The sequence below is a fragment of the Streptomyces sp. PA03-5A genome, assembly GCF_033792725.1.
Taxonomy (GTDB): domain Bacteria; phylum Actinomycetota; class Actinomycetes; order Streptomycetales; family Streptomycetaceae; genus Actinacidiphila.
On sequence record NZ_JARAVL010000005.1, the window covers coordinates 169,431 to 281,020 of the forward strand.

At 73.1% G+C, this 111,590-nt stretch carries 109 protein-coding genes and 1 riboswitch (2 of these 110 cut by a window edge); of the genes, 56 read left to right on the forward strand and 53 right to left on the reverse strand.

What is annotated here, in order from left to right; genetic code table 11:
* From PV410_RS08060 to PV410_RS08080, 5 genes are all read left to right on the forward strand, one after another.
* Positions 1 to 999, forward strand: the final stretch of a protein-coding gene (locus tag PV410_RS08060; RefSeq protein ID WP_500323410.1) for a sensor histidine kinase. Its footprint begins 1,494 nt before the window's first position; the window shows 999 of its 2,493 coding nt (coding positions 1,495-2,493); its start codon lies beyond the left edge, outside the window; the stop codon is at positions 997 to 999.
* Complete coding sequence (locus PV410_RS08065; RefSeq protein ID WP_499515451.1) at positions 996 to 1,418, forward strand: roadblock/LC7 domain-containing protein; 423 nt, start codon at positions 996 to 998, stop codon at positions 1,416 to 1,418. The genes PV410_RS08060 and PV410_RS08065 overlap by 4 nt, the downstream gene beginning before the upstream one ends.
* A 14-nt stretch (positions 1,419 to 1,432) precedes the next feature.
* Positions 1,433 to 1,828, forward strand: a complete 396-nt coding sequence (locus PV410_RS08070; protein WP_499515452.1) for a DUF742 domain-containing protein — start codon at positions 1,433 to 1,435, stop codon at positions 1,826 to 1,828.
* Entirely contained in the window at positions 1,809 to 2,399 is a 591-nt protein-coding gene (locus tag PV410_RS08075) for a GTP-binding protein (RefSeq protein ID WP_500323245.1), read from the forward strand. The genes PV410_RS08070 and PV410_RS08075 overlap by 20 nt, the downstream gene beginning before the upstream one ends.
* Before the next feature lie 147 nt (positions 2,400 to 2,546).
* Positions 2,547 to 3,218, forward strand: a complete 672-nt coding sequence (locus PV410_RS08080; protein WP_499515454.1) for a hypothetical protein — start codon at positions 2,547 to 2,549, stop codon at positions 3,216 to 3,218.
* 27 nt (positions 3,219 to 3,245) lie between these two features.
* Here PV410_RS08080 and PV410_RS08085 read toward each other — a convergent pair whose 3' ends face one another.
* Both PV410_RS08085 and PV410_RS08090 read right to left on the reverse strand, forming a co-directional pair.
* A complete protein-coding gene (locus tag PV410_RS08085) occupies positions 3,246 to 3,674 on the reverse strand; it encodes a PPOX class F420-dependent oxidoreductase (protein WP_500323247.1) in 429 nt (142 codons plus the stop codon).
* Positions 3,675 to 3,708: 34 nt separating this feature from the next.
* Positions 3,709 to 4,728, reverse strand: coding sequence for an alpha/beta fold hydrolase (locus tag PV410_RS08090; protein ID WP_500323248.1), 1,020 nt, complete (start codon positions 4,726 to 4,728; stop codon positions 3,709 to 3,711).
* A 240-nt stretch (positions 4,729 to 4,968) separates the two neighbouring features.
* Here PV410_RS08090 and PV410_RS08095 point away from each other — a divergent pair, with 240 nt between their 5' ends.
* From PV410_RS08095 to PV410_RS08125, 7 genes are all read left to right on the forward strand, one after another.
* Positions 4,969 to 7,239 carry a sensor histidine kinase gene (locus tag PV410_RS08095; protein ID WP_500323249.1) on the forward strand — a complete coding sequence of 757 codons (2,271 nt, stop codon included), beginning with the start codon at positions 4,969 to 4,971 and terminating at the stop codon, positions 7,237 to 7,239.
* Entirely contained in the window at positions 7,236 to 7,646 is a 411-nt protein-coding gene (locus PV410_RS08100; RefSeq protein ID WP_018562311.1) for a roadblock/LC7 domain-containing protein, read from the forward strand. The genes PV410_RS08095 and PV410_RS08100 overlap by 4 nt, the downstream gene beginning before the upstream one ends.
* Before the next feature lie 6 nt (positions 7,647 to 7,652).
* A complete protein-coding gene (locus PV410_RS08105; protein ID WP_500323250.1) occupies positions 7,653 to 8,045 on the forward strand; it encodes a DUF742 domain-containing protein in 393 nt (130 codons plus the stop codon).
* Positions 8,046 to 8,100: 55 nt separating this feature from the next.
* On the forward strand, positions 8,101 to 8,580 hold the full coding sequence (locus tag PV410_RS08110) for a macro domain-containing protein (RefSeq protein ID WP_500323251.1): 480 nt from the start codon (positions 8,101 to 8,103) through the stop codon (positions 8,578 to 8,580).
* Between the two features lie 96 nt (positions 8,581 to 8,676).
* A complete protein-coding gene (locus tag PV410_RS08115) occupies positions 8,677 to 9,573 on the forward strand; it encodes a DUF6397 family protein (protein ID WP_500323253.1) in 897 nt (298 codons plus the stop codon).
* A gap of 205 nt (positions 9,574 to 9,778) precedes the next feature.
* Entirely contained in the window at positions 9,779 to 10,840 is a 1,062-nt protein-coding gene (locus PV410_RS08120; protein WP_499515461.1) for an ATP-binding protein, read from the forward strand.
* Positions 10,837 to 12,669: a vWA domain-containing protein gene (locus tag PV410_RS08125; protein WP_500323255.1), complete on the forward strand. Its 1,833-nt coding sequence runs from the start codon at positions 10,837 to 10,839 to the stop codon at positions 12,667 to 12,669. Before PV410_RS08120 ends, PV410_RS08125 begins: the two co-directional genes overlap by 4 nt.
* Positions 12,670 to 12,750: 81 nt before the next feature.
* On the opposite strand, the gene PV410_RS08130 is transcribed toward PV410_RS08125, so the two are convergent.
* Positions 12,751 to 13,617 (reverse strand): acyl-CoA thioesterase, encoded by an 867-nt coding sequence (locus PV410_RS08130; protein ID WP_500323256.1) that lies wholly within the window; start codon positions 13,615 to 13,617, stop codon positions 12,751 to 12,753.
* A gap of 37 nt (positions 13,618 to 13,654) precedes the next feature.
* Positions 13,655 to 16,168, reverse strand: coding sequence for a DEAD/DEAH box helicase (locus PV410_RS08135; RefSeq protein ID WP_500323257.1), 2,514 nt, complete (start codon positions 16,166 to 16,168; stop codon positions 13,655 to 13,657).
* Between the two features lie 132 nt (positions 16,169 to 16,300).
* On the opposite strand from PV410_RS08135, the gene PV410_RS08140 reads away from it, so the two are divergent.
* On the forward strand, positions 16,301 to 17,098 hold the full coding sequence (locus PV410_RS08140) for a metal-dependent hydrolase (RefSeq protein ID WP_500323259.1): 798 nt from the start codon (positions 16,301 to 16,303) through the stop codon (positions 17,096 to 17,098).
* Positions 17,099 to 17,159: 61 nt separating this feature from the next.
* On the opposite strand, the gene PV410_RS08145 is transcribed toward PV410_RS08140, so the two are convergent.
* Together PV410_RS08145 and PV410_RS08150 are read right to left on the reverse strand one after the other, a co-directional pair.
* Positions 17,160 to 18,962, reverse strand: coding sequence for an ABC transporter ATP-binding protein (locus PV410_RS08145; protein ID WP_500323260.1), 1,803 nt, complete (start codon positions 18,960 to 18,962; stop codon positions 17,160 to 17,162).
* Positions 18,959 to 20,761 (reverse strand): ABC transporter transmembrane domain-containing protein, encoded by a 1,803-nt coding sequence (locus tag PV410_RS08150; protein WP_500323262.1) that lies wholly within the window; start codon positions 20,759 to 20,761, stop codon positions 18,959 to 18,961. The genes PV410_RS08145 and PV410_RS08150 overlap by 4 nt, the downstream gene beginning before the upstream one ends.
* 274 nt (positions 20,762 to 21,035) lie before the next feature.
* On the opposite strand from PV410_RS08150, the gene PV410_RS08155 reads away from it, so the two are divergent.
* Both PV410_RS08155 and PV410_RS08160 read left to right on the forward strand, forming a co-directional pair.
* Positions 21,036 to 21,653 carry a L,D-transpeptidase family protein gene (locus PV410_RS08155; protein WP_500323263.1) on the forward strand — a complete coding sequence of 206 codons (618 nt, stop codon included), beginning with the start codon at positions 21,036 to 21,038 and terminating at the stop codon, positions 21,651 to 21,653.
* A gap of 232 nt (positions 21,654 to 21,885) precedes the next feature.
* Entirely contained in the window at positions 21,886 to 23,592 is a 1,707-nt protein-coding gene (locus PV410_RS08160) for a carbohydrate-binding module family 20 domain-containing protein (RefSeq protein ID WP_500323264.1), read from the forward strand.
* 22 nt (positions 23,593 to 23,614) lie between these two features.
* On the opposite strand, the gene PV410_RS08165 is transcribed toward PV410_RS08160, so the two are convergent.
* Positions 23,615 to 24,082 (reverse strand): MarR family winged helix-turn-helix transcriptional regulator, encoded by a 468-nt coding sequence (locus PV410_RS08165; protein WP_500323265.1) that lies wholly within the window; start codon positions 24,080 to 24,082, stop codon positions 23,615 to 23,617.
* Between the two features lie 158 nt (positions 24,083 to 24,240).
* Here PV410_RS08165 and PV410_RS08170 point away from each other — a divergent pair, with 158 nt between their 5' ends.
* From PV410_RS08170 to PV410_RS08185, 4 genes are all read left to right on the forward strand, one after another.
* Positions 24,241 to 25,983, forward strand: a complete 1,743-nt coding sequence (locus PV410_RS08170; RefSeq protein WP_500323412.1) for an ABC transporter ATP-binding protein — start codon at positions 24,241 to 24,243, stop codon at positions 25,981 to 25,983.
* Between the two features lie 9 nt (positions 25,984 to 25,992).
* Entirely contained in the window at positions 25,993 to 26,604 is a 612-nt protein-coding gene (locus tag PV410_RS08175; protein ID WP_500323266.1) for a hypothetical protein, read from the forward strand.
* Positions 26,605 to 26,707: 103 nt separating this feature from the next.
* Entirely contained in the window at positions 26,708 to 27,082 is a 375-nt protein-coding gene (locus PV410_RS08180; protein WP_500323267.1) for a DoxX family protein, read from the forward strand.
* A gap of 44 nt (positions 27,083 to 27,126) precedes the next feature.
* Complete coding sequence (locus PV410_RS08185) at positions 27,127 to 28,782, forward strand: bifunctional 3'-5' exonuclease/DNA polymerase (RefSeq protein ID WP_500323269.1); 1,656 nt, start codon at positions 27,127 to 27,129, stop codon at positions 28,780 to 28,782.
* Between the two features lie 11 nt (positions 28,783 to 28,793).
* Here PV410_RS08185 and PV410_RS08190 read toward each other — a convergent pair whose 3' ends face one another.
* Genes PV410_RS08190 through PV410_RS08200 form a run of 3 tightly spaced genes read right to left on the reverse strand, consistent with a single transcriptional unit; the run spans position 28,794 to position 31,713 of the window.
* Positions 28,794 to 29,441, reverse strand: a complete 648-nt coding sequence (locus tag PV410_RS08190) for a LutC/YkgG family protein (protein ID WP_500323270.1) — start codon at positions 29,439 to 29,441, stop codon at positions 28,794 to 28,796.
* Positions 29,438 to 30,952, reverse strand: a complete 1,515-nt coding sequence (locus PV410_RS08195) for a LutB/LldF family L-lactate oxidation iron-sulfur protein (protein ID WP_500323272.1) — start codon at positions 30,950 to 30,952, stop codon at positions 29,438 to 29,440. Before PV410_RS08195 ends, PV410_RS08190 begins: the two co-directional genes overlap by 4 nt.
* The gene (locus tag PV410_RS08200; RefSeq protein WP_500323273.1) at positions 30,949 to 31,713 is read right to left on the reverse strand and encodes a (Fe-S)-binding protein; all 765 of its coding nucleotides are present in this window, start codon (positions 31,711 to 31,713) and stop codon (positions 30,949 to 30,951) included. The genes PV410_RS08195 and PV410_RS08200 overlap by 4 nt, the downstream gene beginning before the upstream one ends.
* Positions 31,714 to 31,900: 187 nt before the next feature.
* Between PV410_RS08200 and PV410_RS08205 the strand changes: the two genes are divergently transcribed.
* Positions 31,901 to 32,221, forward strand: coding sequence for an L-rhamnose mutarotase (locus tag PV410_RS08205; protein WP_386992943.1), 321 nt, complete (start codon positions 31,901 to 31,903; stop codon positions 32,219 to 32,221).
* 178 nt (positions 32,222 to 32,399) lie between these two features.
* Complete coding sequence (locus PV410_RS08210; RefSeq protein WP_500323413.1) at positions 32,400 to 33,425, forward strand: LacI family DNA-binding transcriptional regulator; 1,026 nt, start codon at positions 32,400 to 32,402, stop codon at positions 33,423 to 33,425.
* Between the two features lie 51 nt (positions 33,426 to 33,476).
* Here PV410_RS08210 and PV410_RS08215 read toward each other — a convergent pair whose 3' ends face one another.
* The 7 genes from PV410_RS08215 to PV410_RS08245 all read right to left on the reverse strand — a co-directional run bounded on the left by PV410_RS08215 (position 33,477) and on the right by PV410_RS08245 (position 39,399).
* A complete protein-coding gene (locus tag PV410_RS08215; protein WP_500323274.1) occupies positions 33,477 to 34,598 on the reverse strand; it encodes an NAD(P)-binding domain-containing protein in 1,122 nt (373 codons plus the stop codon).
* Positions 34,599 to 34,609: 11 nt separating this feature from the next.
* Positions 34,610 to 35,065 (reverse strand): hypothetical protein, encoded by a 456-nt coding sequence (locus PV410_RS08220; protein WP_499515480.1) that lies wholly within the window; start codon positions 35,063 to 35,065, stop codon positions 34,610 to 34,612.
* 127 nt (positions 35,066 to 35,192) lie between these two features.
* Positions 35,193 to 36,401 (reverse strand): LLM class flavin-dependent oxidoreductase, encoded by a 1,209-nt coding sequence (locus PV410_RS08225; protein WP_500323275.1) that lies wholly within the window; start codon positions 36,399 to 36,401, stop codon positions 35,193 to 35,195.
* An 11-nt stretch (positions 36,402 to 36,412) separates the two neighbouring features.
* Positions 36,413 to 37,444: an ABC transporter substrate-binding protein gene (locus PV410_RS08230; RefSeq protein WP_500323276.1), complete on the reverse strand. Its 1,032-nt coding sequence runs from the start codon at positions 37,442 to 37,444 to the stop codon at positions 36,413 to 36,415.
* A 32-nt stretch (positions 37,445 to 37,476) separates the two neighbouring features.
* A complete protein-coding gene (locus tag PV410_RS08235) occupies positions 37,477 to 38,244 on the reverse strand; it encodes an ABC transporter ATP-binding protein (protein WP_500323277.1) in 768 nt (255 codons plus the stop codon).
* The gene (locus PV410_RS08240; RefSeq protein WP_500323278.1) at positions 38,217 to 39,113 is read right to left on the reverse strand and encodes an ABC transporter permease; all 897 of its coding nucleotides are present in this window, start codon (positions 39,111 to 39,113) and stop codon (positions 38,217 to 38,219) included. Before PV410_RS08240 ends, PV410_RS08235 begins: the two co-directional genes overlap by 28 nt.
* A gap of 184 nt (positions 39,114 to 39,297) precedes the next feature.
* A complete protein-coding gene (locus PV410_RS08245) occupies positions 39,298 to 39,399 on the reverse strand; it encodes a putative leader peptide (protein ID WP_500323280.1) in 102 nt (33 codons plus the stop codon).
* Between the two features lie 93 nt (positions 39,400 to 39,492).
* On the opposite strand from PV410_RS08245, the gene PV410_RS08250 reads away from it, so the two are divergent.
* Positions 39,493 to 39,915, forward strand: a complete 423-nt coding sequence (locus PV410_RS08250) for a secondary thiamine-phosphate synthase enzyme YjbQ (protein WP_500323282.1) — start codon at positions 39,493 to 39,495, stop codon at positions 39,913 to 39,915.
* A gap of 24 nt (positions 39,916 to 39,939) precedes the next feature.
* Here PV410_RS08250 and PV410_RS08255 read toward each other — a convergent pair whose 3' ends face one another.
* The 6 genes from PV410_RS08255 to PV410_RS08280 all read right to left on the reverse strand — a co-directional run bounded on the left by PV410_RS08255 (position 39,940) and on the right by PV410_RS08280 (position 47,218).
* A complete protein-coding gene (locus PV410_RS08255; RefSeq protein WP_500323283.1) occupies positions 39,940 to 41,733 on the reverse strand; it encodes an NACHT domain-containing protein in 1,794 nt (597 codons plus the stop codon).
* Between the two features lie 571 nt (positions 41,734 to 42,304).
* Entirely contained in the window at positions 42,305 to 42,976 is a 672-nt protein-coding gene (locus PV410_RS08260; RefSeq protein ID WP_500323284.1) for an HAD family hydrolase, read from the reverse strand.
* A gap of 25 nt (positions 42,977 to 43,001) precedes the next feature.
* Positions 43,002 to 43,490 carry an Lrp/AsnC family transcriptional regulator gene (locus PV410_RS08265; protein ID WP_499515487.1) on the reverse strand — a complete coding sequence of 163 codons (489 nt, stop codon included), beginning with the start codon at positions 43,488 to 43,490 and terminating at the stop codon, positions 43,002 to 43,004.
* A gap of 20 nt (positions 43,491 to 43,510) precedes the next feature.
* Complete coding sequence (locus PV410_RS08270) at positions 43,511 to 45,718, reverse strand: xanthine dehydrogenase family protein molybdopterin-binding subunit (RefSeq protein WP_500323285.1); 2,208 nt, start codon at positions 45,716 to 45,718, stop codon at positions 43,511 to 43,513.
* Positions 45,715 to 46,704, reverse strand: a complete 990-nt coding sequence (locus PV410_RS08275; protein ID WP_500323286.1) for an FAD binding domain-containing protein — start codon at positions 46,702 to 46,704, stop codon at positions 45,715 to 45,717. The genes PV410_RS08270 and PV410_RS08275 overlap by 4 nt, the downstream gene beginning before the upstream one ends.
* The gene (locus PV410_RS08280; RefSeq protein ID WP_500323288.1) at positions 46,691 to 47,218 is read right to left on the reverse strand and encodes a (2Fe-2S)-binding protein; all 528 of its coding nucleotides are present in this window, start codon (positions 47,216 to 47,218) and stop codon (positions 46,691 to 46,693) included. The genes PV410_RS08275 and PV410_RS08280 overlap by 14 nt, the downstream gene beginning before the upstream one ends.
* Before the next feature lie 368 nt (positions 47,219 to 47,586).
* Here PV410_RS08280 and PV410_RS08285 point away from each other — a divergent pair, with 368 nt between their 5' ends.
* The 3 genes from PV410_RS08285 to PV410_RS08295 all read left to right on the forward strand — a co-directional run bounded on the left by PV410_RS08285 (position 47,587) and on the right by PV410_RS08295 (position 51,864).
* Positions 47,587 to 49,104 carry an FUSC family protein gene (locus PV410_RS08285; RefSeq protein ID WP_500323289.1) on the forward strand — a complete coding sequence of 506 codons (1,518 nt, stop codon included), beginning with the start codon at positions 47,587 to 47,589 and terminating at the stop codon, positions 49,102 to 49,104.
* A gap of 381 nt (positions 49,105 to 49,485) precedes the next feature.
* Positions 49,486 to 50,748, forward strand: a complete 1,263-nt coding sequence (locus tag PV410_RS08290; protein ID WP_500323414.1) for a nitric oxide synthase oxygenase — start codon at positions 49,486 to 49,488, stop codon at positions 50,746 to 50,748.
* Positions 50,749 to 50,826: 78 nt separating this feature from the next.
* The gene (locus PV410_RS08295; protein WP_500323290.1) at positions 50,827 to 51,864 is read left to right on the forward strand and encodes a lactonase family protein; all 1,038 of its coding nucleotides are present in this window, start codon (positions 50,827 to 50,829) and stop codon (positions 51,862 to 51,864) included.
* Positions 51,865 to 51,955: 91 nt separating this feature from the next.
* On the opposite strand, the gene PV410_RS08300 is transcribed toward PV410_RS08295, so the two are convergent.
* The 4 genes from PV410_RS08300 to PV410_RS08315 form a co-directional block, all read right to left on the reverse strand.
* Entirely contained in the window at positions 51,956 to 52,831 is an 876-nt protein-coding gene (locus PV410_RS08300; protein ID WP_500323291.1) for a sirohydrochlorin chelatase, read from the reverse strand.
* 126 nt (positions 52,832 to 52,957) lie between these two features.
* Entirely contained in the window at positions 52,958 to 53,797 is an 840-nt protein-coding gene (locus tag PV410_RS08305; protein ID WP_499515494.1) for an LURP-one-related family protein, read from the reverse strand.
* 25 nt (positions 53,798 to 53,822) lie between these two features.
* Complete coding sequence (locus tag PV410_RS08310) at positions 53,823 to 54,500, reverse strand: uracil-DNA glycosylase (protein ID WP_500323292.1); 678 nt, start codon at positions 54,498 to 54,500, stop codon at positions 53,823 to 53,825.
* 31 nt (positions 54,501 to 54,531) lie between these two features.
* Positions 54,532 to 55,617 (reverse strand): sialidase family protein, encoded by a 1,086-nt coding sequence (locus tag PV410_RS08315; protein ID WP_500323294.1) that lies wholly within the window; start codon positions 55,615 to 55,617, stop codon positions 54,532 to 54,534.
* 239 nt (positions 55,618 to 55,856) lie between these two features.
* Between PV410_RS08315 and PV410_RS08320 the strand changes: the two genes are divergently transcribed.
* Positions 55,857 to 56,252: an ArsR/SmtB family transcription factor gene (locus tag PV410_RS08320; protein ID WP_500323295.1), complete on the forward strand. Its 396-nt coding sequence runs from the start codon at positions 55,857 to 55,859 to the stop codon at positions 56,250 to 56,252.
* On the opposite strand, the gene PV410_RS08325 is transcribed toward PV410_RS08320, so the two are convergent.
* The 3 genes from PV410_RS08325 to PV410_RS08335 form a co-directional block, all read right to left on the reverse strand.
* Positions 56,154 to 57,566, reverse strand: a complete 1,413-nt coding sequence (locus PV410_RS08325; RefSeq protein WP_500323296.1) for a nucleobase:cation symporter-2 family protein — start codon at positions 57,564 to 57,566, stop codon at positions 56,154 to 56,156. The genes PV410_RS08320 and PV410_RS08325 overlap by 99 nt on opposite strands.
* 110 nt (positions 57,567 to 57,676) lie before the next feature.
* Complete coding sequence (locus tag PV410_RS08330) at positions 57,677 to 59,023, reverse strand: FAD-dependent oxidoreductase (protein WP_500323297.1); 1,347 nt, start codon at positions 59,021 to 59,023, stop codon at positions 57,677 to 57,679.
* Between the two features lie 142 nt (positions 59,024 to 59,165).
* Complete coding sequence (locus PV410_RS08335; protein ID WP_500323298.1) at positions 59,166 to 59,843, reverse strand: DUF305 domain-containing protein; 678 nt, start codon at positions 59,841 to 59,843, stop codon at positions 59,166 to 59,168.
* 112 nt (positions 59,844 to 59,955) lie between these two features.
* On the opposite strand from PV410_RS08335, the gene PV410_RS08340 reads away from it, so the two are divergent.
* Positions 59,956 to 61,320 (forward strand): LVIVD repeat-containing protein, encoded by a 1,365-nt coding sequence (locus tag PV410_RS08340; RefSeq protein WP_500323416.1) that lies wholly within the window; start codon positions 59,956 to 59,958, stop codon positions 61,318 to 61,320.
* On the opposite strand, the gene PV410_RS08345 is transcribed toward PV410_RS08340, so the two are convergent.
* From PV410_RS08345 to PV410_RS08375, 7 genes are all read right to left on the reverse strand, one after another.
* Entirely contained in the window at positions 61,311 to 61,949 is a 639-nt protein-coding gene (locus PV410_RS08345) for a TetR/AcrR family transcriptional regulator (protein ID WP_500323299.1), read from the reverse strand. The genes PV410_RS08340 and PV410_RS08345 overlap by 10 nt on opposite strands.
* Before the next feature lie 167 nt (positions 61,950 to 62,116).
* Positions 62,117 to 62,812 carry an HAD family hydrolase gene (locus PV410_RS08350; protein ID WP_500323301.1) on the reverse strand — a complete coding sequence of 232 codons (696 nt, stop codon included), beginning with the start codon at positions 62,810 to 62,812 and terminating at the stop codon, positions 62,117 to 62,119.
* Positions 62,813 to 62,876: 64 nt separating this feature from the next.
* Positions 62,877 to 63,410, reverse strand: a complete 534-nt coding sequence (locus PV410_RS08355; RefSeq protein WP_500323302.1) for an SMI1/KNR4 family protein — start codon at positions 63,408 to 63,410, stop codon at positions 62,877 to 62,879.
* A 96-nt stretch (positions 63,411 to 63,506) separates the two neighbouring features.
* A complete protein-coding gene (locus PV410_RS08360; protein ID WP_500323303.1) occupies positions 63,507 to 64,217 on the reverse strand; it encodes a phosphatase PAP2 family protein in 711 nt (236 codons plus the stop codon).
* 10 nt (positions 64,218 to 64,227) lie between these two features.
* Positions 64,228 to 65,166, reverse strand: coding sequence for a M56 family metallopeptidase (locus PV410_RS08365; protein ID WP_499515505.1), 939 nt, complete (start codon positions 65,164 to 65,166; stop codon positions 64,228 to 64,230).
* A gap of 72 nt (positions 65,167 to 65,238) precedes the next feature.
* Positions 65,239 to 65,838: a DUF5134 domain-containing protein gene (locus PV410_RS08370; protein WP_500323305.1), complete on the reverse strand. Its 600-nt coding sequence runs from the start codon at positions 65,836 to 65,838 to the stop codon at positions 65,239 to 65,241.
* A gap of 102 nt (positions 65,839 to 65,940) precedes the next feature.
* A complete protein-coding gene (locus PV410_RS08375) occupies positions 65,941 to 66,846 on the reverse strand; it encodes a DMT family transporter (protein WP_500323306.1) in 906 nt (301 codons plus the stop codon).
* Between PV410_RS08375 and PV410_RS08380 the strand changes: the two genes are divergently transcribed.
* Both PV410_RS08380 and PV410_RS08385 read left to right on the forward strand, forming a co-directional pair.
* A complete protein-coding gene (locus tag PV410_RS08380) occupies positions 66,845 to 68,332 on the forward strand; it encodes an aminotransferase-like domain-containing protein (protein WP_500323307.1) in 1,488 nt (495 codons plus the stop codon). The two genes, PV410_RS08375 and PV410_RS08380, sit on opposite strands and share 2 nt — an antisense overlap.
* On the forward strand, positions 68,329 to 69,492 hold the full coding sequence (locus PV410_RS08385) for a CaiB/BaiF CoA transferase family protein (RefSeq protein ID WP_500323309.1): 1,164 nt from the start codon (positions 68,329 to 68,331) through the stop codon (positions 69,490 to 69,492). Before PV410_RS08380 ends, PV410_RS08385 begins: the two co-directional genes overlap by 4 nt.
* Positions 69,493 to 69,502: 10 nt before the next feature.
* Here PV410_RS08385 and PV410_RS08390 read toward each other — a convergent pair whose 3' ends face one another.
* The gene (locus PV410_RS08390) at positions 69,503 to 69,889 is read right to left on the reverse strand and encodes a VOC family protein (protein ID WP_500323310.1); all 387 of its coding nucleotides are present in this window, start codon (positions 69,887 to 69,889) and stop codon (positions 69,503 to 69,505) included.
* Between the two features lie 73 nt (positions 69,890 to 69,962).
* Here PV410_RS08390 and PV410_RS08395 point away from each other — a divergent pair, with 73 nt between their 5' ends.
* The gene (locus tag PV410_RS08395; RefSeq protein ID WP_500323311.1) at positions 69,963 to 70,799 is read left to right on the forward strand and encodes a hypothetical protein; all 837 of its coding nucleotides are present in this window, start codon (positions 69,963 to 69,965) and stop codon (positions 70,797 to 70,799) included.
* Positions 70,800 to 70,839: 40 nt separating this feature from the next.
* Complete coding sequence (locus PV410_RS08400; protein WP_500323313.1) at positions 70,840 to 71,385, forward strand: GNAT family N-acetyltransferase; 546 nt, start codon at positions 70,840 to 70,842, stop codon at positions 71,383 to 71,385.
* Between the two features lie 8 nt (positions 71,386 to 71,393).
* Here PV410_RS08400 and PV410_RS08405 read toward each other — a convergent pair whose 3' ends face one another.
* The 4 genes from PV410_RS08405 to PV410_RS08420 all read right to left on the reverse strand — a co-directional run bounded on the left by PV410_RS08405 (position 71,394) and on the right by PV410_RS08420 (position 74,721).
* The gene (locus PV410_RS08405; protein WP_500323315.1) at positions 71,394 to 72,146 is read right to left on the reverse strand and encodes an amino acid ABC transporter ATP-binding protein; all 753 of its coding nucleotides are present in this window, start codon (positions 72,144 to 72,146) and stop codon (positions 71,394 to 71,396) included.
* A complete protein-coding gene (locus PV410_RS08410; RefSeq protein ID WP_500323316.1) occupies positions 72,143 to 73,018 on the reverse strand; it encodes an amino acid ABC transporter permease in 876 nt (291 codons plus the stop codon). Before PV410_RS08410 ends, PV410_RS08405 begins: the two co-directional genes overlap by 4 nt.
* Positions 73,015 to 73,926, reverse strand: a complete 912-nt coding sequence (locus PV410_RS08415) for an ABC transporter substrate-binding protein (RefSeq protein WP_500323317.1) — start codon at positions 73,924 to 73,926, stop codon at positions 73,015 to 73,017. Before PV410_RS08415 ends, PV410_RS08410 begins: the two co-directional genes overlap by 4 nt.
* A 99-nt stretch (positions 73,927 to 74,025) precedes the next feature.
* Entirely contained in the window at positions 74,026 to 74,721 is a 696-nt protein-coding gene (locus tag PV410_RS08420; RefSeq protein ID WP_500323318.1) for a glycerophosphodiester phosphodiesterase, read from the reverse strand.
* A 228-nt stretch (positions 74,722 to 74,949) separates the two neighbouring features.
* Here PV410_RS08420 and PV410_RS08425 point away from each other — a divergent pair, with 228 nt between their 5' ends.
* From PV410_RS08425 to PV410_RS08435, 3 genes are read left to right on the forward strand one after another with little or no spacing between them, the layout of a single operon-like run.
* Positions 74,950 to 76,368, forward strand: a complete 1,419-nt coding sequence (locus PV410_RS08425; RefSeq protein WP_500323320.1) for a DUF6421 family protein — start codon at positions 74,950 to 74,952, stop codon at positions 76,366 to 76,368.
* 26 nt (positions 76,369 to 76,394) lie between these two features.
* Complete coding sequence (locus PV410_RS08430; RefSeq protein ID WP_361806588.1) at positions 76,395 to 77,159, forward strand: SDR family oxidoreductase; 765 nt, start codon at positions 76,395 to 76,397, stop codon at positions 77,157 to 77,159.
* On the forward strand, positions 77,138 to 78,235 hold the full coding sequence (locus tag PV410_RS08435; protein WP_500323321.1) for a threonine aldolase family protein: 1,098 nt from the start codon (positions 77,138 to 77,140) through the stop codon (positions 78,233 to 78,235). Before PV410_RS08430 ends, PV410_RS08435 begins: the two co-directional genes overlap by 22 nt.
* Before the next feature lie 82 nt (positions 78,236 to 78,317).
* Here the strand turns inward: PV410_RS08435 and PV410_RS08440 are convergent, their stop codons facing one another.
* Complete coding sequence (locus tag PV410_RS08440) at positions 78,318 to 78,587, reverse strand: chaplin (protein ID WP_500323322.1); 270 nt, start codon at positions 78,585 to 78,587, stop codon at positions 78,318 to 78,320.
* 37 nt (positions 78,588 to 78,624) lie between these two features.
* A complete protein-coding gene (locus PV410_RS08445) occupies positions 78,625 to 79,797 on the reverse strand; it encodes a sialidase family protein (RefSeq protein WP_500323324.1) in 1,173 nt (390 codons plus the stop codon).
* Positions 79,798 to 80,089: 292 nt separating this feature from the next.
* On the opposite strand from PV410_RS08445, the gene PV410_RS08450 reads away from it, so the two are divergent.
* The gene (locus PV410_RS08450) at positions 80,090 to 81,484 is read left to right on the forward strand and encodes a C39 family peptidase (RefSeq protein WP_500323326.1); all 1,395 of its coding nucleotides are present in this window, start codon (positions 80,090 to 80,092) and stop codon (positions 81,482 to 81,484) included.
* A 16-nt stretch (positions 81,485 to 81,500) separates the two neighbouring features.
* Here PV410_RS08450 and PV410_RS08455 read toward each other — a convergent pair whose 3' ends face one another.
* Positions 81,501 to 83,417, reverse strand: a complete 1,917-nt coding sequence (locus tag PV410_RS08455; protein WP_500323328.1) for a M48 family metallopeptidase — start codon at positions 83,415 to 83,417, stop codon at positions 81,501 to 81,503.
* 79 nt (positions 83,418 to 83,496) lie between these two features.
* Positions 83,497 to 85,164, reverse strand: coding sequence for an IclR family transcriptional regulator domain-containing protein (locus PV410_RS08460; RefSeq protein ID WP_500323330.1), 1,668 nt, complete (start codon positions 85,162 to 85,164; stop codon positions 83,497 to 83,499).
* 137 nt (positions 85,165 to 85,301) lie between these two features.
* On the opposite strand from PV410_RS08460, the gene PV410_RS08465 reads away from it, so the two are divergent.
* The 11 genes from PV410_RS08465 (at position 85,302) to PV410_RS08515 (ending at position 95,362) form a co-directional block, all read left to right on the forward strand.
* Entirely contained in the window at positions 85,302 to 86,072 is a 771-nt protein-coding gene (locus PV410_RS08465; RefSeq protein ID WP_500323331.1) for a CoA transferase subunit A, read from the forward strand.
* Complete coding sequence (locus PV410_RS08470) at positions 86,072 to 86,728, forward strand: CoA transferase subunit B (protein ID WP_500323333.1); 657 nt, start codon at positions 86,072 to 86,074, stop codon at positions 86,726 to 86,728. Before PV410_RS08465 ends, PV410_RS08470 begins: the two co-directional genes overlap by 1 nt.
* Positions 86,725 to 87,918, forward strand: a complete 1,194-nt coding sequence (locus PV410_RS08475; protein ID WP_500323335.1) for a thiolase family protein — start codon at positions 86,725 to 86,727, stop codon at positions 87,916 to 87,918. Before PV410_RS08470 ends, PV410_RS08475 begins: the two co-directional genes overlap by 4 nt.
* Before the next feature lie 11 nt (positions 87,919 to 87,929).
* On the forward strand, positions 87,930 to 88,712 hold the full coding sequence (gene pcaH / locus PV410_RS08480; protein ID WP_500323337.1) for a protocatechuate 3,4-dioxygenase subunit beta: 783 nt from the start codon (positions 87,930 to 87,932) through the stop codon (positions 88,710 to 88,712).
* Positions 88,709 to 89,281, forward strand: coding sequence for a protocatechuate 3,4-dioxygenase subunit alpha (gene pcaG, locus PV410_RS08485; RefSeq protein WP_500323339.1), 573 nt, complete (start codon positions 88,709 to 88,711; stop codon positions 89,279 to 89,281). The genes pcaH and pcaG overlap by 4 nt, the downstream gene beginning before the upstream one ends.
* Positions 89,250 to 90,677: a 3-carboxy-cis,cis-muconate cycloisomerase gene (pcaB, locus tag PV410_RS08490; RefSeq protein ID WP_500323341.1), complete on the forward strand. Its 1,428-nt coding sequence runs from the start codon at positions 89,250 to 89,252 to the stop codon at positions 90,675 to 90,677. The genes pcaG and pcaB overlap by 32 nt, the downstream gene beginning before the upstream one ends.
* Before the next feature lie 154 nt (positions 90,678 to 90,831).
* The gene (gene pcaDC / locus PV410_RS08495; protein WP_500323343.1) at positions 90,832 to 92,007 is read left to right on the forward strand and encodes a bifunctional 3-oxoadipate enol-lactonase/4-carboxymuconolactone decarboxylase PcaDC; all 1,176 of its coding nucleotides are present in this window, start codon (positions 90,832 to 90,834) and stop codon (positions 92,005 to 92,007) included.
* 8 nt (positions 92,008 to 92,015) lie between these two features.
* Complete coding sequence (locus tag PV410_RS08500) at positions 92,016 to 93,197, forward strand: 4-hydroxybenzoate 3-monooxygenase (RefSeq protein WP_500323345.1); 1,182 nt, start codon at positions 92,016 to 92,018, stop codon at positions 93,195 to 93,197.
* A gap of 82 nt (positions 93,198 to 93,279) precedes the next feature.
* On the forward strand, positions 93,280 to 93,990 hold the full coding sequence (locus tag PV410_RS08505; RefSeq protein WP_500323346.1) for a molybdopterin-dependent oxidoreductase: 711 nt from the start codon (positions 93,280 to 93,282) through the stop codon (positions 93,988 to 93,990).
* Positions 93,974 to 94,648, forward strand: a complete 675-nt coding sequence (locus tag PV410_RS08510) for a cytochrome b/b6 domain-containing protein (protein WP_500323348.1) — start codon at positions 93,974 to 93,976, stop codon at positions 94,646 to 94,648. The genes PV410_RS08505 and PV410_RS08510 overlap by 17 nt, the downstream gene beginning before the upstream one ends.
* 264 nt (positions 94,649 to 94,912) lie before the next feature.
* Positions 94,913 to 95,362, forward strand: coding sequence for a phospholipase (locus PV410_RS08515; RefSeq protein ID WP_500323349.1), 450 nt, complete (start codon positions 94,913 to 94,915; stop codon positions 95,360 to 95,362).
* Positions 95,363 to 95,423: 61 nt separating this feature from the next.
* On the opposite strand, the gene PV410_RS08520 is transcribed toward PV410_RS08515, so the two are convergent.
* Positions 95,424 to 95,921, reverse strand: a complete 498-nt coding sequence (locus tag PV410_RS08520; protein WP_499515533.1) for a peptidylprolyl isomerase — start codon at positions 95,919 to 95,921, stop codon at positions 95,424 to 95,426.
* 93 nt (positions 95,922 to 96,014) lie between these two features.
* Here PV410_RS08520 and PV410_RS08525 point away from each other — a divergent pair, with 93 nt between their 5' ends.
* Complete coding sequence (locus PV410_RS08525) at positions 96,015 to 96,647, forward strand: GNAT family N-acetyltransferase (protein WP_500323351.1); 633 nt, start codon at positions 96,015 to 96,017, stop codon at positions 96,645 to 96,647.
* A gap of 67 nt (positions 96,648 to 96,714) precedes the next feature.
* Here the strand turns inward: PV410_RS08525 and PV410_RS08530 are convergent, their stop codons facing one another.
* On the reverse strand, positions 96,715 to 97,722 hold the full coding sequence (locus PV410_RS08530) for an aldo/keto reductase (protein ID WP_500323353.1): 1,008 nt from the start codon (positions 97,720 to 97,722) through the stop codon (positions 96,715 to 96,717).
* Positions 97,723 to 98,354: 632 nt separating this feature from the next.
* A riboswitch (cyclic di-AMP (ydaO/yuaA leader) is annotated at positions 98,355 to 98,546 on the forward strand.
* A 2-nt stretch (positions 98,547 to 98,548) separates the two neighbouring features.
* Between PV410_RS08530 and PV410_RS08535 the strand changes: the two genes are divergently transcribed.
* The 3 genes from PV410_RS08535 to PV410_RS08545 all read left to right on the forward strand — a co-directional run bounded on the left by PV410_RS08535 (position 98,549) and on the right by PV410_RS08545 (position 102,874).
* Positions 98,549 to 99,700: a transglycosylase family protein gene (locus tag PV410_RS08535; protein WP_500323354.1), complete on the forward strand. Its 1,152-nt coding sequence runs from the start codon at positions 98,549 to 98,551 to the stop codon at positions 99,698 to 99,700.
* A gap of 205 nt (positions 99,701 to 99,905) precedes the next feature.
* A complete protein-coding gene (locus PV410_RS08540; protein ID WP_500323356.1) occupies positions 99,906 to 100,721 on the forward strand; it encodes an SAM-dependent methyltransferase in 816 nt (271 codons plus the stop codon).
* Positions 100,718 to 102,874, forward strand: coding sequence for a putative bifunctional diguanylate cyclase/phosphodiesterase (locus PV410_RS08545; RefSeq protein ID WP_500323358.1), 2,157 nt, complete (start codon positions 100,718 to 100,720; stop codon positions 102,872 to 102,874). Before PV410_RS08540 ends, PV410_RS08545 begins: the two co-directional genes overlap by 4 nt.
* Before the next feature lie 30 nt (positions 102,875 to 102,904).
* Here the strand turns inward: PV410_RS08545 and PV410_RS08550 are convergent, their stop codons facing one another.
* A complete protein-coding gene (locus PV410_RS08550; protein ID WP_500323359.1) occupies positions 102,905 to 103,714 on the reverse strand; it encodes an alpha/beta fold hydrolase in 810 nt (269 codons plus the stop codon).
* Positions 103,715 to 103,848: 134 nt separating this feature from the next.
* Between PV410_RS08550 and PV410_RS08555 the strand changes: the two genes are divergently transcribed.
* From PV410_RS08555 to PV410_RS08575, 5 genes are all read left to right on the forward strand, one after another.
* Entirely contained in the window at positions 103,849 to 105,189 is a 1,341-nt protein-coding gene (locus PV410_RS08555; protein WP_500323360.1) for an aminotransferase-like domain-containing protein, read from the forward strand.
* A gap of 135 nt (positions 105,190 to 105,324) precedes the next feature.
* Entirely contained in the window at positions 105,325 to 105,708 is a 384-nt protein-coding gene (locus tag PV410_RS08560; protein WP_499515541.1) for a hypothetical protein, read from the forward strand.
* Positions 105,705 to 106,652 carry a transcriptional regulator gene (locus PV410_RS08565; RefSeq protein ID WP_500323362.1) on the forward strand — a complete coding sequence of 316 codons (948 nt, stop codon included), beginning with the start codon at positions 105,705 to 105,707 and terminating at the stop codon, positions 106,650 to 106,652. The genes PV410_RS08560 and PV410_RS08565 overlap by 4 nt, the downstream gene beginning before the upstream one ends.
* Before the next feature lie 80 nt (positions 106,653 to 106,732).
* Positions 106,733 to 107,125, forward strand: a complete 393-nt coding sequence (locus PV410_RS08570; RefSeq protein ID WP_089223339.1) for a roadblock/LC7 domain-containing protein — start codon at positions 106,733 to 106,735, stop codon at positions 107,123 to 107,125.
* Positions 107,126 to 107,241: 116 nt separating this feature from the next.
* On the forward strand, positions 107,242 to 107,616 hold the full coding sequence (locus PV410_RS08575) for a hypothetical protein (protein ID WP_500323363.1): 375 nt from the start codon (positions 107,242 to 107,244) through the stop codon (positions 107,614 to 107,616).
* Positions 107,617 to 107,708: 92 nt separating this feature from the next.
* Here PV410_RS08575 and PV410_RS08580 read toward each other — a convergent pair whose 3' ends face one another.
* Positions 107,709 to 108,260 carry a snapalysin family zinc-dependent metalloprotease gene (locus PV410_RS08580; RefSeq protein WP_500323364.1) on the reverse strand — a complete coding sequence of 184 codons (552 nt, stop codon included), beginning with the start codon at positions 108,258 to 108,260 and terminating at the stop codon, positions 107,709 to 107,711.
* Between the two features lie 94 nt (positions 108,261 to 108,354).
* A complete protein-coding gene (locus PV410_RS08585) occupies positions 108,355 to 108,789 on the reverse strand; it encodes a hypothetical protein (RefSeq protein WP_499515544.1) in 435 nt (144 codons plus the stop codon).
* Positions 108,790 to 109,132: 343 nt separating this feature from the next.
* On the opposite strand from PV410_RS08585, the gene PV410_RS08590 reads away from it, so the two are divergent.
* Positions 109,133 to 110,311: an acyl-CoA dehydrogenase family protein gene (locus PV410_RS08590; protein WP_500323365.1), complete on the forward strand. Its 1,179-nt coding sequence runs from the start codon at positions 109,133 to 109,135 to the stop codon at positions 110,309 to 110,311.
* Between the two features lie 61 nt (positions 110,312 to 110,372).
* Here PV410_RS08590 and PV410_RS08595 read toward each other — a convergent pair whose 3' ends face one another.
* Together PV410_RS08595 and PV410_RS08600 are read right to left on the reverse strand one after the other, a co-directional pair.
* A complete protein-coding gene (locus PV410_RS08595) occupies positions 110,373 to 110,810 on the reverse strand; it encodes a hypothetical protein (protein WP_500323366.1) in 438 nt (145 codons plus the stop codon).
* 215 nt (positions 110,811 to 111,025) lie between these two features.
* On the reverse strand, positions 111,026 to 111,590 hold the 3' portion of the coding sequence (locus PV410_RS08600; RefSeq protein WP_500323367.1) for a LacI family DNA-binding transcriptional regulator. 485 nt of this gene lie beyond the right edge of the window; only the last 565 of its 1,050 coding nucleotides appear in the window; its start codon lies off the right edge, out of view — the gene reads right to left on this strand; its stop codon occupies positions 111,026 to 111,028.

Genomic DNA, 111,590 nt, shown 5'->3' on the forward strand with positions numbered 1-111,590 from the left:
CACCTGATCGCCGAACTCGTCGAGAACGCGACCCAGTTCTCCCCGCCCCACACCAAGGTGCGCGTCTACGGCGAGCAGGTCGGCAACGGCTACGCCCTGGAGATCGAGGACCGTGGGCTCGGCATGGGCAAGGAGGCCATGGCCGAGGCCAACCGGCGCATCGCCCAGACCCAGGCGCTCGACCTGTTCGACAGCGACCGGCTCGGCCTGTTCGTCGTCAGCAGGCTCGCCCGGCGGCACGACGTCAGGGTCTCCCTGCGCTCCTCCCCGTACGGCGGCACCACCGCCGTCGTCCTGCTGCCCACCGCCCTGCTCGACATGAGGGCGCCCGAAGCCCGCGCCCCACGGGGCGCCGGGACGGGGGGCGCGGCGTCCGGCCCGCACGGAACCCGCCAGGGGTCCGCGGAGGTCCCGCCCCTGGTGGCGGCCTCCCCGCGCGGCGACGGCGACGGGCCGCCGCTTCCCTCCGCGCCCCGTTCCGTTCGTCCGCCGGAGCACGGGGCGTTGCCCGCGCCCGCGCCCGTATCCGTGCCCGCGCCCGTATCCGTGCCCGCACCGGCCCGCGGCGCGGCGCCCGCTCCCGCGCCGGTGGGCGCCCCTGCGGGCACGCCTCCCGCCGAGGGCGGACTCCCGCGCCGCGTACGCCGTGCGAGCCTCGCCCCGCAGCTGCTGGAGCCCCGAGCACCCGAACGCGGCCCCGGGCCGCAGGACACGGGGCAGGACGTCCCGGAGCGGACCGCCGAGCAGGCGCGCTCGACGATGGCCGCGTTCCGCCGCGGCTGGATCCGCGGCGGCGGCGCCGGAGCCCGTGACACCGCCGACGGGGAACCCGGACCCGCCGGCCCGCGCCCCCTGCGGCCCGCCCCGCAGCCCGGCGGCACCCGGCCCGGCCCGGGAGGGCCGGGTCACCACGACGGTCCGGACACGACGCCCGGGGACGGCGAGCAGGACCACGCCCGCACCTCGGCCAGGGCACCCCGCGAAGGAGAGCACGGATGATCGACGCATCGAACCGGTCCGGTGAACTGGACTGGCTGCTGGACGACCTCACCGACCGGGTGGACAACGTCCGCCACGCCGTGGTGCTGTCGGGCGACGGCTTGGCCGTGGGCTCCTCCCGCGGGCTGACCCGGGAGGACGCCGAGCACCTGGCGGCCGTCGCCTCGGGCTTCCACAGCCTCGCCAAGGGCGCCGGACGCCACTTCGCGGCCGGCCAGGTCCGGCAGACCATGGTCGAACTCGACCACGGCTTCCTCTTCGTGGCGGCCGCCGGCGAGGGCTCCTGCCTCGCGGTGTTCACCGGCGCGGGCGCCGACGTCGGCCTGATCGCCTACGAGATGGCGCGCCTGGTCAAGCGCGTGGGCGAGCACCTGCACACCCCGCCGCGCCTCGGCGCCGCCGGCCCGGCCGCCGGCTGACCGGCGCACAGGTGATGAACGGCGCGCACCCGCGGAGCCCGGACGGCCACTGGTACGACGACGCGGCAGGGCCCCTGGTGCGCCCGTACGCCATGACCGGCGGCCGCACCCGGCCCGGTACGGCCGTCGCCGCCCTGGACCTCATCGCCCTGGTGCTCGCCGAACCCGGTGCCGCCGACGACCCCACGCTGGAGCCCGAGCACACCGCGCTGCTCGTGCTGTGCCGGGAAGAGCCCCTGTCGGTCGCGGAGCTGGCGGCCGACGCCGACCTGCCGGTGGGCGTCGTACGCGTCCTCCTCGGCGACCTCCTGACGCTCGGCAGCGTACGGGTGAGCAATCCCGTACCGCCGGCGCACCTACCCGACGAGCGCATCCTGCGAGAGGTGATCAATGGACTCCGGGCACTCTGAGACGCCGGTCATGGCCCTGAAGATCCTCATCGCGGGGGGCTTCGGGGTCGGCAAGACCACCATGGTGGGCGCGGTGAGCGAGATCCGGCCGCTGCGCACCGAGGAGCAACTGACCGAGGCCGGGCGTCACGTGGACGACACCGGGGGAGTGGAGCGGAAGTCCACCACCACCGTGGCGATGGACTTCGGCAGGATCACCATCAGGGCGGGTCTGTCCTTGTACCTCTTCGGCACCCCCGGCCAGGACCGCTTCTGGTTCCTGTGGGACGAGCTGTCGCAAGGTGCGCTCGGCGCTGTCGTGCTCGCCGACACCCGTCGCCTGGAGGACTGCTTCCCCGCCGTGGACTTCTTCGAGCACCGGAAGATCCCGTTCGCGGTCGCCGTCAATCGTTTCCCCGGCGCGCTGGAGCACCGCCCGGAGGACATCTCACGCGCCCTCGACCTGCAGGACGGCACCCCCGTCGTCCTCTGTGACGCACGGGACCGCGCATCGGGCAAGGAGGTGCTGATCGCCCTCGTCGAGCACGCCGGGCGGATGCACGCGGCACGTCTGCTGGAGTCGGTGCGCTGACGCTCCGTGGAGCGGCGGGGCACCTTAGCAGAACGGCGCCGCCGAAAAAGGAATTCACAGTGCATTGAGAGGCAGCCGAACCGCGTGCGTACAGGTGGCCAGACGGGGCGCACGGGCCCCGACGCCCCTACCGCGCAAGGAGTCCAGATGCACAAGCGGATCGGTGCCGCAGTCGCCGGAACGGCCGCTGCCCTCCTCCTCGTCACCGCCTGCGGCGGGTCGAACGGCTACGACCAGGCGAGCAGCGTGGCGCCGGCGGCCCAGCAACAGGACGCGGCCCAGTCGGCCACCTCGCAGCCCGGCTCCGGGACCACCTCCGGCGACTACGGGTACGACAGCGAGACCTCGGCCGACCCCTCCTCGGGCACCGACGACGGATACGCCGGCGGTACGGACGACAGCTCCGACAGCGGCAGCGCGGACGCCGCCTCCGACAAGAAGTGGCCCATCCTCTCCGTCGTCAACGACGCCAACCTGGGTGACATCCTCGTCGACTCCAAGGGCCGCACCCTGTACCGCTTCGACAAGGACACCGACTGGCCGATGGTGTCCAACTGCACCGGCGAGTGCCTCAAGAAGTGGCCGGCGGCCAAGCCCGTCACCAAGGCGCAGGCCGAGGCCGCCGGTCTCAACCCCAAGCTCGTCAGCACCTACACCCGTCCGGACGGCACCAAGCAGCTGTCGTACAACTGCTGGCCCGTCTACTGGTACACCGGTGACACCAAGCCCGGCGACACCAACGGCCACGGCGTGGGCGGCACCTGGTGGGCGATGGGCGCCAACGGCAAGAAGGCCAACGGCGGCAAGCCGATCCGCTGACCCGGGCGGGCGGCGGGCGCCCGACGCTCAGTCCGCCACACCGGACTCGGCGAGCACCTTGTCGATCCGCACCCGCACCAGGAGTTCACCGGGCACCCCATTGCGCGCCCCGAACTCCTCGGCGACGTCCTCGCCCATGTAGCGGGCGGCGAGCCGGGTGGCCCACTCCCGCAGGGGACCGGGCTCCTCGCTCACCTCAGCCCGTCCCCGCAGGACCACGTACGCGAACGGCGGCCGGTCATCGTCCACGCACAGGGCGACCCGGCCGTCGCGCGTGATGTTGCGGCCCTTGACCGTGTCCTTGCCCGTGTTGAACACGACGTCGTCGCCGTCCAGCAGGAACCAGACGGGCGCCACATGGGGCGTGCCGTCCGCCCGCGTCGTCGCCAGCTTCCCCGTACGTGTCCCGGCGGAGACGAAGGCCCGCCACTCTTCCTCGGTCATCCTGTGTCCCATGCCCCCATCCTGCCCCGGACGGCGGCGGACGGCCTCAGGACCCGCTGGAGGGGTGCGGCGGCTCGACCTCCTGGTAGAGCGGCACGTCCACCCGACCGCGTCGCAGCAGCCGGCGCCAGAGCACCGGGTCGTACTCCTGCGGCGTGGTGGTGGCGAGGAAGTCCTCCAGTACGTCGACGAAACGCCCGGGCGCGTCATGGTGCGGGAAATGCCCGGCGTCCTCGAACAGCTCCAGCCGGCTGCCCGGCATCGCGGTGTGCGCCCTCAGCGCATGACGCACCGGGATCACCGCGTCGTGCTCGCCCCACATGATGAGGGTCGGCAGGCCCGCCGTCAGATAGCTGCGGTCCATCATCGTGATGACCTGCCCCCGCAGGTCCACGCCGGCGCGCAGGGTGCGCAGGAAGGCCTGACGCGCCTTGGAGCTGTCCAGCATGAGGTAGCGCTCCAGGACGTAGTCGAAGTCGTGGCGGCCCAGCCCGAGCCCGCCGGTGGTGCGCAGCAGCGGCGCGAGCAGCCGCAGCGCCCCGCGCACGGGCGGCGAAGTCGCCAGCGGCAGCGTCACTTCGGAACCCGGCCCCGCGGCGAGCCGCAGCAGCGGGTGCACCTCCGGCCCCAGACCGCCGCCGCCCACGATCACCAGGCGTTCGCACCGCTCCGGGAACTGGTAGGCGAACTGCATCGCCACGCCCGCCCCGAGCGAGTGGCCCACGACCGACACCCGGTCGACGTCCAGCACGCCCAGCAGGTCGCGCATGCCGCACGCGTAGGCCGCCACCGCGTAGTCGGCGCGGGGCTGCTCGCTGTCACCGTGGCCCAGCAGGTCCGGGGCGATGACCGTGTGCCGCCGCCCCAGCCGGGGCAGGATGTGCGCCCACGTCGCCGACGAGTCGCCGAGGCCGTGGATCAGCAGCAGCGGCGGCCCGCTGCCGCCCAGCCGGAACGCGCGCCGGTAGCCGTGGATGTCGCGATGGACCAGAGGAACGCCCTGAGAACCGTCCTCCGTGTCCGGGGCGGGACCGTAGACCCGGCGTACGACCTGTCCCCGTTCCATGCGTCCAGCGTGCGACAGCGGGGTTTCGCCCGCAATGCCGCGCCGTTAGCGCGGCGTGAACGCGCTTGCGGTGGGAGGGGGTGGGGCCGGGCAGGGTACGTCGCTCCGTCGCGTCCCGCACCTGAGGGCGTCCGGTGGGAAGGGATTGTGAGATGTCACAGTCGGCGCCACGAAGGGGGCGTTCGTGGGTCAGACTGTGCCCCTCCCCATCGAACCCATGGTCGACCGAGGACCTCACGCATGCGCCTGCGCCCCCGCACCATCCGCACGCAACTCGTGGTACTTCTCCTGGTGCCGCTGCTCTCGCTGGCGGGTCTGTGGACATACAGCACCTTCACCTCGGTGCGCGGGGCCTTCGCCCTCATGGGGATCGCCGACACCTACCGCTACTACGGGACACCCGCGGACGACCTGGGGCGCGCCCTGCAGGTCGAGCGGCGCGTCGCCGTCGCCTATGTGGCGTCCGACGGCGCGAGCGGCGGGCCCGAGTTGGAGAGCGCCGAGCGCACCACCGACAGGCTGCTCGCGGTCGTCCGCGACCACGCGCGCGAGCAGGCGCAGGGAACCGAGCTCGACCTCGCCCAGCGGCAGCGGATCACCGAACTGATCACCGCCGCGAAGGACCTGGCGCCGCTGCGCGAGGACGTCCGGCAGCGCGACGTCGGCTGGTCGATGACGCTCCACCGCTACTCGGCTGTGATCGACCCCATCTTCCGGCTGCGCGGATCGCTCGCCGCGCTCCAGAGCGGCGAGGTCGCCCGGCAGGGCGGCTTCGTCATCGACCTGGTACGGGCCAGGGAACTGCTGTCCCGCGAGGACGCCATGCTCACCGCCGCGCAGCTCGGTCCCGCCATGACCGGCAGCCAGTACCGCGAGTTCATCGGCACCATCGACGGGCGCAAGCTGCTGCACTCCATCGTCGACCCGGAGTTGACCAAGGCCGCCAAGGAGCGGCTCGACGAGTTCGAGGGCGGCAGCGTCGCCTGGACATTGGACTCCATGGAGGCCGCGGCGCGCGGGGCGGGCGCCAAGGACGTCGGCCTGGTCGTCTCCCAGGACCGCTGGCGCCAGAACGCGGACCGGGCCCTGGCCGAACTCAGCGACATCAACGTCGACGCCGCCCGCGAGGTCGGCGAGCGGGCCCGCGACGACGGCATGGACGTGCTCGTGCGGACCGGCGCGGTCAGCCTCGCCGGACTGTTCCTCGTCGTGCTGTCGGTCGTCATCTCCCTGCTCATCGGGCGCGGCATCGCCCGCCGCCTCACGCTGCTGCGCAACCAGGCCCTGGAGCTGTCCGGGAGGCGCCTGCCGGAGGTGCTCCGCAGGCTCCGCGCCGGCGAGGAACTCGACGACGCCGCGGTCGCGCGGGCCGCACCCGACCTGCGCTTCGGCGCCGACGAGATCGGACAGGTCGGCCGGGCCTTCAACAACGCCCAGCGCGCCGCCGTCCAGGCGGCCGTCGACCAGGAGAAGCTGCGCCGCGGGGTCTCCGCCGTCTTCACCAACCTGGCCCGCCGAAGCCAGGTGCTGCTGCACCGTCAGCTGACGCTGCTCGACGCCATGGAACGCCGCTCCGGAGACCCGGCGGACCTGGACGACCTGTTCCGTGTCGACCACATCGCCGTCCGCATGCGCCGGCACGCCGAGGGCCTGCTGATCCTCTCCGGCAACGCACCCGGCCGGGCCTGGCGCCGCCCGGTCCGGCTCGCGGAGGTGGCGCGTGCCGCGGTCGGCGAGGTCGAGCACTACCAGCGGGTCGTCGTCCGGCGCATGCCCCGGGTGGCGCTGACCGGCCCCGCGATCGCCGACGTGCTGCACCTGCTGGCGGAACTCATCGACAACGCCACCGCCTTCTCGCCGCCCGACACCAAGGTCGAGGTGCGCGGCGAGGTCGTCGCGGGTGGCTACGTCCTGGAGGTCGAGGACCGCGGCCTGGGCATGAGCGCCGAGCGGCTCGCCCAGGCCAACAACGAACTCGGCGAGGCCGGCGCGGGAACGGAGCTCCCGGAGACGGACCGGCTGGGCCTGTTCACCGTCGGGCGGCTCGCCGCGCGGCAGGGGGTGCGCGTCACCCTGCGCCGCGGGCGGTTCGACGGCACGGTCGCGGTGGTGTTCGTCCCGCAGTCGGTGCTCGTGGACGCCTCGGGCGACGACCTGGAGACCGGCGAGCAGGTGCTCCGCCCGCGGGCCGTGCCCGAGCCGCCGGGGACGGACCGGGCCGACACGGCGCCGCGCACACCACGGCCGCGGCGGGGACCGACCAGGCCGCGCGAGGAGGGGCGCACCGGGACGGGGTTGCCGAAGCGGCAGCGGCAGGCCAGTCTCGTAGCGCAACTGAGGGACGACGGGGCGCACCAGAGCCCGGCGGAGTCGCTTGGCGGGGGAGACGAAAGGGAACGATCTCCGGAAGAGGCTCGTTCCACCATCACGGCGTTCGCCCGCGGCCTGGCCCGCGGCAGGGACGCCGCAGCACCGCAAGGGACAGCGGAGACCGGGGAGAACGGGGGATGACGGTGAGCAGTGGACTCACATGGCTGATGGACGATCTGACAGAGCGGGTGCCGCACGTCAGGCACGCGCTGGTGCTCTCCGGCGACGGTCTGGTGACCGGGGCGAGCACCAGTCTGGACCGTGCCACGGCCGAGCACCTGGCCGCCGTCTCGTCCGGGTTCCACAGTCTCGCCAAGGGCGCGGGCCGGCACTTCGACGCGGGCGGCGTGCGGCAGACGATGGTCGAGTTCGACGACGGCTTCCTGTTCGTCACGGCCGCGGGCGAGGGCAGTTGCCTGTCGGTGCTCAGCGGTGTGCAGGCCGACGTCGGGCAGATCGCCTACGAGATGACCCTCATGGTCCACCGGGTCGGTGAACACCTCGGTGTCACGCCGCGCCGGCACGACGCGGCGGCACCGGGGGAGTGATGAAGCATGAACCCGAGCCCGCCGGGAGACGAGGGCGCGCTCTGGTATGACGACGAGGCCGGTCCGATGGTGCGCGCCTACACCATCACCGGCGGCCGCACCCGGCCGGACTCCGACGGTGACGTCGACCTGATCGCCGTCATGGTCCCGGCCGTCGGTAAGGCCCCGGACGACCACCTCGACGAGGAGCACCTGGCCCTCCTGGACCTGTGCCGGGACAGCCCGCTCACCGTGGCCGAACTGGCCGCGGACGCCGACCTCGCGCTCGGCGTCGTCCGCGTGCTGCTCGGCGACCTCCTCCGGGACGGCCACCTGCGGGCCATCCGGCCCGTGCCGCCGGCCGAACTGCCCGACGTGGGGCTGCTCAAGGACGTCATCGACGGCCTGCGCGCCCTGTGAGCCGGGCCGCCGCTGCGGCGGCGGCGTTGTCGGACCCCGGGCGTACGGTGACCGCATGGAGGGGATCACGTACGTCCGGGGGGACGCCACCGCGCCGCAGGGCAAGGGCGTCAAGCTGATCGTCCACGTCTGCAACGACCTGGGCGGCTGGGGCAAGGGATTCGTGGTCGCGCTCTCCCGCCGCTGGCCGGAACCCGAGGCCGCGTACCGGCGGTGGCACCGCGAGCGCGCCGGCAACGACTTCGCCCTGGGTGCCGTCCAGTTCGTCCGTGTCAGCGAGTCGGTCTGGGTGGCAAATCTCGTCGGGCAGCGCGGCATCCGCAGGGGCAGCCAAGGCGTGCCCGTGCGGTACGAGGCGATCGACGCGGGGCTGGCCCTGGTGGCGGAGAAGGCGGCGGAGCTGGGCGCGTCCGTGCACATGCCGCGCATCGGGTGCGGGCTCGCGGGCGGCCGGTGGGAGCGGGTTGCGCCCTCGGTCGAGGGGCGGCTCGTGCGCCGTGGGATCTCCGTGACCGTGTACGACCACGGGGCGTGACGCGGAGTTATCCACAGGCCCGGGCGGATGTCGCCGGGAGGACCTATCGTCGTGACTGTCAGTGATGGGTCGCTACGGAAGGTCAGGGGGAGTGGCATGGCTGTCAAGGAGACCGTCGTCCGGGAGGCGCTCGGCATGCAGCGCGCCCGGGAGGAACTGTGCCTGGAAGCCGAGGAGTTCGAGGTCGCGCTGCAGACCGGCGAGGTACGTACGGCGCCGGCCGTCGGCGGGCGCCGACGTGTCGTACGGGAGGACGTGGACCGGCTGCGCGCGGAGGAGGGCTTTCCCGACCGGCTGCGCGCGCGGCTGGAGTTGGTGGGCAGCATCGAGGGCGCGGCGCTGATCGGGATCAGCCGGGAGCGCTTCACCCGGCTCGCCAAGGGAGGCTTCCTCCGCCCCGTCCGCTGGTACGTCAACCGCTACCGCGCCGTGGTGTGGCTCTACCTCGCCGAGGACGTACGGCGGTTCGCCCGGGCCCATCCCGCCCTGCTGGAGGGCAGGCTGCCCGCCGAGCTGCGCGACGCCCTCGACGAGGGCGAGGACCACCGCGCCCGCGGCTGGCGGGCCCGCCGTGTCGAGGAACTCGTGCGCGACGCGGAGGGCGCCTGGGGCGAGGCGGCCGCCTGGTCCGCCCTGCTCGGCCCGGAACTGGCCGCCGACGCGGTGCCGGACACCCGAGAGCGGGCCTACCTGCGCCGGCTCTGCCCGGCGCTCCCACCGGGGAGTACGGGCTCCTACGCCACCCGTGAGGTCATCGAGGCCCAGACCGTCGCCGGCCACCCCGACGAGATCACCTTCGCCCAGGTCTCGCTCGCCGACGCGCTCCTCAGAGCCCGTGCCTCCCGCCCCGCCCCGCGTCCCGAGCGTGCCGCCCCAGCCGACATCCCAGCCGTCACCCCAGGCCCGCCGATCGCCCCGCCGCCCCCTGCCCCGCCTCCCCCTCCGCCCACGGCGCCGCGCAGCCGCTGGCGACGCCTCCTCGGACTGGGGTGACGGGACAGCCCCTCACACCGCGTGCCACCAGGCGGTGATGACGACGTCGTGACCGATCGAATCGTCGAGGGCGGGCGCGGTGGAGTGCGAGGCCGACGATGCACCGAAAAGCAGGTGCGACGGGGCGGCGACAGGGGTGAGACTGCTCGGGCCGGCCGGCGCCGTCGTGTGCCCGCCATCCCCTTCATCTCCGAGGAGCCCGCGCTTGCAGGGTGTTGTCACCGTCTCGCCTTCCCAGGTGCCCGAGCTGCTGCTCAACCTGGCCACCGTCCGCCCGGTCTTCCTGTGGGGCGCCCCGGGCATCGGGAAGTCCTCCCTGGTCAGGGAGTTCGCTGACTCTCTGGGACTGGATTGCGTGAGTCTCATCGGGACGCAGCTGGCTCCGGAGGACCTCATCGGCGTACCGCAGATCGTCGACGGCCGCTCACGTTTCTGCCCCCCGGAGACGATCGCCCGCGACGAGCCGTACTGCCTCTTCCTCGACGAGCTGAACGCGGCCACCCCCGATGTCCAGAAGGCCTTCTACTCGCTGATCCTCGACCGCCGCATCGGCTCGTACGAGCTGCCGCCCGGCAGCATCGTGATTGGTGCGGGCAACCGTGCCACCGACAACGCGCTGGCACGGCCGATGGCATCCGCCCTGGTCAACCGGCTTGCGCACGTCCATCTGCGGGCCTCCGCGGCGGACTGGCTGGTCTGGGCGGCGGGCGCGGGTATCCATCCGTGGATCACCGACCACCTCACCGACCGGCCGGACCACCTGTGGTCCGCGCCGCCCAAGACCGAGGAGCCGTTCTCCACCCCGCGCGCCTGGCACATGCTCTCCGACGCGCTGCACTCCTTCGGACCAGCCCTGGACGAGGAGACGTTGAAGGTGCTGGCCTACGGGACGCTCACCCCGGCGCACGCCACGGCCTTCTGCGGTTACGTCAAGATCGTGCGGCACTCGTACGGGCTGGACGCCATCCTCAAGGGGGACGCTTCCTGGCCGCGCCGCATCGAGGACCGCGACCTGCTCTACTACCTCGCCGACTCCTTCCGTGGGCGTCTGATCAAGGAGTTGCCGGCGCAGCGGGAGCACGCTTCCCCGGCCGTGCGGCAGATGGCCTACCGGGCCAAGTCGCTGCTGGTGCAGTTGGCGGAGATCTCGGTCGAGGTCGCCCAGACCGTGATCGCCGACGGTGACGACGACAACCCGGTGCTGCCCTCCTGGTTCCTGCTGGAGGCCGCCCGCGACATGCCGCGCCTGGTCGAGGCGCGCCGGTGAGCGGCGCGCGCGGCGACAGGTCCCGGGCGCGGTCGGCACCCCGCAAGGACCCCGCGGCCGAGGCGTTCGCCGCCGGCGTCGACCTGCTGCGCCGCAACACCGCCCTCGCCGCGCTCTCCGCCGTCAACGGCCGTCTGTGCCGCAGCGAGGAGTGCGAGGAGCACCCTCGCGACGGCTGGGCCTCCGTCACCTCCAACGGCATCGTGCACGCCGACCCCCTGCGCCGCGCGGACCCGCAGGAGTGGGCATGGGTGCTGGCGCACTGCCTCCTGCACCTGGGCTTCGGGCACGTACCGGCCGCCAGGGGCCCGCGAGAGCAGCCCGACCGGTTCGACGTCGCCGCCCGCTGCGCGGTGGTCAACCGCTTCCTGGACACCTTCCCCGTGGGCCGGGCGCCCGTCGCGCTGCCCCCGGTGTTCCCGGACGGCGACGAGGAACAACTGGCCGCACGCTGGCGCCGCGACGGCATCCCCGCCGGGTTCGCGGCGTGCGGCACCGCAGGCCCGCAGCCGGACCAGGTGCTCCACCCCTGGCAACCGTCCTGGAGCGCGCCGGAGGACTGGACCGTCGCCTTCGCGAGCGCCCTGACCCGGACGATGTCGGCGGCCATGGACGTCGCCGGAGGCCGCCGCGAGGAGCTCACCGGTGCGCGGCGCCCGCTGCGTCCCTGGGAGCGCGCCCTGAGCTGGTTCGTCTCCTCCTACCCGCTGCTCGGCGGCATCGCCGCCGGGATGACTCTGGTCGCCGACGCCGAACTCGCCCGCGCCCAGCGGATCTCGGTGGCGGCGGTCAACGCAGAGGCGGGGGAGATCTACCTCAACCCTCTGTGCCGGTTCACCGACGAGGAATGGCGGTTCATCCTTGCCCACGAGATGCTGCACGCCGCGCTGCGCCACGGCGACCGCCGGGGCGGCCGGGACCCGTACCTGTTCAACGTCGCCGCCGACTATGTGATCAACGGCTGGCTGCTGGAGATGGGCGTCGGGCAGATGCCCGAGGGGCTGTTGCACGACCCCGCCCTGGCCGGACTGTCCAGCGAAGAGGTCTACGACCGCATCGCGCGGGACGAGCGGCGGTTGCGCCGTCTCGCCACGCTGCGCGGCAAGGGCCTCGGGGACGTGCTCGGGGAGCCGCTGCCGCGCCCCGGGGAGACCGCCCCCACGTGGGTCGACCTGGACGAGTTCTACCGGCGCGGGCTGCTCCAGGGTTTCGAACTGCACCACCGCGAGCGCGGACTCCTGCCCGCCGGACTCGTCGAGGAGATCCGCGCGCTGTCCCACCCACCGCTGCCGTGGGACGCCAGGCTCGCCCGCTGGTTCGACGAGTACGTGCCCCGTCCCGAGGCGGTGCGCAGTTTCGCCCGTCCGGCCCGCCGGCAGGCGTCCACACCGGACATCCCCCGGGCCGGCCGCAGCCACCCGCCGCAGGAAGTGGCCCGCTGCACCTTCGGCGTGGTGCTGGACACGTCCGGGTCCATGAGCCGGGCGCTGCTCGGCAAGGCGCTCGGCGCCATCGCGTCCTACGCCACCGCCCGTGACGTGACCGCCGCCCGCGTGGTGTTCTGCGACGCCGCCCCCTTCGACGCGGGCTCCCTGGCGGTGACCGAGATCGCCCACCGGGTACGCGTCAGGGGCCGTGGCGGAACCGTGCTGCAGCCCGGTGTCGACCTCCTCCAGCGCGCCCCGGACTTCCCGCCGGCGGCCCCGGTCCTGCTGATCACGGACGGCGATTGCGACGTCCTGCGGATACGCCGCGAACACGCCTTCCTGATCCCCCGGGACGCCCGCCTTCCGTTCACGCCCAAGGGACCGGTCTTCCGCATGCGCTGAGGCCCGGTCGGCGCAAGGAGGCCCCAGGCGCCGGAGCCGGAACCGGAACCGGTACCCGACGGGCACCGGCTCCCGGGACCCTCAGCCGCCGTGCTTCCGGAACAGCCCCTCCTGGACCACGGAGACCAGAAGGCGGCCCTCGCGGTCGTAGATGCGGCCGCGGGCCAGGCCGCGCGCGCCGGTCGCGACGGGGGACTCCTGGTCGTACAGGAACCACTCGTCGGCACGGAACGGCCGGTGGAACCACATCGCGTGGTCCAAGGAGGCCATGTCGAAGCCGCGCGGCCCCCACAGCGGCTCGACCGGTACGCGCACGGCGTCCAGCAGCATCATGTCGCTGGCGTAGGTGAGGGCGCAGGTGTGCACCAGCGGGTCGTCGCCGAGCGGGCCCACCGCGCGCATCCAGACCGCGCTGCGCGGCTCGGCGCCCTCGATCTCCTGGGCGGTCCAGCGCAGGCGGTCCACGTAGCGGATGTCGAACGGCTGCCGTCGCGCCATCCGCTCCAACTGCTCGGGCAGTTCGCCAAGGTGTTCGCGCAGTTCGTCGCTCAGCTTCGGCAGGCTCTCCGGGTCCGGGACCTCGCGCATCGGCAGCTGGTGCTCGAACCCGGGCTCCGGCACGTGGAAGGAGGCGGTCAGGTTGAAGATCGTCCGGCCCTGCTGCACCGCGACCACGCGCCGCGTCGTGAAGGAGCGGCCGTCGCGGATCCGCTCCACCTGGTACACGATCGGCATCCCGGGGCGCCCCGGGCGCAGGAAGTACGCGTGCAGGGAGTGCACCGGACGGCTGCCGTCCGTGGTGCGCCCGGCCGCGACCAGCGCCTGGCCCGCCACCTGTCCGCCGAACACCCGCTGGAGGCGTTCCTGGGGGCTCTGCCCGCGGAAGATGTCCTCCTCGATCCTCTCCAGGTCGAGGAGGTCCACCAGCCGCTCGGCGGGGTTGGTCATCGGGCGTGCTCCTTCGTGCGGGTGCTCGTCCTCGCGGTCACAGCGCGCCCACGGCCGTCACCTTGACCACCGCGCGGCCCTCCTCGTCGGAGGCGGTGAGGTCGATCTCGGCGGAGATGCCCCAGTCGTGGTCGCCGTCGGGGTCCGCGAAGGTCTGGCGGACCTTCCACAGCCCCTCGTCGGGACGCTCCTCGATCTGCAGCAGCTTCGGGCCGCGCGCGTCGGGCCCGGTGCCCAGGTCCTCGTACTCGTCCCAGTAGGCGTCCATGGCCTCGGCCCAGGCGTCGGCGTCCCAGCCGGACCCGGCGTCCATCTCTCCGAGTTCGCCGAACCGCTCCAGCGCGGCCAGCTCCACCCGGCGGAACAGGGCGTTGCGCACCAGGACCCGGAAGGCCCGGGCGTTGGCCGTGACGGGCTTGACCTGGTCGGCCCGCTCCTGGGCCTCCTCGGCCGTCATCTCCCCGGGGTTGGCGAGCTGCTCCCACTCGTCCAGCAGGCTGGAGTCGACCTGACGGACCAGCTCGCCGAGCCAGGCGATCAGGTCCTGCAGGTCCTCGGACTTCAGGTCGTCCGGGACGGTGTGCTCCAGCGCCTTGTACGCGCTGGCCAGGTAGCGCAGCACGATGCCCTCGGTCCGGGCGAGCTCGTAGTGGGAGACGAACTCGGTGAAGGTCATCGCCCGTTCGTACATGTCGCGTACGACCGACTTGGGCGACAGCGGGTGGTCGCCGACCCACGGGTGGCTCTTGCGGTAGACGCCGTAGGCGTGCGACAGCACCTCCTCCAGCGGCTTGGGGTAGGAGATGTCCTGGAGCCGCTCCATCCGCTCCTCGTACTCCACCCCGTCGGCCTTCATGGCGGCGACGGCCTCGCCGCGCGCCTTGTTCTCCTGGGCGGCGAGGATCTGCCGTGGGTCGTCGAGGGTCGACTCGATCACCGACAGCATGTCCAGCGCGTAGGAGGGCGAGTCCGGGTCCAGCAGCTCGAACGCGGCCAGCGCGAAGGTGGACAGCGGCTGGTTGAGCGCGAAGTCCTGCTGCAGGTCCACCGTCAGCCGGACGATGCGCCCCTCCTCGTCGGGCTCGTCCAGCCGCTCCACGACCCCGCCGGCCAGCAGTGAGCGGTAGATCGCGATGGCCCGCCGGATGTGCCGCAGCTGGGACCTGCGGTCCTCGTGGTTGTCCTCCAGCAGCCGCCGCATCGCGTCGAAGGCGTTGCCGGGGCGGGCGATGACCGACAGCAGCATCGCGTGGGTGACCCGGAACCGGGAGGTCAGCGGCTCGGGATCGGAGGCGATGAGCTTCTCGAAGGTGCTCTCCGTCCACCCGACGAAGCCCTCGGGCGCCTTCTTGCGCACCACCTTGCGGCGCTTCTTGGGGTCCTCGCCGGCCTTCGCGAGGGCCTTCTCGTTCTCGATCACGTGCTCCGGCGCCTGGGCGACCACGAAGCCCGACGTGTCGAAGCCGGCCCGCCCGGCGCGGCCCGCGATCTGGTGGAACTCACGGGAGCGCAGCACACGGACGCGGCTGCCGTCGTACTTGGTGAGGGCGGTGAAGAGCACCGTGCGGATGGGCACGTTGACGCCGACACCGAGGGTGTCCGTGCCGCAGATGACCTTCAACAGGCCCGCCTGCGCCAGCTTCTCCACCAGGCGCCGGTACTTGGGCAGCATGCCGGCGTGGTGCACCCCGATGCCGTGCCGGACGTAACGCGACAGGTTGCGGCCGAACTTCGTGGTGAAGCGGAAGTTCCCGATGAGTTCCGCGATGGCGTCCTTCTCGGCGCGCGTGCACATGTTGATGCTCATCAGCGCCTGCGCCCGCTCCACGGCCGCCGCCTGCGTGAAGTGCACGATGTAGACCGGGGCCTGGCGGGTCTCCAGCAGCTCGGTCAGCGTTTCGGTGAGCGGGGTCAGCCGGTACTCGTACGACAGCGGGACCGGCCGCGTCGACGAGCGCACGACGGACGTGGGCCGGCCGGTACGGCGGGTGAGGTCCTTCTCGAAGCGCGTGACGTCGCCGAGCGTCGCCGACATCAGCAGGAACTGCGCCTGCGGCAGCTCCAGCAGGGGGATCTGCCACGCCCAGCCCCGGTCCGGCTCGGCGTAGAAGTGGAACTCGTCCATGACGACCTGGCCGATGTCCGCGTCCTTGCCGTCCCGGAGCGCTATCGACGCCAGCACCTCCGCCGTGCAGCAGATGACGGGCGCGTCCGGGTTGACGGAGGCGTCGCCGGTCAGCATGCCGACGTTCTCGGTGCCGAAGAGCTTGCACAGGTCGAAGAACTTCTCCGACACCAGCGCCTTGATCGGGGCGGTGTAGAAGGTGACCTCGTCCCGGGCGAGCGCGGCGAAGTGCGCACCGGCCGCGACCAGGCTCTTCCCCGAGCCGGTGGGGGTGGACAGGATGACGTTCGCCCCTGAGACCACCTCGATCAGCGCTTCCTCCTGAGCGGGGTAGAGGGAGATGCCCCGGCCCTCCGCCCAGGACGAGAAGGCCTCGAAGAGGGCGTCGGGATCGGGCTCTGCAGGCAGCTGATCGATGAGGGTCACACCCCCATCTTGCCTGTCCCCGGGACCAGGGGAGGAACCGGCGGTACGGAGGAAGATCGACCGGCGGTATGGTGTGCCGTCGATTACGCGTCAACTCCGCCTGCAGGCGGGTCGAAAGGGGCGGGGCACACCATGATGGGACCGGCGCACTCTATCTCCGGAGCGGCGGCATGGCTGGGGGTGGGAGCACTCGCCGCCGCGCTCGACCACCCGATGCCCTGGCCGACGCTCGTGGTCGGCGCACTGATCTGTGCCGGCGCCGCCCTCGCCCCCGACCTCGACCACAAGGCGGCCACGATATCGCGTGCCTTCGGGCCGGTCTCCCGGTGGTTCTGCGAGATCATCGACAAGCTCTCGTACGCGACCTACAAGGCCACGCGCAAGGCCGGTGACCCGCGCCGTTCCGGTGGTCACCGCACACTGACCCATACCTGGGTGTGGGCCGTCGCGATCGGCGGGGGCGCCTCGCTGATCGCCGTGTACGGCGGGCGCTGGGGGGTCCTGGCGATCCTGTTCGTGCACGCCGTGCTCGCCGTCGAGGGCCTGCTGTGGCGGCAGGCCCGGGTCTCCAGCGACATCCTGGTGTGGCTGCTCGGCGCCACCAGCGCCTGGGTGCTGGCCGACGTGCTGGACGGCACCGAGAACGGCAAGGGCTGGCTGTTCACCGAGCCCGGGCAGCAGTACCTGTGGATCGGCATCCCCATCGTGCTCGGCGCCCTCGTGCACTGCATCGGCGACGCCCTGACCGTCTCGGGCTGCCCGATCCTGTGGCCCATCCCGATCGGCCGCAAGCGCTGGTTCCCGCTGGGCCCGCCGAAGGCCATGCGGTTCCGCGCGGGCAGCTGGGTCGAGATCAAGGTGCTCACGCCGATCTTCTTCGCCGCCGGCGGACTGGGCGCGCTGGGGGCACTCGGCATCTTCGGCGGCTGAGCCCGCCGCCCCCGCCACCCCCGTGGCCCCGGCCGTCGCAGGACGGCCGGGGCCACGCGCATCACCACGGACGGGTTCCGGCCTCACCGTGCCAGGACCGCCACAGGGCGGCGTAGGCGCCGTCGGCCTCCACCAGCTGGTGGTGGCTGCCCAGCTCGCTGATCCGGCCGTCCTCGACCACCGCGATCAGGTCCGCGTCGTGCGCGGTGTGCAGCCGGTGCGCGATGGCCACCACGGTCCTGCCGTCCAGCACACGGGCCAGCGACCGTTCCAGATGGCGGGCCGCGCGCGGGTCCAGCAGCGAGGTGGCCTCGTCCAGCACCAGGGTGTGCGGGTCGGCGAGGACCAGTCGCGCCAGCGCCACCTGCTGCGCCTGGGCCGGGGTCAGCGCGGCGCCGCCCGAGCCGACCTCGGTGTCCAGGCCGTCGTCGAGCGCCCGTGCCCAGCCCTCGGCGTCGACCGCGGTGAGCGCCGCCCACAGCTCGTCGTCACCCGCTCCCGCGCGGGCCAGCAGCAGGTTGTCGCGGAGCGTGCCGACGAAGACGTGGTGCTCCTGGTTGACCAGGGCCACGTGCTCGCGGACCCGTTCCGCGGGCATCCGGGCCAGCTGGGCGCCGCCCAGGGTGATCTCGCCGGCCCGCGGGCTGTAGATCCCGGCCAGCAGCCGCCCCAGCGTCGACTTGCCCGCCCCCGACGGGCCGACCAGGGCCAGCCGGGTGCCGGGGCGGACCCGCAGGCTCACCCCGTGCAGCACGTCGCTGCCGGCGCGGTAGCCGAAGCGCACCTCGTCGGCGTGGACGTCGCGGCCGTCCGGCGCCACCCGCTCGTCCCCGGCGCCCTGCTCGACCTCCCGGACGCCGACCAGCCGGGCCAGCGACACCTGGGCCACCTGCAGCTCGTCGTACCAGCGCAGGATGAGGTTGATCGGGTCGACCAGCATCTGCGCGTACAGCGCGCCCGTCGTCAGCTCGCCCACCGTCACGCGGCCGTGCAGGACCAGCGTCCCGCCGATCAGCAGCACCGCCGCGAGGATCAGCATGTACGTCACGTTGATCACCGGGAAGAGCACGCTGCGCAGCCACATCGTGTAGCGCTCCCACGCCACCCACTGGCGGATGCGGATGCGCGACAGCTCCTCGCGGCGGTCGCCGAGCCGGTGCGCCTCGATGGTGCGCCCGGCGTCCACCGACTCCGCCAGGACCGCCGAGACGGCCGCGTAGCCGGCGGCCTCCGATCGGTACGCCCGCGGTGCGCGCCGGAAGTACCAGCGGCAGCCGGCGAGCAGCACCGGTACGGCCACCAGCACCGCCAGTGCCAGCGGCGGCGAGGTGACCGTCAGCGCGCCGAGCAGCAGGCCGCTCCACACCACGGCGATCGCCAGCTGCGGTACGGCCTCCCGCATCGCGTTGGACAGCCGGTCGATGTCGGTGGTGATGCGGGACAGCAGGTCGCCCGTGCCCGCCCGCTCCAGGACGCCGGGGGGCAGCCCCACGGACCGTACGAGGAAGTCCTCGCGCAGGTCCGCCAGCATCCGCTCGCCCAGGATCGCGCCGCGCAGCCGCACCTCACGGACGAACACCGTCTGCACGGCGAGCGCGACGGCGAACAGTGCCATGGTGCGTCCGATGTGCAGGTCGCGGCGGCCCGCCGCCAGGTCCTCGACGAGGCCGCCCAGCAGGTAGGGGCCGACCATCGAGGCGACGACGGCGACGGTGTTCACCGAGACGAGCACGGCGAACGCACCCCGGTGCCGCCGGGCCAGCTCGCCGACGTAACCGCGCACCGTGGCGGGCGAGCCCACCGGCAGGGTCGTCACGTGCCGTGGCGCGGCCGGGTCGTATTCCGGCGGTTTCACGCCGATCATGCGGTTTCCTCGGCTTTCTCGAGACGTGCGGATTCCTCGGGGGCCTGCTCGGTCTCGCGGGTGACCACCGCGCGGTAGCCGAGGTCGGACCGGAGCAGTTCGCGGTGCGTGCCGGACGCGCGCACCGTGCCGTCCTCGACGAACACCACCCGGTCGGCGCGGTCCAGCAGCAGCGGACTGGAGGTGAGGACCACCGTCGTCCGGTCGGCGCGCAGCAGCCTGATGCCCTGGGCGATCCGGGCCTCGGTGTGCGTGTCGACGGCGCTGGTCGGCTCGTCCAGCACCAGGACCTCCGGATCGGCGACGAGCGACCGGGCCAGCGCCAGCCGCTGCCGCTGGCCGCCGGACAGGGACCGTCCGCGCTCGGTGATGCGGGAGCGCATCGGGTCCCCCGAGTCGTCCACCGAGGCCTGGGCCAGTGCGTCGAGCACGTCGCCGCACTGCGCCGCCGCGAGGGCCTCGGCCGCGGTGACCTGGCCGGAGGCGGGCACGTCCAGCAGTTGGGTCAGTGTTCCCGACAGCAGCACCGGGTCCTTGTCCTGGACCAGCACGGCCGCGCGGGCCGCCGCGAGCGGCAGGTCGTCCAGCGCCGTTCCGCCGAGCAGCACCGAGGGGACGTCCCCGGTCCCGGCCGGGCTGTGCCCGCCCAGCCGGTCGGCGAGGGCACCGGCCGCGTCCGGGTCCCCGCACACCACGGCGGTCAGTTCCCCGGCCGGGGCGAGCAGCCCCGTCAGCGGGTCGTGGAGGTCGCCCGCCGGCAGCGGTCCCGTGCCCGCCGTGACTCCGCCGTCGTCGCCCGCGGTGTCCCGCCGCAGTGTCAGCACGGCGGCGGCGCGCTTGGCGGACGGCCGGGAGAAGGAGTACGCCATCGCGATCTCCTCGAAGCCCCGCAGCGGGAACAGCAGGAAGACCACCGTCCCGTAGACGGTGACCAGTTCGCCCACCGTGATCCGTCCGTCCAGCGCCAGCCGCGCGCCGTACCAGGTCACCGCAAGCAGCAGCAGGCCGGGCAGGGCCACTTGCACGGCGCTGATCAGCGCCCACATCCGGGCGTTGCGGACGGCGGCGCTGCGGACCTCCTGCGAGGCCCGCCGGTAGCGGGACAGGAACAGCTCCTCGCCGCCGATGCCGCGCAGCACCCGTAGTCCGGCCACGGTGTCGGAGGCGAGTTCCGTGGCCTTGCCCGCCTTGGCCCGCTGCTCGTCGGCGCGCCGCGTCGCGTGCGGCAGCAACGGCAGCACGGCCAGGGCCAGTACGGGGACACCCGCGGCCACGATCAGCCCCAGCTCGGGCCGGTACACCAGCAGGGCGACGGTGACGCCGACGGTCGCCAGCAGGGAGCAGGCGAAGCGGGCCAGCGCCTCGACGAACCAGCCGATCTTCTCGACGTCGCCGGTGCTCACCGCGACGACCTCGCCCGCCGCGACCCGCCGGGTGAGCAGAGAGCCCAGTTCGAGGGTCTTGCGCGACAGCAGGAGCTGCACCCGGGCGGCCGCGGAGATCCAGTTGGTGACGGCGGTGCGGTGCAGCATGGTGTCGCCGACGGCGGTCACCGCGCCCAGGGCGAGGATCAGGCCGCCCGCGAGCGCGAGCCGTCCGCCGGAGCCGTCGACGACGGCCTGCACGGCGATGCCGACGGCGGCCGGGAAGCAGGCCACGGCCGCCATGTGGAGGGTGCCCCACAGCGTGGCCTTGATCTGGCCACCGATCTGGCGCCGTTCAAGCCAGAGCAGGAAACGGAAGCCGGAGCGGGTGTCGGGGACACCCGGGTCGGCATGGGGGAGAGCGCGTAGCGACATGACGTCCCGACATCGATGCTGGGGTGGGAGGAGACGTGCCAGCGTCGCGTCACCGAGGTGACGAATTCAACCCGTTTTTTCCGGGGCGGGGCGGAACGGGACACGGTCCGCATCCGTCCTCACCGAAGGGTGCGAAGATGGAACGCGACTTCAGGGAAGAGGGGCGGTTCGAGTGAGGCGTGGGGCGGGGACGGTGGCCGTCGCGGCGGCGCTTGTGCTGCTCGTCGGCTGTGCCGGTGGCGCGGAGGAGCATCGGGACACGTCGGGGCACGCCGTGAAGCAGCCGCCGCGCGCCACCCAGGCGGCTGCCACGCGTGGGATACCGGGCGTCGGCCCCGCGCTGCGCTCCCGCGTCCCCGCCGACTCCCGCCAGGTCGTCGCGGTGTACGGGGAGGCCGCGGGATCCGCCGACTCGACCATCGTGCTGTACACCCGGCAGGGCGACCTGTGGAAGCGCGAGCGCTCGTGGTCCGGGCACAACGGCAAGGGCGGCTGGACGACCGACCACCACGAGGGGGACAAGAAGAGCCCCGTGGGTGTCTTCACGCTCTCGGACGCGGGCGGTGTCCTGCCCGAGCCGCAGGCCAGGCTCCCGTACCACCACTCGTCCGCCTTCGCCGCGCCGCGGTCGTGGTCCCGGTCGCACTGGCACGACTTCGACCTCGTCATCGCCATCGACTACAACCGGGTCAAGGGCACCTCCCCGCTGGATCCCACCCGCCCCCAGGGCCAGTCCAAGGGCGGCAGTATCTGGCTGCACATGGACCACGGCAGCGGCACGTCGGCGTGCGTCAGCCAGTCCAAGGCCGACATGGAGTACCTGCTGCGCACGCTGGATCCGGCGCTGCACCCGGTCGTGGTGATGGGGGACCGGGAGCACCTGGCGGCCTGACGGCAGTTCAGGACAGCCTTCCGCAGGGACGGTAGGCCCTCTGCAAGAGCGAAGCAGACTGTTTCCGCAAGAAGTTGAAAGTTTTTCCACGCGACATATTGACGCTACCCGTCCGCGGGGCCAGTCTCCTACCCGGAGTTCCCACGGGCGGGAGCTCCGCCCCCACACTCGATGGCCCGGCGCGTGGCTGTCTTCGGGGCACCTTTGTGCCCGAACACGAAGGAGCCGCACCATGAGATCGCGTTTTCTGCGCGCGGGTCTGGCCGCCCTGCTCAGCACGGCCGGGCTCGTCGGCGTCTCGCAGCAGCCGGCCCAGGCAGCACCGCCCGGAAGCAAGGACGTCACCGCCACCCTCTTCGAGTGGAAGTTCGCCTCGGTCGCCAAGGAGTGCACCAACACCCTCGGCCCGGCCGGGTACGGCTACGTCGAGGTGTCGCCGCCCCAGGAGCACGTCCAGGGCGCGCAGTGGTGGACCTCCTACCAGCCCGTCAGCTACCGCATAGCGGGCCGGCTGGGTGACGGGACGGCCTTCAAGAACATGGTCGACACCTGTCACGCGGCCGGGGTCAAGGTCATCGCCGACGCCGTCGTCAACCACATGAGCGCCGGCTCGGGCACCGGCACCGGAGGCACGTCGTACGGCAAGTACACCTACCCGGGGTACTACCAGGACCAGGACTTCCACTCCTGCCGGACGAACATCTCCGACTACACCAACCGCGACAACGTCCAGAACTGCGAACTCGTCGGGCTCTCGGACCTGAACACCGGCAGCGACTACGTGCGCTCGACCATCGCCGCGTACCTGAACGGCCTCATCGCGCTGGGCGTCGACGGATTCCGCATCGACGCGGCCAAGCACATCGCGGCGGCCGATCTCTCCGCGATCAAGGCCAAGCTCAGCAACCCCTCCGTCTTCTGGGCACAGGAGGTCATCTACGGTTCCGGGGAGGCCGTGCAGCCCGGCGAGTACACCGGCACCGGTGACGTCGACGCCTTCCAGGGCGCCTACGACCTCAAGCGGATCTTCACCGGCGAGAAGCTCGCCTACCTCAGCAACTGGGGCGCGTCATGGGGTGCGGGCTACCTCGCGAGCGGCAGTTCGCGCACCTTCGTCGACAACTGGGACACCGAGCGCAACGGTTCGACCCTCACCTACAAGGCGGGCGCGACCTACACCCTGGCCAACGTCTACATGCTGGCCTGGCCCTACGGCTCGCCCAACGTGTACTCCGGCTACGAGTTCTCCGACAACGACGCGGGCCCGCCCAACGGCGGCACCGTCAACGCCTGCTACAGCGACGGCTGGAAGTGCCAGCACGCCTGGCCGCAGATCGCGGGCATGGTCGGCTTCCGCAACGCGGTCGCCGGCACCGCGGTGACCAACTGGTGGTCCAACGGCAACAACGCCATCGCCTTCGGGCGCGGCAGCAAGGGCTACGTCGCGATCAACCACGAGAGCGGTTCCCTCACGCAGACCTTCACCACCTCGCTGCCCGCCGGCACCTATTGCGACGTGCAGCACAGCGGCGCCACCTACACCGTCGGCTCGGACGGCAGGTTCACCGCCACCATCGGCGCCAACGACGCGGTGGCGCTCTACACCGGCGCCCCCTGCGGCAGCGGAGGCGGCGGCACGACGCCCGCGAGCGGTGCGTCCTTCTCGGTCAACGCCACCACGGTGTGGGGCCAGAACGTCTACGTCGTCGGCAACAACGCCGCCCTCGGCAACTGGAACACCGGCAACGCCCTGCCGCTGTCCTCGGCGGCCTACCCGGTGTGGAAGCTCGACGTCTCCATGGGCGCGGGCACGTCCTTCGAGTACAAGTACATCAAGAAGGACGGCAGCGGGAACGTCACCTGGGAGTCCGGCGGCAACCGTACGGCGACCGTCCCCGCGAGCGGCAAGGTGACGCTGGGCGACACCTGGCGGACCTGACCCCTCCCTGCGCTCCAGCGCCTCAGCAACGACCCGGCGCGGTGTCCAAGACGGCGAGCAACGCCGTCAGGGCATCGCGCTGGTCCGTGTCCAGGGGGGAGAGCAGCTCCTCGGCCGCCGCCCGGCGGGCGCGGCGCAGCCGCCGCACGGCGTCGTCGCCCTCCTCGGTGAGCTCGATGCGCACCACCCTGCGGTTGACCGGGTCGGGCGCCCTGCGGACCAGCCCCCGCTCCTCCAGGGCGTCGGTCAGGCTCGTCACCGCGCGCGGCACGACGTCCAGCCGCTCGGCCAGGTCGGCCATCCGGGGCGCGGTCCCGCTCTTGAGGCTGTGGGCGACCGTGCGCAGCATGCGTGCCTGGGCCGGGGTGATGCCCACCGGCTCCAGGTGCCGCCGCTGTGCGCGGTGCAGCCGGCGGGTCAGCCACAGCAGCTGGTCGGCGAGGCGCCCGGTGCTCTCGTCGGTGTCCGCGGTGGACGTGAGGGATTCCATGGTCAGAGGGTATCAGGATGCGGTTCATTGTGAGCATAGGTAACAATGAACTACACTCTCATCGCCTTGACATGCCCGGACCTTTCGGAGGCCCTTTGCACCCCGATCAATCCCCGCGGTGGACCCCGCCGCCCAAGGACCCCGCCCGACCGACCGACGTGCGCCGCGTCCTGCGGCTCTTCCGTCCCTACCGTGCCCGCCTGACCGTCGTCGGGCTCCTCGTCGGTGCCGCCTCACTCGTCTCGGTCGCCTCGCCCTTCATGCTGCGCGAGATCCTCGACACCGCGATCCCGCAGGGCCGCACCGGGTTGCTGAGCCTGCTCGCCCTCGGCATGATCGCCACCGCCGTCCTCAACAGCGTCTTCGGCGTCCTGCAGACCCTGATCTCCACCACGGTCGGCCAGCGCGTCATGCACGACCTGCGCACCGCCGTCTACGAGCAACTGCAGCGCATGTCGCTCGCCTTCTTCACCCGGACCCGCACCGGAGAGGTGCAGTCCCGCATCGCCAACGACATCGGCGGCATGCAGGCCACCGTCACCTCCACCGCGACCTCGCTCGTGTCCAACCTCACCAGTGTCGTGGCCACCGTCGTCGCGATGATCGCCCTGGACTGGCGCCTGACCATCGCCTCCCTGCTGCTGCTCCCGGTCTTCGTGTGGATCAGCCGCCGGGTCGGCACCGAGCGCAAGAAGATCACCACCCAGCGCCAGAAGCAGATGGCCGCGATGTCCGCCATCGTCACCGAGTCGCTGTCCGTCAGCGGCATCCTCCTCGGCCGCACCATGGGACGCGCCGACTCCCTGACCCGCTCCTTCGCCGAGGAGTCGGACCGGCTGGTCGACCTCGAGGTGCGCTCCAACATGGCCGGCCGCTGGCGGATGTCCACCATCGGCGTCGTCATGGCCGCCATGCCCGCGCTCATCTACTGGATCGCCGGCATCGCCGTCAACGGAGCGGGCGGGGCGGTGTCGATCGGCACGCTCGTCGCCTTCGTCTCGCTCCAGCAGGGCCTGTTCCGGCCCACCGTCAGCCTGCTGTCGACCGGTGTCCAGGTGCAGACCTCGCTCGCGCTCTTCCAGCGCATCTTCGAGTACCTCGACCTGCCCGTCGACATCACCGAGAAGGACGACCCCGTACGCCTCCCGCGGGTCGGCGGCGACATCCGCTTCGAGGGCGTCGGCTTCTCCTACGACCCGGCCACGCCCGGGCGCACCCTCGACGGCATCGACCTGACGGTCCCGGCCGGCGGCAGCCTCGCCGTCGTCGGCGCCACCGGCTCCGGCAAGAGCACCCTCAGCTACCTCGTGCCCCGGCTGTACGACGTCACCGAGGGCCGCGTCACGCTCGACGGCGTCGACGTCCGCGACCTCGCCTTCGACACGCTCGCCGCATCGGTCGGCGTCGTGTCGCAGGAGACGTACCTCTTCCACGCCTCGGTCGCCGAGAACCTGCGCTTCGCCAAGCCCGACGCCACCGACGAGGAGATCGTCGCCGCCGCCCGCGCCGCGCAGATCCACGACCACATCGCGGGGCTGCCCGACGGCTACGACACCGTCGTCGGCGAACGCGGCTACCGCTTCTCCGGCGGCGAGAAGCAGCGCCTGGCCATCGCGCGGACGATCCTGCGCGACCCGCCGGTCCTCATCCTCGACGAGGCCACCAGCGCGCTGGACACCCGTACCGAGCACGCCGTCCAGGACGCCATCGACGCCCTCTCGGCGGGCCGTACGACCCTCACCATCGCCCACCGGCTGTCCACCGTCCGCGACGCCGACCAGATCGTCGTCCTCGACCACGGCCGGATCGTGGAACGCGGCAGCCACGACGAACTGCTCGCCCTGGACGGCCGCTACGCCGCCCTGGTCCGCCGTGACGCCCAACTCGTCCATACGGCATGATCCTCGGCCATGGAACCCATCGCGGGGGCGGAACTCCCCGGCTACCGGCAGATCGAGGCGGACGCCTGGACCAATGACCACGGCGACCTCGTCAGCCTGCACTGGTTCGACGTGCCGCCGGACATCCCCGCGCCCCTGGAGGACCTGCCGCGCCTGCGCCACGCCCTGGCCCACTACACGGCCGGGGCGGGCGGCGGCCTCATCGAGGCCGACGTCCTGCACCTGGGAACGGTCCCCACGTTGCGCCAGGTCATCAAGGTCCCCCTGCCGGACCGCCCCACCGGCCAGGCGTTCCTCGGCAGCTACACCTTGCCCCGGGCCTCCTGCAGCGCCGTCGTGAAGGTCCAGGCCCTGGAGCAGGGCACCACCGGCGTCCGGGAGGCGCAGGTGCTCATCGAACTCGGCCCCGAGCGCTACTTCATGCCGCACCCGTACGCCTCCGACCTGCGGCAGGGCCTGCCCTTCCACTGGGGCGACGCCCCCCACTACGACGCGCACTTCCCCGACCACCCGCTCACCCGGGTCCGGGACGCACTGGCCCAGCTCGCCGTCTCGCTCCAGGTGGCCCCGGAGTACGCGGCCCTGCCTCCCTTCGCGGGACCGGCCGCCACCACGCCGTAGACCCGGGTGAGCAAGCGCACATCCCGCCCGCGGCGATCGTCCGCCCGGTGCCCGGCACCGGCGCTAGGGTGAGCGGCGCCGCGCAGACCGCAGGAGGTAACCGATGGCCGCGTCCGACCGTTCCGCCGTGCTGCTGGCCAGGTTGCTCGCCACCACGGGCACCGCCCACTTCGTGGCGCCCCGGCCCTTCGACGCGGTCGTCCCGCGCGTCCTGCCCGGCGAGCCCCGCACCTGGACCTACGTCAGCGGCGCGGTGGAACTGGCGCTCGCCGCGGGCATCGCACTGCCCCGTACCCGCCGGGCGAGCGCCTTGCTGGCGGCGGGCTTCTTCACCGCCGTGCTGCCGGCCAACGTGAAGATGGCCCGGGACTGGCGCGACCGGCCAGCGCCCCTGCGGAACGCCGCCTACGCCCGGCTGCCGCTCCAGGCACCGCTGGTGCTGTGGGCCCTGAAGGTGAGCCGCGACAGCCGCCCCTGACCGGTCCACGGGGCGTTGTCGGTGCTCCGTTCTACCCTCGGACGGTGACCTCGCACAGGAGCCCGTCCGTCGCCGTCGTCGCCGACCCCCTGGGGACCGGCGGGCGGCTGCAGGCGCTGCGCGAGGACGGCACCGCGGACGGTCCCCCGCAGACCGTCGGCGACCTCGTGGCGGCCATCGCCGAGCGCGAGGCCCGGCAGGCGCCGCGCTGGGTGTGGGCCGCCACCGACGAGATCTACCCGCCGCTGCTGGAGCGGCTCCCGGCCCGTCCGGCCCGGTGCCACGACCTCAAGCTCGTCGAGGCCCTGCTGCTCGGTGCCGAGGAGCGCTGGGGCCTGCCCCGTTCGCTGGGCGCCGGCTGGGCCCGGCTGCACGGACTCCCCGTGCCGGACGACGCGCGCGAAGGCGGCTCCGACGACCAGCCGGTGCTCTTCGCTGCCGACCGCCATCATCTGCCGCCGGGCACCGACCCGCTGGAGGCGGTGGTCGCCGTGCACGCCGACCAGCAGCGCCGGATCGCCCTGTCCGAGCACCCCGACCGGCTGCGCCTGCTGGCCGCCGCCGAGTCCGCCGGCGCCCTGGCCGCCGCCGAGATGGCCCGGGACGGCCTGCCCTGGAGCGCCGCTGCCCACGACGCGGTGCTCACCGGGCTGCTCGGCCCCCGCCCGGCGGGCGGTGTCCGCCCCAAGGTGCTGTCCGAGCTCGCCGCCGGCATCCATGAGGCCCTGGGCCGCCCGGTGAACCCCGACTCGCCCGCCCAACTGCTGCCCGCCTTCGAGCGCGTGGGCGTGCGGATCACCTCGACCCGCTCGCATGTGCTGCGGGAGGTCGGGCATCCGGCCGCCGCGTTGCTGCTGCGCTACAAGGAGCTCTCCCGCATCCACAGCGCCCACGGCTGGGCCTGGCGAGAACAGTGGGCGCCCGCCGGGCGGTTCCACCCCGAGTACGTCGTCGGCGGTGTCGTCTCCGGCCGCTGGGCCACCCGCGGTGGCGGAGCGCTGCAGATCCCCCGGCAGATCCGCGCCGCCGTGGTCGCCGACCCCGGGCACCGGCTGGTCGTCGCCGACGCGGGCCAGCTGGAACCCCGCGTCCTGGCCGCCCTCTCCGGCGATCCCGGGCTGGCGGCGGCCGCCGCCGAGGGCGACCTGTACGCGGCCCTGGCGCGCACCGCGTTCGGGGGCGACCGCGCACGGGCCAAACTGGGCCTGCTGGGCGCGATGTACGGCCAGACCAGCGGCGAGGTGGGGCCGCTGCTCGAGGTCCTGCGCCGCCGCTTCCCGGACGGCATGCGCCTGGTGGAGTCCGCCGCCCGCACCGGCGAGGGCGGCGGTGTCGTCCGGTCCCACCTCGGGCGTACGTCACCGGCGCCGTCCGCCGACCGCCAGGAGCTCACCGACGCCCAGGCCCGCGCCTGGGGCCGCTTCACCCGCAACTTCGTCATCCAGGCCACGGCCGCCGAATGGGCGCTGGCCGTGCTGGCCTCCCTGCGCCGCCGCCTGGCCGCGTTCGACGGACGGCCGCACCTGGTGTTCTTCCTGCACGACGAGGTCATCGTGCACACCCCCCAGGAGCTGGCCCCCGCCGTGGAGGATGCCGTCGCGGAGTCCGCGGAGGAGGCCCGGCGCCTGCTCTTCGGCCCGACGCCGGTGCCCTTCCCGCTGCACACCCATGTCGTCGAGTGCTACGCGGACGCCAAATGAGCGGCGCGCGGTCAGTCCGTCACGAGCAGGACCTCCAGGGTGCGCGGCCCGTGCACGCCCTCCACCCGGTCCAGTTCGATGTCGCTGGTGGCAGAGGGTCCGGAGATCCACGTCAACGGCCGGACGGGATCCAGCCGTTCCAGCGCCTGCGGCACCGAGTCCACGACCTGCTCCGGGACGCGCACGACGACGACGTGGTGGTCCGGGACGAGCGTGATCCTGCGCCGCCCCTGGTCGGGCCCGGCGTCCAGCACGATGGTGCCGGTCTCCGCGATCGCCACCGCGCAACCGGTGACGACGCTGTCGACAGCGTCCAGTTCGCGCGCTGTCAGCGCCGCGGAATCGGCCACCCGTTCCACGTCCTGCACCGCCGAGAGCCACTGCTCCGGAAGGCCGGGCGGGACGACGACCCGGCGGGCGCCGTGCGCGGCCAGCAGGCCGGCGAGGCGGCCGGGCAGCTCCTCGGCGGTGGCGCGGTGGACGATGGCACGGTAGTCGGCGAGGTTCTCGGCCAGCAGATCGGCGGTCTGCGCGGCGTCCCGCCGTCCGTGGACGCGCAGATAGTCACGGTCCACCGCGCCGCGCGCCGGTGCCGTCCCGTGGGGCGCGTCGGCGAGGGCGCGGCGGATCCGCCCCAGGACCTGGTCACGGGTGCTCACTTGGTGCCCTCCCTGCTCTCGGTGCTGCCGCTGCCGCTGCCGGCGGCGCCCGGCCCCCGGGTGCGCCGCCACCAGTCGCGGAAGGACTCCGCCGGCACCGACGGGACGTCCCGGGTGTCGGTCCACGCCTTCCCGGGCCCCGGCAGCCGGCTCGGGTGGAACCTGCGGGTCCGCGACGCCAGCCGCTGACCGGCGCGCAGCGCGGCCGGGTGGTCCAGCGTCCAGCGCGCCGCGCGCATGGCCGCCCGCTCGGCCGCGTGGCCCTTGGCGGGCCTGAGCGTCACCTTGTTGCCCGCCCGGGTCACCTCGCCACCCTGCACGACGCGTTCCCGCAGGTGGACCAGGACCTCCGGGATGTCGATGGCGACCGGGCACACCTCGTAGCAGGCGCCGCAGAGGGACGAGGCGTACGGGAGCGAGGCGTCGATCGCGGTGTCCATGCCGCGGAGCTGCGGGGTGAGGATGGCGCCGATCGGCCCGGGGTAGGCGGACCCGTACGCATGCCCGCCGGCCCGCTCGTACACGGGGCAGACGTTGAGGCAGGCCGAGCAGCGGATGCAGCGCAGCGCCTGCCGGCCCACCTCGTCGGCGAGGGTGTCGGTGCGGCCGTTGTCGACCAGGACGAGGTGGAAGGTGCGCGGTCCGTCCTCGTCGGTGGTCCCGGTCCAGGTGCTCGTGTACGGGTTCATCCGCTCGGCCGTGGAGGAGCGGGGCAGGAGCTGCAGGAAGACCTCGAGGTCCCGCCAGCTCGGCAGCACCTTCTCGATGCCGACCACCGAGATCAGGGTCTCGGGGAGCGTCAGGCACATGCGGCCGTTGCCCTCGGACTCCACCACGACCAGGGTGCCGGTCTCGGCGATCATGAAGTTGGCGCCCGAGATGCCGACCTTGGCGCGCAGGAACTTCTCCCGCAGGTGGAGCCGTGCGGCCTCGGCCAGTTCGGCGGGGGAGTCGGAGAGCCCCTCGGGCGCCGGACGGCCCCAGCGGCCCATGGCCTCGTTGAAGATGTCCCGGATCTCGGAGCGGTTGCGGTGGATCGCGGGCACCAGGATGTGGCTCGGCCGGTCGTCGCCGAGCTGCACGATCAGCTCGGCCAGGTCCGTCTCGTAGGCGGAGATCCCGGCCTCGGCGAGCGCCTCGTTGAGACCGATCTCCTGGGTCGCCATGGACTTGACCTTGACGACCTCGGTCTCACCGGTGGCTCGTACCAGGTCCGTCACGATGCGGTTGGCCTCGTCCGCGTCGACGGCCCAGTGGACGGTGCCCCCCGCGGCGGTGACCGCCTCCTCCAACCGCACCAGGTAGTGGTCGAGATGGCGCAGCACGTCGTCCTTGATCTGCTTGCCCGCCGCCCGCAGTTGCTGCCAGTCGTCGAGTTCGGCGACGGCGCGGGCCCGCTTGTCCCGGATGGTGTGGGTGGCGTGCCGCAGGTTGCCGCGCAGGGTCGTATTGCGCACGGCCTCGCCGGCGGCGACGGGGAAGGCGGGCATGCCCAGGTAGGTGCCGCTCATCGGATGCCTCCGTAGGGCTGCTCCTCGGTCGACGCGAGGATCTCGGCGAGGTGGACCGGCCGGACCTCGGAGCCGAGCCGGGCGAGGGTACCGCCGATGTGCATCAGGCAGGAGTTGTCCACCGTGCACACGGCGCGCGCGCCGGTGGAGGTGATGTTGCGGGCCTTGTCCGCGCCCATCGCCGCGGAGACGGCCGCGTTCTTGACGGCGAAGGTGCCGCCGAATCCGCAGCATTCCTCGGCGCCCGGCAGCTCGACCAGCTCCAGCCCCTTCACATGGCTGAGCAGCTCCACCGGGCGGCGGCCCAGCCCCAGCATCCTCAGGCCATGACAGGTCGGATGATAGGTGACGGGATAGGGGAAGTAGGCTCCGACGTCCGTCACCTTGAGCACGTCGGTGAGGAACTCGGTCAGTTCGTAGGTGCGGGGCACGACGGACGCGGCGACGGCGGCGAGACCCTCCCCGCGCCCCTCCGCGCGGGCCCGGTCGCCGATGCGGGGGTAGTTGTCCCGCACCATCGCGGCGCAGGAACCGGACGGGGTGACGATGTAGTCGTACCCCTCGAAAGCCTTGGCGTACCGCGTGACCAGGGGCTCCGTCTCGTGCCGGTAGCCGGTGTTGAACTGCGGCTGGCCGCAGCAGGTCTGCGCGGCGGGGAAGTCCACGGTCACCCCCAGCCGCTCCAGCAGGGTCACGACGGCCTTCCCCGTCTCGGGGTACAGCGTGTCGTTCACGCAAGTGACGAACAGTGCTACGCGCATGCGGCCTCCTCACGGTCGGCACGGCCACCCGTGGGCTCATACTGCCGTATACGCCCCACACTATGGGGCAGAGATCGGATGTCTGCGCGCCGCAGAAGGTGCCATTGACGAGCCATGTCGGGGTGTCCTAACGTCCCTGCCATCGATTGAAACCTTTCATATCAGACCCGAGAGGCCAGGGCCGACCGTGCAGCGCGTCTGTTTCCTGTTGAAGGTCCGCAAGGACCGTCTCGCCGAGTACCGCGAGCGTCACGCCGCCGTCTGGCCCGAGATGCTGGACGCCCTCTCCGCCACCGGCTGGCACAACTACTCGCTCTTCCTGCGTGAGGACGGCCTGCTCGTCGGCTACCTCGAGACCGAGGACTTCGCCGCCGCACAGGAGGCGATGGCGGCGACCGACGTCAACGCCCGCTGGCAGGCGGAGATGGCGGACTTCTTCGAGGCGCTGGACGGGGCCCGGCCCGACGAGGCCATGCGGCCGCTCACGGAGGTCTTCCACCTGGCATGACGCCGCAGCAGTAGCCCGCGCGACGATCCGCCCCGCCCCGGAGGCCACCACTGCCGTTCCGCCGCTGCCGTTCGGTCGGCCGGACAGAGTGGGCGCCGACGCCGTCACGAATGCGTAGCATGAACCCGCGGCCTGCGGCGGGCCGGCGGCAGGAGGTAGGGCGGAGCTCGTGACACGCATGGTGGGGATCAAGGACGTCGCCCGGCAGGCGGGCGTTTCGGTCGGCACGGTGTCGAACGTGATCAACCGGCCCGGCATGGTCTCCGAGGACACGCGTGCCCGCGTGCTGTCGGTCATCGAGCAACTGGGCTACGTGCGCAGTGAGTCCGCCCGGCAGCTGAGGGCGGGCCGCAGCAGGATCATCGCGCTGCTCGTGCTCGACATGGCCAACCCCTTCTTCGTGGACGTCGCCTCCGGCGCCGAGCGGGCCGCCCGTGAGACCGGGCTCGGAGTGATGCTCTGCAACAGCGGCGAGAGCCCTTCGGAGGAGGCCGACTACCTCGGGCTCTTCGCCGAGCAGCGGGTGCGCGGTGTCCTGGTGACGCCCGCGGACACCAGCGGCCGGAACATCGCCTCCTTCCGGCGCCACGGCATCCCCTTCGTCTTCGTGGACCGCGTCGTGCCGAGCGCCGAGGCCTGCTCGGTGTCCGTGGACGACATCGAGGGCGGCCGCCTCGCGGTCGACCACCTCATCGAACGCGGCCACGAACGCATCGTGTACGTCAGCGGTCCGATGCACCTCGCCCAGTGCCAGGACCGGCGCACCGGCGCCCTGGACGCGCTCGCCGCCGCCGGGCTCCCCGCCGGGTCCCTGGCGCACATCGAGGCGGAGCGTCTGGACGTCCCCTCCGGACGCGACGCCGGCGCCCGGCTCCTGGGGATGGCCAACCGCCCGACCGCCGTCTTCTGTGCCAACGACCTGCTCGCGCTGGGCGTGCTGCAGGCGCTGTACGCGGCGGGCATCGCGGTGCCCGAGGAGATCGCGCTGGTCGGTTACGACGACATCGAGTTCGCGGCGGCGGCCGCGGTGCCGCTGACGTCCGTGCGGCAGCCCGCCTACCGGATGGGCCGCGCGGCCGCCGATCTGCTCATCGAGGAGACCGGGGACGCGGCCGAGGAGCACGAGCACCGGCGCATCGTCTTCCAGCCCGAACTCGTCGTCCGGGGCTCCACCCTCGGCAAGAGCGGCCGCGCCGCCCGCTGAGCCCTCCGGGGGTGCCGGGCCCCGACGGCTTCGGTGGTCTTCGGCCGGCCGTCAGCCGGCCGCGGCCACCGGTTCCGGCGTCCGGGCCGCGTCCGGGGCGCGGTCCCGTCCCCGCAGGTAGGCGCGGATCTCGCGGGCCGCGCTGCGGCCGGCCCGGTTGGCGCCGATCGTGCTCGCGGAGGGGCCGTAGCCGATGAGGTGGACGCGTGGGTCGGCCGCGACCTGGGTGAGCCCCTCCAGGCGGATGCCGCCGCCGGGCTCGCGCAGGCGCAGCGGGGCCAGGTGGTCGAGGGCGGCACGGAAGCCGGTGGCCCACAGGATGACGTCGGCGGTGACGTGGCGGCCGTCCGCCCAGGTCACGCCGTCCGGGGTGATCCGCTCGAACATGGGAAGGCGTTCGAGGATGCCGCGCTCGCGGGCGCGCTCCATCGCCTCGGTCATGGGCAGCCCCGTCACGCTGACGACGCTCTGGGGCGGAAGGCCGTGCTTGACGCGTTCCTCGACCAGCGCGACCGCGGCCCGCCCCTGATCCTCCCCGAAGGGGCCGGTGCGGTAGGCGGGCGGCCGCCGGGTCACCCAGGTCGTCGCGGCCGCGCCACCCGGCTCGTGGAGCTCCATGAGCAGCTGTACGGCCGAGGTGCCGCCGCCGACCACGATCACGTGCTTCCCGGCGAACTCCTCGCGCCCGCGGTACCCCGCCGTGTGCAGCTGGCGGCCGCGGAAGGCCTCCTGGCCCGGGTAGCGGGGGACGAAGGGCCGGTCCCAGGTCCCGGTGGCGTTGACCAGCGCGCGGGCAGCCCACGTGCCGGCGTCGGACTCGACCAGCAGGCGCCCGTCCGGGCCCTCGCGGACCGTGGAGACGTCGACCGGGCGGTGCACCCGCAGGTCGAAGGTGCGCTCGTAGCGGTCGAAGTACTCGGCGACGACCTCGGCGGACGGCCGGTCGGGGTCGGCGCCCTCCAGCTCCATGCCGGGCAGCGAGTGCACCCCGTGCGCCCTGCCGTACGTCAGCGTCGGCCAGCGGAACTGCCAGGCGCCGCCGGGGCCGGGGGAGTGGTCGAGGACGACGAAGTCCTCGTTCGGCCGCATCCCGTTCCGTCGCAGGAAGTACGCGCCCGAGAGCCCGGCCTGCCCGGCCCCGATGACGGCGACGTCCACATCCACATGGTTCACGTTTCCACCAACTACGGGCGTTCGTGGAAGCTTCCCGCGGACACCTCGCGCCGCAGCCGGGCCACCCGCGCGGCGGCCTCCTCCAGGCGGGACAGCGGCAGGTCGCCGTCGGCGACCGCGCGGGTGGCCGCGGTCCGGATGGCCTCCAGGACGCCCGCCCCGCAACGGGGCCCGAGCTGCAGCAGGTCCACGCCCGAGAGCCAGGCCAGGACGGCCGCGCCCGGTACGCCCCAGCCCTCCACGACCTCGTCGGTGTCCAGCGGTTCGCTGATCACGACCGCGCCGTCGCCGAACTCGTCCCGCAGCAGTTCGGTGACCGCGGGCCCGCTGAGCGCGGCCGGGACGTCGACGGTGACCGCCCCGGCCCGCTCCAGGCCGCGCCGGAGCCATTCCGGCGGTCTGCGGGTCCGGCCGACGGGCAGCAGGCAGACGTCGACCAGCGCGGCGACGCGGTGCGGTGCGTACACGTGGGGGTCCCCCTCTGGCGCTCGGGCGGGCGCTGCCGACCCTATCCCGAGGGACGGCAAGTGGTCCAGACCAATCGGAGGGCGGCCGCCCGGATCAGGACAGCCGCCCCCCGTCGCACGGGGACCGTCAGCGCCCTCCGGAGAGCAGCAGCGGCGCCCCACCCGGCGCGGACGCGGGCCGGCCGTTCGCCGCCCGCACTCCCGGGAGGGGTGCGGTGGGTGCCCTCTCGAGCAGCCCCCGTGCGGCCAGTTCGGGCATGACGCCCTCGCCGAACCAGTACGCCTCCTCCAGGTGCGGGTAGCCCGACAGCACGAAGTGGTCGATCCCCAGGGCGTGGTACTCCTCGATCCGGTCGGCGACCTCCGCGTGGCTGCCGACCAGCGCCGTCCCGGCCCCGCCGCGCACCAGGCCCACCCCGGCCCACAGGTTCGGCGAGATCTCGAGCCCGTCGCGCGAGCCGCCGTGCAGCGCCAGCATCCGCTGCTGGCCCACCGACTCGCTGCGCCCCAGCGCCTCCTGCGCGGCGGCGACCGTGTCCTCGTCGAGGTCGTCCAGCAGCCGCTCCGCCGTGGCCCACGCCTCCCTGGCTGAGTCGCGGGAGATTACGTGCAGGCGGATGCCGAAGCGCACCGTGCGCCCCTCCGCCTCGGCCAGAGCGCGGATCCAGTCGGTCTTCGCCTTCACCTGCTCCGGCGGCTCGCCCCAGGTCAGGTAGACGTCCGCGTGCCGGGCGGCGACGGGCCCGGCCGCCGGTGAGGAGCCGCCGAAGAAGACCTGCGGCACCGGGTCCGGCGGCAGCGCGGTCAGTCCGCCCTCCACCCGGTAGTGCTCTCCGTCGAAGTCGAAGGGCCGGCCGCCCCACACCCCGCGCACCACCGACAGGAACTCGTCGGTGCGCGCGTAGCGGGCGTCGTGGTCCAGGTGGTCGCCGAAGCGCCGCTGTTCGGTGGAGTCCCCGCCGGTGACGACGTTGAGCAGCAGCCGGCCCCGGGTGATCCGCTGGTAGGTCGCCGCCATCTGCGCCGCCAGAACCGGTGAGACGACCCCCGGCCGGAAGGCGACCAGGAACTTCAGCCGTTCGGTGTGCTGCGACAGCGCGACGGTGGTCAGCCAGGCGTCCTCGCACCAGGTGCCGGTGGGCGTCAGCACGGCCTCGAAGCCGAGCTGGTCGGCCGCCCGCGCGATCTGCGCCAGGTAGTCGATGTCGGGCGCCCGCACCCCGGAGACCGGGGTGACGCGGGAGCGCTTGACGCCGCCGTCGGTGTAGGCGTGCCGGTCCACCAGGGTGCGGCCGTCGCCTCCGGTGGGCAGGAACCAGTGCAGGTGCACGGACATGTGCGGCCCTCTCAGTAGGTGCGTGCGGCGGTGGTCGAGGCGGGCAGGTCGCCGTTGAAGCGGCGGTCGACGAAGTCGGAGAAGTCGACGTGCCGCGGGATGAGCCTGAGCTTCGCGAAGGTGTCGGCGATCTCCTGCTCTGAGGCGACGGCCGCGTCGTCGACCGCCACCGAGACCCGGGTGCCGTTGCTGCGCTTCACCGAGTCCAGGGCCACCTCGTACGGCAGCCCGGTCTCCTTGGCCCACACCTTGGCCCACTCCTCGGGGTGCTCGTAGACCCAGTCCTGGGCGCGCCGCAGACGCTCCAGGTAGTCGCCGATGGCGGCGGACTTCGCCTTGTCCGCGAGCGCGCCGGGTGCGGCGACCTGGAAGGCGAGGCCGTTGACGCGCCCCGTACCGGTGGTCAGCACCCGCGCGCCGTTGGCGCGCAGCACCTGGGAGGTGTACGGGTCCCAGATCGCCCAGGCGTCGACCTTGCCGCCGCTGAAGGCGGCCAGGGCGTCGGCGGGCTGCAGATAGCTGACGTCGACGTCGTCGAGCGCCAGCCCGGCGGCCTGCAGCGAGGCGATCAGCTGGTAGTGCGCGGAACTGCCCTGGGCGACGGCGATGCGCTTGCCCTTGAGGTCGGCGGGCCGCTTCAGCGCCGAGCCCTTCGGGACGACGATGGCCTCGCCCTCGGAGGAGCCGTGCGAGGCCGCCACCACCGTGATCCTCGACCCGGAGCCCGCGGCGAAGACCGGCGGGGTGTTGCCCACCCCGCCGATGTCCACCGCCTTGGCGTTGACGGCCTCCAGCAGTGGTGGCCCGGAGGTGAAGGTCGACCACTTGATGCGGTACGTGAGGTGGTCGAGCTCGCCCGCCGCGCGCAGGACGGCTTCGGAACCGCCCTTCTGGTCGCCGACGTTCAAGGTGACCGAGCCCTTGCCGTCGGTGCCGTCACCGGCGCCGCCCACGGTGCTGTCGGCGGAAGAGACGCCGCAGGCGGAGAGCAGGAGGGTGAGCGGGAGCAGCAGGGCGGGGGCGATGCGCCGGGTTGTCTTCATGGTGGGTCCGTCGTCCTTCTCGTGAGGGTGGGTCAGGCGGCTTCGGCGGCCGTCGGAGCGTCGACGCCGAGTTCGGCCAGCAGAAGGGAGCGCAGGGCGGTGAAACCGGGGTCGCCGACGTCGCGCGGACGGGGCAGCGCGACCGGGGTGTCGTGGGCGATGACCCCGTCCCGCATGACCAGGGCCCGGTCGGCGAGGAGGAGGGCCTCGTCCACGTCGTGCGTGACGAGCAGCACCGCGCAGCCTCGGCGCTGCCACAGCTGGGCGACGAGGCGCTGCGCCTTGATGCGGGTCAGCGCGTCCAGCGCGCCGAACGGCTCGTCGAGCAGCAGCAGATCGGGTTCGCGCACCAGCGCCCGGGCGAGCGAGGCACGCTGGGCCTCACCGCCCGACAGCGTCTTGGGCCAGGCGCCGGACCGCTGCCGCAGCCCGACTTCCTCCAGCGCGGCCTCTGCCAGCGCCCGTTCGGGCCGTCCCGGCAGGCCGAGCAGGACGTTGCGCCACACCCGCTTCCACGGCATCAGGCGCGGCGCCTGGAAGGCGACGGCACGCCTGTCCGGCACCAGCACGGTGCCCTCGATCTCCCGGTCGAGCCCGGCCAGGACGCGCAGCAGTGTGCTCTTGCCGCAGCCGCTGCGGCCGAGCAGGGCGGTGAACTCGCCGGGCCGCAGGGTGAGGTCGAGGCCGTCGATGACGGGCCGGCCGCCGAAGGAGCGGGTCAGCCCCGCCACGCGCACGGCCGCGGCGGCGTCGGCTCCGCCGGCGTCGTTGCTCACTGGCCGGTGAAGGTCGGTCGCCATTGCAGCAGCAGCCTTTCGAGGGAGCGGACGACGATGTCGGCGGTGAGGCCGAGGAAGGCGTAGACGACGAGGCAGACCACGATCACGTCGGTCCGCAGGAAGTCCCGCGCCTGCGTCATCAGGAAACCGATGCCGTCGGAGGCGTTGATCTGCTCCCCGAAGACCAGCGCGAGCCACGCGGTCGCGAGCGAGTAGCGCAGCCCCGTCATCGCGCCGGGCAGCGCGCCCGGCAGCACGACGTGCCGGACCAGCCCCCAGCGCGACAGGCCGAGCGAGGTGCCCGCCTCGATCAGTTGCTCGTCGACGCCGCGGATCCCCGCGTAGACGTTGAGGTAGAGGTGAAAGGCGACGCCGAGCGCGATGAGGGTGACCTTCGGTGCCTCGCCGATGCCGAGCCAGATGATGAACAGCGGGATCAGGCCGACGAACGGCACCGCGCGCAGCATCTGCACGCTGGCGTCGACCAGGTCCTCGCCCAAGCGGGACAGCCCTGACAGCAGGGCCAGGGCGATGCCGGCCGCACCGCCGAGGAGCAGCCCGATCACCACGCGCTGCAGCGACACCGCCATGGCGGAGGTCAGCTGACCGTTCGTCACGAGGTCGGCCGCCGTGCCGGCGATGGTGCCCGGCGAGGCCAGGACGTCCGGCCGCAGCACCCCGGTCGTGCTGAGCGACTGCCACACCGCGAGCAGGAGCAGCGGCCCCGTGGTCCGCCGCAGCCAGCGGGGCAGTGAGCGGCGGCGGGCGGAGACGGGTACCACGGGGCGCAGTTCGGGAACGGTCGTGGAAGGGACGACGGAAGGGGCGGCGTCAGGTGGGACGTCGGCTGACATGGCGGAAATGTCCGGTGGCGCTTTGCTGATGCTCATGGGAAGGCTCCACGTCGGGGAGGCGGTGAGCGGGCGCGCACGCCCCCGCGTCCGCGAAACCGGTCAGGCGCAGGCGCTGGCGCTACGACTCGTCACGGGAACGCGGACGGGGCGGTGCGGGGAGGGCCCGAAAAGGCGCACGGAAACGGCGTGCGGGAAAGGCACACCAAGAGGTGGGGAAGCGTCAGCAGCCGCGGCGACAGGCGGCGGAGGCCACCCGCAACAGGTCGATGTGACCGCGCGTGGTGAGCAGAACGGGACGCGACATGTCTACGACCGTAGCCATGCCGTCCACATGGCGTCAACGGCGTCTCGACCCTCGGAACGCCCGCGCCACCCCCGCCACGCGGCGGGCTCCCGGGTGGGCCACCATGGTCACATGGCCGACGCTTTCTCCACCCGCACCCTCGACGTCACCACCGGCAGCCGGGAGACGGTCCACGACCTGACCGGCGCCTGCGCCGACTTCCTCGACGACGTCGCCCACGGACGCGACGGGCTGCTCAACGTGTTCGTCCCGCACGCCACCGCCGGGATCGCCGTCATCGAGACCGGCGCGGGCAGCGACGACGACCTGCTGGCCGCGCTCCACGACCTGCTCCCCGCCGACGACCGCTGGCGCCACCGCCACGGCAGCCCCGGCCACGGCCGCGACCACGTGCTGCCCGCCATCGTCCCGCCGCACGCCACGCTCCCGGTGATCGGCGGCCGGCTGGAGCTCGGCACCTGGCAGTCCGTCGTCCTGGTCGACACCAACCGCGACAACCCACGGCGCCAGGTCCGGCTGAGCTTCCTGGCGTGAGCCGCTCCAGCGCTCCGCTCCGGGTTACGGGGTGAGTTGTCGCTGCAGCTCCGCATGGCGGAACTCGTAGGCCTGGCCTGACCGGCGGAGTACCCCGTGGTGCATGTGCGCGTCCTTCAGGAACCGCGAAAGCCTCCAGGGAAGGCGCCCCCGTACAGCGAGGCAGGAGCGCACCACCATCGCGGGCGCCCAGATGGTGAACACATAGGCGATGCCTTCACCCGTCCTGCCCAGGACCGTCAGGCGCGCTCCGAGCTCCACTGCGTCCTCGGAGCCGGAGACCGTACCGGCTGCCACGCCTGACATGATGCCGACACCCGCCGCGGTCCAGAGCCAGGCGGTGCGGTCGCTTCCGGGGGCGGTGACGGCGGCGGCCGCGAGCGCGGCCATGGTCCCGGTGAACAGCGCCGTCGTACTGCCGATGACGGCGCCTACGAGCCGCGTCGACACGGCGTCCTCCAGGTACCACCAGGCCCGGTCTGGTGCGTGGCCCCCGTGCGGGGTGAGCCGCTGGGCGAGAAAGGCGAGCCACTTTCTGACCTTCGTCAGTTGTCTTGGGTGGCGCGTCCACAGGCAGCGTTGCGAACGGTCGCGGTGCGGGCGGTACAACGTGGGGATCAGCTCGGCCAGCAGGTGCCGTTCGACCTGCTGACGGGACCGGCGGCACAGTTCGTCAGGACCTCGACCGGCGCCGTCGAGGTCGTCGTGCTCCAGCCGGTATACGGCGACGGCGAGGCTCACCATGAGCGGGGACCTGAACGCCCCGTTCACGCCGGAACCGTCGTGGTCCATCTCCACCAGCACGCTGCGCCAGCGGTCCTCTGCGGCAGCTTCCCCGCCCGCTGCGTCGGTCAGGTACTTCTTCACGTCACCCAAGGCCACAGGGCCCAGCTCGATGCCCGCTGCCCCCCTGAGCCGCACCGGGTTGCGGGTCGTGGGCCCGACGGTCTCCCGGTACTCCGTGGTGCGGCTGGTCAGTACGACACCGGCGAAGAAGTCCAGGTCGTCGTTGATCCGCGTGATCGCCGTGCGTCGCCGGGACTCCGGGATCTCGTCGAGGCCGTCGAGCAGGAGCATGACCCTGCGTTCGTCGACCAGTTGCCGTGCGCAGCTCTGTGAGCCCGCCGCTCCGCCGTACGGGCGCTTGAGATCGGAGAACTGCTCGCCGATCTGGTCGACCACCCAGTCCAGGAATCGCCCGTCCCTGCCGGACCAGTCGGCAAGCGGCAGCAGCACGGGCACTTGCTCCCCGGATCCGCCCCGATCTGCTGTCAGCCGCAGTGCCAACCTGATGAGCAGCGTGGTCTTGCCCGCTCCCTTGTCGCCCAGGACGACCAGACGCCTCGTCGGAATCCCGGCGAGGATGTCGGCGACCTGGTTGCCGGTGCCGCACAGCCTGGTCGCGTGGGGACTCTCCGAACTCGCCGGCCGGCGCCATTCCGCGGCCTCCCGCGCGATCCGGTCCCAGTCCGTCACCAAGTGCTCGTCAGCGGCATCCCATGGCACCGGTAGCGGAACGGGGTCGATGAGGCCCCGCCGGTGGGCCTCATCGGACCAGAATCTCCGTGTGTCTTGCGCGAGGCGTTCCGTGACCTCGTCGATCGACAGCGTGAACGCGGTGTCGGAACGGTCCCCCTGCATCGCCTTGCCCGCCATGTACAGCGCTGGGACGCCGACGATGACGGGGACTCCCACTGCTCCCACGACGGCGCTCTGGCCGGCTGCCACGTAGAGGGCCCATGCCGCCGCGATGGAGCCCAGGAACACCGCGCCGCACACAAGTCCCGTTCTGCGGTCCGGACGTCCGTATCTCCCCACGCCACCATCTTCCCCACTGGCGGCGCCCACGACCCAGGGAACCGGTCAGACGGGCCGCCCCCCGTCGCAGGCGACACGCAGATGGTGCGGTCCCAGAAGGAGACGTCCACCATCAGGATCGCCTGAACGAGGTACGAAGCGGCGGCGCACGCCGCCCGGTCGCGCTGCTCCTCGGGGGGCCCGGTGTCGTAGAAGAGCGTCTCCTCGCGATGGAGTTCGAACATGTCGGGGTGAGGAACGCGCACTGCGCGTATCCCTGGCACCGGTTGAGGTCGACGACCCGGTGGCCGGCAGGTACGCCCAGGCGACAGCGGGCCGAGACATCGTGCCGGGCGGGCAGAGCGACGTGCTCCGGGGACATGCCGTCGAGCAGCACGGCTTTCGACACGGGCGGCCGGTCGTGGGGGGCGTTCCGACTCCTCGCCGCTGATCGTCAGGGGCCGCTTCACGGGGTCCGCCGCCTCCTGCTGCCGCCACGGCGGTCGGGGCGCCGGGCGAAGCCGTGCACGACCATTAACCGCAGGGTTGCCGGCGCACCATGCGGGTGCCGGGCGTCACCCGGGGAGCGCGGTCAGCCCGTCAGCCAGTCCATGACCGCCCGGGCGTCGAAGGCGTCCTGCCCTCCGCGCACCAGCAGGCCGGCGGTCGCGAAGGCGGGATCGTCGGCCTGCGCGGCCAGGTAGGGGACGGCGACGCAGCGCATGCCCGCCCGGTGCGCCGCCTCCGCGCCGGGTGGCGCGTCCTCGACGACCACGCAGTCCGCCGGGTCCACGTCGAGCCGGGCCGCCGCCTCCAGGAACACGTCCGGGGCGGGCTTGCCGCGGCCGACCTCCTCCGCCGAGACCACGGTCGTCAGGCTGGCGTCCAGCCCGGTGCCCGCCAGCACCGCCTGGATCGCCTCGCGCGACGAGCCCGAGGCCACCGCCATGGGATGCCCGGCCTTCGCCAGCAGTTCGACGAACGCGCGCATCCGCGGGAACACGTCCGTGGCCCCGCGGGCCAGCTCCAGGTAGAGCCGGTTCTTGCCGTCCAGCAGCTCCTGGACGGAGGCCGACAGGCCGTACTCCTCGCGGAGGGTCTCCAGCGTCTCCTTGGTGCCGATGCCGATGAAACGCCGGTGCTGCTCCCAGGTGAAGTCGTCCACGCCGTGCGCGGCCAGCAGCCGGCGGCCCGCCTCGAAGTAGTTGGGCTCGCTGTCCACGAGGGTGCCGTCGAGGTCGAATATCACCGCGGGGAGCGTCATGGCTCCCAGCATGCCAAGCCGGCGATCACGGCGTGCGCCCGGCCGCGGCGTCCCGGCCGACCTCCCGTACCAGCGGCAGCATCCGCTGCGGCACCCGCTCGCGCAGCGCGACCTCCGTGCGGGTGCGCACCACACCCGGCACCTGGACCAGACGCTGGATCACGTCCTCCAGGTGCGCGGCGTCCCGGGCGACCACCCGGGTGAGCAGGTCGCCGCCGCCGGTGATCGAGAACGCCTCGATGATCTCGGGTACGGCGGCCAGGGCCGCGCCCGTGGCGTCCAGATGGCCCTGGGTCACCTCCAGGTGGACGAAGGCCAGCACCCGGTACCCCAGGGCCTCGGGCGACAGCCGCGGGCCGTACCCGGTGATCACCCCGTCCCGTTCCAGCCGGTCGAGCCGCGCCTGCAGGGTCCCGCGCGCCACACCCAGGATGCGGGCGTACTCGCGGACGCTGGTGCGCGGCTGTTCCAGCAGCAGCGCCAGGATACGGGCGTCCAGCTCGTCGGCGGGCACGGGACGCTGCCTCGCACCGCTCAGAGGAGGGCGTCGATGGTGATCGGCAGTTCGCGGATGCGCTTTCCGGTGGCGTGGTACACGGCGTTGGCGATGGCGGGTGCGATGCCGACCAGGCCGACCTCGCCGACGCCCTTGGTGCCGGTCGGTGTGCCGCGGTCGGGCTCGCCGACGAAGAGCACGTCCAGCTCGGGGATGTCGGCGTTCACGGCGACGAGGTAGTCGGCGAAGGTCCCGTTGGCGATGCGGCCGGTGCGCGGGTCGGTGACCGTGTCCTCGAACAGGGCCATGCCGATCCCGCCGACCGTCCCGCCGATGATCTGGCTCCTGGCGGTCTTCTCGTTGAGGATGCGGCCGCCGTCGATCGCGGACACCACCCGGGCGACCCGGACGAGGCCGAGGTCGGCGTCGACGCGTACCTCGACGAACTTCGCGCCGTATGCCCCGGCCGGGGACATGCCGATGGCGGCCGGGTCCGGGGGCGTGCTGCTCCCGGTCGCCGTCAGCTGGGGCAGCTCGTGCCGGGAGAGGATGTCCGCGTACGACTCCCCGCGGTCCGGGCGGCCCACCAGGTGCACCCTGCCGCCGGAAGCCTCGACGTCCTCGGGGGAGGCGCCCAGCAGTGGGGAGTCGGCGTCCCCGCGCGCGAGGTCCGCGAACAGGCCCACGAGTTTGCGGCAGGCGTCGTGAACGGCGTTGCCGAGCGCGCCGGTCAGGCCGGAGCCACCCGCCATCATCGAGTCGGGCATGTCGGAGTCGCCGAGGTCGAAGCGGACCCTGTCCAGGGGCAGGCCCAGTTCCTCGGCGGACAGCTGGGCCATCACGGTGTACGTGCCGGTGCCGATGTCGGTCGCCGCGCTGCGCACGAACGCGCTGCCGTCGCGGTTGACGGTCGCCTCGGCCATGCACGGCGTCGCGAAGTACGGGAACATCGCGCTCGCCATTCCGTAGCCGACGAGCCAGTTGCCGTCGCGCATGGACCGCGGCTCCGGGTTCCGGTCGGCCCAGCCGAAGCGCCGCGCGCCGGCCTCGTAGCACTCCAGGATCGCCTTCCCGGACCAGGGAAGCCCGTTGCGCGGGTCGACCTCGGTGTGGTTGCGGATCCGCAGCTCCAGCGGGTCCATGCGCAGGGTGTACGCCAATTCGTCGAGGGCCGATTCCAGCGCGAAGCTGCCCTGCGCCTCGGCCGGGGCGCGCATCGACGTCGGTACGGCGATGTTGAGCTTGGCCTGCTGGTCCCGGGTGATCACGTTCGGGCACCGGTAGGCGAACGAGGTCCCGTGGGAGAACGGCTCGAAGTCGTTGTCCTCCATGCTCAGCGAGCTGAGGCTGCGGTGGTCGAGGGCGACCAGGTCGCCGTCGCGCGTGGCGCCCATGCTGAGCCACTGCACACCGCTGGGACGGTGCCCCACGGAGGTGAACATCTGCGGCCGGGTCAGCACGAGCTTGACCGGGCGCTTGGTCGACCGGGCGGCCATGGCGGTGAGGATCACGTGCGGCCACGCCCGCAGCCCGGCGCCGAAGCCGCCGCCGACGTAGGGCACCAGCACCCGAACCGAACTCTCGGGGATGCCGAAGACCATGGACAAGGTGGTGCGCACCATCGACGGCCACTGGCTGGTGTCGTGGACGGTGAGGGTGTCCTCCTCCCACACGGCCAGCGTGGCGAACAGCCCGAGCGGGTTGTTGGTGTTGTCCGCCGTGAGGTAGGTGCCGCGCACGATGACGTCGGCGGCCTCCAGGGCGGCGGCCACGTCGCCGCGCGAGTGGTCCATCTTCCACGGGTCGACCACATGCTGCGCCCTCGGGTCCTGCAGGTCCAGCAGCGGCTCACCGGCCTCGTACTCGGCGTGCACCAGCCGCGCCGCGGCGGCGGCCTGCTCCGGCGTCTCGGCCACCACGAAGGCGATGTGCTGCCCGTGGTGCATGATCCGGTCGTTGCGCAGGGGGGCGGGCGGCGACTGACCGAGCACCGTCGTGGGGCCGGTGCCGACCTGCGGGGCGTTCTCGTGGGTGAGCACCGCGATCACGCCGGGCGAGCGTTCGGCCTCCTCGGTGTCCATGCGGACGATCCGGCCCGCGGCGATGGTGCTCTGCACCAGGGCGCCGTAGGCCTGGCCGTGGACGTTGAAGTCCATCGGGTAGGGGGCGGCGCCGGTGACCTTGCGCGGTCCGTCGACCCGGTTGACGCCCGCACCGACCAACGGCCTGCTCTCGACCGTGCTCATGCCGTCACTCCTGACACTGTCTGCAGCTCGCGGACGAGGGTCCGGCGGGCCAACGGCACCTTGAACGCCGTGCCGGGCACGGTCCAGGCGTCGCGCATCGTCGCCTCGGACGCGTCCAGGAAGGTCGCCGACGTGGCCGGAGCGCCCGTCAGCACGTGCTCGGCCTCGTAGGCCCGCCAGGGTTTCGAGCCCACCCCGCCCAGCCCGACCCGGGCCTGACGGATCGTGCCGTCCTCCACGACGAGCACCACCGCGGCCGAGGTCAGGGCGAACTCGTACGACATCCGGTCGCGGACCTTGAGGTAACCCGAGCGGGCGGACGGCGGCGGGAGCGGGATCTCGACCTCGGTGATCAGCTCGGCGTGCTCCAGGACGTTCTCCCGTTCCGGACCCTCGTCGGCCGTGACGTAGAACTCCGTGAGGGGGACGCTGCGCCGGCCCGACAGCCCCTGGACGTGCACGACCGCGTCGAGCGCCACCAGGGCGACGGCGAGGTCGGAGGCGTGCAGCGCGATGCAGTTCTCGTTCACGCCGAGCACCGCGTGCATCCTGGCCGCGCCCTGCACGGCCGCGCAGCCCGTGCCCGGTGCGCGCTTGTTGCACTCGAGCACCATGGGGTCGCGGAAGTAGCGGCAGCGGGTGCGCTGCAGCAGGTTGCCGCCGATGGTGGCCATGTTCCGCAGCTGCACCGAGGCGCCCATCAGGAGGGCTTCGCGCACCACGGGCAGCCGCTCGGCGACCGTGGCGTCGGCGGCCAGTTCCTCCATCGTGGCCAGCGCCCCGACGTGGAGCGACTCGCCGCGCCGCTCGATGCCGTGCAGCGGGAGCCGGGTGATGTCGATCAGCGTCGGCGGCTCCAGGACCCCGTCCTTCATCAGGTCCAGCTGGGTCGTGCCGCCCGCGAGGCAGGAGGCCGCCGGGTCCTCCGCCAGCAGCCGTACGACCTCCTGGGCGTCGGTCGCCCGCACGTACTCAAAGGTGCGCATCGTAACCTCCCCCGGACGCCGCTTCGCGGATCGCGGCCACGATGTTGGGATAGGCACCGCAGCGGCACAGGTTGCCGCTCATGAACTCCCGGATCTCCTCGTCGGAGCCGGTCCTGCCCTCGGCCATCAGCGCCACCGCGGACATGATCTGGCCGGGGGTGCAGAAGCCGCACTGGAAGCCGTCGTGGTCCATGAAGGCCCGCTGTACCGGGTGCGGTCCGTCCGCGCCGCCGACGCCCTCGATGGTGGTGATCGCCCGGCCCTCGGCCTGGGCGGCCAGTGTCAGGCAGGACAGCACTCTCCTGCCGTCGAGATGGACCGTGCACGCGCCGCAGGCTCCCTGGTCACAGCCCTTCTTCGTGCCCGTCAGGCCCAGCCGGTCGCGCAGCGCGTCCAGCAGTGTGACCCGGGTGTCCAGGCGAAGGGTGTACGACCGGCCGTTGACGTCGAGTGTCACGACCCGCTCGATGGTTCCGGGACGGTCCACGTCCCGCTCGCTCGCCACGTCCCTCATCGCGTCCTCCTCCGGACGGGTCGGGTACGACTCGAGCCCCTCCTGGGGCGGATCCGGTGAGTTGGTTCGTCAGGCGCCGTTAAAAGGCGGGATCGACTTTTCGCGTCAATACGTCCGCCTTTAACATCAATATACGCCGAATGGGCGTTTCGGCATGAGCCAGTGGTCCGGCCCCGCCCTGGCCGCGCGATCGACGGCCGGGCCAATGGCCCAGTGGAACGGGGCTCGCTTGAGCCAAGGGCCCTGAGGATGTTTTCCTGGAGGCGACGCTGGCGTTGCGGGAGGTACGAGGCCCCGCAGCGCCTTTTCCATGCGCGGACACGCACCGCGGCACGAACGAGGGGCAGGGCGGGCACGTGGTGGGGCGCATGTTCATCGCACCGGACCCGGGACGCGCACGGCTGCGCAGCGCCTCGCGCGCGGTCCTGGGCATCGCGGGGGCGGTCGCCGCCGTGGCGGCGGCCGGGCTGCCGCTGCCCGCCGTCGTGGTCGGCGGTCTGGCCGCGCTGCTGGCGCTGTTCGTCGTCACCGACCCCGGGCCGGCCCGGCAGGCCGCGACGACCGCGCTGATGCCCGCGGTGGGCTTCCCCGTCCTCGCGCTGGCCGCCTGGCTGCATCCGTACCCGGGCGCACGGGACGCGGCCTTCCTCGCGGTGGTCTTCGCCGGGGTCTACGCCCGGCGCTGGGGGGCGCGCGGCCACGCCCTGGGCGTCTTCGCGTTCATGATGTTCTTCATCGCCCAGTTCCTGCGGGCCGGTCCTGGACTGCTGCCGGAGCTGTACGGGGCCGTGGGCCTCGGGCTGGGCTGCGCGGCCCTCGTCCGCTTCGGCCTGTGGTGCTACGAGCGGGGGGCCGTCCCGGCGCCCGCCGTCGTCCTGCCCCAGTCCCGGGGATTGCGCCGTCCGACGACCCGGCAGGCGTTCCAGGCGGTGCTCGCGGGCGGGATCGCGGTGGCGGTGGGCCAGGCGCTGTCCGAGGACCGCTGGTACTGGGCGGTCGGCACCGCCTGGTGGATCTTCGTGAACACCGCCTCGCGGGGCGAGACCCTCGTGCGGGGCTTCCGCCGCGTCCTGGGCACCGTCACCGGCATCGTCGCCGGGCTCGCGGTGGCGCTCCCGCTGCACGGGGCGCCCGCGCCGACCGCCGCACTGGTCGCCGTCTGCGTCTTCGGGATCTTCTACACCGCCCCGGTCTCGTACAGCTGGATGATGTTCTTCGTGACGGTGATGGCGGGGCTGCTCTACGGCCTGCTCGGCATCCTCCACCCCGGGCTGCTGGCGCTGCGGCTGGGGGAGACCGCCGTCGGCGCCCTGGGCGCGGCCGTCGCGGTCCTGGTGGTGCTGCCGGTGACCACGCACGCGGCGACCGACGCCTGGATCCGCCGCGCGCTGCACGCGGTCCACGACTTCACCGGCGAGGCCGCCCGTCACCTCGCCGGCGGCCCGGGCGACGACCTGGCCCGCCACGTGGCGGACCTCGACGTCCTCCTGGAACGGGTGCGGGCCGCCGTCGCCCCGCTGGTGCACCCGCTCAGCCCGATGCGGCACCGCAAGGCCCGGGCCCGTACCGTCCTCGCCCTGCTCGACGAGTGCGCCCGTCAGGTCCGCGGCCTCGCGGAGGTCGTGGCCGACCCGTCGGCCTGCCATGACGAGCGCCTCACTGCGGCCTGCCACCGGGTCGAGATCGCCGTCCGGCGCCTGGTGCCCCCGGGTACGGCCGGGAGCGGTGCTCCGGCGCCCGGAACGGCCACCGGGGACGCCGCGGGCCCGCACCCGCACGCCGATCGGGCCCTGGAGCACCTGCGCAGCCTCGAGACGGCCCTCAGCGGGCTGGCCGCCCCCCTCGGCGCCCCCGCGCGTCCCGCGCGGACCGGGGAGCCCGACTGACGCGCGCGGCAGGGGCGCGCCCCTGCCGCGCGCAGGCCCATCGGCGGCGCCGGGCGTGCGTGCCGGGTTCGTGTGCGCCCCCGGGCGGATCGGGACCGGTCACGGTCGCCAGGTGACCGGATTGCGTCCAACCTGCGTCGTGATGTGTCAATTCACCTGATTCTGAGCCCTGTTCGGCGCGGCGTGCCAGGATGACTGACTCCGGACAAGCGGTGAGACCGAATCCAGTCTCGTGCCGTATCCGCGGACCGTGGGGCAAACGGTTCGCGCAGGGCGGTCTTGGGGGTGCCAGGCGTGCTGAGATTTCTGCGCCGTACCGGGGGGAAGAACGAACGGCGTACCGGGCCGGGCCGCGTGCCGCCCCCGGCGGAGCACGCGCGGATGGACGGCCCGGAGCCGCTGGCCGGCTGTCCGGCCGGACACCCGCAGGCGGCGGAAGAGGACGCCGAGGCGCGTCCCGAGGACGCGGCGGCCTCCTGCCCCGTCGACGGCGCGGCCGGTCAGGGCGCCGCTCCGGCCGTCCTGCACAAGGACGTGGACGTCCGCGCGCTGGCCACGGACTTCCTGCGGCAGTACCACCACGAACTGCCCGGTGGCGCCGGCGACCCGCAGCAGCGGCTCGCCGCGGTGCTCGCCGAGATCGACGCGACGGGCACCTACCGGCACACCCACGAGGAGCTCGTCTTCGGTGCGCGCGTCGCCTGGCGCAACAGCAACCGCTGCATAGGGCGCCTGTACTGGAACTCCCTGCAGGTCCGTGACCGCCGCCACGTCGCCACCGCGCGCGGGGTGGCCCTGGAGGCCGCCGCCCACCTGAGGGTCGCGGCCAACGGCGGGCGGATCCGCCCGGTCATCACCGTCTTCGCCCCGGACGCGCCGGACCGCCCCGGCCCGCGGATCTGGAACGACCAGCTCATCCGCTACGCCGGCTACCCCCGGCCCGACGGCGGAGTGCTCGGCGACCCCGGCAACACCGGCATCACCGAGGTGGCCCGGCGGCTCGGCTGGTCCGGCGGTCCCGGTACGCCCTTCGACGTCCTGCCGCTGGTCGTGCAGGGCGGAGCCGAACCGCCGCGCCACTTCCCGCTGCCGGCGGACGCGGTCCTGGAGGTGCCGATCGTGCACCCGGAGTTCGACTGGCTCGCGGAGTGGGGCCTGCGCTGGCACGCCGTCCCGGCGATCTCCTCCATGTGCCTGGAGATCGGCGGCGTCTGTTACCCGGCCGCGCCCTTCAACGGCTGGTACATGGGTACCGAGATAGGCGCCCGCAACTTCGCCGACACCGACCGCTACGACCTCCTGCCGCGCTTCGCCGACCGCCTCGGCCTGGACACCGGCAGCGACCGCTCGCTGTGGCGCGACCGGGCCCTGGTCGAGCTCAACCGGGCCGTGCTGCACTCCTTCGACCGCGTCGGCGTCACCATCACCGACCACCACACCGAATCCCGGCGCTTCCTCGCGCACATCGAACGGGAGGAGCGCAAGGGCCGTCCCGTGCCCGCCGACTGGTCGTGGATCGTGCCGCCCATCTCCGGCTCGGCCACCGGCGTCTTCCACCGCTACTACGACACAGGCGAGCTGACCCCCGCCTACGTCCACCACCCCGAGTCGCTCGCCCTCGCCCGCGGCGAGACGCTGGTGTGACGGGGGCAACGGGATCGGTTTCCGGCCACTGCGTTACTCTCAGCCGCCGAACAGACAATCAGCGGAAGAGGTACGGCAGTGGCCGGGCACGTTTACATCGGGTCGTTCACCTCGGCGGGCGGCAAAGGGCTGACCACCGCCGCCCTCGACCCCGATTCGGGAGCGCTGACGGTGCTGCGCGCCGACTCCGCGGTGGAGGACCCCTCCTTCCTAGTGCTCTCCGAGGACAACGGCCTGCTCTACGCCGTCAGTGAGCACGCCGAGACCGGCGGCGCGGCCGTGTTCTCGCTGCGCGACCCCGCCCGCCCCGAACCGCTGGGCGCCACGGTGCCGGTGAGCGGCGGCGCGCCCACCCATCTGTGCCTGCACCGGGGACACCTGCTCACCGCCAACTACGCCTCCGGCACCGTCAGCGTGCTGCCGGTCGACGACCGCGGCGCGCTCGGCGGGCCGCGCCACGTCCTGGAGCACGAGGGCGACGGCCCCGACCCGGAGCGGCAGGAGGGCCCGCACGCCCACATGGTGCTGCCCGACCCCTCCGGGCGCTGGGTGCTCAGCGTGGACCTCGGCACGGACTCCGTGCGCGTCTGCGAACTCGACCCGGACAGCGGGGAGCTGGAGGTGGAACGCGAGATGGGCCTGCGCTCCGGCACCGGACCGCGGCACCTCACCTTCCACCCGCGCGGCGACCGCGCCTACGTCATGAACGAGCTGGAGTCCGTGGTGACGGTCTGTCACTGGGACCCGGAGGTGGGCCGTCTGAAGCCCGTCGCCGAGGTCTCCGTGCTGCCCGCGGACGCCGCAGGCCCGAACTACCCCTCCGAGCTGGTCGTCTCGCCCGACGGCAGGTTCGCCTGGGCCGCCAACCGAGGGCACAACAGCATCGCGGTCCTGTCCGTCGACGACAGCGGTGACCGGCTGGAGCTGCTGGAGACGGTGGACTGCGGCGGCGACTGGCCGCGCCACCTGACCCTCGACCCCTCAGGGAAGCGGCTCTACGCGGCCAACGAGCGCTCCGGCGACGTCAGCTGGTTCGACGTGGACCCGGTCACCGGTACGCCCAAGCTCGCCGGCTCGGTGGCCGTCCCGGCCGCGTCCTGCGTGGTCTTCGGCTGACGGAGGCTTCCCCGTACGCGCAACGGCGTGGTGGTCCGCCCCGGGATCCCGGGGCGGACCACCACGCCGTTGTCGTCGACGGTCCGCGGGTTCAGCTCAGCGGAGCACCCTGCGACTCCTGGGCGATGCCCAGGGCCGTGGTGTACGTGGAGACGACCAGCTTGCCGATGGTCGGGTAGGGACCCAACGCGTCGGCCGCGGAGCAGTCGGCCTCCTTGGCGGCGTCGTGCAGCACCTCGGGGGCGACCTCGGGACCGACCACGTACGGCGCGAGCGCCAGGGTCGTCGAGCCGGACGAGCGCAGCTGCTCGGCGGTCTGGGCGACCGAGCCCTCGATGTCCAGCGCGGCGGCCAGCACCGGCACCGCGAGGCGTGCGGCCAGCAGCAGACCCGTCACACCCGCCGCCTGGACGGCCTCCTCGCCACCGACAGTGGCCAGGATGATGCCGTCGGCGGCCGTGGCCACCGTGAACAGGCGGGCGCGGTCGGCGCGGGCCAGTCCGGCCTCGGAGAGGCGCACGTGCAGCGCCTCGGCCAGCAGCGGGTGAGGGCCGAGCACGTCGGTCACCTCGGCCGCGGAGCGGCTGTCCGCCACTGCCTGGCGGATCCGGCGCATCACCGACGGCTCGGGACCGGCCAGCAGCGGGACCACGACGGCCGCGGGGGCCTGGTCGCCGCGCTCGCCGGCGGCCTGGGCCACCACGGACTCGAGCGTCGGGTACTCCTCGCCGTCGCCGTCGACGTAGCCGATGCGCGGGTCGAGACCGGAGAGCTCGATGCGGGCGATGCTGACGATCTCCTCCGCGAGACTGCGTATCGCGGAGGACGGGGTGCCGGGCACGGCGAGGACCAGCGCGGGGGCGCCCTCGGGCGTGGTCAGCGGCTCCGGGCGCCGGTGCCGCCCGGGCTGGCGGGGGCGGGGCATTCGAACGGGCAGGCCGGGTGCGGGCCCTTCGGCAGTGCTCATGGCGAGGCATGCTAGTGCCTTTGCGCGCTCTGTTGTTCGGGCGGGTCCATCGCAGGGGTTACCTGTCCGGTTCTGTCCCGATACGGTGCCGGGTCCGCGCACCCCGGCACCGTACGCGTGCCACGGTCAGCCGAGACCGCGCGAGTCCTGCTTGAGGGCGGTGTCCACGGTGAGCGCGGAGGCGACGACCATGCTCAGCAGGGGGTCCGGCAGTTGCCGGTGGATCTGCAGCACGTAGTTGTCGGCCGTGGTGAACATCGTCTTCGCCAGGCCCTCCCACGTCTTGGTGATCCGGGCGACCTCGGTGTCGGTGTGGTCGACGATGGAGAAGTTCCAGGCACGCCAGTTCTCGGCCTTGATCGCGCCGATCTTCTGGCCGTTGACCTCGAAGGAGAAGTTGATCTTCCCGATGGCGTTCTGCTGTACGATCTCGCCGAGCGTCATGCCGTCGGCGCGCTGCACGATCACCTTGGACTTGATGAACTTCGCGGGCCGGGTCAGCAGCAACTGGGGCTGCCCGTGGGCGTCACGCACCTCCAGGCGCACCGACATGAACTGGTCGACGCTCGCGACGAAGCGCAGCACCTTCCGCGCGGTGCTCTGGCCGACCTGGAGCACCGAGCCGAGCTGGCGCCCCTGCTGGTCGAAGACGCTGTACTCGTTGCTCAGCTCGATGAGCTTGGCCTTCTGGTTGACCACCAGGACGGGCTCGCTGAAGAGCGTGCCCCCACCCGGGCCGGTGGGGGCCACGCCGGCCTGCTGCTGCACCTGGCGCTGGATGCGCGACGGGTCGGGACCGCCGTCGACGCCCAGTTCCCAGGGGTTGTCCTTGGGCTGCGGCGGGACCTGCGCGCCGCCCGCATGGGTGTGCTCCGTCCACTGGGACCCGTCCCAGTAGCGCAGCAGGTTCTGGGTGCCATGCGGGTCCGGGTACCAGCCCGCCGGGGTGTTCGAATGCGTCGTCACCCGGGCAGAGTAACGGCTGCCTCCGTCAGGGCAGCCGCCAGTCCACCGGGTTCGTGCCCTGCCGTACCAAGAGGTCGTTGGCCCGGCTGAACGGACGTGAGCCGAAGAAGCCGCGGTCGGCCGACATGGGGGAGGGGTGGGCGGACTCCACGGCCGGCAGGCTCCCCAGCAGTGGCCGCAGGCTGCGCGCGTCGGAGCCCCACAGGATGGACACCAGGGGCTTGCCGCGCGCGGCGAGCGCGCGGATGGCCTGCTCGGTGACCGCCTCCCAGCCCTTGCCGCGGTGCGCCCTGGGCGTGCGCGGCGCGGTGGTCAGCGCCCTGTTGAGCAGCAGGACGCCCTGCCGGGTCCAGGGGGTCAGGTCCCCGTTGGAGGGCTGGGGCAGGCCGAGGTCGGTGTTCAGCTCTTGGTAGATGTTCAGCAGGCTGGGGGGCAGCGGCCGTACCTCCGGGGCCACCGAGAACGACAGCCCGACGGCGTGCCCCGGGGTGGGGTACGGGTCCTGGCCCACGATCAGCACCCGGACGTCGTCGAAGGGCTGCTGGAACGCGCGCAGCACGTTCGCCCCCGACGGCAGGTAGGTGCGGCCCGCGGCGATCTCGGCGCGCAGGAAGTCGCCCATTTCGGCGATCTTCCCTGCGACCGGCTCCAGCGCCTTGGCCCAGCCTTCTTCGACGATTTCGTTCAACGGTCGTGCTGCCACGGTGAGTCACTCTAGTGGCTCACACCGACACTCAGACCACGGCCGCCCTCACGCACAGCACATCGGGCAGGTGTGAGGCCACCGGCTGCCAGGTGTCGCCCTCGTCGGCGCTGGCGTACACCTCGCCGTTGCGGTTGCCGAAGTACACGCCGACCGGGTCCGCGTCGTCGGTGCGCAGCCCGTCGCGCAGGACCACGCCGTAGTGCTCCTCCGTGGGCAGCCCGGCGGACAGGGCCGTCCACGAGGCGCCGGCGTCCTCGGTGCGGTAGACCCGGCAGCGGTAGTCCGGCTGGTAGCGGTCGCTGCCGTCGTTGACCGGAGAGACGTACGCGACTCCGCCGCGGCGGGGGTGGGCGGCGACGGCGAAGCCGAAGTCCGCGGGCAGGCCCTTGCCGATCTCCGTCCAGCTCGCGCCGGCGTCGTCGCTGCGGTAGACCCCGCCGTGGTTCTGCAGGTACAGCCGGTCCGGGTCCTCGGCGTCCCGGTCGATCTTGTGCACGCACTGGCCGAACTCCGGGTACGGGTCGGGCAGGAACTCCGCCTTGATCCCGGTGTTGGACGCCTCCCAGCTCGCGCCTCCGTCGGCCGAGCGGTAGACCCCGCCGGAGGAGACGGCCGCGATCACCACGTCGGCGTCGCGCGGATCGGTGAGCACCGTGTGCACCGCCTGACCGCCGTATCCGGCACCCCACAGCTCCCGCTGCGGGTGCTCCCACAGGCTCCGCACGAACTCGAAGGTCACCCCGCCGTCGTCCGAGCGGAAGAGCGCGCCCGGCTCCGTGCCGGCCCACACCAGGTCCGGGGCGGCGGCGCCGGCGGGCTGGATCTGCCAGACGCGCTCCAGCGAGGCGTCCGTGTCCTTGGGGAACCGCACCGCGGGCCTGGCCGGCTCCTCCCAGCTGCGCCCGAGGTCGTCGGAGCGGAAGACCGACGGCCCCCAGTGCGAGCTGTCTGCGCCGACCAGCAGCCGGGGCACGGCCCGGCGCGTGTCGATGCCCACCGAGTACACCGCCTGCATGGGGAAGTGCGGGCCGGTCAGCTCCCACGTCCCGGCGCCGCCCCGCCGTCCCAGGAACAGCCCCTTGCGTGTGCCGATCGCGAGTACGACGTCGTCCATGACGCACCATCTCCGAACTACGGGAATGTGTTCTGCATCACAGATTCTGCACCGTCCTACCGACAACGGGGGCCGCGGCGCGCCTCCCCGCGGCCGAAGCGTGCCGCGCCGGACCCCGGCGTGCGGTGTCCCCGTCGGCCAACAGCGGTGCGGTGAAGGGGATTTGCGCCACCGGCGGCCCGGCGCCGAGAGCTGGTACGGCAGCGGTCGAACTACGAGAATTCTCGTAATATGGGTGCATGCCCCCGCAGCAGCCCCTCACCGCGGCCGCCCCCGTCCCCGGCGGGAGGGTGTGCGAGCACCCGGACCGAGCGGACATCCGCCTGGAGGCCGTCCTGCACGCGTTCTCCGACCCCATGCGACTGCGCGTGGTGCGGACGCTGGCGGCGCGGGGAACGGAGGCGGCGTGCTCCGAGGTCGGGTTGCCGGTCGGCAAGTCCACCTGCACCCACCACTTCCGGGTGCTGCGCGAGGCCGGGGTGATCAGCCAGACCTACCGGGGCACCTCCAAGATGAACGCGCTGCGCCGGGCGGACCTAGAGGTGCTCTTCCCCGGGCTTCTGGACGCCGTCCTCGCCGCCGCCGACCGGCAGGACGGACGGCCCGACGGGACCGCCGGCGTCGTCCGCGCCTGAACCGGAGCCGCCGGGCAGGTGGTTGAAGAGCAGGTTCAGCGCGATAGCGGTGATGCACCCCGCGCTGATCCCGCTGTCCATCACCGTCTGGAACCAGTCGGGGAAGGCGTCGTAGACCGTCGGGACGCCGACCGGCAGCAGCCCGACCGCGACCGACACCGCCACCACGGTCAGATTGCCGTTGCCGTGGAAGTCGACGGTGGACAGGGTCCGCACCCCGCTCGCCGCCACCGTCCCGAACATCACCAGGCCCGCCCCGCCCAGCACGGGCGCCGGGATCGCCGCGACCACTGCCCCCAGCTTGGGCAGCAGCCCCAGCAGGACGAGGATGCCGCCCGCGGTCGCCACCACCCAGCGGCTGCGCACCCGGGTCATCCCCACGAGGCCGACGTTCTGCGCGTAGGCGGTGTACGGGAAGGTGTTGAAGACCCCGCCGAGCACGGTCGACACCCCGTCGGCGCGCAGCCCGTCCGCGAGCCGCCGTGGTTCCACGTGGCGGCCGGTCAGCTCGCCCACGGCGATGATGTCGCCGGTCGTCTCGGTCATCGTCACGAGGGCCACGACGAGCATGGAGGCGATCGCCGCGCCCTGGAAGTCGGGCGTGCCGAAGTGGAACGGCGTGCTGATCCCCACCCAGTCGGCGCCGCCGACCGCGCCGAAGTCGGTGAAGCCCAACGGCACGGACGCCAGGGTGCCCAGCACGATGCCCGCCAGGACCGCGACGCGCGCGAGGGCAGGGGGCGCGAAGCGCTGGACCAGCAGGACGGCCAGGAGCACGGCGGCCGCCAGGCCGATGTTCCGCGGCGCCCCGAAGTCGGGCGAACCGACCCCACCTGCCGCCCAGTTGCCGGCCACCGGCAGCAGGCTGAGCCCGATGACCAGGATCACGGTGCCGGTGACCAGGGGCGGGAAGAACCGCAGCAGCCGCCCGAAGACGGGCGCCAGCAGGACCATCGCCACTCCCGAGGCGATGACGGCGCCGTAGATCGCGGGCAGTCCGCCGTCCTGGCCGATCAGCACCATGGGCGAGACCGCCGCGAAGGTGCAGCCCTGCATGATGGGCAGTCGGACGCCGAACCGCCACCAGCCCACGCACTGCAGCAGCGTGGCGATGCCGCACACCAGCAGGTCCGCCGTGATCAGGTAGGCGAGGTCGGCGGGCGCCAGCTTCAGCGCGCCCCCGACGATGAGCGGCACGGCGACCGCGCCCGCGTACATCGCCAGCACGTGCTGGAGCCCGAACGCCCCGAGCTGGACGGCGGGCAGGACCTCGTCGACGGGATGGACGGCGGGACGGTGCGGCGGCGTCGCCATGGGCAGCTCCTCGAACGCGGCGCGGGTGAGCGGTGGAACGACGAAGTGGTTGCCCGGGACCCTAGTGAGCGTAAACAGTTTGTTGATTGCGGAGGTGTTTCCCGCGGATCTCAGCCCCTGGGGCGCGCGGCCGCCAACAGCCCCTCCCAGTCGGGGATCTTCACGGTCGCGCGGTCCAGCGACCGCCCCAGCGCCGACTCGGCGGCCTCGATGGCCTCCCATCCGGTCCACTCCACGGGGTCCTGCCCCAGTGCCCGCAGGCCATCGAGCGGATCGGCGTCCGCGGTGGGCCGGGCCAGCAGCTCCCGTGCGTCGGCGACCAGGGCCGCCGCCGTCTGCTTGGCGCAGGGCCGGTTGGTGCCGATCACGCCGGTCGGCCCGCGCTTGATCCAGCCGGCGACGTACTCGCCGGGCGAGGGGGCGCCGCCGCGCAGCACCCGGCCCTCCGTGTTGGGCACGATGCCGAGCCGGTCGTCGAACGGCAGCCCGACCAGGGGCACGCCGCGGTAACCGACCGACCGCAGCACCAGTCCGGCGTCGATGTCCTCGAGGACGCCCGTGCCGCGCACCCCGCCCTGCCCGTCCGGCGCGGTCCGCTCGAACCGCACCCCGGTCACCCCGTCCTCGCCGAGCACCGCCACCGGCCGCAGGAAGAACCGCAGATGGATGCGGCGGCGCCGGCCCGCCGCGGGCCGGGAGGCCCAGCCGCGCAGCACCTCCACATTGCGCCGGGCGACCGGCACGAGCCCCTGCGGATCGGCGTACGCGGGGTCGAGAGCCAGCTCCCCGGGACGGACGATGACGTCCGCGCCCGGCAGGTCGCCGAGCTCGCGCAGCTCCTTGGTGGTGAACTTCGCCTGCGAGGGCCCGCGCCGCCCCACCATGTGCACGTCCGTGACGTGGCTGTCCGCCAGGGCCCGCAGCACCCCCTCGGGCACATCGGTGTGCCGCAGTTCCTCGGCACCGCGGGCCAGGATGCGGGCCACGTCGACGGCCACGTTGCCGACCCCGATCACGACCGCGGAGCGGGCGTGCAGCGGGAAGCCGTCGGGAGCCTCGTCGGGATGGGCGCTGTACCAGGAGACGAAGTGGGTGGCCGCGCAACTGCCCGGCAGGTCCTCCCCGGGCACCCCGAGGCGGCGGTCGGTCGCGGCGCCGACGCAGTACACCACCGCGTGGTACAGCTCCAGCAGCGCCTGCGGGGACAGCCCCGGACCGCCGACGGTCACATTGCCCAGGAAGCGGATCCGGGGGTCCTCCAGGACGCGCCGCAGCGTGCCCTGCAGGGACTTGATCTTCTCGTGGTCGGGGGCCACCCCGTACCGGACCAGGCCGTACGGGCAGGGGAGCCGGTCGAGCACGTCGACGGCGACGTCCGGCACCGACTCCTGGCGGGTCAGCGCCTCGGCCGTGTACACCCCGCTGGGACCTGATCCGACGACTGCCACACGCAGCACGGGCGCCTCCCCTTCGGCGAGGGTTGGGTTCACCTCGGCGGCCCGTGTGCCGCCCGGAACGGGCGGGACGGGCGGCCACGTCCAGCATCGCACCGAGTGACCACCGGGGGGAGGGCGCCGGAGCGTGTCGCGGTCCGGGATGTCAGTCCATGGCGCGCATCCGGGCGATCTCGGCGCTCTGCTGGGCGATCACCTCGTTCGCCCACTCGGCGACCAGGACGTTGCGGCCGTGCGTGAGCACGTCGGTGGCCATCGTCACCGCGCCGCGGTGGTGGGCGGTCATCAGGCGAAGGAACTGCCGGTCGAACTCCGCGCCGCGCGCCGCGCGCAGCGCCGCCAGCTGCGCCGCGGTGGCCATCCCGGGCATCGCGGCGTGGTCATGGTCGTGAGCGGTGGCATGGGAGCCGCCGTTGGTCTTGAGCCAGGCCTGCATGGTGTCGATCTCCGGGCCCTGCGCGGCTTCGATGCGCGCGGCGAGTCCGCGGACCTTCTCGTCCGAGGCGCGGGTGCCCGCGAGGGCGGTCATGACAAGCGCCTGCTGGTGGTGGGCGATCATGTTCGTCACATAGGTGAGGTCCGCCGGGTTCGGGGAGTCGTCGGGCAGGGCCTTCGCCGCCTCCTCCGGGGAGAGGGTGGTGGCCTTCTCGCCCGGCGCTCCCGGCGCGATGACCGAGGGCGCGGCGGACGCGGAACCGCTTCCGGAACCCCCGTCGCAGCTGGTCAGGGCGAGTACCAAGGAGGCGGTGAGGGCCAGCGCGGACAGCGTCGCAACACGATACGAGGAAAACACCAGTGCATTGTCATCTTTTGACGCGCACATGAGAAGGGCCATACTGCCGGGGTCCGCATGAAGTTCAACCGCGAACGGAAACTAGGAGGACGCGGTGAAGCGCTTACGTACAGCCCTCGCTCGCCCCGGACGACTGGCGGCCCTGGCGGCCGCGGCCGTCACGCTGCTCGGACTGGCGGTTCCGGCCCCCGCCACGGCCGACGGGAGCATCCCGGGTGTCGACGAGGTCGTCACGAGCGCCAACGTTCAGCACCTGGTCAACATACCCAAGCAATCCCTCGGGGGATTCAACACCGACCTGGCGTTCCAGGGCAGATACGCCTTCGCGGGCAACTACGACGGCTTCGTCATCTGGGACATCAGCCGTCCCACCAGCCCCAAAATGGTCAGCCAGGTCCTGTGCCCCGGATCCCAGAACGACATATCGGTCTCCGGGAACCTGCTGGTCCTGTCCACCGACTCCTCGCGCTCGGACAGCTCCTGCGCGAGCACGAGCCAGTCCGCGGCCGAGAAGTCCTCGTGGGAGGGCGTCAAGGTCTTCGACATCAGCGACAAGGCCAACCCGCGCTACGTCGCGGCCGTGGAGACCGCCTGCGGTTCCCACACCCACACCCTGGTACCGGCCAAGCGCGACCTGTTCGTCTACGTGTCCTCCTACTCGCCCAGCGCCACCTTCCCGGACTGCCAGCCGCCGCACGACGGCATCTCCGTGGTGAAGATCCCGCGCAGCCACCCGGAGAAGGCGGCCGTGACGGCCTTCCCGGTCCTCTTCCCGGACGGCGGCAACCCGGGCGTCCCGCCCACCGACACCCAGGCCCGGGTCAGTGAGACCACCGGCTGCCACGACATCACCGCGTTCCCGAAGCTGGGGCTCGCGGCCGGTGCCTGCATGGGCGACGGCATCCTGATGGACATCTCCAACCCCGAGCGCCCGAAGGTCCTCGACCGCGTCCAGGACAACGTGAACTTCTCGTTCTGGCACTCGGCGACCTTCAACGAGCGCGGCACCAAGGTCGTCTTCACCGACGAGCTGGGCGGTGGCGGCGGTGCCGAGTGCAACACCGCGATCGGTCCGCAGCGCGGTGCCGACGGCATCTACGACATCGTCCGCAAGCACGGCAAGCCCGAGCTGGTCTTCCGGAACTACTACAAGATCCCGCGCCACCAGGCCGACACCGAGAACTGCGTCGCCCACAACGGCTCGCTCATCCCCGCCAAGGGCCGCGACATCATGGTCCAGGCCTGGTACCAGGGCGGCGTCTCCGTGTGGGACTTCACCGACTCCGCGCGCCCCAAGGAGATCGGCTACTTCGAGCGCGGTCCCATCTCGACCGACACCCTGACCCTCGGCGGCTCCTGGAGCGCCTACTACTACAACGGCTACATCTACTCGAACGACATCGCCAAGGGCTTCGACGTCCTCAAGATCTCCGACAAGCGCACCGACAGCGCCCGGGGCATCCGGCTCGCCGAGCTCAACGTCCAGACCCAGCCCGACTACCGCTGAGCGGTCCCGGGCAACGGCGTTCCGCCGGGCGGCAGGTCGCCCGGCGGAACGCCGAGTTCCCAGGGCAGGCCGTACCGCTGGAACATGTCGGCCCGCAACCGCGGCAGCGGCATCGCCGCGCCCGGGATCAACTGCGCGAACACCCCGCCCATGAGCAGGGCCCGCAGCATCCGGTAGTCCTGCTCGGGGTCCGCCGAGCCCCACGCCCGGACGGCGCCCAGCAGCAATTCGGCCAGGCGCTGCCGCTCCTCGCACTCGCTGAACCCGGACGCCTGGAGGATGCCGGCCATGTGCGCCCGCATGACGACGGGATGCTGCACGGGCAGCGCCAGGACGGCGTCGATCGCCCGGGCCAGCACCTCGCGGCCGTCGGCGGGCCCGGGTTCCCGCTCCAGCGCCGCGGCCAGCTCGGTGTGCATCAGCCGGTGGGCCGCCGCCTGCAGCAGCAGCCGCTTGCCGGGGAAGTAGTACGACACCAGACCGCGCGCCGAACCCGCGCGGTCGGCGATGTCCCCGAGCGTCGTGGCCTCGAACCCGCGTTCCTCCACCAGTTCGACCGTGGCCTGCAGCAGACGTTCCCGTGAACGCCGGCGCATCGCTTCATTGACCGAAGGTCGCCGAGGGGACATGCTTTACTCCTGCGTTGACTGGCTCGGAGCCAATATACTCAGGGCTGACCGTGCGTGAGTGGCATGCTCATGCGGGTCACGGGGGTGAGGTGCACGTACCCGGCGGCGCGGGGGACCGCCGGGTACCGCACTTCCGCGCCGCCCGGCCCGTCGCCCTCAGATCCCCGTCACGCGGTCAGGTCCAGCACCGGCAGCAGCCCCGACGGCCGCTGCTCCACCGGCAGGTGGTCCACCAGGTGCACCGCGCAGCCCAGCGCCGCCGCCCCGCCGTCCGCCCGCCGGTCGTCCCCGACCATCGCGACGCGCTCCGGCGGCAGCCCCAGCCCCTCGCACGCGATGCCGAACAGCCGTGGGTCCGGTTTCTGGACGCCGTGCTCGAAGCTGAGGACGAAGACGTCCACCAGCCCTTCCAGACCGTGCGCGCGGAACACCGGCCGCAGGTCCCACCCGATGTTGCTCACCACCGCCACCGGCACGCCCCGGCGCCGCAACTCCTCGAGCACCTCCCTCGCATCCGGGTACGGTGACCAGGCGGCGGGCTCCATGTGGCGGTCGTACAGCGCCCCGTAGGCCTCCTCCCAGGGCAGCTCCGCCTCCCGCGCCAGCGCGGTGAACGCCGCGCGGTGGTGCTCCGCCGACAGGTCCCGTTCCTGCCACAGCCGCTCCAGCCGTGCCGGCACCCGCTCCGGCGCCGCTCCGCCCGGGAGCCCGCCGGCCCGCTCCAAGCCCTCCGCGTACGCCGCCAGCTCGGTCTCGCCGAGCGTGATCCCCAGCTGATCCAGAACCGTGCCCAGCCAGCGCCGGGCGGGTTCGACCCGCAGCAGGGTGCCGGAGAAGTCGAACATGCATCCCTTGATGGTCATGACCGCCATCATCCCCGCCCCGGCTTCGCGGGCACACCGGAGCCCGGTGCGGGCCGCGTCACGGTCAGGAGGCGCCGAACCAGGGCTTCCCGGCCGCCCAGTGCCCGACCCACCCGGCGAACCCCGCATCGAACGGGCAGGCGCCCTCGCCGGTGATGTGCCACACCCGGCCGCGCTGCGGACCGGTGACGACGAGGTGCCAGTACATGCCGCAGCCGTCCGTGCCGAGCACGATCGAGCCGTGGTCGAACACCTGGGCGCGCAGCGGCGCGAGCTCCTCCTCGGGCCGGTCGTCGTCCTCCCAGATCCACGCCGACGTCAGGGGGAAGGGGCGTCCGAGGTCGCGTCCGGCCGGGTCGTCGCCCCAGTCGTCCGGCAACTCCTCCAAGCCCACGAGCCCGAAGTCGGGAGGCCCCTGGAAGGAGCCGTCGGTGATGTCGGCGACGAACGTCCGGTAGGGCTCGGGCAGTACCACCCCGTGCCGCGCCTCGAAGGCGTGGACGGCCTCCCAGCCGAGCGCCGACGCGCCGCCGTCGTCGACGTCGAAGGCCGCGCGGAGCGCGGCGAGGTCCTCGGGGGTGGCGTGTTCGGTGTCCATGCCGCACATGGATACCAGCCGGTGGCGACAGCGCGGCAGGGCAGCCGCCCGGGATCTCCCCTGAACCCGCACAACTCCCGGCCCTGACCTGCGGGGTCACGAGGACGTGCGCTGCTGCTCCGCGGCGCCCGTGCGCCACGGTTCGCACAGCGCCGCCGTACCGGTGAGGACGGCCGCCGCGAGCAGCCAGCCGGCCAGGACGTCGGAGGGCCAGTGGACGCCGAGATAGACGCGGGTGAAGCCGACACCGGCGACGGACACGAAGGCGACGGCGCAGGCGGCCACGCCCCAGGGGGAGCGGGCCGGCAGGCGGAGCAGCAGCAGCCACAGCAGGGCGCCGCAGACGAGCGCGGCGGTCATCGCGTGGCCGGAGGGGAACGCCGCGTAGGCAGCCGAGTCGACGGGGTCCGGCCAGTGCGGGCGCTCCCGGCCGACGAGGGCCTTGGCGGTCTGCTGGAGGACCCAGCCCAGGGTGCCGGCCAGCACCAGCCACAGGGCCTGGCGGTTCTCGCGCCGTACGAGCAGCCACATCACGGCCGCGAGCAGCAGCAGACGCATCGTCAGCGGATCCCAGACCCAGTCGGTGAGGACGCGGTTGAGCCGGGTCCAGCCGGAGTGCCGTACCGCGACGGCGTGCAGCTGCACGGCGATGCCGCGGTCGGCGGCCAGCAGCGGCCCCCAGCGCGCCACGACGAGCCCGAGCAGCAGCAGGAAGGCGGCGCAGGCCGCCGCGCACTGGCTCAGGCACGCGGTGCGCAGGGCACGGTCGGGGTCCCGGACGTCGGACGGTGCGGGAGGGGCGTGCATACAGCCGAGGCTACGTGAGCGCCCCGATCCCGGGGCCGAAGGCCACGAGCAACGGCACGACCGGGATGAGCAGCGCGCACGCGGACGCGCGGGCGCGGCCGAGGCGGGTGAGCCGCGGCGCGGGGTCCAGCAGCCGGTTGACGCGGACCGGGACCTGCGCGTCCGGTGCCGGGCAGGGGCCGAAAACGCCGCGGTCCTCGTTGAGTTCGACCAGGGCCAGGGCGGTGGTGAGCCGCCCGAAGCGGCGTGAGGCGATGTCGTCGGCGGCGAGTTCGACGAGCCGGTGCACCTGGTCACGGAACGCGGCGAAGACCGGCACCTGCGGGAAGCCCGAGGCCAGCGCGCCGGCGCTGTGCAGGAGGACGTCGTGCCGGGCCCGCGCGTGGCCCTGCTCGTGGGCGAGGACGGAGTCCAGCTGACGCCCCTTCAGGCGACGCAGGGCAGCCGTGGTGATGACCAGTTGCGGCCGCGGGCCGGTCAGCCACCAGGCGTCCGGACGGTCGCTCTCCAGGACGACCAGCCGCTCGTCGGAGGCGGCGGCTTCACCGGGCAGCCGCGGCGAGCGGGCCCGCAGTTCGGCGCGGCGCGCCCGCTGCCGGGCGCCGGCCCTGCGGATCTCCCGGGCGAGCATGGCCGCCGTCCAGATGCCGCCGCAGGCCAGCAGGACCGCCAGATAACCCGCCCACGGCCCGTAACCGGGCAGCTCGTAGGCGTCGACGACGTCATGGGGGGCGAAGGCGAACAGTCCCTCGCGCAGCCAGGTCCACGTGGCGGAGGCGCTGAGGGCCATGGCCAGGAACAGGCACAGCAGGACCGCGCCGATCACGCACTGCCACACCCACAGGGCCAGCACCGGCTCCCGCTCGGGCCAGGTGGCGCGGGTGAGCAGGCGTGGGGCCATGGCGGCCGCCACCGCACCGAGCAGGAGCAGCGCGAGCGGGACGGTCATGCCGCCACACTATGAGGGCGTCACCGCACACGGGTACGTTCTTCGAGGGGAAAGTGACGCGCCTCACTGCCGTCAGAGCGTCAGGAGCATGGCGAACATCCCTATCGCCATGGACACGCGGCACGCCGAGGCCAGTTCGGGCGCGTGCGCCACCGGCACGACTCCTCCCGCCGGAGCCGCACCGGCCGCCGTGACGGTGACGGGGACCGAGAGCAGTCGGACGCCCGCCGCCAGGACGTATATCGCGAAGTACGCCAGCAGCAGCCCGGTCGTCGCGGGCGTGCCCGCGGGCGCGTGACCCGCGTGGGCCGCGCCGCCGGCGGCACCCGCGGTGCCCGCCTCGGCCATGGCCACCGCCATGTAGACCATCGCCCCCGCGCCGACGGCATGGTGCAGATGGTGCGCGTCGTGCCGGGCCAGCAGCAGCGCGCGCACCGCCGCCGCACCGAAGACCAGACCGAAGGCCGCGGCGACCCACTGCGGCGGATCCAGGACGGACACCGGCACCGCCATCACGGCCATGCCCATCCCCATCAGCGCCTCCGCACGCGCCACCCGACGCTGGTCGGGTCCGGTGCCGGGGCAGCCGCGCCGGGTGCGGAACAGGCAGTACGCCCCCGTGGCGGCGCCCAGCACCACGAGCAGCCAGGCCACCAGCGGCGGTCCGTGCATGAGCGGCCCTCCTTCGGTTCCTCCCCGGAGGATGCCCGGACCCGGCGGCGCACACTCCAGCGCACGGGCGTACCGGGGGAGCGCGGCCGTGCCGCCCCCGCTTCAGCTGCGGGCCCGCTGGGTGACCGCCACACAGACGAGGACCGCCAGCGCCGCGGGTGCGGTCAGCGCGCCCAGGTCCTCGCCGAGCAGCGCGGCCGCCCAGACCAGCGTCAGCAACGGCTGGGCCAGCTGCAACTGGCTGGCCCGCGCGACGCCGATGGCGGCCATGCCCCGGTACCAGACCATCAGCCCGAGGAACTGGGACACCATCGAGACCCAGAGCAGCCCGGCCACCGCCCGGCCGCCGAGATGCACCGGCTCGAGCGCGAGCGCCACCCCCGCCGCCGGCACGGTCAGGGGCAGCGCTCCGACCAGCGCCCACCCGATGACCTGCCAGCCCGGCATGACCGAGGCCAGCCGTCCGCCTTCGACGTAACCGGCCGCGCAGACCAGCAGCGACGCGAAGAGGAAGAGGTCACCCGTGGTCAGGGAGCCGCCGCCCTGCCACAGGGCGAAGCACACCACGACCGCCCCGCCCGCGACCGCGGCCGACCAGAAGGGCACCGACGGGCGCGTCCCGACGCGTACGGCGGCCAGCACGGCGGTGACCAGCGGCAGCGCGCCCACGACGACGGCGGCGTGCGAGGTGTCGGTGGTGCGCAGCGCCAGGGTGGTCAGCAGGGGGAACCCGAGGACGACACCGAGCGCCACGACCGCGAGCCCCGCCCAGTGCCGGCGGTCGGGCAGCGGCACCCGCGCGGCGGCCAGACAGGCCCCCGCCACGGCCGCGGCCAGCACACCCCGGACGGTGGTGGCGGACCAGGGGCCGAGCCCGGTGAGCGCCCAGTGCGTCGCGGGAAAGGTCAGCGAGAAGGCGGCGACGCCCAGCCCGGCGAGCGCGGTGCCACCTGTACGGCTCCCGACCGCTATCGACGGGGCGGCGGTAGCGCTATTGTGTGCTGTCATGACCAACGGTAGCAGTTCGGGAAATGTTGCGGACACTCTGAGGGATGAGCTCCACCGCTACTCGCCCGGCGAGAAGCTGCCGTCGAGCCGTGTCCTCGTCGAGCGCTTCGGCGTCAGCCCGGTCACGGTCTCCCGGGCCCTGGCCGCGCTCGCCGCCGAGGGCCTGGTCGTCACCCGCCCTGGCGCGGGCGCCTACCGTGCCCAGCGCGTCGCCGACGGCCCGCGTCCGGTCGACACCTCCTGGCAGCAGGTCGCCCTCACCGTCGAGGAGCACGGCGATTCCACGCCCAGGGTCGTCGACGCCTCCGGCGTGACCGCCAGCCTCGCCGTCCCGCCGCCCGGTGTGATCGCCTTCAACAGCGGCTACCTGCACCCCTCGCTCCAGCCCGAGCAGGCGCTCGGGGCCGCGCTCGCCCGCGCCGCCCGCCGCCCCGGCGCCTGGGAGATGCCGCCGCTGGAGGGACTGACCGCGCTACGGGCCTGGTTCGCGCGCGAGGTCGGCGGCCCCGGCGGCACCCTCGGCCCCGCCAACGTCCTGGTCACCGCGGGCGGCCAGGCCGCGCTGACCACCGCGCTGCGCGCGCTCGCCCCGCCCGGCTCGCCGGTGCTCGTCGAGTCGCCGACGTACCCGGGCGCCATGGCCGTCGCCCGCGCGGCCGGGCTGCGTCCCGTCCCCGTCCCCATGGACGACGACGGCGTGCGCCCGGACCTGCTCGCCGACGCCTTCGCCGCCACCGGTGCCCGGGTCTTCTTCTGCCAGCCGCTCTTCCAGAACCCCACCGGCGCCGTCCTCGCCGCCGACCGCCGCCGGCGGATCACCGAGATCGCCCACGCCGCAGGGGCCTTCCTCGTCGAGGACGACTTCGCCCGGCGCCTCGGCCACGGCGCCGAACCGCCACCGCCCCTGGTCGTGGACGACCCCTACGGCGCCGTCGTCCACGTCACCTCGCTGACCAAGCCCACCTCGCCCAGCCTGCGCGTCGGCGCCCTCGTCGCCCGCGGCCCGGTCATGGAGCGGCTGCGCGCCATCCAGATCGTCGACAGCTTCTTCGTGCCGCGCCCCCTGCAGGAGGCCACCCTCGAACTCGTCGGCGCCCCCGCCTGGCCCCGCCATCTGCGCGCCGTCTCGGCGGGCCTGCGCGACCGCCGTGACGCGATGCTCGCCGCCCTCCACCGCGAACTGCCGGGCCTGATGTCCCGTGTCCGCGTCCCGGTCGGCGGCTACCAGCTCTGGCTGCGGCTCCCGGACGGCACGGACGAGTCCGCCCTCGCGGCCGCCTCGCTGCGCGCCGGCACCGCCGTCGCTCCCGGCCGCCCCTACTTCGCCGCCGAGGCGCCGGCCCCGTACGTCCGCCTCAGCTTCGCCGACACCAGCGGCACCGAGGAGATCGCCGAGGGCGTCCGCCGGTTCGCCGCGGCCTGCTCCGAGACCGGCGTCGACGGGGTGGGCACGGACGGGATGGGCAGGGACGGGGTGGCCCGATGACCGGCACGGACGTCCCCGCACCGGCGGCACCCCTGTCCGGCGTGCTGATCGCCGACTTCGGGCGCGTCCTGGCGGCGCCCTACGCCACGATACTGCCGGCCGACCTCGGCGCCGACGTCATCAAGGTCGAGCACCCGGACACCGGGGACGACACCCGGGCCTGGGGGCCGCCCCACGCGCACGGGGAGTCCACCTACTTCCCGTCCGTCAACCGCAACAAGCGCTCGGTCGCGCTCGACCTGCGCGACGCCACAGACCGCCGCCGGGCCGCGGAACTGGTGCGCCGCGCCGACGTCCTGGTCGAGAACTTCCGCCCCGGCACCATGGACAAGTACGGCCTCGGCTACGACGCGGCCCGGTCCCTCAACCCCGGTGTCGTCTACTGCTCCGTCACCGGCTTCGGCACCGGCGAAGGCGCCGCCCTGCCCGGTTACGACCTGCTGATCCAGGCGGTCGGCGGCCTCATGAGCGTCACCGGGCCCGGCCCCGGGGAGCCGGTCAAGGCCGGGGTGGCCCTCGTCGACGTGCTCAGCGGCCTGCACGCGGCGATCGGCGTGCTGGCCGCACTGCGCCACCGGGACGCCACCGGCGAGGGACAGCACGTCGAGGTCAACCTGCTCTCCTGCCTGCTGTCCAGCCTGGTCAACCAGGCGGGCGGCTACACCCTCGCGGGGGTCGTGCCGGGCATCCTGGGCAACCGCCACCCCTCCATCGCGCCGTACGAGGTCTTCCACGCCGCGGACCGCCCCCTGGTCGTCGCCGTCGGCAACGACCGGCAGTTCGCGGCGCTGTGCGAGGGCCTGGACGCACCGGAGCTCGCCCGCGACCCCCGCTACGTCTCCAACGCCGACCGCGTCGCCCACGCCGGCGAACTCGCCGAGCGGCTCGGCCGGTCGCTGCGCGGGCGCACCGCGGCCGAGTGGTTCGACCGCCTGACGCCGCTGGGGGTGCCCTGCGGCCCGGTCAACGACCTGGCCCAGGCCTTCGGCCTCGCCGAACGGCTCGGGCTCGCCCCGCGCGCCACGCTGCACGGCGACGGACCCGCCCTGGACGTCACGGCGAACCCGATCGGCCTCTCCCGCACCCCGCCGCGCTACGACCGCCGCCCGCCCCGCCTGGGCGAGCACACCGACGCCATCACGGCCTGGCTCGACTCGTGACCGCGGAGCCCTACCCCCGGTAGCGCAGAGGGTGGTCCGCGGGGACCTCCACCACGCAGATCCGTACGGAGTCCGGGTCCTCGATCCACATCTCGATCAGCCCCCAGGGCTCCTTCACGGGCTCCCGCACGATCCGGACCCCGCGCCCGGCGAACCGGCGGTGGCACTCCGCCACGTCCTCGACCTGGAGCCACAGCTGGAGCCCGGGGGCGGGCGGCCCGTCGGCGTGCCCCGAGACCTCCAGGAAGCCCCCGCCCAGGAAGAACACGGTGCCGCGCTCCTCCCACGGCCCGAACTCGCGGTAGACCGCCAGCCCCAGGTCGTCGCGGTAGAAGACGCGGGACCTCTCGAGATCGGTCGGCCGGAGCAGGATCCTGCTGCTCAGTACGTTCGTCACGGCCCGAAGCTACCCACGCGCCGCCGGGAAAACCGGCTGACACGGCGCCCCCGCGTCCGCGAGGCTGCCCCGCATGGACCACGGCCCCGGCGCGATCGCCCCGCTGTTCAGGACCTGCACCCGCTGCGGCGCCGAGGCCGGCTACCACGCCGGCGTCTGCGTCATCGACGGCGTGGCGCACTGGAGCGTGGAGGGCGCCTGCGAGGCGTGCGGGTCCGCCGAGGTGGAGTGCGGCCGCGACGAGGTCCCCGAGTACGTCAGCGCCGCCCTGGCCGCCGCGCACGGCGAGGTGGTGCTCCGCGCCGAGCCGCTCCCCGGCGCCGCGGGCGCGCGTGCGCTCAAGACGGTGCGCGAGGTGTTCGGCGTGCCGCTCGCCGAGGTCCGCGGCCGGTTGCGCGCGCTCGCCGGGGAGGGCGAGCGCGGAACGGAGCCGGAGACGGCGCTGCTGGCCGCCCGTCTGAGGGAGGGCGGGTTCGCCGTCACGTTGGAGGCCGGGGAACCGCCTACGGGCGAGGGGCGCCTCGTGCCCACCGCGCCCGGACGCCGGTGGCCCGCCAACCCGGCCGCCCAAGGCCACCCCGTCCGTACCGCCGCTCCCGCCCGCGTCGGCCGCGGCAGGGGCCGTCAGGTACTCCTCGTTCCGGGGAGCCTGCCCGGGGAACTGCGCGAGCCGCTCGCCGACTACCTCGCGGGGGGCCGGGTCCTCGTCATGGCCGTGAGCCCCGCTCCGGATCCGCTCTCCGAGGGGCCGTACGAGTACGTCCGCCTCGGGCGGGCCACCGACGGCACCTGGACGTGGGACCTGGCCTGGGAGCAGTGGGTGCGCCGGCGCGGGTGCGCGCCGCCCGAGGAGTTCGTGCGGCACGTACGGGCCAGGGGTTTCGTGCCGCCTCCGGACACGACCGGCTAGCCTCGGGACGAGCCGCCGCCGCAGAGAGGACACCCCCGCCATGGAGACCGCGCAGCCCGTCGCCCGCCCCGTCTTCCGCACCGCCACCCGTGAGGACGTCCCCGCCCTGGTCGCGCTGATCGAGTCGGCGTACCGCGGCGAGGCCAGCCGCACCGGGTGGACGACGGAGGCGGACCTGCTCGAGGGCCAGCGCACCGATCCCGAGGGCGTGGCGGCCGTCATCGACGGCGAGCGCAGCCTGATCCTCGCGGTCGAGACGGACGGCGTCGTCGTGGCCTGCTGCCAGCTGGAGAACCGCGACGGGCACGCCTACTTCGGGATGTTCGCCGTGCGCCCGGCCCTGCAGGGCGGCGGTCTGGGCAAGCTGGTGCTCGCCGAGGCGGAGCGGCGGGCCCGCGAGGAGTGGGCGGCGGACGAGATGCACATGACGGTGATCACGCAGCGCGAGGACCTGATCGCCTGGTACGTGCGCCGGGGCTACGCGCGGACCGGCCGCACCAGCCCCTTCCCGTACGGCGACGCGCGGTTCGGGCTGCCCACGCGCGACGACCTCGCCTTCGAGTTGCTGGTCAAGCAGCTCGGCTGACGGCCGCCTCAGAACCGCCCGGCCTCGACGATCCGCGACAGGAAGCGCCGGGTGCGCTCGTGCGCGGGCGCGCCGAAGACGTCGGCGGGCGTGCCGCGTTCGAGCACCACGCCGCCGTCGAGGAAGCAGACCTGGTCGGCGACCTCGCGGGCGAAGCCCATCTCGTGGGTGGCGATGAGCATGGTCATGCCGTCCTCTTTGAGGTCCCGGACGACGCCCAGCACCTCGCCGACCAGTTCGGGGTCGAGCGCCGCGGTGATCTCGTCGAGCAGCAGCAGCCGTGGCCTGACCGCCAGCGCCCGGACGATCGCCACCCGCTGCTGCTGCCCGCCGCTGAGCCGGTCCGGGTACTCACGCGCCTTGCCGTCGAGCCCGAGGCGGCCGAGCAGCTCGTGGGCGCGCGCCTCGGCGTCGCGGCGGGGGGCGCCGTGCACGCGGCGCGGCGCCAGGGTGATGTTGTCCAGCACCGTCATGTGCGGGAAGAGGTTGTACGCCTGGAAGACCACGCCGATGCGCCGCCGGACCGCGTCCGGGTCGGCCCGGGGGTGGGTGATCTCCTCGCCGTCCAGGAAGATCGCGCCGTCGTCGACCTCCTCCAGGAGGTTGGCGCAGCGCAGCAGCGTGGACTTCCCCGAGCCGGACGCGCCGATCAGGACGGTGACGGTGTGCTGCGGGACCTCCAGGTCCACGTCCCGCAGCACGAGGGAGCCGCCGAAGCCCTTGCGGACCGACTCCAGCCGCAGGACGGGTGCCTCGGTCATACGGTGCCTCCCTGTGACTGGCGCCGGTTCATGCGCGCGGTGACCCAGTCGGTGAACCGGGTCATGGGGATGGTGAGCGCCACGAAGACCAGTCCGGCCACGACGTAGGGCGTGTAGTTGAAGGTCTGGCTGGTGATGATCTGCGCCGCGTAGACGGCGTCGATCACCCCGGCGATGGAGACCAGGCCGGTGTCCTTCTGCAAGGACACCAGGTCGTTCAGGAGCGGTGGCACGACACGCCGGACGGCCTGCGGCAGGACCACGTGCCGGAGGGTCTGCGCACCGCTCAGCCCCAGCGAGCGGGCGGCGGCGCGCTGGCTCGGGTGGACGCTCTCGATGCCCGCCCGGAAGACCTCGGCCACGTAGGCGGAGTAGGTGAGCACCAGGCCCGCGCCGCCCAGCACGACCGGGTTCGTGGGTACCCCTTGCAGGCGCAGCGCCGGGACCCCGTAGATCACCGCCAGCAGGCAGATGATCAGCGGCAGGCCGCGGAAGAAGTCGACGTACGCGACCGCCAGTGCCCGGAGCGGGAAGAACACCGGACCGCGCAGCGTCCGGACCACGGCCAGCAGCAGGCCGAGGACCAGCACGATCGCGCCGCAGACGACCAGCAGCCGCAGGTTGAGGAGCAGGCCGTCGAGGACCTTCGGCAGGGCGAGGCGCGCGTAGTGGCCGCTGAGGAAGGTCTCCCGGACCCGTGGCCAGCCGGGGGAGCCCGTGATGCCCAGGTAGAGCACCGCCGCCGTGACCAGGGTGCTCGTCGCGGCGATCGCCGTCGCGCGGCGCGTGCGGGCCCGCCGGTGGCGCTCCCGCTCCAGGCGCCGCTGCGACGGCGTGTACGCGTCCTTGTGCAGTTCCTCGCCGAGCGTCACTTGAGCACCGGTGCGCCGACCGCGTCGGACAGCCACTGCTGCTCCAGCCTCGCGAGCGTGCCGTCCGCCCGCAGGGCGTCGACGGCCTCGGTGACGCAGGCGGTGAGAGGGCTGCCCTTGTCCAGGACGAGGCCGAACTGCTCCTGTGCGCCGGCGGTGGTCGCGAACTGCCCGACGACCTTGGCGTCGTCCAGTTCCGCGGAGGTGATGTAGAAGGCGGTGGGCAGGTCGACGACGATGGCGTCCACCTGGCCGTTCTTGAGGGCGGCGACGGCGAGGTCGTTCTTCTGGTAGACGGCCGCGGTGCGCTCCGGCTTGATCTCGTCGTTGATGAGGTCGAGGCTCGTCGTGCCGACCTGGGCGCCCAGCTTGACCTTCTTCAGCGCGGCGACGTCCGTGGCGTTCGCGGCCGGGGAGTCCTTCAGGGCGACGACGGCCTGGCGCACGTCGTAGTAGCCGGAGGAGAAGTCCACGGCCTTGCGGCGGTCCGCGGTGACGGAAACCTGGTTGATGTCGAAGTCGAAGGACTTGGCGCCGGGGGCGAAGGCGTTGTTGAAGGCGACCGTCCGCCAGGTGACGGCGCCCTTGTCGTAGCCCAGCCGCTTCGCCACCGCGTAGGCGACCGCGGACTCGTACCCCTTGCCGTTGGCCGGCTTGTTGTCCTGGAACCAGGGGGCGTAGGCGGGGTTGTCGGTGCCGATCGTCAGGACGTCCGCGGTACGGGTGTCCAGTTTGCCCGCCGCGCAGGACGCCCCGGCCGAGGCCGGGGCGGAACCTGCGGGCGACGAGGGGCCGTCGGAGGCGGAGTCCTCCTGCGGGGCGCACGCCGCCGCGGTGAGGCCGAGGAGGAGGACCGCCGCGGCGGAGGTGAGGCGCGCGGGTACCCGGAGGGCGAATGCGGTACGCATGGCGGGACATTGGCACCGCCGGGCGCCGGATGTCCACGACATCGGGGCCGGATCCCGCATGCCGGACGGTTGTGTCGGGCGTGTTGCGGGGCGGGCGGGTCACCAGTCGGTGAGGCCGCCCTCGACCGCGCGCTTGACGGCCGGCATGTCGGTGACGACGCCGTCGAGGCCGAGGGCCCGTGCCAGCGCGAGGTCCGCCGGGGTGTTCACGGTCCAGGCGATCACCGAGATCCCCGCGCGGTGGCACTCCTGCACCAGTGCCAGGCTGATCCGCCGCAGGCTCAGGCTGACGAGCTTCGCGCCGACCGCCTGCGCCCGGGTGACGATCTCCGCACCCATGGGGCCTTGGGCGACCAGCACGGTGCGCACGTCGGGCAGGCACTCGCGGATCTCGGCGAGCGCTTCGTCGTGGAAGGACAGCACGTCGACACGCTCGACCAGGTCGCGCTCGCGCATCACCTCGGCCAGTACGCGGGCCGCCGCGACGTCCTTGATCTCGGCCTGGATCGGCTTGGTGACCGCGTCCAGGACCTCCTCGAACACCGGGATCCGCTCACCGGCGCCCGCGTCCAGCTCGCGCAGCTCGTCCAGGGTGAGGTCGCCGATCGGCCCGGAGCCGTCCGTGGTGCGGTCGACCTTCACGTCGTGCATGACGATCAGGGCGCCGTCCTTGCTGAGGTGCAGGTCGAGCTCGATCTGGTCCATGTCCTCGCGCTCGGCGCGGACGAAGGAGCGGAGGGTGTTCTCGGGCTCGACGCCCATGACACCGCGATGGCCGACGGTGAGAAAACTCAAGGGGGATCGCTTCCGTGCTGGGTGCTGCGGGTGATCGACGGGACGCTGGCAGCCTAGCGGCCCCTTGCGGCACAGGGCCGAACACGGGATGAACGGCGCGGCAGCCCGCAGGAAGATCCACGGTCCGGGGCCCTTCCGGCGGAAGAATCTCCTCCGCCTCCACTTGAACGGGAGAAGCTGCCGTATATACGGTGGGCCGACAAGAGGTTCTTCAGTGAAGGAGGGGTCATGACGGAAATTCTGTCGCCGGCAGCGGCATCGATGGACAGCGCAGCCACCAGCGAGACCGGTGTGTCCGGCGGCGGTATTGTCCGGCATCCGGCGTGGGCGGTCCTGAAGCAGGCGGTGGAGGAGATCCGTCCCTGGCAGAGCAAGGACGGCTCGGTCGACTTCTCCGCGGAGGGCGCGCCCGGGCGCGCCGCCGTCGAGAGCGCCCTGGACCGGGTGGTCCGCGCCGTCGAGGACCTCTCCCCGCTCGTGCCGCACGACAAGGCCTACCACGAGGCCCTGGTCGTGGACCTGCGCCGCTGGGCCGAGGGCGGCTTCGCGGTGCCGGACTTCCTCGACTCGCTGCTGGCCTTCCACCCCGCGGCCGACCGCCAGGACGGCCTGGAGCACCTCGTGGTGTTCCCGATGTACACGCAGAACGGCAACCCGGATCGCAACCTGGAGGCCGTCGCGCTCCGCGTCGTCTGGCCGCAGTGGCTGTCCGAGCTGGAGCGCACCCGCTACGACAACCCCCTCTTCGTGCCGATCACCTTCGAGGACTTCACCCCCGGGTACGACACGAACTCCGCGGTGCTCTTCCCCGAGACCGTCGCCGTCCGCGAGGCGCCCGAGCGCTTCACCTGGGGCGGCATCTTCTGCGACCGGGAGGCCGCCCGCTTCCGCGCCGTGAGCCGCGCCGCCGTGGACACCCTCGGTCTCGCGCTCCCCGAGGACGCCGAGGAACTGCTGGCGGACCAGGACCTCAGCCAGCAGACCTTCACGCTGTGGGACATGATCCACGACCGCACGCACAGCCACGGCGACCTGCCCTTCGACCCCTTCATGATCAAGCAGCGGCAGCCGTTCTGGATGTACGGCCTGGAGGAGCTGCGCTGCGACCTCACGACCTTCAAGGAGGCCGTGAAGCTGGAGGCCGAGGGCCACGGCATGGGCCGCTACGTCCAGTACGCGATCCTCTTCGACCGCCTCTTCCGCTTCCCGGTCACCGGCGACCGCGTCCGCAACTACGACGGCCTCGGCGGCCAGCTGCTCTTCGCGTACCTGCACAAGCACGACGCCGTACGCTGGACGGACAACAAGCTCCACATCGACTGGCAGCGCGCCCCGCAGGTGACCAACCAGCTGTGCGCCGAGATCGAGAAGCTCTACCGGGACGGCATCGACCGCCCCAAGCTCGTGCACTGGTTCGCCGCCTACGACCTCGTCGCCGGCTACCTCTCGCCGCACCCCGGTTCGGTCTGGGCCAAGGGCCCGGAGGCCCTGGACCTCGACCAGCCGCCGCGGAAGCTCGTGGACGACGTGCTGCCGGACGAATTTCCGCTCAGCATGTTCTACGAGGCCCTGGCCAAGAAGCTGCGTGATGTGATCGCCTCGACCAAGGGCATCACGGCCCGCGGCACGGGTCAGGTGGCCGCGTGACCGATCCAGGCGAGGAGGCGGCGGAGATGACGGAAGCCAACGAGGCGGCCAGGGGACCCCTGGCCGGAGCCGTGATCGCGGTGGCAGGGGCCGGCGGCCCCGCCGGACGCGCGACCCTGCAGCGGCTCGCCCGTGCCGGTGCCTGGGTCATCGCCGCGGACGCCAACCCGGAGCGGCTCGCCGAGGCCGTGGACCTGGCCCGCTTCGACGCGGGCGGCGCCGGGATCACCGGGGACATCGTCGACCTGCTCGACCTGGACGCCACCCGCGAGTGGGCGGGCCGGATCGAGAAGGAGCACGGCCGGATCGACGGCATGGTCCACTTGGTCGGCGGCTGGCGCGGCTCGGCCTCCTTCCAGGAGACCGACCTCGCGGACTGGGACTTCCTGGAGAAGCTCCTCATCCGCACCGTCCAGAACACCTCGCTCGCCTTCCACGACGGGCTGCTCTCCAGCCCCTTCGGGCGCTACGTCCTGATCAGCGCCGCCGGGGCCTCCCAGCCGACCGCCGGCAACGCCGCGTACGCCGCGGCCAAGGCCGCCGCCGAGGCGTGGACGCTGGCGATGGGCGACTCCTTCCGCAAGCTCGCGGGGGAACAGGGCCCGACCGCCGCGGCCACCGTGCTGGTGATCAAGGCGCTGGTGCACGAGCAGATGCGCAAGGAGCGCCCGAACGCCAAGTTCGCGGGCTTCACCGATGTGACCGACCTGGCCGACGCCATCGCCGATGTGTGGACCCGGCCCGCCGAGGAAGTGAACGGAACCCGCCAGTGGCTGACACCCCGCCCGTGACCGCACCGTCGACCGACGCGGTCCGGCACCACGACCCCGAGGTCCGGGGCTTCGCCAGCGACAACTACGCGGGCGTCCACCCCGAGGTGCTGGCGGCGATCGCCCTCGCCAACGGCGGCCACCAGGTCGCCTACGGCGAGGACGACTACACCGCCCACCTGCAGGAGGTCTTCCGCGGCCACTTCGGCCCGCGGGCCGAGGCCTTCCCGGTCTTCAACGGCACCGGCGCCAACGTCGTGGCCCTGCAGGCGCTGACCGAGCGCTGGGGCGCGGTCGTCTGCGCCGCCTCCGCCCACATCAACGTGGACGAGGGCGGCGCCCCGGAACGGATGGGCGGCCTGAAGCTGCTCACCGTGCCCACCCCGGACGGCAAGCTCACCCCCGAGCTGATCGACCGGGAGGCTTGGGGCTTCGACGACGAGCACCGCGCGCAGCCGCAGGTCGTCTCGATCACGCAGTCCACCGAACTGGGCACCTGCTACACGCCCGAGGAGATCCGCGCGATCTGCGACCACGCCCACGAACGGGGCCTCGCCGTCCACCTCGACGGCTCGCGGATCGCCAACGCCGCGGCCACCCTCGGGGTGCCGCTGCGGGAGTTCACCACCGACGCGGGCGTGGACGTCCTCTCCTTCGGCGGCACCAAGAACGGGCTGCTGCTGGGCGAGTGCGTCGTGGTGCTGAACCCGGAGCGGGTGCGGGCGATGAAGCACCTGCGGAAGCTGTCCATGCAGCTCGCCTCCAAGATGCGTTTCGTCTCGGTGCAGTTCGAGGCGCTGCTCGCCGGTGACCTGTGGCTGCGCAGCGCCGGTCACGCCAACGCGATGGCCCGGCGCCTGGAGTCGGCCGTCCGCGCCGTCGAGGGCGTCACCGTCGTCCGCCCCGTCCAGGCCAACGCGGTCTTCGCGCGGCTGCCGCGTGAGGTCAGCGAACGGCTGCAGAAGCGCTACCGCTTCTACTTCTGGGACGAGTCGACCGGAGAGGTCCGCTGGATGTGCTCGTTCGACACCACCGAGGACGACGTGGATTCCTTCGCGGCGGCGCTGGCCGAGGAAATGGCCGCCCATTCCGCCTGAATCAGAAAAGCCGGAGGGGCGTACGGGATTTCCCGTACGCCCCTCCGTGCGTTCTTTCCGCGCCCCTCGTGGGGGCGGCGGATCACGAATTGACGCAGACGTTGCCGAGCGCGGGGTTGAGCAGCCCGATGGCGTTGATGGTGTTGCCGCACAGGTTGATCGGCACGCTGACCGGGATCTGGATGACGTTGCCGCTGGCGACACCGGGCGAGCCGACGGCGGCGGCCTGGGCCGAGGCACCGCCGTGGTCGTGGCCGCGACCGTGGTCGGTCGCGCCGGCGGCGCCTGCGGCACCCATCACGGTGGCGCCGGCGACAGCGGTCAGGGCCGCGGCCTTCGCGATGCGCATCATTCGTTCTCCTTGTGGACGATCGCTCTGTGGACCCTGATCAACGACCCGTGATGGCACCGGATGTGGGAATCCACCCGTTCGGGCCTTGCGTCAACCGGGCGAACGTCAACGACTCGTACGGGGAGGTGGTCCCGGTCTCGTAGAGCAGACCGACCGTGCCGTCGGCGAGTTCGACGAGGTCGGAGTAGGCCGCGGGACGCTCGCTGACGGGGGGTTCGGACGTCCACGAGGCGCCCTGGTCCCCGCTGACCCGGAGGGTCATCCTGCGGCGTTTCGCGGGGTCGGCCGGGCCCGAGTACAGCAGCGCCCCGTCCCGGGTGTGCAGGACGCTGCCCTGCACCTCGGGACCTTCCAGGGCGCCCTGCGGCCGGAAGATGCCGTCGATGCTGAGCCCGCCGTCGGAGCTGTAGGCGTCGGCGCGGGTGGGAGCGGAGAACCCGCGGTCGTCACGGCTGTTGACGTAGACCCGGCCCCCGGGGAGTTCGGCCATCGTGCTCTCGTTGAGGTTCAGCCAGTCGCCGGGGAGCGCCTGGACGAAGCCGATGTGCCAGTTCTGGCCGCCGTTGTCGCTGTAGAGCGCGTGGGCGCCGTGCACCGTCACGCCGGCCAGGACGGACGTGTGGTTGGCGGGCACCAGCAGACGTCCGGCGTGCGGGCCGCTCCTCAGGGCGATGGCGTGCCCCGGACCCGTCGCGTACCAGCGCCAGTTGGCGGGTTTGACCTCGGAGGTGATGTCGCGGGGCGGGGACCAGGTCAGGCCGCCCGAGTCGCTGTGCAGTTCGTAGACGAGCCGTTCCGGGCCGGTGTCGCGGCAGATCAGCAGCACGACGCGCCCGGTGCGGGGATCCACCACCGGGGCGGGGTTGCCGAAGGTCTCGGTACCGGCGTCGGCGATCGTCCGGAGCGGCTCCCAGGTGCAGCCGCCGTCGTAGGAGCGCCGGAGCACGACGTCGATGTCGCCGTCGTCCGCCCCCGAGTTGCGGCGCCCCTCGGCGAAGGCGAGGACGGTGGTCCCGCCGATGCGTACGACCGCCGGGATGCGGAAGGTGTGGTACCCCTGCGTCCCGGACCGGAAGGGCACCGACGTCGCGCAGGCGGCCGGGAGCGGTGTGGCCGCCCCGCCCGCGGACGCCTGCCACCCGGCGGCCCCGGTGAGCAGCAGGGCGAGGCCGGCCAGCGTGCGTCTGCCCCTGGCGGCGGCGAGTGTCATCGGGCGATTCCTCCGGACGGCGTGCGGTCGGCCAGCGGCGCCACATTCTCACCGGTCGTCCCGGGTCGCCGTATGACACTCCGTTCGACGTCTTTCCGGTAGTTCAATATGAGGAATTAGGCCGAAACAGCGGCGGATATGCTTGACGGTTTACCGGGTCCCGCCCTTGTCTGTGTCAGAGGTATCGACCAATGAACTTGCCCGGATCCTTTCGGGGGCGCTGGTCGAAAAGCCCGCGTGGAGCGATAGTTGTGCACCTGTCGTCCATGCCCATGACAGGGGGACACCCGCCATGACCCGACCGACCCCACGTCGTACGGTGCTGGCCGCCGCCATCGCGGCGGCAGCCGCGGCGACGACCGCCCCGCGGGCCTTCGCCGCGTCCGGCGCGGACGACTGCGACCTGGCCGACGACGTGGTGGGCAGGCCGGGCGCCCACGACGGCGACGCGGCCGCCGTGGAGTACCGGGCCTGGACGCGATGGGCCGACTGGTACCGCGGACGGGGCTCCGGCACCGGTGTCGTACCCGGTCCCCGCCCCGGCGTGGCGATCCTGCGGCCCACCGGCACGATGGAGTACACCGACCCGCACACCCGGATCACCGCCACCTGGGAGACCGCCACCTGGACCTCCCCCGAGCACACCCCGCGGCACCCGGCGACCGAGATCGTCGCCTCCTGGAACGCCCGTACGCCACCCGGCACCTGGATCCAGGTCGAGCTGGGCGCCACGTACACCGACGGCAGCCGGTCCCCCTGGTACGTGATGGGCCGATGGGCCTCCGGTGACGCCGACATCAAGCGCACCTCCGTCGACGACCAGAGCGACGGCAGGAGCAGCGTCTGGACCGACACCCTCTCCGTCGACGACCCCGCCTCGGGCCTGCGGCTCGCCTCGTACCGCCTGCGGCTCACCCTGCTGCGCACCCCCGGCTCCCGGGTCACCCCCACCGTCTGGCGGCTCGGCGCCATGGCCTCCGACGTCCCGGACCGCTTCACGGTGCCGGCCTCCGTGCCGGGCGTGGGAAGGGGGGTCGAACTGCCCGTGCCGCGCTACTCGCAGGAGATCCACAAGGGTCAGTACCCGCAGTACGACAACGGTGGCGAGGCCTGGTGCAGCCCGACGGGCTCCCAGATGGTCATCGAGTACTGGGGCCGCGAGCCGGCCGCCGCCGACCTGGCCTGGGTCGACCCCTCCTACGCGGACCCCCAGGTCGACCACGCCGCCCGCTACACCTACGACAGCCAGTACGAGGGCTGCGGCAACTGGCCGTTCAACGCGGCCTACGCGGCCACGTACCACGACATGGTCGCCGTCATCACCCGGCTGCGCGGCCTGAACGACATCGAACTGCTGATCAGGGCCGGCATCCCGGTGATAACGTCCCAGTCCTTCCTCGCCTCCGAACTCGACGGCGCGGGGTACGGGACCTCCGGGCACCTGATGTGCGTCATCGGCTTCACCGCCGACGGCGACGTCATCGCCAACGACCCCGCGAGCCCCGACGACGCCTCGGTGCGCCGCGTCTACAAGCGGTCGCAGTTCGAGACCATCTGGCTCAGGACCAAGCGCTACACCGCCGACGGGCAGCTGCGCAGCGGCACGGGCGGCGTCTGCTACCTCTACTGGCCCCTGCGGCCCTCGGGCCGCCAGGCCCGGGCCCTGCAGCGGATCGGGGTGCTCTAGGCCCCGGCGGGCGGGGTCAGCCGCCGGAGGGTACGGGTGCGAGCGGGCGCAGCGAGAAGCTGATGCTCGGCACGGGCAGCAGGCTCGGCAGGTGGGTCGGGTAGATCGGGTAGGTCGGGCGGTACGAGGGGAAGGCCGTCCGCCAGTCCTGGGCCGGCTGGTAGCCGGTCGCGCCGGGTAGGCCCGGGCCGCATTCCAGGCTGCCGTTGACGACGTGACAGGGCGTCCCGCCGGGCGGCGGCGTCGTGCCGTCGCCGCCGCCGGCGATCGCCACGACGATCCCGACGAGGGCGGCGGCGCCGACCGTCACGAGCCCGACGCGGGTCTGGTGCTTCCTCTGCTGCTCCGCGTCGGGGTCCACCACGGTCGTGAACCGCCATCCCTGGAACGACGGCTCCTTCGCGTCGCCCGGTCCCTCCGCCAGCCACGGATGCGCCGGATCGGGCGGTCCCGAGCGGTCGGGGTCCACGTCCAGGAGCGTGAGGTGGAGGCGCAGCCGGTCGAGCTGGGGCGGCTCGGAGAGCGCCTCCGTGACGAGCACGCGCAGCCCGTCGTCGGCCAGGCCGTCGCACACCAGGCGGGTGCTCCCGCCCCACAGGGGGACCCAGGCGGCCCGCCCCTCCCGGAGCAAGGTGTGGCCCACCAGTGCGTGCAGCGACTGCGCCAGCTCCTCGCCGGTGCCGTCGAACTCCCGGGCCAGCGCGCCCGGTCCGTCGTCGGCGAGCAGGCGCAGCACGGTGTCCAGCCCCGGAAGCCGCTCGCCGGTCGCGCGCGACGCGGCACGCAGGAGGTCCCAGGCACGCGTGCCCGCCACGCGGTTGGCGGAGAGCTCGATCCAGCGCTCCCACGGGACGGTCGTCCGGCTGTGGGCCAGCGGACCGCGCAGTTCCCCGAGCACACGTCCCACGTCCCCGGGGAGCAGCCGGAGCGCGCCGCTCCCGTCGTCCTCCCCGGGCGGGACGTCGAGTTCCCGCAGACGGCGCAGCCTGAGACCGAGCGGCGGGTGCGAGTCGCGCCGGTGCGGGCGGACGCGGTCGTCGTCCACCGGTACGCGCCGGACGCCCAGCTCGCCGAGGAGCGAACGGAACGCCAGGTAGGGGTTGTCGGGGTGCATCCCCACCAGTGCGGCCGGATCGAGCCATTCCTGCTGGAACCTCCGCCACGCCACCGCGGTGCCGTGCGTCGCGCGCAGCGCCGACGCCGTCACCTCGTGCCCGGCCAGGCGTGCGGCCGTGCGGTCCGCCTCCAGCTCCTGGCGGCGTCGTACCGCGAAGGTGAGCCACCGGAAGACCAGCGCGTACAGCCGTACGGAGCCGCGCACCACGAGGTGCGGGAGGGAGAACCACCTCGTCCCGGTGTTCCACTGGCCGAGGGTCGTGGCCAGGGCGGCGTCGCACCGGTACGCGACGGCCCCGAAGCGCGTGTGACGGTGGGAGAAGTGGCCGAACTCGTGGGCCAGCACGGCCCTCAGCTCCGCGTGGGTGAGGCTCGCCAGCAGGGGCAGGCCCAGGTGGAGCCGGCGCTGCCCGGACAGCAGGCCCAGCGCGGCCCCGTCCTCGGACACGGACGCGTTGACGTCCCCGGTCAGCAGCAGCACGTCAGGCGGGCGCGCCCCGACCTGCCAGGCGATGCCGGTGGCCAACTCCCACAGCGCGGAGGCCTCTTCGCGGGACACCGGTACCGCGTCCGCCCGCAGCGGCGGCGCCCTGGTGATCGCGCCCAGCCCCTGGACGATGCTCAGGAGCAGCGGGACGGCGGCCGCCGCGACGATGACACCGCGCATGGCGAGGTCGGCGTGACCGTCCCGGGCCGCGAGCAGGAAGAGGCCGAGCAGACCCAGCACGCCGAGCCCGAGCCCGCCGATCAGCACGACCAGACCCGCCAGCAGCACGATCGCCAACAGCGCCCGTAACGACGCCCACACCGCGCTCATCGGTCACCCCCCTCGCGTCCCCCGTGTCCCTCGATGATGCCCGCTCGCGGACGGCGTGGACCACTTGTCCACAGGCCCCTCAGCCGACCGGTACGCGCGCGTAACGGCCCACCACGCACAGGTCGTCGCCGATGCGTGCGGCGGCCTCGAGGAGCGGGGGCAGCAGTTCGGAACGCGACTGCTCCACGGAGCGGCGGCTGGCGTGCATGGAGACGTTGATCGCGGCCACCACCCGGCCGCCGCGGTCGCGGACGGGGACGGCGATGGACCGCAGGCCCTCCTCCAGCTCCTCGCTGACCAGGGCGTGCCCCTCGGCGGCGACCTCGTCGAGGACACGGGCCAGGCGCGGTGCGTCCGTGACGGTGTGCCGGGTCAGCCGTGCGAAGCCGGTGCGCGCGAGGTGTGCCGCGCGGTCCCGGGCGGGCAGCCCCGCCAGCAGGACGCGCCCCATCGCGGTGGCGTAGGCGGGGAAGCGGGTGCCGACCGTGATGTTGACGCTCATGATGCGGACGGTGGGCACGCGCGCCACGTACTGGATGTGCTCGCCGGACAGCACCGCCATCGACGCGGAGTCGTGCACCGCCCCGACCAGTTCGATCAGATGGGGCAGGGCGATCTCGGGGAGCGTCAGCCGCGACAGGTGGGCGCAGCCCAGCTCCAGCACGTGCGGGGTGAGCCGGAAGAGGCGGCCCTCGGAGGCGATGTAGCCCAGGTGCTCCAGGGTGATGAGGGAGCGCCGCGCGGTGGCGCGGGCCAGCCCGGTGGCCTCGGCGACGGCCGTGAGGGGGAGTTCGGCCCGGCCCCCGCCGAAGGCGGTGAGCACGGCGAGCCCGCGGGCCAGGGACTCCACGAACTCCGGCCCGAGCTCCTGCTTGGAGGCCCGCGTCCAGGCGGCGGGCGAGGGCGACGCGTCGGTGGGGGAGGGGGCGGGGGCGTCGGCGGGCCGTGAGAGGGCGTCCTCCATGGCCGCGACCGTCTCCCGCAGCCGGGGCAGCACGGCCTCGCGCAGCGACTCGGCGCTGTGCCTGCTGGTGTGGCTGACCACGCTCACCGCGCACACCGGCTGCCCGGCGCTGTCCCGTACGGGCACGGCGACGGCGATCAGTCCCGGTTCGATCAGCTGGTCGTCCGCCGACCAGCCGTGGGTGCGCGCGGCGGCGACCCGCTCCGGGAAGGAGGCGGCGGCGTCGCCGTGTCCGCGGGGCAGTGCGGGGAAGCCGGTGTCCAGCGGGTCCGCCGCGCGGCGGTGGCGCCACCGTTCCCATCCGGCGTCGTCCCAGTCGCCGGCGAAGAGCGCCCCGGGGGCGCCGCGCTCGGCCGGCAGCTGGTCGCCGATGCGGAAGGTCAGGGACATCGCGCGGCGCCGGGTCGCCTGGTGGACGAAGCGGACCCCGTCGCCGTCCGGCACGGCGATGGACACGGACTCGTCCAGGCCGTCGGCCAGGGCGTCGGCGAGCGGACCCAGCAGGTCGGGGAAGCGGCTGGCGGCGAGGTAGGCGTTGCCGAGTTCCATCAGCCGGGGGGCGAGGACGGCGTCCCGGCCCTCGACCCGCAGGTACCCGGTGCGGACGAGCGTGCTGACCACCCGGTCCACCGTGGACCGCGCCAGGCCGGTGGCCCGCACGAGGTCGCCGACCGAGCGCCGGCCGTCGGCCGCGGCCAGCTCGCGCAGCACCGCCAGTCCCCGGACGAGGGGGCCGACGGCCTCCTGCGGCGGGGGAGTGGTCGCGGTGGTCAGCGGTGTCATCAGCACTCCAGCGTGGCGAAACGTCGTCGAAACCGTACCGCCCCGGAACGTTGACAGAGCGGGCGCCCGAGGATCACACTCGGGCACAAGCAATTGTGAACTTAAGTTCACTGGACGAACAAGAAGGTGGGCGCAGGATGGACAAGGTGGTCGCCTCGGCCGCTGAGGCCGTAGCGGACGTCCAGGACGGCGCGTCGCTGGCGGTCGGCGGCTTCGGCCTGAGCGGCGTGCCGAACACGCTGGTCCAGGCCCTCTACGAAGCCGGGGTCAGCGGTCTCGCCGTCGTCTCCAACAACTGCGGCGCCCTCGACTCGGGCCTCGCGGTCCTGCTCGCCGCGCGCCGCATCTCCCGTGTCACCGGCAGCTACATCGGGGCCAACAAGGAGTTCGCCCGCCAGTACCTGGCCGGCGAACTGGAGCTCGAACTGATCCCGCAGGGCACCTTGGCCGAGCGCCTGCGCGCCGGCGGCTGCGGCATCCCCGCCTTCTACACCCCGGCCGGCGTCGGCACCCAGGTCGCCGAGGGCGGCCTGCCCTGGCGCTACGACGGGGACGGAGGCGTGGCACTGGCCTCCGAGCCGAAGGAGGTGCGCGCGTTCGACGGCGTCGAGTACGTCCTGGAGCGCGGCATCACCACCGACTTCGCGCTCGTCCGCGCCGCCAAGGGCGACCGCCACGGCAACCTGGTCTTCAACAAGGCCTCCCGCAACTTCAACCCGCTCGCCGCGATGGCCGGCCGGATCACCGTCGCCGAGGTCGAGGAACTCGTCGAGCCCGGCGCGATCGACCCCGACCAGGTGCACCTGCCCGGCATCTTCGTCCAGCGCGTGGTGGCGCTCACCCCGGAGCAGGCCGCCGACAAGAAGATCGAATTCCGTACGGTCACGGCCAGGGAGGTGCGGGCCTGATGGCCTGGACACGCGACGAGATGGCCGCCCGCGCGGCCCGGGAACTGCGCGACGGCGAATACGTCAACCTCGGCATCGGCCTGCCGACGCTGATCCCCAACCACCTCCCCGAGGGCGTCGAGGTCATCCTGGAGTCCGAGAACGGCATCCTCGGCACGGGCCCCTTCCCCGACGAGGACGAGGTCGACCCCGACCTGATCAACGCGGGCAAGGAGACCGTCACCGTCCTGCCCGGCGCGGCCTTCTTCGACTCCGCGCTGTCCTTCGGGATGATCCGCGGTGGTCACATCGACACCGCCGTGCTCGGTGCCATGCAGGTCTCCGCCCGCGGCGACCTGGCGAACTGGGCCGTCCCCGGCAAGCTCGTCACCGGCATCGGCGGCGCGATGGACCTGGTGCACGGCGCCCGGCGGGTCATCGTCACCATGACCCACACCGCCAAGGACGGCAGCCCCAAGATCCTCCAGGAGTGCGCGCTGCCGCTCACCGGCCGGGCCTGCGTGGACCGGATCATCACCGACCTGGGCGTCCTCGACGTCACCGACGGGGGACTCGTCCTCGTGGAGACCGCCCCCGGCGTCACCACGCAGGAGATCCTGGACAAGACCGCGGCCCCGGTGCACGTCGCCGTCGCCGCAGAAGGGAGCGCCCGATGAGCGGGCAGCTGCGTGAGGTGTACGTCGTCGACGCCGTCCGTACCCCGGTCGGCAAGTACGGCGGCGCCCTGTCAGGAGTGCGTCCCGACGACCTCGCGGCGCACGTCGTGGCCTCGCTGGTGGCCCGTACGCCCGAGCTCGACCCGGCCCGGATCGACGACGTCTTCTTCGGTGACGCCAACGCGGCGGGCGAGGACAACCGCAACGTCGCCAGGATGGCCGCACTGCTCGCCGGGCTGCCCGTCACCGTGCCCGGCACCACGGTCAACCGGCTCTGCGGCTCCGGCATGGAGGCCGTGATCCAGGCCGCCCGCGCCGTGGCCGTCGGCGACGTCTCCGTCGCCATCGCCGGCGGTGTGGAGTCCATGAGCCGGGCCCCCTGGGTGCTGCCCAAGCCCGAACGCGCCTTCCCCGCGGGCCACCAGGAGCTGTACTCCACCACCCTCGGCTGGCGCATGGTCAACCCGAGGATGGACCCGCGGTGGACCATCCCGCTCGGCGAGAGCGCGGAGCTCATCGCCGACCGGCACGGCATCACCAGGGAGCAGCAGGACGCCTTCGCCGTCGCCAGCCACGAGAAGGCGGCCCGCGCCTGGAAGGACGGCCTGTACGAGGCCGAGGTCGTCCCGGTCGACGGCGTGGACCTGCCGCGCGACGAGACGATCCGCGACACCACCTCCATGGAGGCGCTCGCCCGCCTCAAGCCCGCCTTCCGCAAGGACGGCGGCACCGTCACCGCGGGCAACTCCTCGCCCCTCAACGACGGGGCAGCCGCGCTGCTCGTCGTCGACGAGGAGGGCCTGAAGGCCACCGGCCGCGAGCCGCTCGCGCGCATCCGCGCCTCGGCGGTCACCGGCATCGAGCCCGACTACTTCGGCCTCGCCCCCGTCGAGGCCGTCCGCAAGGCGCTGGCCAAGGCCGGCAAGGGCTTCGGCGACCTCAGCACCGTCGAGCTCAACGAGGCCTTCGCCTCGCAGGTGCTCGGCTGCCTCGCCGGATGGCCCGAGCTCGACCCCTCGATCGTCAACCCGCGCGGCGGCGCCATCGCCGTCGGCCACCCGCTCGGTGCCTCCGGCGCCCGCATCGCCGGCGCCGTCGCCCACCAGCTCGCGGCCGCGGGTTCGGGCACCGGCCTCGCCGCCCTGTGCATCGGCGTCGGGCAGGGTCTCGCCCTCGTCCTGGAAAGGTAGGAGCCCTCCGCATGAGCAGCCCCCTCACCCAGGGCGAGATCTCCGCCGAGATCGCCGACGAGCGCGCGGCCTATGCCAAGCGACGTGCCGACGGCGGCGCCGCCGAGGACCACCCCGACCGCGGCTACGCCCCCTACCGGAGCAGCGTCCTGCGCCATCCCAAGCGCCCGTTGGTGGCGGCGGGGCCGGCCGCCGGCGACCCCGAGGCCGTGGAGCTCTCGGGCCCGGTCTTCGGCGTCACCGACGTCACCGCCCTCGACCACGACCTGACGCGGCAGCACCAGGCCGAGCCGCTGGGCGAGCGCATCAAGGTCACCGGGCGCGTCCTGGACCGCGCGGGCCGGCCCGTGCGCGGCCAGCTCGTCGAGATCTGGCAGGCCAACGCCTCCGGTCGCTACGCGCACCAGCGGGACGACCATCCCGCCCCGCTGGACCCGAACTTCACGGGTGTCGGCCGCACCCTGACCGGGGACGACGGCACCTACGCGTTCGTCACCATCAAGCCCGGCGCCTACCCCTGGCGCAACCACCTGGGTGCCTGGCGCCCGGCGCACATCCACTTCTCGCTCTTCGGCCCGGCGTTCACCCAGCGCCTGGTCACCCAGATGTACTTCCCCGGGGACCCGCTCTTCGCGTACGACCCGATCCTGCAGTCCGTCACGGACGACTCGGCCCGGCAGCGGCTGGTCGCGACGTACGACCACGACCTGTCCACCCCCGAATGGTCGCTCGGCTACCGCTGGGACATCGTCCTGGACGGCCCGGCCGCCACCTGGATCGAGGAGGGTCGATGAGCGGCGAGGCACCCGCCCCCACGCCCTCGCAGACCGTGGGCCCCTTCTACGGCTACGCGCTGCCGTTCCCCCAGGGCGGCGACCTCGCCCCCGCCGGGCACCCGGACACCGTCACCGTCCACGGCTGGGTCTACGACGGCGCGGGGCAGCCCGTCCCCGACGCGCTCATCGAGGTCTGGCAGCCCGCCCCCGACGGCTCCCGGCACGGCGCCCCCGGTTCGCTGCGCCGCGACCAGGTCACCGGGGCGGTCCTCGGGCGCGACGGACTGGTCTTCACCGGCTTCGGGCGCGTCGCCACCGACGCGGACGGACACTACGTGATCCGCACGTTCCCGCCCGGCGGCGTCCCGTACCTGTCGCTGATCGTCTTCGCCCGCGGTCTCCTCCACCACCTGCACACCCGGGTCTACCTCCGCGACGCCGAGGGGGACCCGCTGCTCGGCTCCCTGGAGCCGCAGCGGCGTGCCACCCTGGTCGCCACTCCGGAGGGCGGGCGCGTCCACCGCTTCGACGTCCGGCTCCAGTACGACGGAGTGCATGAGGAGACGGTCTTCCTTGCCTTCGACTGACCCCGCCGCGGACGTCGGCCTGCTCTCCCCGGTCCGGGCCGGGTCGGCCGCCGAGGAGGCGACCGGGGACGCGGCCTTCGTACGGGGCATGCTCGACGCGGAGGCCGCACTGACCCGGGCGCAGGCCGCGCTGGGTCTCGCGCCGGTGTCCGCGGCGGCCGCGGTGACCGCCGCCGCGGCCGAGCCCGGCCGGTTCGACCCGCGCGACCTCGCGCTGCGCGCCCGGGCCGGCGGCAACCCGGTGATCCCGCTGGTCGCCGACCTGACCGAGGCGGTGGGGGAGCGGGACGCGAACGCCGCCGGCTATGTGCACCGCGGCGCCACCAGCCAGGACATCCTGGACACCGCGGCGATGCTCGTCGCGTCCCGCGCGCTGGGCCCTGTCCTGGACGACCTCGCCGCCGCGGCCGGGGCGTTCGGACGGCTCGCGACGGAGCACCGCGACACCCCGATGGCCGGACGCACGCTGACGCAGCACGCCGTCCCCACCACCTTCGGACTCAAGGCGGCCGGCTGGCGCTCCCTGGTCCTGGACGCGTACGACCGGCTGACCGCCGTCCGCGGCGACCTGCCCGTGCAACTCGGCGGTGCCGCGGGCACGCTCGCCGCCTTCGGCGCCTTCGCCGAGGCGGACGGCACCGCCCCCGGCGCGAACGCCGCCGCCGCTCCGCGGCTCCTCGCCGCCTACGCCGCCGAGACCGGGCTGGCGGAACCCGTTCTCCCCTGGCACACCCTGCGGACGCCCATCGCCGACCTCGCCGGGGCACTCGCCTTCGCGGCGGGCGCGCTGGGCAAGGTCGCCGCCGACGTACTGGTGCTGTCGCGCACCGAGGTCGGCGAGGTCACCGAGGGCGCCGGCGGGGGTTCCTCGGCCATGCCCCACAAGGCCAACCCCGTCCGCGCCACGCTCATCGCCGCCACGGCCCGCCAGGTGCCGGCGCTCGCCGCCGTGCTGTACGGCTCCCTGGCCGCGGAGGACGAACGCCCGGCCGGCGCCTGGCACGCCGAATGGCAGCCCCTGCGCGAGGCGTTGCGCCTCGTCGGCGGCGCCGCCCGTGACGCCGCCGGACTCGCCGCGGGCCTGCGCGTCCACCCGCACCGCATGCGCGAGACCCTCGGCACGACGGGCGGTCTGGTGGTCACCGAACGTCTCGCCGCGGCCCTGACCGCTCTCATGGGCCGCGGCGAGGCCAAGTCCGCCCTCGCACGGGCCTCCAGACGCGTCGCCGAGGAGGGGATCGCCCTCGACGACGCCCTGGCGCAGGAGCCGGCCCTCGGCGGCCTCCTCCCCGAGGGACGCCTCCGGGAGCTCACCGACCCCACCCGCTACACGGGGTCGGCCGGCGCTCTCGTCGACCGCGCCCTGCGCCGTCCCGCCCCGGGGACGTCCTCGTGACCGCCCCCGCCCCCTTCCGCGACCCGGGCCGATCGGGGTACGCCATGTCCGGGGGACTTCGGGCCCGGGCGGGCGCCCGCCCGGCCGCCGGGCCCTGAATGGGCGCCGTGACACCGCCGTACGCACCCGTCAGCACCATCCGCGAGGAGCCCGCATGAGCACGCCGCACGAGGCCGTGGAGCCCCGACTGCCGCACCACCGGGTGGACGGCGCGCCGGGCCTGCCGCCGCTGATCCTCGGGCCGAGCCTGGGCACCTCGCTCGCCGTGTGGGACCCGCAGGTCCCCGCCCTCGCCCGCGGGCACCGCGTCATCCGCTGGGACCTGCCCGGCCACGGCGGCAGCCCCGCCGCGCTGCTCCCGGAGGGCGGCACGGTCGAGGACCTGGCCCGCTCGGTGCTGGCCCTCGCCGACGCGCTCGGCGCCGACCGCTTCGCCTACGCCGGCGTCTCCCTCGGCGGGGCCGTGGGGACCTGGCTCGCGATCCACCACCCCGAACGGGTCGCCGCGCTCGCGATCGTGTGCTCCTCCGCCGACTTCGGCGACCCGGACGGCTGGCGGGAACGCGCGGCCCTGGTCAGGGCGAAGGGCACGGGACCCGTCGCCGACACCGCGGCCACCCGCTGGTTCACCCCGGAGTTCGCCGGCGACCCCGCCGTCGGCGCCCTCCTGGACGACCTGCGCGCCGCCGACCCGGAGGCGTACGCGACCCTCTGCGACGCCCTCGCCGCCTACGACGTACGCGCCGACCTGTCCCGGATCACCGCGCCCACCCTCGTCGTCGCGGGCCGCGGCGACCCGGCGACCCCGGTCGCGGACGCCCGTGTCCTCGCCGACGGCATCCCCGGGGCGAGCCTCACCGAGGTGGCGCACGCCGCCCACCTGGCCGGCGTCGAGCGCCCGGCCCCCGTCCTCGCGGCGCTCCTGCAGCACTTCGCCACCGAGCCGGCCGCCGACGACGGCGCCCGCCACACCGAGGGCATGGCCGTCCGCCGTGCCGTGCTCGGCGACGCGCACGTCGACCGGGCGGTCGCCCGCACCACCGCCTTCACCGCCCCCTTCCAGGACTTCATCACCCGCTACGCATGGGGTGAGATCTGGACCCGGCCGGGCCTGAGCCGCAGGACCCGCAGCTGCATCACCCTCACCGCGCTGGTGGCCCACGGCCACCTGGACGAGCTGGCGATGCACGTGCGCGCCGCGCGGCACAACGGCCTGACCTGGGAGGAGATCCAGGAGGTCCTGCTCCAGTCCGCCGTCTACTGCGGCGTTCCCGCGGCCAACGCCGCGTTCGCCGTGGCGAACCGCATCCTCGAGGAAGAAGAGGAGTAGGAGAACACATGCAGCACCACACCACCGTCGCCATCGTCGGCGCCGGTCCCGCAGGCCTCCTGCTGGCCCGTCTGCTCCATCGCTCCGGCATCGACTGCGTCGTCCTGGAGAGCCGCGACCGCGAGTACGTCGAGCAGCGCCAGCGCGCCGGGATCCTGGAACAGGGCACGGTCGACGTGCTCCGCTCGTCCGGCGCGGGCGCGCGCCTGGACCGCGAGGGCCTCGTCCACGACGGCATCGAGCTGCGCTGGGACCGCCGCTCCCACCGACTGGACTTCCCGGCCCTCACCGGCGGACGGCGCGTGTGGGTCTACGCCCAGACCGAGGTCGTCAAGGACCTGATCGCCCTCCATCTCCAGGACGGGGCGCCGCTGCTGTTCGGCGCCCCTGTGCACGCGGTCGAGGGGGCCGATACGGACCGCCCGGTGGTCCGCTACCGCCACGAGGGCCGGGAGAAGACCCTCACCTGCGACTACGTCGTCGGCTGCGACGGCTTCCACGGCGTGACGCGCGCGGCGGTCCCGGAGCACGCCCGGCGGACGTACGAGCGGGTGTACCCCTTCTCGTGGCTGGGGATCCTCGCCGACGTCGCGCCGTCCTGCGAGGAGTTGATCTACGCGCACTCGCCCCGCGGTTTCGCGCTGCACAGCATGCGTTCCTCCCAGGTCAGCCGGCTCTACCTGCAGGTGCCGAGCGGCACCGATCCCGCCGAATGGTCCGACGAGCGGATCTGGGGCGAACTGGACGCCCGCTTCGCCCTCGACGGGGACTGGAAGCTGGAGCGCGGTCCCATCACCTCCAAGGCCGTGCTGCCGATGCGCAGCTTCGTGACCGAGCCGATGCGCTGGGGCCGCGTGCTGCTCGCCGGCGACGCCGCGCACATCGTGCCGCCGACCGGCGCCAAGGGCCTCAACCTGGCGGCCGCCGACGTCATCGTCCTGGCCCGTGCCTTCGCCGCCCTGGCGGAGACCGGTTCCTCCGCCCTGCTCGACGCCTACTCCGACACCTGCCTGCGGCGGGTGTGGCGTGCCGAGCACTTCTCCTGGTTCATGACCACGACCCTGCACACCGACCCGGCGCAGAGCGACTTCGACACCCGGCTGCAGATCTCCCAGCTCGACCGCATCGCCGCCTCCCCGCACGCGGCGGCCGAACTCGCCGAGAACTACGCGGGCCTGGAGATCGGTTAGCCCGGGACCGAACCTCTTACGCCTTGCTTACGTGCGGCCCCGGCGGTCCGCAACCGCCTCGCGCGGGCTTACGGTGAGGGGTATGGAAGGCAAGGGCACGCCGGTCGGCCGGCGCGTGGTGCTCGGGATGCTCGGGCTGGGCGCCCTGGGGGTGGCGTTCGGCAGCCGCGCGCAGGACGGACTGGACTCGGCGCTCTCCCAGGTGGCGGGGAAGGACCCCACCGGGCTCAGCGGACTGCTCCCCGGGGGCGGCGGCTTCCGCATCTACAACGTGGCGGACTCCGTTCCCCACCGGGACGCGACCGACTACCGCCTCACCGTCTCCGGCCTCGTCGACCGGAAGGCCACCCACACCCTGGCCGAACTGCGGGCGATGCCGCAGACCAGGATGGTGCGCGACGTGCAGTGCGTGACCGGGTGGCGCGTGCCGGGCACGCCCTTCGAGGGGGTGCGGCTGTCCCACCTCCTCGACCTCGCGGGCGTGCAGGACGGTGCCGGCGCCGTGCGCTTCACCTGCTTCGACGGGGTCTACAGCGAGAGCCTCACCCTCGAACAGGCCGTCAGGGACGACGTCCTGGTCGCCCTGCGGATGCAGGACAAGCCGGTGACCACGGCCCACGGCGGCCCCGTGCGGCTCTACGTGGCGCCGATGTACTTCTACAAGTCCGCCAAGTGGCTCTCGGGCATCGAGGTCACCCGGGACGTGCGGCCCGGCTACTGGGAGCACTACGGCTACGACGTCGACGCCTGGGTCGGCCGCTCGAACGGACGCCACGATGACCCCACGTCCTGAGACCGTGCGCCGCTTCACCCGCGGCGAGCGCTGGGTGCACCGCAGCACGGCCGCCCTGATGCTGGTCTGCCTCTGCACGGCGGCGGCCCTCTACCTGCCCCCGCTCGCCGAACTCGTCGGCCGCAGGCGGCTGGTGGTCACCGTGCACGAATGGTCGGGCATCGCCCTGCCGCTGCCCGCCCTCGCGGGCCTCGCCTCCCGCGCCTTCCGGCGCGACCTGCGGCTGCTCAACCGGTTCGCCCCCTACGACCGGGGCTGGCTGCGGGACGCGCTGCGCCGCGTCCCCCACGACCGTCGTGCGGCGGGGAAATTCAACGCCGGGCAGAAGCTGTACGCGTCCTTCGCCGCGGGCGCGGTGCTCGTCATGCTCGGCACCGGGCTGCTGATGATGTTCCCGCACCTGAGCGGCTTGGTGTGGCGTACCGGCGCGACCTTCGTCCACGACTGGCTGGCCCTGGCGGTGGCCGTGGTGGTCGCGGGACACCTGTGGATGGCGGCCGACGACCCGCAGGCGCGGCTGGGGATGCGCACCGGGTTCGTCACGCCGGAATGGGCGCGCCGCCACCATCCGCGGTGGGAGCGTACGGAGTCCGAGGAGCCTGGGGAGCACGGCGGGTCCGGGGAGCCCGGGGACCGGCCGCGCACCCCCGCCGCCTGACGCCCCGTAGGGGCAGACGCGCGGCCCGCGGGTCCAGGGGGTCAGTGAACCAGACAACGGTGTCAGCTTCTTGACGTGCCGTCGACGCCCGCCGTCGGCGGCGCGTCGTCATGTTCATGTAATTTTTGCCGTCCGGCATCTACTCGCATAGACCCCTGGGGCCCCATCCTGGCTTCGCACACCAGTACCACCTGTTCGGTTCCGCATCCGGTTGCACCGCCATGCCCGCGCGTCACACCGCGCCCGTCAGTGACTGGAGTCCCCATGCGCCGAATCACGACCGGCTTCGCCGCCACCGCGGTCGCCGCCGTCGCCACCGTCGTCTTCACCGTCCCCGCCCAGGCCGCACCCGCCGACAAGGCCCAGGTGCTCGCCGGTTGGACCCAGACCAGCGCCTCGAGCTACAACGCCTGGTGGTCCGCCCGCGGCAACCAGGGCGCCTGGGCCGCCTACGGCTTCGACTGGTCCACCGACTACTGCAGCAGCTCCCCGGACAACCCCTTCGGCTTCCCGTTCCAGAACTCCTGCGCCCGGCACGACTTCGGCTACCGCAACTACAAGGCGATGGGCTCCTTCTCCGCCAACAAGAGCCGCCTCGACAGCGCCTTCTACGAGGACCTCAAGCGCATCTGCGCCGGCTACAGCGGCGCCACCGCGACCGCCTGCAACAGCACCGCCTGGACCTACTACCAGGCGGTCAAGGCCTTCGGCTGACCCGTACGCCGAGCGGCCCGGCACCGGTCGTTCCGGTGCCGGGCCGCTTCGCGGAGCCGGGTCAGGCGACCGTACCGGACTTGGCGATCTCGACGCGGGCGCTGGTCGCGCCGGTGCGGGAGCCGAGCGACTCGATCTTCTTGACGACGTCCATGCCGTCGACGACCTCGCCGAAGACCACGTGCTTGCCGTCGAGCCAGTCGGTGACGATCGTGGTGATGAAGAACTGCGAGCCGTTGGTGTTCGGGCCCGCGTTGGCCATGGAGAGCTGGCCGGGCTTGGTGTGCTTGAGCTGGAAGTTCTCGTCGGCGAACTTCTCACCGTAGATGCTCTTGCCACCGGTGCCGTTGCCGGCGGTGAAGTCGCCTCCCTGGAGCATGAAGTCGGGGATCACGCGGTGGAAGTGCGAACCCTCGAAGCCGAAGCCGTGCTCGCCGGTGGCGAGCTCACGGAAGTTCCGCGCGGTCTTGGGGACCACGTCGTCGAACAGGGTGAACACGATCCGTCCGGCGGGCTCGCCGTCGATCGTGATGTCGAAGAACACGTCGTTGCTGTTCATGCCCCCATTTTCGCATCCATCACGCCCGGCCTCCGACGCGCCCCGCGGAAACGCGCTTGACGGGTGACCCGGCCGGACACCAGCATCCGGGGCATGCCCGAACCCGTGACCCTGGAAGGCAAGCACGTCCGCCTGGAGCCGCTGAGCGCCGCCCACGCGGACGGGCTGCTGCGCGCCGCCGACGAATCCCGCGACACCTACGCCTACACAAAGGTGCCGGCCGACCGCGAGGCGATGGCGCGCTACGTCGAGGAGGCCCTCCAGGACCAGGCGACCGGGGCCGCGCTCCCCTTCGCCGTGCGGGACGTCCAGCGTGGCGCCCTGATCGGCTCCACGCGGTTCCTCGACCTCGACCACTGGACGGCCACCCCCGCCTGGCCCGCCGGCCGCTCCGTGCCCCGCAGCGGCGCGGTGCCCACCGTCGCCGAGATCGGCAGCACCTGGCTCGGCGCCTCCGCCCAGCGCACCCCCTGCAACACCGAGGCGAAGCTGCTGCTGCTCACCCACGCGTTCGACGTGTGGGACGTGTTGCGCGTCACCCTGAAGACGGACGCGCGCAACGCGCGCTCCCGCGCGGCGATCGAGCGCATCGGCGGCCGTTTCGAGGGCATCCGCCGCGCCCACACCCTCGCCGTGGACGGCACCGTCCGCGACAGCGCGTACTACTCCATCGTCGCCGGCGAGTGGCCCGGCGTCCGCGCCGCGCTGGAGGCCCGTCTCGTCTGAGCCGGGCACCGACGCGGAAGGGCGGGCCCCTGCGGGGGCCCGCCCTTCCGTACGTGCGGAGCGGCCGTTACGGGATGCGGACGCCCGCCTCCGCCGAGAGGCGGTCGATCTCGGCGAGCTCGTCCGCGGTGAGCGGGCCCGCGTCGAGGGCGGCGAGGTTCTGGTCGAGCTGGGCGACGCTGCTCGCGCCGATGAGGACGGAGACGACCCGCGGGTCGCGCAGCACCCAGCTCAGGGCCAGCTGCGCCAGGGTCTGACCGCGCTCGCCGGCGAGCTTGTTGAGGGCGTGCAGGAAGGTGAGCTTCCGCTCGGTCAGGGCGTCGCGCTTGAGGAAGTGGCCGAGCGCCATCCGCGAGTCGGCCGGCACGCCCTGGAGGTATCGGTCGGTGAGCTGGCCCTGGGCGAGCGGCGAGTACGCGATGAGCGCGGTGCCGGTGTCGCCGACGGCGTCGAGGACCCCGGCCTCCGGGTCGCGCTGGAGGATGCTGTAGGCGGCCTGGTGGATCAGCAGCGGGGTGCCCAGCTCGCGCAGGATCTCCGTCGCCCGGCGGTGCGCCTCGGCGGGGTAGTTGGAGATGCCGGCGTACAGGGCCTTGCCCTGGCGGACCGCGGAGTCCAGGGCGCCCATGGTCTCCTCCAGGGGCGTGTCCGGGTCGAAGCGGTGCGAGTAGAAGACGTCCACGTGGTCCAGGCCCATGCGGCCCAGCGACTGGTCCAGCGACGAGAGCAGGTACTTGCGGCTGCCCCATTCGCCGTACGGTCCCGGCCACATGTCGTACCCGGCCTTGGTGGCGATGAAGAGCTCGTCGCGGTACGGGCGGAAGTCCTGGGCGAACAGGGTGCCGAAGTTGGCCTCGGCCGAGCCGGCGGGCGGGCCGTAGTTGTTGGCCAGGTCGATGTGGACCACGCCGCGGTCGACGGCGCGGCGCAGCACCGCGCGCTGGTTCTCCAACGGCGAGGTGTCGCCGAAGTTGTGCCACAGGCCCAGGGACACGACGGGCAGCAGGACCCCGCTGCGCCCGGTCCTGCGGTATTCCATCGAGGCGTAGCGGTCGTCGGCGGCGAGGTAGGGCACGCGAGGTCTCCCGGGCGATGTAAGAAAATGTGCGGGATTGGGAGGCTACCGTCGCCCAATCGGCGCTGTCACGTCCGTTCTCCGGACGGCGGCCGTCGTGCACGTCCCCTTCTGGCCCCGCCGGAGGGGTGGTTGTGGCGCACGCCACACCGCGGAACGCCTCGGTGCGGCCCGTCCGGGAATCGCGGACCCCCCTCGGCGGTTGGATCCGGGGGGTGTTCCTCCGGGGGACCTCAGGACGGCGCGGTCCGGGGCGGGTTGGACCGGAACACGTCCTGCCTTATCCGGCATTAAGCCGCCTAACCGGACATATGCGTCCACAGTGCATGCGTAGGGAATCGATGCGTGATGGGTGTCACGCGCCGAACACGCAGCGGAGGCCACGGGCCACGCAGCGTCTAATTTTCCCGCCGAATTTCACCGGGTGATATCACGCAATTACCGTGGGACAGTTTTCCGCCTACGCAGAGCGGACACTTCTCACCTAAAGTCACAGAAGCGGATGATCGACTTGCGGTCCGCCGGGGGGCGTGATTCCGGTCCTTGCTCCGGGACGATTCCGTCGTTTAGCTTCCAGATCTCGCAGGACAAATTCCTGCGAGATTCTTCCGGGTAGAACGCCTAGTCCTGCCGCTGCCCGGACGCCGGATGACAAGACCGCACGGCAGGAGCGGGGGACCCAGGTAGTTTGCCGTTCCCGTTGGTCTCGGGACGGCTAGGGGTGAAGTCGCAGCGACATGCCTTTATTTGGCATGCCCCATTGCGGCCGGGCATCTCCAGCCCGAACCCGACAGCTTACCTCGCAGGCGTCGGAGAGGAATTCGGCATGCCCGGTAAGGGAAAGCACCGTCGTCCGCGGAACACCCGCATCACCCGTATCAGCGCGCTGGCCGGCACCACCGGCGCCGCCGTGGCGCTCCCGATCGTCGGCGCCACCGGTGCCCACGCCGCTCCCGTGAGCGTCTGGGACAAGGTCGCGGCCTGCGAGAGCACCAACAACTGGTCCATCAACACCGGTAACGGCTTCTACGGCGGACTGCAGTTCACCCAGAGCACCTGGGCCGGCTTCGGCGGCACGAAGTACGCCCCGCGCGCCGACCTTGCGACCAAGGCGGAGCAGATCGCCGTCGCGGAGAAGGTCCTCGCGACCCAGGGTCCGCAGGCCTGGCCCGTGTGCGGTCCCAAGGCCGGTCTGACGAAGGCCATGGCCAACCCGTCGGCCACCCCGCAGAGCGTCTCCGGCACCGCCGCGAAGCCGGCCGCCAAGCCCGCCGCCCCCGCCAAGAAGGCCGAGGCGCCGAAGGCCGCCACCGCCGAGCCGAAGAGCGCCGGCGGCTCCTACAAGGTCGCCGGCGGCGACACCCTCTCCAAGATCGCCGACGCCCGGTCGGTCGAGGGCGGCTGGCAGAAGCTGTACGCGAACAACGAGTCGGTCATCGGCGGCGACCCGAACCTGATCTACCCGGGCCAGGTCCTGTCCCTGGGCGAGAAGTCCGCCGCCAAGAGCGCGCCCAAGGCCGCGAAGGCCGCCCCGGCCGCCAAGCCGGCCGCCGCCAAGGCCGCCAGCACCTCCGGCTACACCGCCCCGCTCGACCACGTCACCCTGGGCACCGCCTACCACCAGGCCGGTGCCATGTGGTCCAAGGGCTACCACACCGGTGTCGACTTCATCGCCTCGACCGGCACCAAGGTGAAGTCGATCGCCGGCGGCACCGTGGTCTCCGCGGGCTGGGGCGGTTCGTACGGCAACCAGGTCGTCGTCAAGCACGCCGACGGCCGGTACTCGCAGTACGCCCACCTGTCCGCGCTGTCGGTCTCGGCCGGTCAGACGGTCTCCGCCGGTCAGCAGCTGGGCCTGTCGGGCGCCACCGGCAACGTGACCGGTCCGCACCTGCACTTCGAGGTGCGCACCACCCCCGACTTCGGCTCCGACATGGACCCGCTGGCATACCTGCGTGCCCACGGCGTCAACGTCTGATCGGACTGATCGACCGTCATCCGTCGGTAGGCTGTGCCCTGTTCCCCGTTTGTAGGGAACAGGGCACATGCCTTTGGTCTGTGACCGAAAACGGATCGAATATTTCCATTTCTTGTGTCCTCTCGAACGGTCGATCAGTAGCCTCTCTCGCACGTGGTCGTGTCCACGACCACGAATCCTGATCGCCGACGAGCTGGAGCCGTTGATGGAACGCCCTGCCTGGGCCCCCCAGGGGATCGATCTTTCCGTGCCGAGCGTGTCCCGCATCTACGACTACTACCTGGGCGGTTCGCACAACTTCGAGGTCGACCGGGAGGCGGGACGGCGGGCCATCGAGGCCTTCCCGGGGCTGCCGAAGATCATGCAGGCCAACCGGGCGTTCATGCGCAGGGCCGTGCGTTACTCCGTCGACCAGGGCATCACCCAGTTCCTCGACATCGGCTCCGGCATCCCCACCTTCGGCAACGTCCACGAGGTCGCCCAGGCCGCCAGTCCCGGCGCGCACGTCGTCTACGTCGACCACGACCCGGTCGCCGTCGCCCACAGCCGTGCCGTGCTGGAGGGCCACGAGAACGCCGCCATCGTCGCCGCCGACCTGCGCTCGCCCCGCGACATCCTGGACAGCGCGCAGGTGCGCGGGCTCATCGACCTGGAGCGCCCGGTCGCGCTGCTCCTCGTCGCGGTCCTGCACTTCCTCGAGGACGCCGACGAACCGGCCAAGGCCGTGGCCGAACTGCGCGACGCCATCGCCCCCGGCAGCCTGCTGGTCGTCACCCACGCCTCGGTCGAGGGAGGCCCGCGCAGACCCGAGGAGGGGGAGCGGGTCGAGAACGTCTACCGCAGCGCGAGCTCGCCGCTGATCATGCGGTCGCGGGCCGAGGTCGAGCGCTTCTTCGACGGCTTCGACCTCGTCGAACCCGGCCTGGTCTCCGCGCCGTTGTGGCGCCCCGACGGCACGGACGACGACGAGCTCGCCCCGGTCGTCTTCAGCGGGTTCGCGGGCGTCGGCCGCAAGGCGTGACCGTGAGCAGGGAGCCCGGCCCGGAGCCGGAGCCCGCCGACAGCCTGCGGCGCTTCGCGATCATCTGGAGCCGGGCGATCTACCCGGCCACCGCCACCTCCATGACACGCGGCGAGTTCGAGGAGTACCTGCTCCCGCTCGCCGCGCGTCTCGACGCCACGCTGCGCGCGCAGCCCTTCGACCCCCGCCCGGCCGCGGAGGTCGGCGCCGCGCTCGTGGCCGCGCACTGCACCGATCCCGAGGCGCTGCCCCGCATCCTCGACGTCGTCGACGCCTACCTGCTGCTGTACTGCCCGCCCGGCCCCGCCCTGTTCCCCGAGGACGGCCGCACCCGCTGCAACCGCCTGCAGCACTGGGTGGCCGCCGGGTACGCCCGGGCCTTGCAGGAACGCACGCGGACCGAGCAGGAGGCCCTCTCCAAGGCGGCGCTCGCCGCCCGGGCCGCCACCGAGCAGGCCCTGCACGAGAGCGAGGTCCGTTTCCGGGCGGTCTTCCAGGACGCCTCCATAGGCATCGGCATCGCCGACATGGACGGCCGCATCCTGGACGTCAACGCCGCCCTCACCACCATGTTCGGCGGCCTGGAACGCCACATCCGCAGCAGGAACGTCTACGACTGGGCGCACGCCGACGACGCCCCCGAGGTCTGGGAGATGCAGCGCCAGCTCAACCGGGGCGAGCGCGACCACTACCGCATCGAGAAGGCCTACTACCGGCCCGACGGCACCGCGCTGTGGACCAACCTGACGGTCTCCCTGCTGCGCGACGCCGGCGGGACCCCGCAGTACATGCTCGCGCTGATGGAGGACATCACCGAGGAACGCCTGCTCAGCGAGCGGCTGCGGTACGAGGCGACCCACGACGCGCTCACCGGCCTGGCCAACCGCAACCTCTTCTTCGAGCGACTGGAGCAGACGCTGAACGGCCCCGAGGGCGTGGGCGTCGGCGTCTGCTACCTCGACCTGGACGGCTTCAAGGACGTCAACGACAGCCTCGGCCACGCCATCGGCGACCGGCTCCTGGTCGCTGTCGCCGAACGCCTCCAGGCCTGCGTCACCTCGCCCGACCAGCTCGTGGCCCGCATCGGCGGCGACGAGTTCGCCGCACTGGTGGTCAACCCCGCCAGCCGCGCGGACATCACCGGCCTGGCCGACCTGATCCTGGCCGCGCTGGCCGACCCGATCCGGGTGGACGGCCGCGAGCTGTCCGTACGGTGCAGCATCGGCATCGTCGAGGGCCAGGCCGGCTCCCTGGGCCCCGCCGAGGTGCTGCGCAGCGCCGACATCACGATGTACCGGGCCAAGGCCGCGGGCGGGAACCGCTTCGAGCTGGCCGACCCCGACTCCGACGCGCGCGCCATCACCCGGCACGGGCTGACCAACCGGCTGCCGACGGCCCTGGAGCGCGGCGAGTTCTTCATCGAGTACCAGCCGCTGGTACGGCTCGGCGACGGCAGCGTCCGCGGCGCCGAGGCACTGGTGCGCTGGTGCCATCCGGTGCACGGGATCCTCGGTCCCGACCAGTTCATCCCGCTCGCCGAGAGCACCGGGCTGATCGTGCCGCTCGGCCACTGGGTGCTGCAGCAGGCCGCCTGGCAGGCCCGGGACTGGCAGTTCCCGCGCAGCGACGGCCACCCGCTGCGGATCAACGTCAACCTCTCCCCAGCCCAGCTCGGCCACCCCGGCCTCGTCCCGGAGACCCTCGCGGTGATCAAGGACGCCGGGCTGGAGCCGACCGCGCTGTGCCTGGAGGTCACCGAGAGCGCCTTCATCGGCGCCGACGAGGAACTGCTGCGCCCGTTGCGGGAGTTCGCCGAGCTCGGCATGGCCATCGCCCTGGACGACTTCGGCACCGGCTACTCCAACCTCGCCTCGCTGCGCCGGCTGCCCATCACCACCCTCAAGCTCGACCGCTCCTTCACGCGCGGGATGCAGCAGCAGCAGGCCGACCCGGTGGACGTGAAGATCGTGGAGATCGTCGTCGACCTGGCGCACACCCTCGGGCTGTCGGTGACGGTGGAGGGCGTCGAGACCGGCACCCAGGCCGAGCACCTGCGCGCGCTGGGCTGCGACACCGCGCAGGGCTGGTACTACGCGAGGCCCGGCCCGCCCGACCGCCTCCACTCGCTCTCGCTGGTCGACACCACGCCCTGAGCACACGGTCGGGGTACGGCGCCCACCGGCTCAGGGACGCACGTCGAGGACGTCGAGGAACCGCCGCAGAGCGTCGTTGAACTCCTCCGGCCGCTCCAGGTTCGGCAGGTGCCCGGCGTCCTCGACGACCACGAGCCGCGAGCCGCGGACGGCCGCGTGCATGGCCTCGGCCTCGGCGACGGGGGTGTACACGTCGTCCCGGCCGACCACGATCAGCGTGGGCACCCGGATCGCGGCCAGCACGGCCCCGTAGTCGGGCCGCCGGGCCCGGCCGCGCAGGGCCGCCGCGGCGCCCTCGGGGGAGGTGCCGCGCATCATCCGCAGCACGTGCGCGGCCACTTCGGGGAGCGCGGTCACGTTGCGGGGCGTGATCATCCGGTCGAGCACCTCGCCGGCGTAGCCGTCCATCCCCTCGGCCAGCAGCCGCTCCGCCATCGCGTTCCGGGCCCGCCGCCCCTGCGCCGTCTCGGCGCCGGGGAAGGTGTCGGCGAGCACGAGCCCGGCCACCCGGCCGGGGAACAGCCGCTGGAACTCCATGACGATCTGACCGCCCATCGACAGCCCGCCGACGACGGCCTCCGGCACGCCCAGGCGGTCCATCAGGGCGGCGATGTCGCGGGCGAAGGTCTCCAGCGGGGTGACCCCCGGGACCACCTCGCTCGCGCCGTAGCCGCGCAGGTCAGGCACGACCACCCGGCGGCCGGCCGCCGCCGCGGGGACCTGCGGGGCCCACATCGAGCGGTCGAAGGGATGGCCGTGCACCAGCACCAGGGGGGTTGCGGGCCCGTCCCCCGCGTCGTCGTACGCCAGTGTGACGCCGTTGACCGATGCCGTCGGCAAGGGGATCTCCTCGTCTCGCACGTTCCCCTTCCCGCAGGGGAGTTGACCGCGATGCTAGGTTCCCCTCCCGGCTCGGTGCAATAGCATCTTTGCTCTCGGTGCAATACGGGAATTGCCTCGGAGGAGGAACACCGATGGACGACTACCGCACGGTCGCGGACGCCGTGGCGGCCGACATCGCCGCCGGACGGCTGCGCCCCGGCGACCGGCTCGCACCGCAGCGGACCTTCGCGCGGCAGCGTGGCATCGCCAACTCCACGGCGATCCGCGTCTACGCCGAACTCGCCCGCCGCGGCCTGGTCGTGGGCGAGGTGGGACGCGGTACCTTCGTGCGTGCCGCATCGCCCGCCACGGGACCCGCCCTCGCCGAGCCGGCACCCCAGCGGATCGACCTGGAGCTGAACCACCCCGTCGCCGAGGGCCAGTCGCAGCTGCTCGCCCCCGGGCTCGCCGCGCTGCAGCGCCCCGACGTCCTCGGCGCCGCGCTGCGCCCGCTGACGGCCGCGGGCACCCCGGCCGCGCGTGACGCCTTCGCCGAACTGCTCGCCCGCACCGGCCCACGCCCCGACCCCGGGCGGCTGCTCTTCGCGGGCAACGGACGTCAGGCCATCGCCGCCGCCCTGGCCGCGCTCGTCCCGCCCGGCGGCCGGCTCGCCGTGGAGGCGCTCACCTACCCCGTGGTCAAGGCGCTCGCCACACGGCTCGGGATCGCCCTCGTCCCCGTCGCCTGCGACGAGCACGGGATGCGTCCCGACGCCCTCGCGGAACTCCACCGGGCCGCCCCGCTGCACGCGCTCTACACCCAGCCCACCCTGCACAATCCGCTCGGCGTCACCATGCCGGAGGGCCGCCGGGCCGAACTCGCCGGCGCCCTCGGCCGGCTGGGCCTGCACGCCGTCGAGGACGCCGTCTGGGGATTCCTCGCCGCGGACGCCCCGCCGCCGCTCGCGGCATACGCCCCCGACCGCGTGGTCCTGGTCGACAGCCTCTCCAAGCGGCTCGCCCCCGGGCTCACCGCCGGCGTCGTGCTCACTCCGCGGGAGCTATCCGCCCCGGTTTCCGCGGCCTTGCGCTCGGCGGGCACCGCGGCCTCCGGTTTCGCGCTGGCCGCCGCCTGCCGGTGGATCGCCGACGGCGCCGTCGACGCGGTGGTGGCGGCCAAGCGGCGCGACGCGGCCGCGCGGGCCCGCATGGCCGCCGAGCGCCTCGCCGGGTTCTCGGTCGCGGCGGATCCGCGTGCCTGCTTCTGCTGGTGGCGGCTGCCCGGGCCCTGGCGCGCCGACACCTTCGTCGCGGCCGCCGCCCGGCAGGGCATCGCCGTCACCCCCGCGGCCGCCTTCGCCGCGGGCCGCGGCAGCGCGCCGCACGCCGTACGGATCGGCCTCGCCTCGCCGTCCCTGCAGGTCCTGGACGACGCGCTGGGCGTCCTCGCGCGGATCGCCAGGGGCGGTCCCGAGGACAATTGCGCCGACTGATCACAAGGGGCGGCGAATCCTAGCGAGTCGCCCGCACATGCCTCCGGAAAATGCCCCAACTCACCTTTTTCGCGTACGGGATGAGTAACGTTCCGTGCTGTTCCGTATACCAGAAGTGGCGGCGAAGGGGTGCGCGTGCCCGGCATAGACGAGTGCCTTTCCGAGGCGCTGGCGATTCCCGGTGTGCTCGGGGCGAGCGTGGTCGACTGGAGCAGCGGCCTGCTCCTCGGGGCGGTCGGGCAGGAGCCGGGACACGGTCACGAGGCGGCCGCCGCGGACACCACCGAGGCGGCGCGGGCGGTCGTGGAGGGCGGCACCTTCACCGCGAAGGAGTCCGGAAGGGTGCCGGTCGAGGACATCATCATCACCGCCCCGGGGAGTTACCACCTCATCCGCTTCCTCGACACCTCCTTCGACAGCGACGTCATCCTCTACCTGTGGCTGGACCGGTCGATGGCCAACCTGGCCGTCGCCCGGCTCGGGCTGCAGTCCATCGCCGAGCGGCTGGTGCTCGTATGACGGGCACGGAGGCGGGGCGGCCGGCACTGGCCATGCGCGGTCTGCCCCGGCGCATTCCGGCGCGCGGCAGCGCGCCGGCCCAGGTCCGCGCCGGGGTGGTGGGCGCGTACGCCTTCACCGCCGCACTGGCCCGGCTCGCGGAGGCGAGGGCCAGCGGGGCGCTGTACGGATCGGCGGGGGCGGTCTACCTGCGCGACGGGGCGATCGTCCACGCCGAGAGCCCCTGCGCCCCCGACCTCGGGGTACGGCTCATGGCCTGCGGGCTGCTCTCCCCGGACCAGTGGCGCGAGGCGGTCACCACCGCGAGCGCCGAGCGCGGCGTCGGCGGGCACCTCGTCGACACCGGGCGGGTGGCCCGCGGGGAGCTCGAGCTCTGCCACCTGCTGGCGCTCTTCGACGCCTCCTACTTCACCCTGCTGCCCGACTCGGAACCCGACCGGTTCCAGCCGGGCGCCACCTCCCGGCTGGGTCCCATCTCCCGGCCGGTCCCCGCCCAGCGCGTGGCCAGGGAGGCGCAGCGGCGCCGCGCGCAACTGGAGCGGGCCTGGCCGTGGGACGACACCGACGCCGGCCCCGTCGTCCCCCGCTCCGAGGGCGGGGTGCGGGGCGGCCGGGCCAGGGCCCCCACGCCCGCCCAGCTGGCGGTGCTGGCGGCGGCGGACGGATCCCGTACGCCGGTCCAGATCGCCTGGCACCTGGGACGTTCCGCCTTCGCGACCCTGCTGGACGTCCGTCGGCTGGCCGCGACCGGCCGGATCAGCATGCCGGTCCGCGCCCAGGCACCCGGGGCTCCGGCTCCGGCCCGCCCAGCGCCCGTGCCGCCAGCGCCGGTGGCGCCCACGCCCTTCGCCCACGGCGGATCGCAGTCGGCGGTCCTGTCGTCCTCCGATCCCTCAGTCGCCCTGTTGCTACGACTTCGTGCCGCCCTGGAGGCCCGCCTGTGAGCGCCCTGCCGACCCGCCCGGCGCCCGCCGAACGACCGTGGAGGAAGGCTCTGCGGCAGCTCGCCGGAAGGAGACAGCTGGTGGCACTCGAAGCCGATGTACTGGCCGAACTCCGGAGCCTGCGGGCGAGGGTGCCGCACCTGACGGGCGGGCTCGTCGCCAGCGTCGACGGCCTGGTCGTCGCGCACGACCTGAGCGGGCCGGAACCGGAGGGGGTCGCCGCGCTGACCGCCGCGGCACTGGGCGTGGCGGCCCGCATCACGGAGGCCACCGAGTGCGGCGGCTTCCGGGAACTGCTCGTCAGGGGCGACCGCGGGTACATCGCCGCGTACGCCGCCGGCGGGGCCATGGCCCTCGCCCTGGTGGCGGGACCCGGCTCCAACGTGGGCCGCCTGCACCTGGAGGCACGCCGATCCAGTCGACGGATCGAGGATCTCGTCGACCTCGCGCTCCAACGTCAGGAGCGGAAATGACCGCAGGACCCAGCTCATCAGCCGACAAGCCGTCGGGCACCGCACGCGGCCGCGCCGTTACCGGACCCAGGCATTCGTCACGTCAGAGAACTCAACGACAAGGAAGTGAGACCGCAATGGCCAACACCGAGACCGCGCTGAAGGATGTCATGACGTCGATCGAGGGCGTCCTGGGCGTCGCTCTCGTGGACTACGGCAGCGGCATGGCCCTGGGCACCCTCGGGGGCTCCAAGGACCTCGACCTGACCGTCGCGGCCGCGGGCAACACCGACGTGGTCCGCGCCAAGATGCGCACCATGGAGATGCTCAACCTCAAGGAGCACATCGAGGACATCCTGATCACGCTCAACACCCAGATCCACATGATCCGGCTGCTGACCGGCCGCTCGGGCAAGGGGCTGTTCCTCTACGTCGCGCTGGACAAGGACCGGGCGAACCTGGCGATGGCCCGCCACCAGCTCAGGCGCATCGAATCCGACCTGGAGGTCTGACCCGCCCCCCCCACGAGCCCGCGGCCGAGGGCGGCCCGGCACATGAGGCGCAGGCCGACGTGTGCCGGGCCCCGCCCTGCCGTGGCCGGGGGTCACGCGGCCCCTGCGACCGGCAGACGTGTGCCGAACATGCCCTCCACGGCGCTCCGTTCGGCCTCGTCCGGCTGGATGCTGTGGCACGAGGTGCCGGCGGTGCTCCCGGACATCAGGCTGGAGCGGGGCCCAGGCTTCTTGTCGTCGAGACCGAGGATGTGACAGTTCGTGCGCCGCGATCCATGTCGGGTCGTAGCCCTCGTGCACCGCCTGGCGGCAGATGTGGACGGTGCCGCGGCCGGGTTCCTCCTGTTCCGCGTAGGGCCGGCCGCCGAAGGCGACGATGCGGACGTCCGCGAACCAGCCGGGGGAGCACCGGCTCGAACGCCACGTTGTCCACCGCCTCGCTCCACGCGGCGACGGCTCCGGTGACCGCGCCGGTGAACTCGCCCGCGGCCGCCACGGCGGGCAAGCACCGAGCGGCGCCGGAGATGGGGGATGCGGGGTCTGGGGAGGCTCCTTCGTCCTGCGGGGGCGGGTGCGTGCCGGTCCGGCCGGTCGGCAGGTCGCGCACACGCCACCCGTAGGCCTTGGCCGTCGGTGCAGGTCACGTCGCTGATGTTCGGGACGTGACGGTGCGGTCCGACCGGCGGTAGCGCTCGCGGAGCGCCGCGGATGGCGACGGGGCGGGGCCTCCCCGGCCCGCTACCGGCTCGTGGCGGACGCGGGTGCCGAGGGCGAAGCGGCGGAGTGGCCGCCGTGGTGCGCCCCCTCCTCGACCCTGCCGCCCAGCTTCTCGCGCACCGGCGCCAGCGCCTCGGGATCGGCCTCCACCACCCAGCGCTCCCCGATCAGGTAGGAGCCGCCGTACGGCTCCGCCTCCTCCAGCCACGACTTCTGGCCGGCCTCGCTGGTGAAGGTGAGCATCACATAGGCACCGCGTGCCGTCGTGCACGCCCCCTGGCGCAGCTCCTTCACGTCGGTCTGCAGCTGCGGGGTGCACCCGACGGCCTCGCCGATCCGCTCCAGGGCGACCGGACCGCCCGCCGCATCCGTGTCCTGGCCGCCGCAGCCCGCCACCGCCAGCGCGACGACCGCCACCGCGGCCACCTTCGGGCCCCACGCACGGAACACGGACACCGGCATCACCTTTCCTCGACTCCTGGCACGGGCGACACACGTCCCGCACGCGCACCGCGCGCGGGACGACGCTAACCCGAACGGCCCCATGACCCGTACAGCCTTGCGAAAAGCCCGCCCATGGGCGCGCGGTATGAAAAAATCCGCCGCCGCACGCTCCGGAGGACCTGGCACCCCGTGACTCCGACACCTCCGATCGGGCATACTCCAACGCGCCGAAGCCGCAGGTCGGACCATGCCGTGACCCGGCAGGAGACCATCGGTCTACGGTCGACAACCCGGTAGCGCCGCCACACCCTGTGCGGACGCCGCCGCAGCGCCCGACAGGGAGGAGAGTGCCGCCATGTCCCACGACGGCCTTCAGCCGGTGGACCGACAGCTTCCCACCGAGGAGGCCCGCGACCTGCTCGCGCTCGTACGCGAGCTGGCCCAGCGGGAGATCAAGCCCAGGGCGGCCGAGGAGGAGGACGCGGGCGTCTTCCCGCGCGAGGTCTTCCGCCTCATCGGCGAGGCGGGGCTGCTCGGACTGCCCTACCCGGAGGAGCACGGCGGCGGTGGCCAGCCGTACGAGGTCTACCTGCAGGTCCTGGAGGAACTGGCGGCGGCGCGCCTGACCGTCGGTCTCGGGGTGAGCGTGCACACCCTGGCCTGCCACGCGGTCGCCCAGTTCGGCAGCAAGGAGCAGCGCACCGAGCACCTGCCGGCCATGCTCGGCGGCTCCCTGCTCGGCGCCTACAGCCTTTCCGAGCCCGCCTCCGGCTCCGACGCCGCGTCCCTGCGGACCCGTGCCACCCGCGAGGGCGACGCGTGGCGGATCGAGGGCACCAAGGCGTGGATCACCCACGGCGGTGTCGCGGACTTCTACACGGTGCTCGCCCGCAGCGGCGCCGAGGGCCCGCGCGGCATCACCGCGTACCTGGTGCCCGGCGACGCGGAGGGCCTGACCGCGGCGGTCCCGGAGAAGAAGATGGGCATGAAGGGGTCGCCCACGGCCCAGGTCCACTTCGACGGCGTGACCGTCCCCGACAGCCGCCGCGTCGGTGACGAGGGCCAGGGCTTCACCATCGCGCTGGCCGCGCTCGACTCCGGCCGCCTCGGCATCGCCGCCTGCGCCATCGGCGTCGCCCAGGCCGCCCTCGACGAGGCGCTCGCGTACGGGATGACCCGGCAGCAGTTCGGCCGTCCCGTCGTGGACTTCCAGGGGCTGCGCTTCATGATCGCCGACATGGCCACCAAGATCGAGGCCGGCCGGGCGCTGTACCTCGCGGCCGCCCGGCTGCGGGACGCGGGCCGGCCGTTCTCCCGGCAGGCGGCCATGGCCAAGCTGTTCTGCACGGACGCCGCGATGCAGGTGACCACGGACGCGGTGCAGCTGCTCGGGGGCTACGGCTACACCGCCGACTTCCCCGTCGAGCGGTACATGCGCGAGGCCAAGGTGCTGCAGATCGTCGAGGGCACCAACCAGATCCAGCGCATGGTGATCGCCCGCAGCCTCGCAGGGCCGGAGAGCAAGGAGCACTGAGACGGTCGTGCCGCGCCGCCCGGCGGGGGCGGCGCGGCACCGTGCGTACGGTGGGCGCGGGTCAGGCCGCGCGCTGGAACGGCACGCGGATCGGCTGCGAACCGGGTCCGCCCACGTGGGAGAACGGCTGCGTGCGCCAGTCCAGCCCGGCGGGGAGCGTCAGCAGCGCGCCCCACTCCGTGTCGTCGTCCCGGGCGTCGCCGGGGGCCGGCGAGGCCTCGGCGGTGGCACGCCCCGAGCCGGGGCAGACCGTCAGCCCGAAGGGGTTCCAGGGCGAGGCGCACAGCGCGTGCTGCGGCAGGACGTCCTCGTCGGTGAAGAGCGCGATCGGGCGGGCGCAGTCGGGGCAGTGCACCCGGAAGATCTCAAAGCCTTCGTCGTCGAAGGCGTCTTCGGCGTCTTCCGCCGTCAGCAGCTCGAACGGCTCGCGACGTTCGTGCTCCTCCTCGAGCGCCACCAGCGTGCGTTCGCCGCGGCTGTGTCGTGCATGGGTGCGCATGGGTGCATCTCCCCCTCAGAAGAACGCCCACCAGCGGGGCAGACCGGGCTCTCGGCCTCGGCCATAGCGAGCATTTCCCGCCACCCGCCCGCGGTAATCACCGCCACTCCGAAAGGCGTTGACATCGGGTGTGGCCTTCGTCACACAGTCCTCCGCTAGGGTGCTCCGCGCCCCCGCCGGCGATGCCGTGCGCCCGCTCCGCGCCCTTCCGGAGATCAGTCCTCGCGCGTCGCCCCGGCGTCGCGCGGCGCTGCGGTGCTCTTCCTGACGACCAGTCTGACGCCCAGCTCCATACGGGTGTTGCTCTTGTCGCCGGCCTCGTCGGGCTGGGACAGCCGGAGCAGCATCCGGGCGGCCTCCTCGGCCATCTCGACCAGCGGCTGGTTGACGGTGGTGAGCGACGGGCTCGCCCACTGGGCGAGCGGGATGTCGTCGTAGCCGACCACGGACAGGTCGCGCGGCACCTGCAGACCCTTGACCCGGGCCGCCTCCAGGACGCCGAGCGCCTGCAGGTCGCTGCCGGCGAAGATGGCGGTCGGCGGGTCGGGCCGCTCCAGCAGGGCGAGGGCCCCGTCGTGCCCGCCCTGCACGTGGAAGTCCCCGTAGCGGATCAGGTCGTTGTCGACGGTGAGCCCCGCCATGCCCATGGCCGAGCGGAAGCCGTCGAGACGGGCCAGGGAGCACAGCATGTCGTCGGGCCCGGTGATGATGCCGATGCGGCGGTGGCCGAGGTCGATGAGGTGCCGGGTGGCCGCGACGCCGCCGGCCCAGTTCGCCGAG

Bases quoted from the DNA above. Each gene is read 5' to 3' on its own strand.
- PV410_RS08145 (WP_500323260.1), bottom strand. From the start codon at position 18,962: ATGATCGGCGTGAAACCGCCGGAATACGACCCGGCCGCGCCACGGCAC.
- PV410_RS08455 (WP_500323328.1), bottom strand. From the start codon at position 83,417: ATGAGCGCGGTGTGGGCGTCGTTACGGGCGCTGTTGGCGATCGTGCTG.
- PV410_RS08590 (WP_500323365.1), top strand. From the start codon at position 109,133: ATGTCCCACGACGGCCTTCAGCCGGTGGACCGACAGCTTCCCACCGAG.
- PV410_RS08325 (WP_500323296.1), bottom strand. From the start codon at position 57,566: ATGGCGACGCCGCCGCACCGTCCCGCCGTCCATCCCGTCGACGAGGTC.
- pcaH (WP_500323337.1), top strand. From the start codon at position 87,930: ATGAGCAGCCCCCTCACCCAGGGCGAGATCTCCGCCGAGATCGCCGAC.
- PV410_RS08285 (WP_500323289.1), top strand. From the start codon at position 47,587: ATGTTCATCGCACCGGACCCGGGACGCGCACGGCTGCGCAGCGCCTCG.
- PV410_RS08525 (WP_500323351.1), top strand. From the start codon at position 96,015: ATGCCCGAACCCGTGACCCTGGAAGGCAAGCACGTCCGCCTGGAGCCG.
- PV410_RS08515 (WP_500323349.1), top strand. From the start codon at position 94,913: ATGCGCCGAATCACGACCGGCTTCGCCGCCACCGCGGTCGCCGCCGTC.
- PV410_RS08450 (WP_500323326.1), top strand. From the start codon at position 80,090: ATGACCCGACCGACCCCACGTCGTACGGTGCTGGCCGCCGCCATCGCG.
- PV410_RS08350 (WP_500323301.1), bottom strand. From the start codon at position 62,812: ATGACCATCAAGGGATGCATGTTCGACTTCTCCGGCACCCTGCTGCGG.
- PV410_RS08510 (WP_500323348.1), top strand. From the start codon at position 93,974: ATGACCCCACGTCCTGAGACCGTGCGCCGCTTCACCCGCGGCGAGCGC.
- PV410_RS08280 (WP_500323288.1), bottom strand. From the start codon at position 47,218: ATGAGGGACGTGGCGAGCGAGCGGGACGTGGACCGTCCCGGAACCATC.
- PV410_RS08080 (WP_499515454.1), top strand. From the start codon at position 2,547: ATGCACAAGCGGATCGGTGCCGCAGTCGCCGGAACGGCCGCTGCCCTC.
- PV410_RS08320 (WP_500323295.1), top strand. From the start codon at position 55,857: ATGCCCCCGCAGCAGCCCCTCACCGCGGCCGCCCCCGTCCCCGGCGGG.
- PV410_RS08375 (WP_500323306.1), bottom strand. From the start codon at position 66,846: ATGACAGCACACAATAGCGCTACCGCCGCCCCGTCGATAGCGGTCGGG.
- PV410_RS08105 (WP_500323250.1), top strand. From the start codon at position 7,653: ATGAACCCGAGCCCGCCGGGAGACGAGGGCGCGCTCTGGTATGACGAC.
- PV410_RS08505 (WP_500323346.1), top strand. From the start codon at position 93,280: ATGGAAGGCAAGGGCACGCCGGTCGGCCGGCGCGTGGTGCTCGGGATG.
- PV410_RS08070 (WP_499515452.1), top strand. From the start codon at position 1,433: ATGAACGGCGCGCACCCGCGGAGCCCGGACGGCCACTGGTACGACGAC.
- PV410_RS08400 (WP_500323313.1), top strand. From the start codon at position 70,840: ATGGAGACCGCGCAGCCCGTCGCCCGCCCCGTCTTCCGCACCGCCACC.
- PV410_RS08235 (WP_500323277.1), bottom strand. From the start codon at position 38,244: ATGGCGACCGACCTTCACCGGCCAGTGAGCAACGACGCCGGCGGAGCC.
- pcaG (WP_500323339.1), top strand. From the start codon at position 88,709: ATGAGCGGCGAGGCACCCGCCCCCACGCCCTCGCAGACCGTGGGCCCC.
- PV410_RS08090 (WP_500323248.1), bottom strand. From the start codon at position 4,728: ATGGAACGGGGACAGGTCGTACGCCGGGTCTACGGTCCCGCCCCGGAC.
- PV410_RS08520 (WP_499515533.1), bottom strand. From the start codon at position 95,921: ATGAACAGCAACGACGTGTTCTTCGACATCACGATCGACGGCGAGCCC.
- PV410_RS08575 (WP_500323363.1), top strand. From the start codon at position 107,242: ATGGCCAACACCGAGACCGCGCTGAAGGATGTCATGACGTCGATCGAG.
- PV410_RS08245 (WP_500323280.1), bottom strand. From the start codon at position 39,399: ATGGCTACGGTCGTAGACATGTCGCGTCCCGTTCTGCTCACCACGCGC.
- PV410_RS08565 (WP_500323362.1), top strand. From the start codon at position 105,705: ATGACGGGCACGGAGGCGGGGCGGCCGGCACTGGCCATGCGCGGTCTG.
- PV410_RS08405 (WP_500323315.1), bottom strand. From the start codon at position 72,146: ATGACCGAGGCACCCGTCCTGCGGCTGGAGTCGGTCCGCAAGGGCTTC.
- PV410_RS08240 (WP_500323278.1), bottom strand. From the start codon at position 39,113: ATGAGCATCAGCAAAGCGCCACCGGACATTTCCGCCATGTCAGCCGAC.
- PV410_RS08140 (WP_500323259.1), top strand. From the start codon at position 16,301: ATGATGGGACCGGCGCACTCTATCTCCGGAGCGGCGGCATGGCTGGGG.
- PV410_RS08225 (WP_500323275.1), bottom strand. From the start codon at position 36,401: ATGTCCGTGCACCTGCACTGGTTCCTGCCCACCGGAGGCGACGGCCGC.
- PV410_RS08175 (WP_500323266.1), top strand. From the start codon at position 25,993: ATGGAACCCATCGCGGGGGCGGAACTCCCCGGCTACCGGCAGATCGAG.
- PV410_RS08200 (WP_500323273.1), bottom strand. From the start codon at position 31,713: ATGCGCGTAGCACTGTTCGTCACTTGCGTGAACGACACGCTGTACCCC.
- PV410_RS08355 (WP_500323302.1), bottom strand. From the start codon at position 63,410: ATGGACACCGAACACGCCACCCCCGAGGACCTCGCCGCGCTCCGCGCG.
- PV410_RS08110 (WP_500323251.1), top strand. From the start codon at position 8,101: ATGGAGGGGATCACGTACGTCCGGGGGGACGCCACCGCGCCGCAGGGC.
- PV410_RS08100 (WP_018562311.1), top strand. From the start codon at position 7,236: ATGACGGTGAGCAGTGGACTCACATGGCTGATGGACGATCTGACAGAG.
- PV410_RS08360 (WP_500323303.1), bottom strand. From the start codon at position 64,217: ATGCACGCCCCTCCCGCACCGTCCGACGTCCGGGACCCCGACCGTGCC.
- PV410_RS08195 (WP_500323272.1), bottom strand. From the start codon at position 30,952: ATGAGCGGCACCTACCTGGGCATGCCCGCCTTCCCCGTCGCCGCCGGC.
- PV410_RS08275 (WP_500323286.1), bottom strand. From the start codon at position 46,704: ATGCGCACCTTTGAGTACGTGCGGGCGACCGACGCCCAGGAGGTCGTA.
- PV410_RS08535 (WP_500323354.1), top strand. From the start codon at position 98,549: ATGCCCGGTAAGGGAAAGCACCGTCGTCCGCGGAACACCCGCATCACC.
- PV410_RS08210 (WP_500323413.1), top strand. From the start codon at position 32,400: ATGGTGGGGATCAAGGACGTCGCCCGGCAGGCGGGCGTTTCGGTCGGC.
- PV410_RS08115 (WP_500323253.1), top strand. From the start codon at position 8,677: ATGGCTGTCAAGGAGACCGTCGTCCGGGAGGCGCTCGGCATGCAGCGC.
- PV410_RS08475 (WP_500323335.1), top strand. From the start codon at position 86,725: ATGAGCGGGCAGCTGCGTGAGGTGTACGTCGTCGACGCCGTCCGTACC.
- PV410_RS08290 (WP_500323414.1), top strand. From the start codon at position 49,486: ATGGACGGCCCGGAGCCGCTGGCCGGCTGTCCGGCCGGACACCCGCAG.
- PV410_RS08075 (WP_500323245.1), top strand. From the start codon at position 1,809: ATGGACTCCGGGCACTCTGAGACGCCGGTCATGGCCCTGAAGATCCTC.
- PV410_RS08335 (WP_500323298.1), bottom strand. From the start codon at position 59,843: ATGTGCGCGTCAAAAGATGACAATGCACTGGTGTTTTCCTCGTATCGT.
- PV410_RS08440 (WP_500323322.1), bottom strand. From the start codon at position 78,587: ATGATGCGCATCGCGAAGGCCGCGGCCCTGACCGCTGTCGCCGGCGCC.
- PV410_RS08270 (WP_500323285.1), bottom strand. From the start codon at position 45,718: ATGAGCACGGTCGAGAGCAGGCCGTTGGTCGGTGCGGGCGTCAACCGG.
- pcaDC (WP_500323343.1), top strand. From the start codon at position 90,832: ATGAGCACGCCGCACGAGGCCGTGGAGCCCCGACTGCCGCACCACCGG.
- PV410_RS08165 (WP_500323265.1), bottom strand. From the start codon at position 24,082: ATGGAATCCCTCACGTCCACCGCGGACACCGACGAGAGCACCGGGCGC.
- PV410_RS08260 (WP_500323284.1), bottom strand. From the start codon at position 42,976: ATGACGCTCCCCGCGGTGATATTCGACCTCGACGGCACCCTCGTGGAC.
- PV410_RS08085 (WP_500323247.1), bottom strand. From the start codon at position 3,674: ATGGGACACAGGATGACCGAGGAAGAGTGGCGGGCCTTCGTCTCCGCC.
- PV410_RS08555 (WP_500323360.1), top strand. From the start codon at position 103,849: ATGGACGACTACCGCACGGTCGCGGACGCCGTGGCGGCCGACATCGCC.
- PV410_RS08385 (WP_500323309.1), top strand. From the start codon at position 68,329: ATGACCGGCACGGACGTCCCCGCACCGGCGGCACCCCTGTCCGGCGTG.
- PV410_RS08540 (WP_500323356.1), top strand. From the start codon at position 99,906: ATGGAACGCCCTGCCTGGGCCCCCCAGGGGATCGATCTTTCCGTGCCG.
- PV410_RS08395 (WP_500323311.1), top strand. From the start codon at position 69,963: ATGGACCACGGCCCCGGCGCGATCGCCCCGCTGTTCAGGACCTGCACC.
- PV410_RS08130 (WP_500323256.1), bottom strand. From the start codon at position 13,617: ATGACCAACCCCGCCGAGCGGCTGGTGGACCTCCTCGACCTGGAGAGG.
- PV410_RS08470 (WP_500323333.1), top strand. From the start codon at position 86,072: ATGGCCTGGACACGCGACGAGATGGCCGCCCGCGCGGCCCGGGAACTG.
- PV410_RS08380 (WP_500323307.1), top strand. From the start codon at position 66,845: ATGACCAACGGTAGCAGTTCGGGAAATGTTGCGGACACTCTGAGGGAT.
- PV410_RS08460 (WP_500323330.1), bottom strand. From the start codon at position 85,164: ATGACACCGCTGACCACCGCGACCACTCCCCCGCCGCAGGAGGCCGTC.
- PV410_RS08465 (WP_500323331.1), top strand. From the start codon at position 85,302: ATGGACAAGGTGGTCGCCTCGGCCGCTGAGGCCGTAGCGGACGTCCAG.
- PV410_RS08315 (WP_500323294.1), bottom strand. From the start codon at position 55,617: ATGGACGACGTCGTACTCGCGATCGGCACACGCAAGGGGCTGTTCCTG.
- PV410_RS08595 (WP_500323366.1), bottom strand. From the start codon at position 110,810: ATGCGCACCCATGCACGACACAGCCGCGGCGAACGCACGCTGGTGGCG.
- PV410_RS08150 (WP_500323262.1), bottom strand. From the start codon at position 20,761: ATGTCGCTACGCGCTCTCCCCCATGCCGACCCGGGTGTCCCCGACACC.
- PV410_RS08095 (WP_500323249.1), top strand. From the start codon at position 4,969: ATGCGCCTGCGCCCCCGCACCATCCGCACGCAACTCGTGGTACTTCTC.
- PV410_RS08370 (WP_500323305.1), bottom strand. From the start codon at position 65,838: ATGCACGGACCGCCGCTGGTGGCCTGGCTGCTCGTGGTGCTGGGCGCC.
- PV410_RS08345 (WP_500323299.1), bottom strand. From the start codon at position 61,949: ATGTCCCCTCGGCGACCTTCGGTCAATGAAGCGATGCGCCGGCGTTCA.
- PV410_RS08415 (WP_500323317.1), bottom strand. From the start codon at position 73,926: ATGCGTACCGCATTCGCCCTCCGGGTACCCGCGCGCCTCACCTCCGCC.
- PV410_RS08230 (WP_500323276.1), bottom strand. From the start codon at position 37,444: ATGAAGACAACCCGGCGCATCGCCCCCGCCCTGCTGCTCCCGCTCACC.
- pcaB (WP_500323341.1), top strand. From the start codon at position 89,250: ATGAGGAGACGGTCTTCCTTGCCTTCGACTGACCCCGCCGCGGACGTC.
- PV410_RS08430 (WP_361806588.1), top strand. From the start codon at position 76,395: ATGACGGAAGCCAACGAGGCGGCCAGGGGACCCCTGGCCGGAGCCGTG.
- PV410_RS08180 (WP_500323267.1), top strand. From the start codon at position 26,708: ATGGCCGCGTCCGACCGTTCCGCCGTGCTGCTGGCCAGGTTGCTCGCC.
- PV410_RS08500 (WP_500323345.1), top strand. From the start codon at position 92,016: ATGCAGCACCACACCACCGTCGCCATCGTCGGCGCCGGTCCCGCAGGC.
- PV410_RS08250 (WP_500323282.1), top strand. From the start codon at position 39,493: ATGGCCGACGCTTTCTCCACCCGCACCCTCGACGTCACCACCGGCAGC.
- PV410_RS08065 (WP_499515451.1), top strand. From the start codon at position 996: ATGATCGACGCATCGAACCGGTCCGGTGAACTGGACTGGCTGCTGGAC.
- PV410_RS08425 (WP_500323320.1), top strand. From the start codon at position 74,950: ATGACGGAAATTCTGTCGCCGGCAGCGGCATCGATGGACAGCGCAGCC.
- PV410_RS08365 (WP_499515505.1), bottom strand. From the start codon at position 65,166: ATGACCGTCCCGCTCGCGCTGCTCCTGCTCGGTGCGGTGGCGGCCGCC.
- PV410_RS08445 (WP_500323324.1), bottom strand. From the start codon at position 79,797: ATGACACTCGCCGCCGCCAGGGGCAGACGCACGCTGGCCGGCCTCGCC.
- PV410_RS08160 (WP_500323264.1), top strand. From the start codon at position 21,886: ATGAGATCGCGTTTTCTGCGCGCGGGTCTGGCCGCCCTGCTCAGCACG.
- PV410_RS08300 (WP_500323291.1), bottom strand. From the start codon at position 52,831: ATGAGCACTGCCGAAGGGCCCGCACCCGGCCTGCCCGTTCGAATGCCC.